The organism is Alistipes sp. (assembly GCF_048465635.1).
GTDB lineage: Bacteria > Bacteroidota > Bacteroidia > Bacteroidales > Rikenellaceae > Alistipes.
In genome coordinates this window covers 57,672-173,014 of the sequence record NZ_DBFWLF010000013.1, presented here as the reverse complement: position 1 = coordinate 173,014, position 115,343 = coordinate 57,672, and the positions used below count along the sequence as shown (strand labels likewise).

Sequence of the window (115,343 nt, the reverse complement as noted above, 5' to 3'; positions counted from 1 at the left end):
GCGGCCGATGCGTTTTGTCCTGTTCACGACCTTTAGGTCGGCGGGCCGACATACGGTTTGTCTTGTTGTGGTTCGAAGAAGCGGCGGCCCGCAGCCTCCGGCAGCGAGTCCCGGAAGATTCGAAAATACGAACGGTCTCGCGTCTCGACAACACAGGTCCGCTCCTGACCGTCGATTCCTTGCGGCGTGCCGCCGCATTTACAAACCTGACCCTCCCCTAAATCCCCTCCTCGGAGGGGACATCTATCCGCCTGCGGCGGAAAGGGGGCTGTTAAGGGCATCTTGCATCCCCCTTATCTTTTACAGTTCTCCGAACCATCCCTGTCCGTCTCGTTATGTTTTCGACCGTCAGGTCGGGCGGGCCGCAAGACGTTTGCCTTGTTACGGCTCGAAGAGCCGGCGGGCCGCAGCCTCCGGGCGCGGAGGCCCGCTTGCCGCGTGCCCTCCGCAGGCTGCGCCCCTTTTTACAGCCGACATTTATCGGTCCGACCGGAACGGCACGACGGGCATGCCGAGCGTGTTGGCGAGCGTCGCCGGGGTGAAGTTGCGGAAGGCGTAGCGCACGGCGACCGGTTCGGGAACTTCCTCGGAGGTGACCTCGACCAGCGGTTTGAGCGGTACGACGCGTCCGACGGCGGGGTGGAAGACCCCGTCCCGTCCGGCCAGTTCGAAACCCTCGACCGCGCCCAGGCGGGGCGTCAGCCCGTAGCGGGCGTTGTCGAAGCGCACGATGGCCTTGCCATCGGCGAATTCCGCTCCGGCGAACCGCACGGCCGCGGCGTCGGGCAGTTTCACCCCATAGGCCATACCAAGCGCCGCGGCAGCCAATCGCTCCCCGACCGGGCGTTTGCGGGCGGGGTGGATGCACCCCTCCTCGCCCACGTCGGTCGTCGAAACCATCGCCGAGCGGGGAATCAGCGCGAGGGCGTCCGCCTGCGCCTCGACCAGCAGCGCGGCCTCCGTGCCGCGGGCGTCCTTGTAGGCGTGGGGTGCGATCTGCACGTAGAGCAGCGGCATCTGCGCCCTGTCATCGCCCCATTGCGTGCGCCAGTAGGCGGTCATCCGCTCCATCAGCCGGGCATAGCGGTCCGCTTCGGCGAGGTTCGATTCACCCTGATACCAGACGAACCCGCGGGCGGCGAATCCGGCCACGGGCGCAATCAGTCCGTTATAGAGCTTGCAGCACTGTTTGCGCACCTCGATCGCAGGGTCGGCATTGATCCGCTCGACGTCGTAGCCCAGCTCGCGCAGCGACGCCGCATCCATCCACGCTTCGATCTTCGACCCGCCCCAGCTGGCCGAGACGATGCCGACCGGAACGCCGAGCGCATCGGTCAGCGTGCGGGCGAAGAAGTAGGCCACGGCACTCATGCGGAGCGTCGCGGCGGGCGAGGGGACGGTCCAATGCCCCTCGAAATCGCGCTGCGGCGTCTCGGCCTCGCGCTTGGGCAGGGTGATCATCCGGATGCGGTCGCGGTAAAGGGGCGAGGCGAGTGCCGTGGTCAGCCCCTCCTCCACGAGCTGCCCCGTAAAGCCGCGCAGGGGTATGTACATGTTGGACTGTCCCGAGCAGATCCACACCTCGCCGATCAGCACGTTGCGCAGTGTCAACGCCGAATCCCGGTCGGCGACGGTGAGCGTCTGCGGCTCGAAAGAGCCTGCGGGGGTTGCGATCGTGGCCTCCCACCGTCCGTCATGGACCTCTGCGCGCACGGGTTCGGCGCTCCAGGAGGGGGTGAGCACCACCTGCGGGGCATCCGATTCGCCCCAGATGCGGACTTCGCGCTGCTGTTGGAGCACCATGTTGTCGCCGAAGAGGGCCGGCAGGGTCACTTTCGCCTGCGCCGTTCCGGCCGCGGCAAGGAGGAGCAGAATCAGAAATCTTTTCACGGCGTCAGAGGTTTTCGGTAAGGAAATCGACCGTGCGGAAGAAGACCTCCTCCATCCGATCCGAGGCTTTGGCGCTCAGGTTGTGGTCGTAGTTGGGATAGACTTCCAAGTCGACCCGTGCGCCCCGTTTGCGCAGCGCTTCGGCGAACGCTTCGCTCTGCGTGCACTCGACCGTGATGTCGGCCGTGCCGCAGAAGAGCAGCGCGGCGGGAGCCTGCTTTTTGGGGATCAGATTCACGGGCGAGGCGTCGCGCAGCACCCGCTGGTCGCGGTCGCAGAAGTAGGCGATGCGCTGCGGGTCCTTCGTCCGCTGGCAGATGGCCGCGGTGGTGAGATCGTAGATGCCCGACGTACCCACCAGCGCCTTCGCTTCGGGGGTGGTCATGGCCCCGACCGCTGCCAGGTGCGCGCCGGCCGAGTTGCCGACGAAGCCCATGCGCGCGGGGTCGATGTTCAGTTCGGCGGCGTGGTCGCGGACCCATTGCACGGCGGCCTGCACGTCGGCGATCGACACGCGGACGTCGGCTCCGGGTTGGGGCGCGAGCGTATAGGCGATGCGCACGCCCGTCACGCCCCGCTGCCGGGCCATGTACTGCGACAGGGTGCGGAACGTGGTGTTGTTGCCGCGGGCCCAGCCCCCGCCGTGCAGGTAGAAGACCACGGGGGTCGGACCGTCCGCCGCGGCCAGATCGACGGCGAGTTTGAGCGCATAGCCGTCGTGGGTCGCATAGGTAAATTCGCGCACTTCGACCCCCTTGTAGTCGCGGCTCTGGAGCCGGTCGCGCTGGTAGACGTAGGGGGTCGTCAGGTCCTCGATGGCCGAAAGGTCGACCAGCCGCGCATAGCGCTTTTCGTTGAGCAGCGAGTAGCTGCCGTCGTCGTTGAGCTTGAGTTTCATCGCATAGCGGTTGGTGGGCTGCGCGGGGGCCTGGGCGGGCTGCTGCGCGAAGACTGCGAGCGTGGTTGCGAGCAGCAGGGCAGCGAGTGTTTTTTTCATCGGTTCGGGGGTTAGTTCGGTTTTTTTTACTACTTTTGTTTGTCGCCGGAAATTGGTTAACCAATCGGCCGTCGACAAAGATAACCCAAACCGACTACATAACCAAACGAATGAAACGATTAATTTTCACGGGGGCGCTGCTCTTCGGGCTTGCCTGTTCGGGCACGTTGCTGAGCGTTCCCAATCCCGGGGCGGGGACGGGAGACGGGGTGCGCGAAGGCGAGCTGCGGGCCGACGGGGATACGGAGGGAACCTACGCTTTGATCAGGGCCTGCGGCTACAATTACGAGACGCCCGACCGTTCGGGCGCGCACGCCGCGGCTTCCTTTCAGCATATCCGCCAGGCGTGGGACGAGGCGCTGGGCGCGCATGTCTTCGAATTCATTATCCATATCGACACCGACGACGACCGCGGCAAGCCGCAGATCACCGACCGCCAGCGCAACGAGATCAAGACCGACGGCCACTCGCCCGCCTCGATGGTGGGCCAGCCGGGCGATGAACTGGTCGTCAGGTGGAAGTTCCGCCTGCCGGAGGGGATGAAGACCACCGCGCAATTCTGCCACGTGCACCAGATCAAGGGGATCGACAACGCCGCCGGCACGGCCGACGTGGGCAATCCGCTCATTACCTTCACGGCCCGCACGCTTTCGAACGGCCGGCGGCAGTTGCAGGTGATCTGGGTCGGGCCGACGGCCGATGCGACGGGCAACGTCTACTTGGCGCGGGCCGATCTGGCCGACTTCCTGGGCCGCTGGGTGGAGGTCGAGGAGCGCATCGTCTGCGGCCGGGAGGGTTCCTACTGGGTCACGGTGACGCGTCTCGACGACGGACGTCGGCTGATCGACGTGCCGCCGAAGCAGCTTAATATGTGGCGCGAGGGGGCGACGGGGCTGCGTCCCAAGTGGGGCATCTACCGCAGTTTCGGCAAGCAGGGAGCGCTCAAGTCCGAGCTGCGGGACGAAATCCTCCGTTTCGCCGACTTTTCGGTAGGAAAGGTTGCCCGATAATTTTGGTTTGATTGGTTTTTTTACGACCTTTGCAAGGCAAAACAGAAGAGAGATGAACTACGCGCCGAGCGTCTCCCAGGTGGAGACGGTACTTAAATATATCAAGGAACAGCTCTATTCGGGCCGCCTGCAACCGGGCGAACGACTGCCCGCAGAGCGGCGGCTGGCCGAGCGGCTGAGCGTGGGACGCGCCCATGTGCGCGCCGCGTTTCAGAAGCTGGAGTTTTACGGCATCGTCCAGACCTTCCCGCAGAGCGGTACGGTCGTGGCGCAGGAGAAGATGCAGGTGCTCGAACGCATGATTACCGATGCGCTGCAGATCGAGCAGTATGACTTCGCCTCGCTGGTCTACGTGCGCGAGCTGCTGGAGATCGAGGCGGTCAAACTCTGCGCCCGCAACCGGACGCAGGAGGATCTGATCGTCATCGAGGAGGCGCTGCGCGAGTGCGAGGAGAAGTTCTACACCGACGAGCGGGTCTCGAAGGACTTTGCCTACCACCAGGCGCTGGCGCGCGGAGCGCACAACTCGGTGATCGCATCGCTGCTGTTGGTCATTACGCCCGACGTGCTGCGCTACTACCAGCGTTACCGGGTCTGCTCCGTACCCTCGGACGAGGTGTGCTTCGAGCACCGCGAGCTGCTGCGCTGCGTGCGCGAGAAGGATGAACCGGCCGCCGTGGAGATGCTGCGCCGCCATCTGAGTTCGCTGCGCGAATTTTCGAAGACCAACAACCACGAAAATCACTTTCTGGAGTAGGCTGCCGCGGGGAGCCTCTGTCCGGCTTCCCCGGTTTTCGGTTTCCGCCGGGTAGGTTTTTAAACGCGGTCAGCGGCTGCGGGGATTCAACCCTCGGAAGCGTGCATAATCGAAAGAACCGAAGACCGTTCGTCGTTTCGATTCTTCCGACCGTTCCGATGCGAGGCCCTCGGGAGAACCCCTCTCCCGATATTTCGGGTCATTATCCGTTCCCAAACGAACCGCCCGGCCACTCAGTGGCCGGGCGGTTCGTCGTTTCGTTTCGGTTCGTTATTTCTTGTACCAGTCCTTGTTGGTCGTGCCCTGCGACATCGCCCAACCCTTGTAATCGGGGAAGAGCACGTCGATAGCCACCTTTTCGTTGGCCGGGTCGAGCAGCGGCCTTACGTCGCTTTCGGTTGCCCCCGAGAGGAAGAAGGCGAAGGGGTACATCAGCTCGCGCACGTAGTAGACGCCCTTTTCCGGTACGGAGCGGTCGTCGCTCTGTCCGAAGTAGGACATGTCGACACCGGCGGTCGGCGCTTCGAACGGCAGGTGCAGCTCCCAGCGCTTGTCGTTTCCGGATTTCTGGCGGAAGATGAACGGCTTGCAGACGCTGCCGTTCTCCACGGGCGTGGCGTAGGCCATCGTGATCTTGTAGACCGAGCCGGCGGCCTGCTTGACGTTGTCGGTCAGGAAGAGGACGTTGCCTTCGCGGCGCACCTGCGTTTTCTCGAATTCGGGGTTCGGGTTCTGTGCCGAAGCGGGAGACATCACGTAGCAGTCCACCGAAGCCGACACGGCGGGACCCTCCAGCGTCACGGCCAGCCCGTTCTCCAGACCCGTGGTCGAGTTGGGGAAGGTTTTATAGAGGAAGGATTCCCCGTAGACGCCCTTCTCGCCGAACGACTTCTCGTAGGAGGCCTTCACCATCACGTCGTTCATGTCGAAGTCGCCGCGGCTGGGCCATAGGTCCTCGAACGAGTAGATGCCGCGGTCGAATTTGACGGTCTGCTTGTTGTCGCCGTCGGTCTCGACCGAAGGAGGCGTGGTGACAGCTTCGACCGGGTTCGAGTTGAGGGTGAATACCACGTCGCTGAAATTCTCGTCGGAGGTGTAGTCCTCGAAGGAGAACATGACGGCGTTGATATCCTTTTTCTTGTCGATGTAGCGGTATACGGCGGTGCGGGGTTCGTCGAACGCATGCCCCTTGTCGTCGACGCTCAGGCCCGACGAGGTGGCGGCGCGGTAGCCCTTGCTTTGCGTGAAGCCGGGCAGGCGGTTGGTCCAGGCGTTGCAGGCCAGCACGAAGCCGATGCGCATGTTGGCGGGGAAGACCGTCGTGCCGCTCTTCGGATTGTCGATGTCGGGGAAGTACTTGAGCTGGACGGCTTCGCCGCGGTTGACGCCCTTGTAGCGGCTCGACTGGGAAATGTTGACGCTCCAGCGGCCGTCCTGCGTGTTGGGGAAGATCATGATGACGCCGGCATCCTTGAGCGAAGCGGGTTTCTGCCCCTCGGGATAGTAGTAGTAACCCATCGAGCAGTTCCAGCAGGTGTTGCTGCCGAGGAACGTGACTGCGATCTCGGCGGGTTCGGTGATCAGCAGGTCGCTCGACGAACGGTACTCCTGCGGACAGTTGCGATTGGTGTTGATGACGCTGGCGTGAGCCGTATAAAGTCCTGCGAAATTCTTGGCGCGCAGCTCACCCGTGTATTTGTAGTCGATGCGCCCGGTTTTCGAGTCGTACGATCCGAGGTAGGTTTTCCAACCGTCGCGGGTCACGGCCTCCGAATTGTGGCCGGCACGGCTCGAAGAGGCGCTCTCGGCGGGAGAAGCCTGGTCGGCGGCACGCAGCACGCCGTCGGTGATCGGGGCTTCGATAAGCGTCTGCGCATAGAAAGCGGGGGTGTAGACCCATGCTTTATCCAGGTAGGCGGGCAGTTGGATTTTGCCGCGGAACGTGCCGTCCTCGCGGGTGATCCCGGCATAGATCGGCTCGATACCGTCGATGCGGACGTAGCTGCTGCCGTCGGCGTTGGTCTCTACCGGACAGCGGTCGTAGATTTCGAAATAGACCGCAGCGGTCATGCCGTCCATGTTCGTATAGCTGATGTCGAGCGTGGTCGGCTGCTCGGTGGTGAATCCGAACGGATAGTAGGGAAGTTCATCCGGCGTCCCGGGTCCGTCGGGAAGGTCGCTCTTAGTGCAGCCGATTCCCCCCCCCACTACCAGCAGGAGCGTGGCAAAGATAAGTAGATTCTTTTTCATGTCAGCGATATGTTTTAAACATTTAGCACACTTGCGGACGACCGGCGCTCCGAATCGTCGAGTGAAAGGACGGAAATGTTAACCTTCACACGGCAAATATACGACCATTTCGGTAAATGTCAAAATATTTCGCTGATTTCGAATACGAATGCGTCCCGATTCGGTTCGATCCTGCACAGGATAGCCTGTGGGTGGGGTTCGGGTGGCAGCTGAAATTCGACCGGCGGCGCTGCGTCGATCCGACGGGCGTATTTATTTTTCGCGTGGAGCCTGCTTCCGTTTTTATCGCAGGTGCAGAACCAGCCTGTCGAGCCCGAAGAAACACTCCGTGAATCCGACCGCCGGGGTGACGGCCTCGACGGTCAGCGTGTTTTTGCCCTTGCGAATGTTCCCGGTTCCGAAGGTGATCTCTCTGGCGATCAGCTCCGGGGCGTAGAGCGCCAAGGAGGGGGTCAACTCCTCGCCGTTGAGGCAGATCCGGAATGTCCCGTAATCTTTGGCGAACGAGCAGATGCCTTCGAGCCGAACCGCGGCCTCCACGGGGGATTCGAATCCGAGCGTAAGCGTGGACCCGACGGGTGCATTGTGCCAGAAAAGCTGCGTATTCTGGCTCCATAATCCGTTGGTGCGGTATTGTCCGTAGGCTTTTCCGCCCGTGCATCCGCGGATTTTGAGGTCTTCGCCTTCGATGTCGGCCTTCAAAACGGGCGGAACCAACTGGCTGCGGCTGAGCACAACCGACTGGCGTACTCCTGCGGTGTCGGGCGCGATTTTGCAGACCCCGCCCGGACGCATGTACCACATCGTTGCGGGTGCGTAGTTCATGCGGGCCTCCTGCCAGTGCCACAACTCCATGTCGAAACGCAGCGAATGCGTGAACGGAATGGCGTCGAGCGCGCGGTAGCGGCTGTTGACCGTGTATCCGACGCCGAGGTTCCCACCGCCTGCGGGCATGGCGATGAACGGATGGCCGGTGAAGATCTCTGGCCGACACCAGGCATAGCCGTAATAATCCTCCGTACCCGTTCCGAAATGCGACGGAAAGGTTTCGCCGTCGACATAGATCTTCTCGTCGCCTTCGCCCCACCAGCCGTTCACCGTGTTATAGAGCGTCAGGCAGTCGCCCACGTACCGGCCTTCGCCCCGAAGTTCGGTGTAGACGATGTCCCGGGGCGACGATTTTCCGTTGGTTCCCGTATTTATATCGGTATACTGATGCCATGCGGCTCCGAAGTGGAGGCTGCGGTCGTCCCATTTCCAGGGCGAGTGGACGATTTCGCCCTGCAATGCCACCTCCTGCTCTCCGAAGTTGCGGAACGACACCTCGCACTGCTTCTCGAACGGCATGACCCAGTACGCCTTCATCGTACCCTCGTCGTCGGCCGCGGTGAAGAATGTCTCGTTGCGCATCGCCTGGTAACCGATGCCGAAGAAGTCGCCGACGGGAACCCATACGGTTTGCTCGCCGTCGAAACGGATGCTCATGACGGTCGACCGGAGCGCCTGGGGCAGGTCCTCGGCTTTGAGGCGGAGCGTGATTTCCCGGATGGCGCGCGATCCGCGGACGGTGGGTCCTGCCGCCTGGCCGGGTGCAAGGGTCGTCTCTATCGGATCGATCACCCGTTTCGAGGGGCGGCGCATCGCCTTTTGGCCCGCGGTCAGCGCTTTCCGGGTGCTTTCGACCGTCTTGCGCAGGCTGTCGTCGCAAACACCTGTATAGGAAATGACCCGCACCGGGCCGGTGTAGGTCCGGCACTCGATGTTGTAGTAGACGTTCTCCGATCCTTTGCGTTTTTCGGGTTCGGGCCCCGCATATACGTTGTCACTTTCGTAGGTAACCTTGCAGTGTTTCGCATAGGGAATCGGGTAGTAGAGGTTGTGCCCGCGCCGGTCGTGGCGCATCAGGGGCGAAACGGAGGCGGCCAATGGCTCCCCGGCGACCCGGTCGCCGCTCACGATTTCGAATGCCGGGGCTTCGAGCACCGGCTCGTCTGCGTCGTCGACGTAGATGCGCAGCGTGCCGCGGCCGCACTCCTTTCCGGCGAATGTCATCCAGAACCGGACGATCGCGCCGGGGCCGTCGGCATCCATCAGCACATGCTCGGTGCGGCCGTGGTTATTCTCCGTGCGCACGAACATGCTCCAGTCGTCGTTGCCGAACCAGCCGGGCCGGCCGGGCGAAACGGCCCGGCGGTCGTAGCTGCTGAACTGCCGCGTGACGTATGCCGGATATGGCAGGCGGGCCAGCGCGTCGCGGTCGGTCATTTCGTTCAGGAGTGTCGCTTCGGAAACGACGGGCGCTTTCGGGGCATTGACCGGAAAAGCCGATATGCCGGCAAGCAGCAATATCGCGGTCAGGATTCGTGTTTTAAAGGTCATGGTTTCTTAGTTGTTTTGTTGTGCTGTGCTGTGCTGTTTGGTATCGACAAAGGTATTATATTTTTTTTATTTTTGCCTGCAAGGTGTCGATTTTTTATTTAACAAGGCTGATTTTCAATACGCTATATATATTCTTTCCGGTCCGAATCGCTTCCTCGGGGCGCTTTTTTGCGGGCGGCGGTCGGAAAAATTTGCCGGAAAAATTTGGTTATCTGTAGATTATTCTTTTCCTTTGCATAGCAACAGGACAGCTCAGCACAGTTTTCATGCTTTCGATTATTTTTGATATCAGTAAAATATGGAATTGGTATTTACAGCACAGATGTCTAAGGTCAAACAGCTGGCAGACGCTCTGAGCCACGAAATTTCCATCGGCGAGTATGCTCCCGGCGATCCGCTCCCTTCGATCAACGGCCTGAGCCGACGGTACGGTGTTTCGCGCGACACGGTTTTCAAGGCTTTCAACGAACTGAAGATGCAGGGAATCGTCGATTCGGCTCCGACGAAGGGCTACTATGTGAGCAACGCCGTCCACCGGATTCTGCTGCTGCTCGACACCTACAGTCCGTTCAAATACCAGCTGCACGACGCCATCACGCGCAATCTTGCGGCCAACTATAAAATCGACCTCTATTTCCACCAGCGCAGCGAAGAACTTTTCAACAAGATCATCCGCGACAGCGTGGGCCGTTATAACCTCTACCTGGTGATGAACTACCAGAACGATGTCTATTCGAAGATTCTCGATCTGCTCGATCCTTCGAAGGTGCTGCTGCTCGACTTCGGGAAATTCGAGAAGCAGCGTTTCGCCTATGTCTGCCAGGGCTTCGACCAGACGCTTTACGACTGCATGGTGACCGGCCTGGAGCGGTTCCGGCGCTACCGGAAGATCGTCTTCGTGTTCCCCGAAAATTCCGAGCACCCGAAAAGCTGTATTCCCTATTTCAAGCGTTTTTGCGAGGATCACGACTTTCCGTACAGCATCATGAGCGAAATCGATCCGTCGAAGCTGGAAAAGGGGACGGCCTACCTGATCGTGAAACACAGCCACCTGATCGACTTTATCCGCTTGACGCGAATGCAGGGCTGGGCGTTGGGCGAGGACGTGGGGGTTGTCGTGTATAACGACGAACCGGTTTTCGAAATTCTCGATAACGGGATTTCGGTCATTTCCACCGATTTCGACCTGATGGGAGCGGTTGCCGCACGCTTTATCCTGACCATGGAGCACCCGCAGATCTATATCCCTACGCGTCTGATTTTACGGGGTTCCCTGTAAAATTTTTTTAACCGCAATTCAGCACAGCACAGAACAGTCTACCTGCAAATTACAACCTTAATTTGAATATATGAACATGAAATCCCTGAAACCCCGTATCGGAATCCGTCCCGTGATCGACGGCCGCCGGGGCGGCATTCGCGAATCGTTGGAACAAACCACCCTGGATATGGCCCGGCGCGTAGCCGAACTTTACGCCGCTGAGCTGCGTTATTCCGACGGCAGCCCCGTCGAGTGTGTCATCGCCGACCGTTGTATCGGAGGCGTCAAAGAGGCGGCGATGGCTGCCGAGAAATTCAGCATGAACAACGTCGGGGCCGTCGTTTCGGTGACGCCCTGCTGGTGCTACGGTGCGGAGACGATCGACATGGACCCGCTGATGCCCAAGGCGATCTGGGGTTTCAACGGAACGGAACGCCCGGGCGCGGTCTACCTCGCTTCGGCGCTGGCCGGGCACAACCAGAAGGGGCTGCCGGCATTCGGCATCTACGGCCGTGACGTACAGGACATGGGCGATTGCACGATCCCGGAGGATGTTCGTGAGAAGTTGCTGCGCTTCGGGCGCGCCGCGGTCGCCGTGGCGCAGATGCGCGGAAAATCCTACCTTTCAATCGGCTCGGTTTCGATGGGCATTGCCGGGTCGACTCCCAATCCCGACTTTTTCCAGGAGTACCTGGGTATGCGCAACGAGTATGTCGATGCGAGCGAGATCGAACGGCGCGTGCAGCTGGGAATCTACGATCCCGAAGAGTTCCGCCGCGCGATGGAGTGGACGGAAAGATACTGCAAGAAGAACGAAGGCCGGGACTACAACCCCGAACACCTCGTTTACAGCCGGGAGGAGAAGGACGCCATCTGGGAATATGTGGTCAAGATGACGCTCATCTTCCGCGACCTGATGATCGGCAACCAGAAGTTGGCCGAGATGGGCTTCGAGGAGGAGGCGATGGGACACAACGCCATTGCGGGCGGGTTTCAGGGCCAGCGGCAGTGGACCGACTACAAGCCCGACGGGGACTTCTCGGAGGCGATACTCAACTCGTCGTTCGACTGGAACGGCATCCGCGAAGCCTTCACCTTTGCGACGGAGAACGACACGCTCAACGGGGTCTCGATGCTGCTGATGCATCTGCTGACCAACCGGGCCCAGCTGTTCGCCGACGTGCGCACGTTCTGGAGCCCCGAAGCCGTGGAACGGGTGACCGGCCGAAAACTAAAGGGCCGGGCCGCCGACGGCATTATCCACCTGATTAACTCCGGTTCGTGCTGTCTCGACGCCACGGGCCGCCAGTCGGAGAACGGGCAGCCGGTGATGAAACCCTTCTGGGAGATCACTCCCGACGAGGTCACGGCGTGTCTCGGTGCGACGACGTGGTATCCCGCGGCGCGCGAATACATGCGTGGCGGCGGGTATTCGTCCTGCTTCCTCACGCAGGGCGACATGCCGGTGACGATGTGCCGCGTGAACCTGGTCAAGGGACAGGGTCCCGTCCTGCAGATCGCCGAAGGATGGGCGGTGAACGTTGACCCGGAGATCTTCGAGACCATCAACAAGCGCACCGACAAAACGTGGCCGACCACCTGGTTCGCTCCGCGGCTGACCGGGCAGGGCCCGTTCCGCGACGTTTATTCGGTGATGAACAACTGGGGCGCCAACCACGGCGCGATCAGCTACGGCCACGTCGGCGCCGACCTGATCACCCTGGCGTCGATGCTCCGCATCCCGGTGTGCATGCACAACGTCGATCCGGCCGAAGTCTTCCGCCCGAGCGCATGGGCTGCATTCGGCACCGAGCCGGAAGGGGCCGATTACCGTGCCTGCCGGAATTACGGGCCGTTGTACAAATAAAACAAATCATACGATTATGGCACGACTGATTGATTATATGTTTGCGGGCGCTGCGCTGGCCGTCGCCGGTTGCAGCTCCGCGGAAAAAGAGTACGAAATGGGCAGTTACGGATATGATGCGAAGTTCCTACGCAACCACGAAATCGAGTTTCTCGAACTGACGACCCCCGGTGGCGATGCGAAAATACTGGTGGCTCCCGGCCTTCAGGGGCGTGTGATGACCTCCACGGCCGACGGAGACGGCGGCGACAGCTACGGCTGGATCAACTATCGCTTCATCGAGGCCGGCGAGCAAAATCCGCAGTTCAATCCCGTGGGCGGCGAGGAGCGTTTCTGGATCGGACCCGAGGGCGGCGCGTTCTCCTACTATTTCAAGCCCGGAGCCGAACAGGTCTATGCGAACTGGCGCGTCCCGGCCGTCATCGACACCGAGCGCTACGACATCGGGGAGCAGACCGCCGACCGGGTGAAGTTCACCAAATCGACCGAATTGGTCAACGCGAGCGGCGTTCCGTTCCGCATGGAGATCGAGCGTACGATCTCGCTGCTCGGTGCGGATGCCGTTGCCGAAGTGCTCGGCATGCAATTGCCTGCCGGACTGAAGGTCGTAGCCTATCGGACCGACAACCGGATCACCAACCGCGGCGAAAATGGCTGGACCCGGCAGACGGGGCTGCCTTCGATCTGGCTGCTCGGCATGTTCACCCCGACGCCGACCACCACCGTATTTATTCCTTACGACGAGGCGGCTGAAGGGGCTGTCGTGAACGATACCTACTTCGGAAAGGTTCCTGCCGACCGCCTTGTGGCCGACGACGGCATGCTGCGCTTCAAGATCGACGGAAAGTACCGCGCGAAGATCGGCATTCCGGCCCCGCGCGCCAAAGGCATCTGCGGCAGCTACGACACCGAGAAGCGGGTGCTCACGCTGCTCAAATACTCCCAGCCCGAAGGCCCTTCCGACTATGTCAACGGGCAGTGGGGCGAGCAGCAGGACCCTTTCAACGGCGATGTGATCAACGCCTACAATGACGGTCCGGTCGAGGACGGCTCGATCATGGGACCCTTCTACGAGATCGAAACGTCGTCTCCGGGGGCGGCCCTCGCCCCGGGCGAATCGCTTTCGCACCGGCAGGCCGTGCTGCACATCCAGGGCGACGAAGCCGCCTTGGCGGCGATCGTAAAGCAGCTCTTCGGATACGACCTCTCCCGAATTATCTCAACGTTCCGCTGAACCGCCTCCGACCGCTAACGCTTCCCTCAAACTACAACCATGAAAGAACCTATCGTTCCCCGCAACGCCGTGCTTCCGTTCATCCTGCTGACGACGCTGTTTTTCGCCTGGGCGCTGCCGAACAACCTGACGGACACGATGCTGGCGGCCTTCAAGCGGATCATGAGCCTGACCGACTCCAAAACGGCGTGGATACAGGTCGTCTGCTACCTGATCGGTTACGGCTGTTTCGCCATTCCCGGGGCCATGTTCATCAAACGCCATACCTATAAATCCGGCGTGCTGCTCGGCCTGGGGATGTATGCCCTCGGCGCTTTTCTTTTCTATCCCGCGATGCTGTGCTCGGAGGTGAACCTGGAGCTGAGCTTTGCGACCTACCTTTTTGCGATTCTCATCCTCTTTGCGGGCCTGTCTATTCTGGAAACGTCGACCAATTCCTATGTTTTCGCCATGGGACCCGAGTCGACGGCGACGCAGCGCCTCAATTTCGCGCAGTCGTTCAATCCCTTCGGAGCCATCTCGGGTGTGGTCATCAGCCAGATATTCATTCTTTCGCAGCTCAATGTCTTTACGGCTTCCGAGCGGGCTGCGCTGCCTGCCGCGGAATTGGCTGCGATCCAGGCCGATGAACTGAATGCCGTGACGATGACCTATGTGGCCGTCGGTGCGGTCATGACCGTCCTGCTGCTCACGATCTGGCTCACGCGCATGCCCAACCTGCGCGAGGAGGACAAAACGCTCCGGTTCGGGGCGACTTTCCGCCGTCTGGTCGGAAACCGAAACTATGTATGGGGGGTTGTCGCACAGTTTTTCTATGTGGGCGCGCAGATCGCCGTGTGGTCGTTCGTCATTCGGTTTGCCATGCAGAAGCTCCATTTCGACGCCGTGATCGCCCAGCTCGGCAGCGGGGCTTCGCCCGAAAGCATCATCGCCGCCCTGCGCGGCGTGGAGCCTGTCGCTGCCGGTTTTTACAACTTCTGCGCCTGGATCGGGCTCGACGAATTGCTGCCCCGCACGGCCGAGCAGGCCGGGGCGACCTACTACATCCTTTCGCTGGTGCTGTTCGTCGCCGCCCGTTTTATCTGCACCTGGCTGATGCGGTTTTTCTCCCCGCGAAAAATTCTCATCACCCTCGCGTGCCTGGCTGTCGCGTGCTGCCTGACGGCCGTCTACGGCCAGGGTGTCACGGGCGTCTACGGCCTTATGGGCATCTCCGGCTGCATGTCGCTGATGTTCCCGACCATTTACAGCTACGGCCTGCGCGGCCTCGATGCGGATACCAAGATCGGCGGTGCGGGCATGGTCATGGCGATCGCCGGAGCCGCTGTGCTGACCCAGATCCAGGGCATCGTCTCCGACCAGATCGGAAGCATCGCAACCGCCTACTGGGTTCCGGCCGTCGCTTTTGCAGTCATCGTCTATTACAGTGTCTTCGTTTGCAAAGAGGAGCGCGTGTCATGAGAAAATACGTTATCGGAATCGACTACGGGACCGACTCCTGCCGGGCTTTAATCGCCGACAGCGGGAATGGCTGCGAGGTCGCTTCGGCGGTCTGCCACTATCCGCGCTGGAAAAAGGGACTGTATTGCGATCCCCGCAGCCAGCGTTACCGCCAGCATCCGCTGGACTATACCGAGGCGCTCGAAGGTGCGGTTCGTCAGGCAATCGCGGCGATTCCTGCCGGGATGTCCGGCGAAATCTGCGCTCTGGCGTTCGATACGACCGGCTCCACGCCCGTCCTGACCGATGCTGCGGGGACGCCGCTGGCGCTGACTTCCCGTTTCGCGGAGGACCCCGATGCGATGTTCGTCCTGTGGAAGGACCATACGGCCATCCGCGAAGCCGCCGCAATCAATGCCGCGGCCCGGCGGGCCGATACCGATTATACGCTCTATTCGGGCGGTATCTACTCGGCCGAGTGGGTTTGGGCCAAGGTCCTGCATCTGCTCGAAACCAATCCTCCGGTTGCCGATGCCGCCTATGCGTGGATCGAGCATTGCGACTGGATGTGCGCCCTGCTGACGGGGAATACCCGTCCCGAAAAGGTGTTGCGCGGCCGTTGTGCCGCAGGACACAAGGGACTGTGGCATGCGCAATGGGGCGGCTGGCCCCCTGCAGCATTCCTCGACGGGCTGCGGCCCGGGCTGGGACGGTTCGCCGAGCGGATCTCCTCCGAAACGCACACGGCCGAACGGTTGGCCGGCGGCCTTTGCGGCGAGTGGGCCGCCCGGCTGGGGCTGCCCGAAGGGATTCCCGTTGCCGTCGGAGCCATCGATGCCCATATCGGGGCCATCGGGGCGGGTATCCGCCCCGGCGTGCTGACCCGCATCATGGGGACTTCGACCTGCGACATCGTCGTATCCCCGGCCGAAAAACTGCGCGGGGCCGTTCGCGGCATCTGCGGGCAGGTCGACGGTTCGGTGCTGCCGGGCTATGTCGGCATGGAAGCCGGACAGTCCGCTTTCGGCGACGTATATGCGTGGTTCCGCGACCTGCTGATGTGGACGGTGCAGGAACTGGTTCCCGAACGGGAGGATGCGGCTGAATCCGTCATTCCCCGCCTGGGCGAACAGGCGGCGCTGATCGACCCGCGGGAATCGTCCCTGCTGGCCCTCGACTGGCTGAACGGCCGGCGAACTCCCGATGCGAACCAGCTCCTGACCGGTGCGCTGACCGGACTTACGCTCGGCACTTCGGCTCCGATGATCTTTCGGGCGCTGGTCGAGGCGACCGCTTTCGGATCGCGCGCCATTGCAGAACGCTTCATCGGGGAGGGCGTCGAAATCCGTTCGATTCTCGCCATCGGGGGCATCGCCGTCAAATCGCCCTTCGTGATGCAGACGCTCAGCGACGTGCTGGGCATGCCCATCCGGGTCATCAGCTGCGGACAGACCTGTGCGTTGGGCGCAGCGATGTGCGCGGCCGTGGCTGCCGGAATCCATCCGACGGTTGAGGCGGCGCAGGCGGCGATGGGCGTCAGGGAGTATGTCGATTACACGCCCGATCCCGAACGTCACGCCTACTACGAAAGACAGTACGAACGCTATCAGGCCCTGGGCCGTTTTGTGGAACAGCAAACCCATGAGTGATCCTATGAAACTTCGAATCTTGCAATGCCTCTTGGCGGCTGCGGCCCTGCTGCTCTTCGCAGTCCGGACCGAAGCGAAGACCCCGGCCGCCTACTGGAATTCGGACAACGCCATTTCGCCGTTCCGGCTGCCCCCGCCGCCCGCGGGGTTCACGCCCGAATACCTCGACCTGAACGGCGACGGGACGCCGGATGCGATCCGGTCGGTCACCCACAAGGACATTCCCGTGCTCTGGCTCGACGACGACGGCAACATGCGACCCGGCGACCTGGAAGGGGATACCATCAACGACTGCCTGCTTGTCGACCGCAACCGGGACGGGGTTTACGACCTTATCGTCAAGTGGGCCGATCTCGACGGCGACGGCCGGGCCGATCTGCAGCTGGTCGCCGAATACCCGTTCAAACCGACCGACGAGGTGTGGCCCAACGGTCATTACATGATTGTGCTGGATACCGACAAGGACGATATTTTCAATTATATCGACTGGAATACGTTCCGGCTGGAGTGCTGGCAGAAGTCGGGAATCTGCGATTTCTTCCCCGATTACAGCGGCAAAACCGCCTTTATGAAGATGCACGCTTCGACGGACAAGATCGGCGATCTGCGGTTCAACTGGGAGAATCCGTTCCTCTTCTACGATCCCGACAAGGACGGTTTGACGGAAATGGCGATCCGCCTCCTGGACTCCCCGCCGCACATGAAGGACCCCAGGCTGCCCAATACCTGCGACCACATGCAGCTGACGGGCCGCATCGACTGGGTTTCGATCGCCGTCGATCTCGACAACGACAACCGCCCGGGACAGGAGTTCGATTTCGACTTTACGCTGGGATTCCAGGGCGAGGGCTTCGATTACAGCGATCAGGTCCATCCGCTCCGCAACATGCGGGGAGTGCCCGAGGCCGACCGGTTCTTCCCCGATCCCCGTTTCCGGCAGCTGACCGAGCTGGTCTATACCGATCACGAACATGCCTATGATTTGATCTTCAAGCGCGGGAAGTGGAGCCGCGTCAACTTCGTCTTCGACGAGGATGACGACTGCGGACGCTGGGAGCGCGTGGAGTTCTGCGACAACCTCGACCCCTTCAAGGTGGGGCGCAGCCGCGGCGGTTTCGACAACCATTCCCAAGCCGACCCTTCGGGCGACCGCGGTGAGTGGGACATGGACAACTCCGGCGGCGGACGGCTCTACATCAGCCGCTTCGACGGCCGTTTGCACCTCTACGGAGCCGAGAACGGCATCTGGCGCATCGACCAGAATACGAGCTTTTATCAAGGTTGGGACCGCCTCTGGCAGCGCCGCGACCCCGAGCGCTTTGCGACGGTGCGCTATACCGACCGGGACGGAAACGGGTTCTTCGACTGCATCGAATACGACCTCGACGGCGACCATGCGTTCGAAACGACGGTCGATCTAAAGGCGCTGGGCGTCGACGACCGCTGCGAGCTGATCGACGTGTCGGGATTCCGCTACCGCGACTATACGAAGCTGATGCAGCGCATGGCCGACAACCTGTGGCGGCAGGCGCAGCAGGCCGTAAAGGTAGCCGAGGGGTATGGGCTCAATACCTCGTGGTACGCCAAACTGAAGCAGGCGGCGTCCCTGCGGGAGAGATACCACAAGGGCTATTGGCTGCAATATTATCTCTACCGCGATCTCGAAGACCGGTTTCTCCGGGAGCAGCGCGCCGACCTGCTGGCGCAGTTGAACAAAGCCTATTTCTCGGGCGATTGGAAAAGTTTATCAAAAAAATAACAGGATGCGTTTATCGTTGAAATACCTCGTTGCCGCCGGACTGTTTCTTCTCGGTACGGCCGCTTACGGGCAGGATACGCCCCGACCGGGCGCTCCGGATGAATACTACTTCTTCTCCCCCGACGATGTTGCCCGCCTGCGCGAGTCGGCGAAAACCGAGTGGAGCAGGCGGATCGTGGAGTCCATGCGCCGCGGTGTCGACGAGCGTCTGAAACACGACATGGAGGTCCCCACGCTGGAAGCCGGCCACGGCCACTTCTACGTTTGTCCGATCCACAATGTTACCTTCTCGTTCCGCTGGGACCATCCCACGGCCCACTATTGCGCTGCCTGCGATCGGGAGTACCGGGGCGTGAACCGCTACAACTGGGGCTGGGTGAACTTCGTGCATGCGAGCAACCTGAGTTTTCTGACCAACTGCATGTACCTCTATCTGGTTACGGACGAAACCCGTTATGCGGAGTATATCCGCGATATGCTGCTCGATTATTCGAACATGTACCCCGGTTACATGGTGCACGACGTCTGGCGCAAACCCTCCGAGGCGCACAGCGGCAAAATGTTCGGACAAAGCCTCGACGAATCGGTCTGGTTCAGTTCCGCCGCCCGGGCATATGTTGCCGTCCGCGGGACGCTGACCGAAGCCCAGCAGCAGAAAATCGAACGCGACCTCTTCCGGCAGGGGGCTGACCTGCTGCTGCGCCGCCGCGACGGCGGTAACTGGCAGGTATGGCACAACTGCGGCCTGACGGCACTGGCCGTGGCTCTGCGCGACGACAGCCTGATTCGCGTGGCGCTCGACGATCCGCAGTGCGGCTACCGGACGCTGATGGCAAAACACGTCTACGCGGACGGGTGGTGGAACGAAGGTTCGCCGATCTACCATTTCTATCCCCTGGGAGCTATCGTGATGACCGCCGATGCCGTGCGATGCCGCAATATCGACCTGTACGACCGGCAATTGTACAACATGTTCGCCTCTCCGGTGTGGGGCGTCTATCCCGACCTGACCTTCCCGGCGCACAACGACGGCTGGTACGGCGAGTCGCTCATCGCGCAGGCGGGCCTGTTCGAAGCGGCGTATGCCCGCTTCCGCGATCCGCTTTTCCGCAGTGTGCTGGCCCAGTGCTACCGCCATGCCCGACGGAGCAGCGGTTATGCCTTGCTCAATCCCGAGCCGATCGCTCCCGCCACGGAGCCGATGCGGCAGGAGAGTTATCGCTTCGAAGATGCCGGATTCGCCCTGCTGCGAAGTCCCGCCGCGACCGTCGTGCTGAAGTACGGTCCGCACGGGGGCGGCCACGGGCATCCCGACAAGCTCTCGATCTCGGTGCACAACGGCCGGAAAGAGCTGGTTTCCGATTTCGGAACTTCGGCCTACGGCGCTCCCGACTATACGAAATGGTATCGCAAGACGCTGGCCCATAATACGGTGACGGTCGACGGACGCGACCAGCGGGAGGTGGCGGGGCAGTTCGTCGGATTCGAAGCGCGGCCCGACGGGGGCACGGTCAGCGCCCGGGCCGACGAGGTTTACCCCGGCGTGGAGATGTCGCGCCGGCTGACGCTGAAAGGGGCGGCGCTCGCCGACCGCTTCGTCTGCGAATCGGAACAGGAGCATCGCTACGACTACGTGCTGTTGTTCAACGAGCGGCCCGTGCTGAGCGGCAAAAGCCTCGGTGCGGCGACATTCGGCGAGGAGCCTTATGCCCGCATCCGCGAGGTCGAACGCTATGCCTTCAAAAAGGGGTTCGTGCTCCGTACGGCCGATGCCGAGGTGCGGATCGACGCTTCGGCCCCCGTGGAGGTCTTCGTGGGCGAGGCTTCGGGCATTCCCCCGACCAACCCCGGGGTGAAAACCGCATCCGGGAGCGAGAAGCGTCCCGTGCAGCCGGCTTATCCGGTGATCGTCCGGGTGACGGGCCGGAGCATGACGATCGACGCACGATGGAAGATCAATCAGTAATCACCACAACTACTACTCGACAAAATGAAAAAATGTTTATCGCTGCTGGCGCTTATCGGTTTGCTGGCATTGCCGGGCGGGAACGTTGCGGCCGCGAAGAAAAAAACGACCGTACTGAAACCTTACAGCTGGGCCTCGGAGGTCGAACTGCTCAAACGCGTCGACCGGCTGCCCCTCTACCGCGACGGTATGGTGGAGCAGGTCTCCAGCTATGACCCTACGGGCGGCAACGAGGACGGGTTCGCCGGAAAATACTCCTACATCCGCAAGGAGGGCGACAACCTCGTGCTGGCCGAACTGGAAGGTCCCGGCGTCATCCAGCGCATCTGGACCCCGACGCCTACCGACGACATGCTGGAGTTTTACTTCGACGGCGAAAAGACGCCCGGCCTGCGCATCCGGTTCTCGGACCTCTTCTCGGGAAAGGTATACCCCTTCCTGAAGCCTTTGTGCGCCAATGAAATCGGCGGTTATTACTGCTACGTGCCGATCCCCTATGCCAAGTCGTGCAAGATCGTCTTTTGCGGCAAAAAGATCATGTTCCACCAGATTCAGTACCGCAGCCTGCCGGGTTACGACGTGAAGACGTGGACCGGGGAGTTCTCCCCCGAGGACCGCGACATGCTCGCTTCGGTGTGCCGGGTATGGTCGGAGATTTCGCCGGCCTGCACCGATTACGCCGTCGGACAGTCCGAAGGGGTGAGCCTCGTGGAGAAGCGCTTCACGCTGCTGCCCGGCGATGAAACCGTTTTCTTCGAGCAGCAGAAGGGCGGACGCATCGCGGGTTTCGAGATCGACGGCGGAGCCTCGTTCGAGGGTTTCAACCGCGATGTGCTGCTTTGCGCCCGCTGGGACGACGACACGCGTCCGGCGATTCATGCGCCGCTGGCCGATTTCTTCGGCTATGCCTTCGGCAAGAAAGCCATGCGCAGCATGCTGATCGGTTGCCGCGGCGATGTCAACTACTGCTACCTGCCCGCGCCGTTCGACAGCCGCAGCGAACTGAAACTCCGTTACGTGGTCCGCGAAGGGGTCCGCCAGAATCCGATCCAGGTGACCACCCGGGTTTGGGTCAACGACCGCGCCCGCGACCCCCGCACCGAGGGGCGCCTCTATACGGCCTGGCGCCGCGAAATCAACCCCGCCAAGGGCGCATACTACCAATTCCTCTCGAAGGAGGGCCGCGGCCATTACGTAGGTACGGTGCATCAGGCGCAGGGCTTCCGGGCCGAGATGACCGGTTTCTTCGAGGGCGACGATTCGACCTATATGGACGGCAGGATGCGCCTCCACGGCACGGGTTCGGAGGATTATTACAACGGCGGCTGGTACGCCATGCTCGACCGCTGGGACCGCGGCGTGAGTCGGCCGCTGCACGGTTCGCTCGACTATTCGCTGCCCATGGCGCGCACGGGCGGCTACCGGTTCTACATGAACGACAAACTCTCGTTCGAACGTGAGTTTTACATGGGTATCGAGCACGGCCCCTCGGGCAACGAGTATCCGGTGGATTATACCTCGGTGGCTTTCTTCTACGGCGAAACGCCCGCTGCGGAGTGCATGGAGCCGACGCAAAGCCTGCGCACGGTCTATCTCCCCGACAAACATACGTTCTATCCACAGGCGATGCGCCTGTCGCTGGGCAATAACGCCCAGGTGCGTTTCGGCGATTTTCCGCGCGGGATGACCGTCTCTTCGCGCGGCACGGGACTGGTGCGCGTCCTGCTCGAAGACGTTCCCGAAGGGCGCTACCGGGTCTATTTCGACTACTACGAAAAGACCAATGGCGCGGAATTTTCCGTCTGGCAGCGGCAGGGGATGCTCTCCGGCTGGCGCAGCTCGAAGGGCGACGCCGAGAAGCTCGTGCCGCGGTTCTATGCCGGAGACATCGTGCTGACGCCGCAGACCAATTCGGTTTCGTTCCAGATCCGCGGGAACAATTACCGGTCGGAGTTCGAATTTGCCAACATTTACCTGGAAAAGATTCCCGAGCAGCCATGAGAAAGATATCGATTCTTTGCGCCGTTCTGTGCGCTTTCGCGCAGGGGCTTTATGCGCAGAAAGAGTACAAGGCCTATATGGTTTCCAATGCGCATTTCGATTCGCAGTGGAACTGGGACGTGCAGACCTCGATCGACGTCTACGTCCGCAATACGCTGGTTCAGAATTTCTGGCTGCTGGAACGCTATCCCGACTATGTTTTCAACTTCGAGGGAGGCATCAAGTACAGCTGGATGAAGGAGTATTATCCCGAGTTGTACGGCCGGCTGAAGGAGTGGGTCCGCAAAGGTCGCTGGAACGTCTGCGGCAGCACGTGGGACGCCACGGATCCCAATATCCCTTCGCCCGAGTCGTTCTTCCGCAACATCCTTCTCGGACAGCAGTTCTACCGCGAGGAGTTCGGCGTGCAGTCGAACGACATTTTCCTGCCCGACTGCTTCGGGTTCGGCTATACGCTTCCGACGATTGCCGCACATGCGGGTCTGATCGGATTCTCGACCCAGAAACTCCAGTGGCGCAAGCACCCGTTTTACGGAGAGGCGAAAGTCCCCTTTTCGATCGGGCTCTGGCAGGGCATTGACGGCTCGCACCTGATGGCGGCCCTGAATGCGAACGACTACAATACGCGCTGGGATGGCCGCGACATGAGCCGTGACAAGGGCATCTTGGCGCTGGCCGAAAGCGGGGTGGACAACACGGCCTACCGTTATTACGGGGTCGGCGACCGCGGCGGTTCGCCGACGATCCCCACGCTGGTCTCTCTCGAGAAGGGCGTCCGGGGCGACGGCCCGCTGGAGATCGTAAGCGCCCGCGCCGGACAGATGTACGAAGACTACTATCCGTTCGACAAGCATCCCGAACTGCCCGTCTACGACGGCGAACTGCTCATGGATGTCCATGCGACGGGCTGCTACACCTCCCAGGCGGCGATGAAACGCTTCAACCGCCGCAACGAACAGCTTGCCGACGCCGCCGAGCGCGCCTCGGTCATGGCCGACTGGCTGGGGGCCGCGGCCTATCCCGCCGAAGAGCTGCGCACCGAGTGGCGCCGGTTTATCTGGCATCAGTTCCACGACGACCTGACGGGGACGAGCATCCCGCGCGCCTATACTTTCTCGTGGAACGACGAACTGATCGCGCAGGACAAGTTCGCCAACCTCGCGGCTTCGGCTTCGGGCGGCGTTTCCCGCGCGCTGGACACCCGGGTGAAGGGAACGCCTGTGGTGGTCTATAACCCGGTGGCCGCTGCCCGCCGGGAGATCGTCGAGGTCGGGATTGCCGCGGCCTCGCAGCCCCGCGCCGTATCGGTGTGGTCGCCGCGCGGCAAACGGGTCCCGGCCCAGTTGCTCGGTTACGGCGACGGCAAGGCGCGCATCGCCTTTGCCGCCGAGGTCGGGGCGGTCGGTTATGCCGTTTACGATGTGCGCATGCAGGGTTCGGCCGACCGGTCGTCGCTGAAAGTAACGGCCAACAGCCTCGAAAACCGAATCTATCGGTTGACGCTCGATGCCAACGGCGATATTGCTTCCGTCGTCGACAAACGTTCGGGCCGCGAACTGGTGCAGCCGGGCAAGGCTTTCCGGCTGGCGATGTTCACCGAAAACAGGTCGACCGACTGGCCTGCCTGGGAGATCTGGAAGGAGACGATCGACCGCGTGCCCGAAGCCGTTGCGGACGATGTCGAGATTTCGGTCGTGGAGCAGGGCCCCGTGCGCGCCACGCTGCGTATAAGCCGCCGCCACGGGAAAAGCTCCTTCGTGCAGTATGTCAGCCTGACGGACGGCGCGGCCGACGACCGCATCGACGTTCGCAACGAGGTGGACTGGCGGAGCGAAAACGCGCTGCTCAAAGCCGAGTTCCCGATGTCGGTTTCCAATCCCGAAGCGGCCTACGACCTTGGTTTGGGGTATATCCGCCGCGGCAACAATACGCAGACGGCCTATGAAGTCTACGCCCAGCAGTGGGCCGACCTGACCGACCGGGACGGTTCGTACGGCGTGGCGGTGATGAACGACTGCAAGTACGGCTGGGATAAACCCGACGATGGTACGCTGCGCCTTACGCTGCTCCATACGCCTATGCCCGGCCGCCATTATAAATACCAGGCGCGGCAGGATATTGGCCGCCATCTCTTCACCTACTCGATCGTCGGTCATGCGGGCGATCCTGTTGCCGGAGGCATCGCCCCGAAAGCCGAATCGCTCAACCAGCCGCTGGCGGCCTACGAAGCGCCCAAACATGGGGGTCATCTGGGACGCGAGTTCTCGTTCCTGTCGGTTTCGACGCCTCAGCTGGCCGTAAAGGCCCTCAAGCAGGCCGAGGACGGCAGCGGATATGTCCTGCGTCTGAATGAAATGACCGGCAGGCCGGTGGAGCAGGCCAAAATCCGTTTCGCTGCGCCGATCGAAGCCGCCTGCGTGCTCAACGGGGTCGAAGAACGTCAGTCGGAAGCCCGGTTCGACGGGAATCGTCTGATCGTTTCCTGCGGTCGTTTCGCACCGTCGACCTATCTGGTGAAGTTACGTGCAAGCGACATCCGGCTGGAGGCGCCTTCGTCTGAGGAGGTCGATCTGCCCTGCAACGACTACGCCTTCACGGTGGATGCGTTCAACCGGCAGGGAAACCTCGACGGGAAGGGAAATTCGTATGCCGCCGAACTCGTTCCCGAAAATATTGTCTCCGAGGGGGTTGCGTTCCGGGTGACGAACGACGTGGAGCGTCGGAATGTCGTGAAGTGCGATGGCCAGCGCATCGCGCTGCCGCAGGGAAATTACAGCCGGGTTTATCTGCTCGCAGCATCGCTCGACGGGGATCGTGACGCGGAGTTTACCGTCGACGGCAAATCGTTCCGCCGCACGGTTCCCTATTATTCGGGCTTTTTCGGGCAGTGGGGACACGACGGAGCGGAGAGTTATGTGAAAGACGGCGACCTGGCTTATGTCGGCTCCCATCGCCACAGCGCGGAACGCGGAAACGAGCCTTATCTCTTTACATACATGTATAAAATCGCCCTGCCCGTTGAGGGTGGGGCCAGGGAGCTCGTGTTGCCCAAAGACCGCAACGTGGCCGTATTCGCCGTTACCGTGTCGGACAATCGGAACGATAGCCTGTCGCCCCTCAATGAAATACGGGCTTTGCCTTAGGCCCAGCCCGAAGAGACCGGCTTGCAACGAAGCCGGTCTCTTTTTTTTCTGTTGCGGACGGGAAAATTTACGCTAATCCGACATTCCGGCTGTTTGCGTTTTTATTGAAAATATAATCCTTTATCTTTAACTTAAATTCAGCACAGCACAGCATAGTAAAGCAATACCAGATAACTCATTTGCCATTTATTCGAACACTCAAAAAAGGATGATTATGTGAAAAAGGCATGCTTGGACATGCAGCCGAAATCCCAATGCCCGATTTTTATCCGAAAAAAAACCAACCTTGATTAAATGAATGCTTATGAAAACTTTTACTACTAAAATCAGTTTGTGGAGCGTGTTCCTGCTTGCAGCGGTCTGGACACAGGCCGTCCAGGGGCAACCCGCGACCCCCCCCCAGGCCGGAAAGAGTGTCGTCGGTACGGTCGTCGATGAAAAAGGCGATCCCGTGGTCGGAGCCTCCGTAATCGTAAAGGGTACACAGCGGGGCGCTGTGACCGACACCGAGGGCCGGTATATGATCGGCGAGGTAGGCAGCGGCGATGCGTTGCAGTTCTCCTACCTGGGCTATTATACGGTCACGGAGAAGGTCGGGGCGCGCACGACGGTCGATGCGACTCTTTCCGAGATGTCCAACATGCTCAACGACGTAGTGGTTGTGGGTTACGGCGCGCAGAAACGTGCGTCGATCACGGGCGCCGTCGCCTCGGTGGGCGACAGCGACCTCGACCGTGTGCACAGCGCGACGACCAGCGCCATGCTTTCGGGCAAACTGCCGGGTCTTTCGTTCCGGCAGGCCGACGGCCGTCCGGGCGCCGGGGCGACGATCCAGGTGCGTAACTTCGGCGCCGATCCGCTCTTCGTCATCGACGGCGTTCCCCAGGACAAGGGAGCATTCGACCAGCTGGCCCCGAACGACATCGAGTCCATCTCGGTGCTGAAGGACGCTTCGGCGGCCATCTACGGCTTGCGTGCCGGTAACGGCGTGGTGTTGGTGACCACCAAACGCGGTCAGGAGAATACGCCGGCGCGCATCAACGTCAATATGTATTACGGCTGGCAGAACTGGACGCGCTTCCCGCGCGGGACCAACGCCTACGAATGGATGCTGGCCCAGACCGAAGGCCTGGTGAATCAGGGCCAGACCCCGACCGTCACGCCCGAGGAGCTGGAGAAATGGCGCGCCGGCACGGAGAAGGGCTACCAGAGTTTCGACTGGTATAACTATATCGTGCAGCGAAATGCGCCCCAGGCGTCGATCAATGCCAACATTTCCGGTGGCGGCAAGGCGACCAAATACTACGTTTCGGTGTCGCATATGAGCCAGGATGCCGCTTTCCGCGACTATAACTACCAGCGTTCGAACGTCCAGAGCAACTTCGAAACCAACATCGGCAAGCGGATGCGCGCCGGCGTCAACCTGAGCGGACGCATCGACTCGAAACGCAATCCCGCCGTTTCGGGCGCCGACCCCGACGACTACTGGCAGCCCCGCAACGCCCTGTTGAACCTGCTGCCGACCGAGCGTCCCTATGCCAACGACAACCCGATGTATATCAGCGCGACGCAGGTTCCCGAGGCGAACTGGGCCGGAATCAACTACGAAAATTCGGGTTACTACAAATACGACCTGCGCGTGATGCAGGCCAACATGTTCGCCGAGTACAAATCTTACTTCGTACCGGGGCTGACGGCCCGCGTAACCTACTCGTACCAGATGGCCGACAACGTGATCGACAACTTCGAATATGCCTACGACGCCTACACCTACAACAGCGACAAGGATACGTATGAGAAAAAGGCCGTCAACGCTACCGCCAACCGCGAGCAGACCCACAAGAAGGTGTTCAACACCATGTTGCAGTTCATGGTCAACTACAACCGGACGTTCGCCGAAAAACACACCGTCAGCGCCATGGTGGCCAACGAGCGCACGACCTACCGCACGACCGACGAACTGGTGAAGGCCTCGCCCAACAACAACGTCATTCCGATCATCATGTTCGGCGACCTGAAGGGCTATACGGCCACCGACAAGCCGCAGGCCCGCGTGGGTTACGTCGCCCGTGTGAACTACAACTACGACAACCGGTATTACATAGAGTTTTCGGGCCGTTACGATGCTTCGTGGAAATTCATTTCGACCAAGCGCTGGAGCTTCTTCCCCTCGATTTCGGGCGCATGGCGCATCACGCAGGAGCCTTTCTTCAAGAACAACGTCAAATCGGACGTGCTGAGCGACCTGAAGATCCGCGCTTCGTACGGAGTGGTCGGCGACGACGCCGTGGGCGGCGATTACGACTACGTGGCCGGATACAACAACAATAGTTCGGTCAGCATCCTCGACGGGGAGCCCGTCGTGGGCATTCGTCCCCGCGGCGAGCCGGTTACCAACGTAAGCTGGATGAAGAATCACTTCACCAACGTCGGACTCGACTTCGGATTCTTCGGCGGCAAACTCTACGGCAGTTTCGATTACTTTTACCGCAAGCGTACGGGTCTGCTGGCAAAGCGTAACGACCTGGTGCTCCCGAGCGAGGTGGGTTATTCGCTGGCCAACGAGAACCTGAACGCCGATGCGCACTACGGTTTCGAGGTCGCGCTCAACTACCGCAACCGTTTCGGGAAGCTGGGCTTCCAGGTCGGCGCCAACATTTCGTATGCCCGCCGCAAGATGGTCTCGGTCTACAACGAACGCTTCGCCAACTCGCTCCAGCGCTACCGCAACGGGCAGGAAGGCCGCTATACCTATGTGAACTGGGGCTACAATACGATCGGCGTTTTCCAGACACAGGACGAGATCAACAACTATCCGGTCAACATCGACGGCAAGGGCAACACCACGCTGCTGCCCGGCGATTTCATCGTCGAGGATGTCAACGGCGACGGTCGCATCGACTCGCAAGACGAACGTCCGATTGCCTATCAGGACAACTCCTCGGTCGCTCCGCAGCCGATCATCAACGGCGGTCTCACCTTCGGTTTCGACTGGAAGGGCATCGACCTGTCTGCCGATTTCTCGCTGGCCGCAGGCTATGCCTTTACGCCCAACTGGGAAACCCGCTGGCCGTTCCAGAACGGCCGTACGCTGGTGTACGACACCCAGTACAAGAACCGCTGGCGGCACGAGGACCCGTTCGACGCCAACAGCCCCTGGATTCCCGGCGAGGTTCCCGCCCTGCGTTTTACGGCCCGCGAGTACGTTTCCTGGAACCGCAACCTCGACTATTGGACCACCAACGTCGTGGCGTTCCGCCTCCGCTCGCTCGAAGTGGGCTACACGCTGCCTAAGAAGTGGCTTGCCGCGGTCCGTATCCAGAAGGTGCGTGTCTACGTGAACACCTACAACCTCTTCTCCATCGACAATGTGAAGAAGTACGGTGTCGATCCCGAGATTTCCGACCGTAACGGTATGCAGTATCCTCAGAACCGGGTGGTCAATATCGGTGCAAACCTGACGTTCTAACTTTAAAACCGAATCCTGATGAAAAACTTCAATATATTCCTGTTGGCTGTCCTGCTGCTCTTCACGGGCTGCAATGGCGACGAACATTTTCTGACCAAGTCGCCGACCGATATCTTCGTGGACGACGATGTCTGGAAGAACGAGGCGCTGATCATGGGCCTGGTATCCGACCTCTATTCCCGCTATGCGGACTACCAGACCGTCGAAAAATGGTATTCGTTCTGCGACCTGGACGAGGCCTACTGCTCCAACGCCGTCGACCGCAAGCGTCACCAGAATGCGACGTGGGGCTATGGCGAGCAGGCTTCGTGGGACTATGGCTACGTGCGTCACATGAACCTCTTCCTCGAGAAGTGCGCGCAGGCCGATGCGTCGGTCTTTGCGAAAAACAGCCGCGAACGGCTCATGGGCGAGGTGCGTTTCCTGCGTGCGGCCTACTACTTCGCCATGGCCAAACGGATGGGCGGCGTGCCGCTGATCACCGATCCCCTGCAATACGATTACAGCGGCGACGTGACCTACCTCTACCGGCCGCGCAATCCCGAGTACGAGATCTACGATTTCGTGCTCAAGGAGTGCGAGGAGATCAAAACCCTGCTGCCGAACGATGCTTCGGTCAAGTCGCGCGCCACGAAAGCCGCAGCACTGGCGATGCGTTCGCGTGCCGCCCTCTATGCGGGTTCGATCGCCCGATACGGTGCGCTCCGTACGCCCGAGGTGACGCTTCCCGGCGACATCGTGGGTATTCCGTCCGAAAAAGCCGAATATTACTACGACATCGCCCTCAAGTCGGCGCAGGAGATCATGACCGACAATCTCTACGATCTCTATCAGAAAAATCCCTCCGACCTTGCCGACAACTTCGCTTCGCTGTTTCTCGACAAGTCGGACGCCAACACCGAGGCCATTTTCGTGAAGGATTTCCTTTCGCCCAACAAGATTCACAACTATACGGTTTACAGCCTCCCGCAGTCGATGAGCGAATATCCGCGCTACAACGGTTCGCTGTGCGCCACGCTCAACCTCGTGCAGATGTACGAACTGCTCGACGGCAACAGGATCGAACCGCTGAAGATCGGAACGCTCTCCAATCCGGTATTCTACGACAAACCGGGCGATGTGTTCGCCGGGCGCGATGCGCGCCTCGCCGGCACGGTGATCCTTCCCGGCAGTTCGTTCCGGGGTACGCCGGTCGACATCTGGGCGGGCTATGTGACGCTCTCGGGCCAGCTCGTGAGCGGCAACGCCCCCGGAGCCGAAGGCACGCTGCCCGGTACGAGCGAGAAAGTGCAGGTCGTCGGCAAGGACGGTCCGTGCGAAGCCGCCGAGTTCAATACCCATACGGGTTTCTACGTCCGCAAGTACAACGACCCCAAAGCCGGTTCGGGCGACGAGAAGACGGGCAGCGAAGTGTGGTTCATCCGCTACCGTTTCGGCGAGGTGCTGCTGAACGCCGCCGAGGCCGCCTTCGAACTCAACCAGAAGGGGCTGGCCGCGCAATACCTCTCGCGTCTGCGCGAGCGTGCGGGCTTCACCCGGAAGCTGGTCGATGCGGACATCACCTTCGAGAGAATCGTCCACGAACGCAAGGTCGAGCTGGCCTTCGAGGGCCACGAATTTTGGGATATGAAGCGCTGGCGCCTGGCCCACCTGGTGTGGAACGGCCAGAACATGAACGAGACGCCGAGCGATCCCGCAGCAGCCGATGCCGTCAATACGCAGTGCCTGGGACTCTGGCCGCTGAAGGTGTATGCCCCCGGCCAGCCCGTCGACGGCAAGTGGGTTTTCACGGTGCGTAAACCCAGCCATGTGACTGCCGCGCACCAGTTCCGGATCGGCAATTATTACTCGCAGATCAACACCACGATCCTGAGCAATAATCCCCAAATCGTCAAACAGCCCAACCAGTAATGAAACACAGACCGATTATGAAAAAGTTAGTTTATTTGGCCCTATGCACCCTGGCGATGACCTTCGCCGCGTGCGAATACGATAACTACGACGAACCCGGTTCGCGCTTTTACGGCCGCATCCTCTATGACGGCGAGCAGCTCGGCTTCGGCTACAACGAGGTCTATATCGAACTATGGGAGCAGGGCGACTGGCAGTTGAAGGAGGCCATCCGCGTGAATGTCAATATCGACGGAACTTTCTCGCAGATGCTTTTCGACGGCGACTACAAGATGGTCATTCCCAAGTCGGCCCGCCCGTTCCTGGTCGAGCAGGATACCGTCCTGCTGCAAATCCGGGGCGATAAGGCGATGGATATCGAGGTGACGCCCTACTATACGATCGAGAACGTGAAGTATAAGTACAACGCCGCGGACGACAAACTGGAATGCACCTGCTCCATCCGGCAGATCGTGACCGATCCGGCGGAGGCCAAGACGGTGAACATCATGCGCGAGTACGTCGGCAAGACGGCATACCTCTACCAGGGCTCGCAGATCAACTGGCATACGCTCAACACGCAGAACAATCCCGGCGGAAGCCTCGACAACGTCGTATTCTCGGGACCTGCGGTCAACAGCTCGAAGCTCCCCGCCTCCCAGAACTACGTCTTCGGACGGGTGGCCGTTCAGATGAACGGTATTTCGCCGATGTTGATGACGCATCCCAAGAAGATAACGTTCCGGTAATTGCCCGGATCAATGCCGGGGGAGGCGGAGCGAATCCGCTTTCCCCGGCATCCGTCAATCGGTATGAAGCGCATTTTGTTGGTTTTGGCCGTGCTGTCGTGCGGCCCGGTCTCCGCCTCGGCCGGAAACCCCTTTCTCCGTGCGGAGAAGGAGGCTCCGTTCGTCGTGGCCCACGGCGGGTGCAAGCATCTGTTTCCCGAAAATACCATGGTGGCCTTCGACGGAGCCGTGGCGCTGGGTGTCGACATGCTTGAAATGGATGTCCGGCTGACGGCTGACAGCGTGCTGGTGACCCACCACGACGACACGCTCCAACGTACGAGCGACGGCGAAGGGCTCATCATCGCTTTTACGCTCGAAGAGCTGGGCCGCTTCAACTTCGGGGCGAAGTTCGCCGGGCTTGAAAAGAACTATCCCTACCGCGACCGGAAGGTCCCTGTCACGACGCTGGAAGAGGTGCTGTCGAAATACGGGGCCGTCAAACGCATGTTCATCGAGATCAAGGGCGAGGGCCAAGAGGGGCTGCGCTGCGCCGAAAAACTGGCCGCGCTGCTCCGTCGTACGGCGATGGAGGAGCGGGTGCTGGTTTCGGCCTTCGACGACCGGATTATCCGGCATTTCAGGAGAGCCTCACAGGGCCGGGTGCAGACGGCTATGGGACGCCGCCACATCCGGCGTTTCGTGATGATGAGCAAGCTGGGCCTCGGCTTTCTGTGGGGCGGAAAACACCGTTCGATGCTGCTTCCGCTCCGCTCGGGCAAGAACCGCCTCGACCGCCCCTCCATCGTGCGGACGGCCCGCCGCAAGGGAATTTCGGTCTACTATTGGACCGTCAATAAAACCGAAGAGATGCGGCGTCTGGGCGCCTTGGGCGCCGACGGCGTGATTACCGACCGTCCCGATCGCCTGCCCGGGGAGTGGGTCAGAACATCGTCTGATTGAGCCTCCGGTATTTTTTGGGCGTCTGGTTGTAGAGCGATTTGAAGATTTTGTAGAAGTGCCCCAGGTTGGGAAATCCGCAGTTGGAACTGATCTCCTTGATGGGCATGTTGGTGATGATGAGTTGGGTGGCCGCGTAACGCATTTTGAGTTCGTTGATCAGTTCGGTCAGCGACTTGCCGAAATGGAGCCGCACGGTCCGGTTGACATAATCGCCGTTCCGGCCGCACAGAGCTACGAATCCGGCGCAGCCCCGGCAGAACAGGTCGGACGTCGTGTATTCCTGAATGGCGTGTACGAGCCAGACCGGGATGTTGGCCGGGGTGGACAGGGCCTCGTAGAGGGTTATTTGCCGGAACACGGACAGCAGCAGGCTGTCGAGTTCGATGTTGTTGCGCGGATGGCCCATCGTCTCTTCCGCATGCGCCGAGATCTGATGCAGGATTTCAGCCGGTAGTTGTATGCGGTAGGGCATTGGTCCTGCCGACCAGAAATAGTGGGTGCTGCCCGGAAAATAACGTTCGTGGAAGTGGTGCAGCGTTTCGACGGGGAACGCAATGTTAATCAGGGTGATTCCCCCGCTCTTAGGCGATGCCGCGTACGTATGGGCGTCCTGCGGACGGATCATGATCAGGTCTCCCGGCCCGATACGCTGGCGTTCGCCGTTGACCAGGTGATACCCCGAGCCTTTTTCGATCCAGAGCAGCTCGGCGTAATCGTGCGAGTGGACGGAGAGATCCTGCCGCGAGACGATGTTGACACGGACCATATGGAATGTTTCGCCCGGGTGGAGAAAGCCGGAGAGTTCGAAAACGGGAATGTCCATGGGTTTGCGGGTTTTTACAATGTTACGGATTATTTGCGAGAGAACCAAAAAATCGGCACAGAAGAATTAAAACGATTGTTTGCTGTTAAAAAATACGGTAAGACGTGGTTGGAATGGAGAATACGGTGACAGGTATGGTGACCCGGGTGCAGCGGATGTCGATCCACGACGGGCCGGGCATCCGCACGACGGTGTTTCTGAAGGGGTGCAATTTCCGTTGCCGGTGGTGTCATAATCCCGAAACGTGGCGGCGCGAAGCGCAGGTCGAACGCATCGGCGAACGGTGCATCGCCTGCGGCGCCTGCGCGGCCGTTTGCGATTCGGGAGCCGTGCGGCTGGAAAACGGGGTCCTTGGTTTCGACCGGGAGCGGTGCGACGCCTGCGGACGGTGTGCCGACGTCTGCCCTGCACGGGCGATGAATCTCGTTGGGAAGCCGGTTTCGGTGGAACGCCTGATGCAGGACCTGCAGCGCGATATTCCCTTTTTCGAGGAGTCGGGCGGCGGTGTGACCCTCTCCGGCGGCGAACCGCTGCTGCAACCCGCCTTTGTCCGGGAGCTCCTGCGGCGCTGCCGGGCTGAGCGGATTTCGACGGCCCTCGAAACCAACCTTTCCGTGCCTGCTGAGTTGATCGAGGAGCTGCTGCCGCTGGTCGATTGGTGGATGTGCGACCTGAAGGTTACCGACGACGGCATGCACCGCCGCTGGACCGGGATGTCGAACGCTCGGACCCTTGCGAACCTGCAGCTGCTCGGGCAGCGCAGCGTCCCGCTGATCGTTCGCACGCCCGTCGTGCCGGGGGTGAACGATACGCCCGAAGCGATCGAGGCGATCTGCGACCGGTTGAAAGGGATCGGGAGCCTGCTCTATTACGAATTGCTCGGGTTCCACACGCTCGGAACCGACAAATTTACCGGACTGGGCATGGAGAATCCGATGCCTGCGGCGGAACCTCTCCAGCCGGAGCGGCTGGAGAGCCTCCGGACTGTCGCCGCCCGGACCGGAATAACTGTCAAATAAGCCTGAACAGATGAATTACGACCAGAAACTCGCCAACCTGCGTGCCCGAAAACTGCAGCAGACGCGCGATAAGATCGAGCAGGAGGGCCTGCTCGACGAAGACGACTACGGACGGATCGTGCCCCCGAAGGGCCTTTGGAATATTCGGCCCAACCACCCGGACGGATCGTTCTACGGTTTCGACGCCTGGACCGACAATTTTTGCAGCCTGATGGCCGTGCATCCGGTCTACGTCGACCCCGACGACGCTTTTGCCGGACGGTGGATGTATTTCATGTCCAAGATGCGCCCCAACAAGTGGAATCCGGCGTATCCCTACGACCATCTGAAAGCCGATATTGCCCGTTACGACATTATCTGCGGCATCGGCGACGACGCCCACTTTGCCCCGGACTACCGACTGGGCCTCGAATTGGGGTGGGGCGGTTTGCTGGACAAGATCGCCGCCTGCCGGAAACGGAATCCCGCGCCCGAACAGCAACATTTTTACGATCTCCACGAGCGGGCTGTCCGGAGCGTGCAGGGATGGATCGAACGCCACATTGCCGAGGCGCAGCGCCTGGCGGCCGTAGAACCCGATGCCGTGCGGCGCGACAATCTGCTGGCCATGGCGCGGACCAACCGCCGTATCCTCAGCCGTCCGCCCGAAACCCTGCGCGAAGCGTGCCAGTGGATCATCTGGTATCACCTCGCTTCGCGGACGTATAACCGCGACGGTGCGGGCGCTCAGATCGACGCCCTGCTCAGACCCTATTACGAGCACGACAAAGCGCGCGGGCTGACCGATGACGAGGCTGTTTATTACCTCGCCTGCCTGCTGATCAACGATCCGGTCTACTGGCAGTTGGGCGGTCCCGACGAGACGGGCCGCGACCAGACTTCGCCGATCTCCTTTCTAGTGCTGGAGGCTGCCGGGAAGATCGACACCTCGCTCAATATCACCGTGCGGGTCCACGACGGGCTCGATCCCGCACTGTTCCGTACGGCGGTCGCCTGCCTGATCCGCTACAAAAATGGCTGGCCCCGCTTCTCGGGCGACAAGGCCCTGGTCGAGGGTTTCATGCGCAACGGCTTCAGCGCCGAACTGGCCCGGCGCAGGATCGCCGTCGGCTGTAACTGGATGTCGCTGCCGGGCCTCGAATATACGATGAACGACCTGGTGAAAGTCAACATGGCGAAGGTCTTCGAAGTCGCCTACGACGAGTTGTCGGCTGCGGAGGCGAAGCCCTCGACCAAACTGCTCTGGCAGCGGTTCGAACGGCATCTTGGCATCGCCGTCCATACGGCGGCCGAAGGTATCCGCCACCACCTCAAATACCAGAAATACAACGAACCCGAGTTGCTGCTCAACCTGCTGAGCCACGGGCCGCTGGAGAAAGGGCGGGACGCCTCGGACGGCGGGGCGCACTATTACAACCTATCGATCGACGGGGCAGGTCTGGCCGTCGTCGCGGATTCGTTTGCCGCCCTCGAACAGCGCATCGAGCGGGAGGGCCGTCTGACGTGGGAAGAGGTCGCCCGCCACCTGCGCGAGGATTTCGACGGCGAGGGCGGCGTAGCGGTCCGCAAACTGCTGCAATCTTCGCCGCGCTACGGACAGGAAAACTCCCTCGGCGAAACGTGGGCCCTGCGTGTAAGGGATGCCTTCGTTTCGGCCGTGCGGCGGGAGTCGGAACCCGAAGCGCGTCGCATCTTCATTCCGGGCTTCTTCTCGTGGGCCAACACGGTCGGTTTCGGCCTTGCGGTCGGCGCGACCCCGAACGGCCGCAAGGCCGCAACGCCCATCTCCCACGGCGCCAACCCCGTGCCCGGTTTCGCCCTCGACGATGCGTCGCTCTCGCTGGCGGCCTGCATCGCCCGGATTCAGCCCGGTTACGGCAATACGGCTCCGATGCAGTGGGAGATCGACCCATCGCTGGCCCGAGAGGATAATGTCGAACTGATCGGCGCAATCCTCCGCACCCACTTTAAAATGGGCGGAACGCTGGTGAACGTGAACGTCATGGATAAGCAGACCGTGCTCGCCGCGCACGAAAATCCGGATAAATATCCCGAACTGGTCGTGCGCGTGACGGGCTTCACGGCCTATTTCTCCATGCTGTCGCCCCGGTTCCGGCAGTTGGTCGTCGACCGTATTCTGGAAAATTAACCACAAAACAGATGATGGAAACCCTGAAGCTAATCGATGCGTATGATTACGCCGGGACGGGCTATGCCCCGTTCCTGATCGGAGACAAATGGCAGGTCGCCTTCCTGAACTATGCGCCGGAAGAGGCATTGGAGAGCATCGTAAAACTCGACGTCCACCACCTAACCGACGAGGTTTTCGTGTTGCTTGACGGCCGTGCGGCGCTCATCGGCGCACAAATCCGTGATGGGCGGGTCGTTTGCGAGGCCGTCGATATGCAGCCTGTGCGGGCCTACAACATCCGCCGCGGGGTGTGGCACAAGATTGCGATGCAGCCCGGCAGCCGGGTCCTGATTGTGGAGAACAGCAACACGCATCTCGGTGATTTCGAGTTCTACGACCTCTCGGCGGAGCAGATTGCCTCCCTGCGGGAAACGGTCGCCAAAGTGTGGAGGGAAGAGTAGCATGATGGAGACGAATTATCTGGCCGGACTGTCGCTGATTGCGGTGGGTGGCTTGTTTTCCGGTTGTTTTGCGGTCCCTTTCAACCGGAACCGCACCTGGAAATGGGAAAACAACTGGCTGATATGGAGCGTCGTGGCTCTTGTCGCTGCGCCGTGGATCGTTGCCGCAATGACCGTTCCCGGACTTTCGGGCGTCTATGCTTCGGAACCTCGGACGGTGGCCGTCGTGGGGTTTTTCGGTCTGATCTGGGGTGTCGGGGCAATTCTTTTCGGGCGGGGCATCGACCTGCTGGGGGTCGGTCTGAGCATGCCCGTCATGCTCGGCCTGACCAATGTGATCGGGACGCTGATGCCCGTCGTCCTGCGTGATCCGGGCGAGCTGCTGACTTCGTTGGGAATCCGGCTGATCGCCGGAGTGGTGATGATCGTCCTCGGCATTGTCTTTTATTCGCTTGCCGGAAGCCGGAAGGAACGCGATGGCCGAACCCGCAAAGCGGAGGCCGGAGCGGGCTTTGCAAAGGGGCTGCTGGTCTGCCTGCTGGCCGGGGTGCTCAGTCCGATGGTCAATTTCGCCTTTGTCTTCGGGGCGCCGCTGCAGCGGCAGGCGCTCGCCGCCGGAGCCGCTCCCATGTATACATCCAATGCCGTCTGGAGCATCGCGCTGACGGCCGGATGCCTGGTGAACGCAGGCTACTGCATCTACCTCTTGCTGAACAGGAAAACAGGCGTGCTGTACCGCGGAAGCCGATGGGTAAACTGGGTTTGGGCCATACTGGCCGGGGTGCTTTGGTACTTGAGCATGATGTTTTACGGCATGGGCGGCAGTTTGCTCGGCGACGCCGGAACGTCGGTCGGCTGGGCGCTGATGCAGTCGCTGGCAATTCTGACGGGCAATCTTGCCGGACTTTTCTCGGGCGAATGGCGCGACGCTTCCCCTGCATCGCGGCGGATGATGTGGCTCGGACTGGCGTGCCTGCTGGCCGGCGTCTTTATCGTTGCTTTCAGCAGATAAACATATTGTGGCAGCGTTCGTGTGGGATCATCGTCTTCTCGCTCGAATCTAATATCCGGATATTGGCTTCCATAGGCCACGAAAAAACGATCGCCGTTTCCGACGATCGCCCTAAACGCAAGAAAGAGAGTCTTTTGGACTCTCTTTCTTTGTGACGCCGACAGGACTCAAACCTGTAACCTTCTGATCCGTAGTCAGATGCTCTATTCAATTAAGCTACGGCGCCGAATTGCAGGTGCAAATGTAGGGCAAAAATCCGAATTGCGCAAATTATTCCGAAAATTTTTTACGGAAAATACGGAACCCATATCGGCCTGGACTGCATAATGCTTATTATGAAAGGTTTATGGACTGATTAGGCAGCGGCAGCTGAGTTGCAAATCGGGCAGGAAGAGGAAGAAATAGGCCGGACGAAGCATGACGCGACCTAATAAAAGGCTGGATCGGAGGGCGTAGCAGTCGAGTAGGACAAGACGGCAGGAGGGGATAGGAAAGACGGGTAGAGCAGGGCAAGGCAAGAAAGAGAAAAAAGTATTCCGGGTGGGGCTGCCGCCGTCACTTCACCTTCCGGTCGGGATGGTCGTGCAGGAATTTTTCCCAGGTTTGCGAGCCGCCCTTCGAGGCGGCTTTCTTGCCGCCGCCAAGCCCTTTGACCCGATCCTCGCCCAGCGCGGCATCGAGCGGGTTGGACGAGGTAAAGTAGTGGCAGAGGGCTACGGCCATGCCGTCGGTGGCGTCCAGCCGCCGGGGCGGGGTGTCGATGGTAAGCAGGCGGCAAACGATCGCCGCGACCTGCTCCTTGGGGGCCGATCCGCGGCCGGTGATGGCCTGTTTGATGCGCATGGGGGCATACTCGGCTACGGGCACGCCGCGGCTCAGCGCGGCGGCCATCGCCACGCCCTGCGCCCGGCCCAGCTTGAGCATCGACTGCACGTTCTCGCCGAAAAAAGGCGATTCGAGTGCCACTTCGCGCGGACAATACTCGTCCACCAGTGCGCCCACGCGTTCGAAGATGCGGCGCAGCTTGGCGTAGGGGTCGGGAAGTTTGTGCAGGTCGATCTCGCCCAGCACGACCGAACGGACCGTACGTCCCTCGACCTCCAGCACGCCGTAACCCATGTAGTTCGTGCCGGGGTCGATGCCCATAATGCGGTATTTCTCCGAGGCCTCCATGCTGGAAAGTTTTCGAAAAGACGCCCCTGCGGACGGCGAATCGGACCGTAGGGGCGTCTTCCGATGCCGGACCTATTTGCCCAGCAGTTCGTTGATCTTCTCGTAGAGCGCTTCGCCGCGCAGGTTCGAAGCGACGATCACACCCTGAGCGTCGATCAGGAAGTTCGACGGGATACCCTGTACGGCGTACTCCTTGGCGGCCTGGTTGTCGAAGCCGTTCAGCTCGCTGACGTGCACCCAGCCCATGCCGTTCTGGTCGATGGCTCCGAGCCACGCTTCGCGGTCCTTGTCGAACGAGACGCCGTAGATTTCGAAGCCCTTCTTGTGGAATTCGTCGTAGGTCTTCTTCAGGTGGGGAACCTCACCCATGCAGGGTCCGCACCACGAAGCCCAGAAGTCTACCAGCGTGTACTTGTTGGCCGGGTTCTCGACGACGGATTTCAGCGACACGGCCTCCCCGTCGGCGTTGTTCTGGATGATGTCCATGTAGGGCTGTCCGACTTCGGTCTTGAGCTTCTGCTCGGCGCTGGTCTTGAGCTTGGTGAGCAGCTCGGTCTGCTGCATCTCGGGCGAGAAGAGGGCGATTTCATCCAGCAGTTCCTGCCCCGAAAGGTCGTAGCCCAGGCTCTGAGCGAGCAGGATCGCACCGAAATAGTTGTCGCGGTTGGTCTCGACCGCTTTGCGGGTCAGCTCGTCGTACTCCTTTTCGATCGCTTCGCGGCGCTCCGGCGTGGTTTCGGCGTTGCGGTACTCGGCTACCAGCGCGTCGCCGGCCTTGTTGTAGGCAGCGCTGGCGTCGTTCGAAGGCGTACCCGTGGCGATCTTGCGCTTGGGTTGATCGGGGTTGTCGGCGACGGTGATCGTACCCGGCTCGACGATCAGCAGGGCCGAGAACGTGGCCGGAACGTCGCCGCGCGAGTCGGTGATGTAGCGCACTTCGGGCGTGTCGGCCGTGCCCTTGAAGCGGAACGTGCCGTTGTCGATGGCCGCGGAGTCGAGCAGCTTCTGCTGCTGGTCGAACAGGTAGGCCGTTCCGGTGGCTCCGGCGACGTTCCCCTGGATGGTGTAGGCATTTTTGCCGGCGCAGCTGCACAGTGCGGCCGCGGCGGCCAGAATCAGGATGTTTTTCATTTTTCGAATTGTTTTTTGAGTGCTTCGATCTCTTTTTCCAGCTCGCCGACCTGGCGGGCCAGCTCGGGCAGCCGCTTGAACACGGTGGCCGAACGGTGGTACTGCATGCCCGGAAGCGCCGGGTAGCCGAACCGTATCTCGTCGTCGGGGACGTTCTTGTCGATGCCGCTCTTCGAGCCGACCTTCACTCTGTCGCCGATGGTTACGTGGTCGGCGATGCCGACCTGCCCCGCGAGGAAGCAGTTGCTGCCCACCTTCGACGTGCCGGCGATGCCGGTCTGCGCCGAGGAGACGGTGTGCTCGCCGATGCGGACGTTGTGGCCGATCTGGATGAGGTTGTCGAGCTTCACGCCGCGGCAGATGACCGTCGAATCGGTCTTGGCGCGGTCGATGCAGGTGTTGGCCCCGATCTCCACGTCGTCCTCGATCACCACGTTGCCCAGCTGGGGAATCTTGTCGAAGCCCCCAGCGGCGTTGGGCATGAAGCCGAAGCCGTCCGCCCCGATGACCGCCCCGGCGTGCAGGATACAGCGGGCGCCGATGCGGCAGCCCTCGTAGATTTTGACCCCCGGGTAGAGGATCGTACCCTCGCCGACGGTGACTCCCGCGCCGATGTAGACCTGCGGGTAGATCTGGCAGCCGCGGCCGATCCGCACGTCCTGTTCGATGACGGCGAACTCGCCCACGTAGCACTCGTCGCCCACGCTGGCCTGCGCCGAGATGTGGGCCTTGTCGCTGATGCCCGTGCGGCGGGTCTTGGCGGCGTTGTACATTTCGAGCAGTCGGAGTACGCACTGGGCCGCATCCTCCACATGGATCAGCGTGGCCGCCACGGGCTGCGCGGGGGTGAAGGAGTTGTCCACGAGCACGATGCTCGAACGGGTGGTGTAGAGGTAGGGTTCGTACTTGGGGTTGGAGAGGTAGGCCAGCGATCCGGCCTGTCCCTCTTCGATCGAGGAGACGGTATGGACCCTGACCTGCGGGTCGCCTTCGATCCGTCCGCCCAGGAAGCCGGCGATCATTTCGGCAGTGAATTCCATCATATCGGTTTGGTTTAGAGGCTTCCGGCACGGCGTTTCGTCCGGCGGGACCGGTCCGTCCGGCAGGTACGGCACGGTCCGCACGGGAAGGAACCCCGGCGCGGCGCGGCGTCCGGCGAGCCGAACGAAACGGCCGGGACGGCGGGCAGCGGTGCGGAAGCGGTTGTCATAGGGTTAAAGGTATTCGTTGATGTCGATCCCCCGGGGCAGGAACTCCTCCACCGAGCGGCCGAACGAGAGCACCTCGCGCACGGTCGACGACGAGATGTCGGCCACGGGAGCGGGGGTGAAGAGCATCACCGTGGTGATTTCGGGATAGATGCGGTGGTTGGTGGCCTCCATCGTACGCTCGTATTCGAAGTCGGTCGTGTTCCTCACGCCGCGGATGATGGCGCAGGCCCCGACCGTCTCGGCGAATTCGCCCGTCAGCCCCGTGTAGATGCGCGCCTCGACCCGCGGCTCGGCGGCATAGACGTCGTCGATGAGCCGCTGGCGGTTCTCCACGCTCAGCAACCCCTGCTTGGAGGTGTTGTTGCCGATGCCGATGACCACGCGGTCGAAGAGGTTGAGCGCTTCGTCGACCAGCGCGGCGTGGCCGCGCGTGAACGGGTCGAACGACCCGGGGAAGATGGCAATTCGTTCCATATCGGACAAAGGTAGAAAAATTTGCGGATTGCGGATGCGGATTCTCCGTTTTTTTGCGCAGAGCGCCCGTGCGGAGACCGCAGGGAATCCCCGCGGGACCGTTTCCGCTATCGGGTGCGTTCGCAGGGGCGGCTCAGCGCTCGATCTTCACGTACTGAGTGTAGACGATGCGCGTATGGGGGTTCGACGAGGTGATCTGCTGCCGCAGCGCCTTCGTGCCCCAGCGGATGAAGAGGAAGCGGCGGGGAATGCGGTGCACGATCTGCCGCAGCGTGTCGACGCTCTCCACGCGGCAGGCGACGGAATCATCGGCGATGATCCCCTCGACGGTGACCCATGCGTCGCGCCAGCGGAAGAACCGCACGCTGTCGGCCGTTCGCAGGGACCCTGCGGTGAGCACCGGGAGCGATGCGGCTGGGATGCGCGGACGGAGCAGGGCGGTGTCGCCCCGGCGCAGGAGCGTGTCGCGCAGCGGGGCGCGGAACGCGACGGAGGTCGCCGCTACGGTGGTGGATGCCGCTTCGAGCCGGCGGATTTTGATCCCCAGCGCGCGGATGCGCCGCGCGTCGGCTTCGCGCAGCTGTGCGAACTCGCCGCAGCGCAGGCGCAGCACCTGTGCCGCGGCGGCCTCCTCGCCGAGCCGCGTGCGGAAGTGTTCGACTTCGGCCGTCAGGGCCGACTGGTTTTGGGCGAGCCGCCCGGTTTCGCTCCGGTAACGGCGGTAGCCGGCATAGAGCAGCGACGTGGTGAGGACGGCGTAGAGCAACAGGTATTTTTTCATGAGTTCGGGTTTTAGACAACCCGAAGATACGGCGGGGGAGTGGGTGCGCGTTTCTATTTTTTCCAAAACAGCCCCTCCAGCGCCCGGGCGACGCGCTCGGCGGCGAGCGCCATGAGCGGCTGCGCGTCGCAGCGGGAGTAGGCGGTCACGCCCCGGTGGTCGATGCGGAACAGTTCGTCGAGCCGCGGCAGTTCGGAGCGCGTGAACGGCTCGTCGCTCAGCGTCAGCCCGGCGGCCGCTACGGCGCGGCGGCCCAGCTCGCGTTCGACCCCCTCGGCCCCGGGGGCGCAGCGGACCGTGTGCCCCCGCACGGCGAACAGCGGAGCGTCCCCCGCATCGAACAGCCGCCCTTCGGCGTCGCAGTGCAGCGCCGCATCGCCCCCCGCCGCGCGGGCCAGCAGGTCGGCCTCGCGGGCTGCGGCTTCGCGGGCCGACGTGGGCAGGTCGCCGCCCGGCAGGGCAAAGACCGTCGTCACGGCGCGGGGCAGCAGGCTCCGCAGCGCATAGCCGTCGTAGAGCGACGAACCTGCCGCGACGAGCCGTTCCTCCCCGTCGGCCGCGACCTCGATGCGGACAAAACACGATACCTCCTCCGGGTAGCGCAGTTCGGCGGCCAGCGCTTCGATGCGCTGCGTGAGCTGCCCGGGATCGGGCGCGTACTCCGACCCGAAAAGGGTGCGGGCGGCCCGGCGCAGCACGGCGGCGTGCTGCTCGACGTTGCGTGCCCGGCCCCGACGGAGGTGGACCGTCTGGTATAGGCAGAGTTCGGTCACAAAAGGAAGATTTTGAGCAGCAGTTCGCGCAGCAGCTCCCCGTCGGGTGCGCCGCCCGCGTTGATGCCCTTGCTCTTGGCGTCGTATTCGCGCAGCAGCCCCAGCACGGCGAAGACCTTCCGGTTGTCCCAGCGCGCGGCGGCCTGCTTGATTTCGCCGATAATAAAGGAGTTGCTCTTGCGCAGGATGCGCATCAGCTCGGTGTCCGACGGGAAAGGCTGTCCCTTGCGCCGCGCCTGCCAAGAGAGGTAGTTGACCACGAACAGCTCCTTGAACTGCGAGAAAAGCGCCAGGATGGTGACCAGCAGGGGGTTGTCCTTGGGGTTGCGGGCGAAATGGTCGGCGATCATCAGCGCGCGGGCCATGTCGCGCGTAAGGACCGCCTTGCAGAGTTCGAAGTTGTTGAACTCCTTGGAGATGCCGATATGCGTCTCGATGTCGGCGTCGGTGATGCGCCGCGTGCCTGCCGGCAGCGAGACGGTCAGCTTGCGCAGCTCGTTTTCGATCTTCGAGATGTCGGTTCCGAGGTGGTCGGTGAGCATCGACAGCGCCTTCGTGTCGATCGAGAACCCCTTTTTGGCGATGAACTGTTGCAGCCACGCCGCGATCTCGTAGTCGCGCGGCCGCACCGATTCGAGCACCGTGCCGTTGGCCGCGCACCCCTTGTAGAACGCCGAGCGCTTGTCGGCGTTGCGCTCCTTGTGGCAGATCACCAGAATCGTGGTCGGCGAGGGGTGCTGCGTGTAAAGCGAAAGTTTGTCGAGCGCCCGCAGCTGTTGGGCTTCGCGCAGGATGACTACCTGATAGGAGCCCATCATCGGCAGCTGGCGGCAGAGGTTGATGACCTGCCCCGCATCGGAGTCCTTGCCGTAGACGGTGATCTGGTTGAAAGCCCGCTGGGCTTCGTCGAGAACGGTCGCCGCCAGCTGTTCGGCGATGGCGTCGATGAAGTAGCTCTCCTCGCCCATCAGCAGGTAGACGGGGGCGAACTGCCGGCGGGCGATGTCGGCCGCCATGCGTTCGTACTGGGCGACCGAGTCGCGGAATCGGAGCGTGGTTTTAGCCATGGTTTCTCAGACGATCTCTTTGGTGATGCGCAGCACGTTCTCGGTCTGGGGGGTGAGGCGGAAGCGGTCGTCGATGCGGCGTCCCACCAGCCAGACGATCTCCCCGCCCGAGAGCAGCACGAACTGCCGCTCCTTTTCGGGCTGCGAGACCTTGGCGTCGATCAGAAAGTCGCTCACTTTCTTGCGTCCCGTCATGCCGAAGGGGACGAACGAGTCGCCCTCCTGCCAGCGGCGCAGCGTGAGGGGAAATTCCAGCCGGTCGGCATCGACCTGCGCGACGTTCTCGGGGACGCCGTAGTTCTGGATGGCGTCGATGTCGCGGTATTCGTAGTAGAGCACCGAGTTGCCGCAGTAGCTGCGCAGCGTGCCCCGCTCGACCGGGATGCTGCACGCGTCGTCGGGCGCGATCGGGGACACGACGATCGTGCCGCGGTCGACGGTGGCCACGCGGTCGCGCGCATAGAAGCGGCGGCCCGTCGCGTCGTGGTCGAGCGCATGGCACAGGGCGTCGATCACGTCGCCCTTGAAGCCGTAGGCCGAGCTGAGCAGCTCGTAGATGACGAATCCCTGCGGAAAGGCCGGGTCGATGCGGTCGAGGCGGATGGTGTCGATGCCGCCCTGCGAGGTCACGGCCTCCGTGCGGATGCGCTCGATGCCGTGGTTGATGAAGAGCTGCGCGTCGGTCAGCCGGGCGATGTTGCGGCGCATGAGGTCCGTGAACTTGGGGTTGATCTCCCGGATGCGGGGGATCAGTCCGAGGCGGATTTTGTTGCGCAGGTATTTGGTCGAACGGTTCGACGAATCCTCCCGGAAGGGGATGCGGTTGGCCACGGCGTATTCGAGAATCTCCTTGCGCGAGGCGAACATCAGCGGGCGGATGATGCGTCCGATCTGGGTGGAGATGCCCGTCAGACCCCTGAGGCCCGTGCCGCGCAGCAGGTTGATGAAGAACGTCTCGATCGAGTCGTCGGCGTGGTGGGCGATGGCGATCGAAGCGTACCCCTCCGCGCGGCTCAGCTCGTCGAACCAGGCGTAGCGCAGCCGCCGGGCCGCCATCTCCATCGACTCGCCCGTGCGCTGCATCTCGGCGGCGGTCTCGAAGCGGCGGTTGTAGAACGCGACCCCGCAGCGTTCCGCCTCGGTGCGCACCAGCACCTCGTCCTCGTCGCTTTCGGCCCCCCGCAGCTGGAAATTGCAGTGGGCGACCCCCACCTCGTAACCGCTGCGGATGAAGAGCGAGAGCATGACCATCGAGTCCACGCCGCCCGAGACGGTCAGCAGGATGCGGTCGTCCTTCGCGGCCAGGTCGTTCCCGGCGATGTAGTTCTGAAAGGATTCGAGCAGATTCATCGGTATCTTGCGGGCCGCACCGTCCTGGGCGGCGGACCGGCTTTGTTTTAAAGTATGTTCACCTCGGTGTCGATCTCCACGCCGAACCGTTCGCGCACCCGCTCCTGCACGTTGCGGGCCAGGGCGATCACCTCCGCGCCCGATGCGCCGCCCAGATTGACGAGCACCAGCGCCTGCCGGTCGTGGACCCCCACGCGCCCGGCGCGATGCCCCTTCAGCCCGGCGCGGTCGATCAGCCAGCCCGCAGCCAGCTTCACGCGCCCCCCGGGTGCGGGGTAGTGCGGCATGTCGGGGTATTCGCGCAGCAGCCGCTCCGCTACCGCGGCCTCGACCACGGGATTCTTGAAGAAGCTGCCTGCATTGCCCGTCACGGCCGGATCGGGGAGCTTCGCGCGGCGGATCGCGCACACCGCCTCGCGGATGTTGCGCAGCGTCACCCCGCCCCGGGCGGCCGCCTCGCGCTCCACGTCGCCGTAGCCCAGCCGGGGCCGCGGCGTGCGGTGGAGGCACAGGTCGATGCCTGTGATGACGACCTGGCCTTTGAGGGCGTGTTTGAAGACGCTTTCGCGGTAGCCGAAGCCGCATTGTCCGGCGTCGAGCGTCTCCTCCGTCAGCGTGGCGACGCGGAAAAAGTGCACCCGCTCGATGGCGTCGGCGGCCTCGCAGCCGTAGGCTCCGATGTTCTGTACCGGTGCGGCCCCCGCCTTGCCGGGAATCAGCGAGAGATTTTCCAGCCCCCACAGCCCGCGACAGACGGCCCATTCGACCAGATCGTCCCACTCCGCACCCGCGTCGGCGTGGATGCGGACCGTCTCACCGTCGTCCGCCAGCAGCTCGATCCGCTGCGAGACGGGCGTGAGCAGCAGCCCCTCGTAATCGCACGTGAAGAGGACGTTGTTGCCGCCGCTGAGGACCATCCACCGTTCGGGCAGACCCGCGGCGAAGATCGTCCGGAGGTCGTCCGTGTTTTCGAACTCGACGAGCCGCGCGGCCCACTGCTCGACCCCGAAGCTGTTGCGCCCGCGCAGGCTGATATGCTGAAATTCTCGGATCATGATGTGCAAAGTTAGGAATTATTTGTTAACTTTGAGTGCTTGGGCAGGTCGATTCGCTTTCCGCAGGCGGGTTTGTCTTCCGGAATCGGCTGCCCGGCGTTTGCGGAACCCAAACCTACTAAAACCTATTAAAACCGATAAAACCCATGTTTACCGAAAAAGATTTACAGCAGATCGCCCGGCACGGGCTTACGCCCGAGGCCGTGGAACGACAGATCGAGAACTTCCGCCGCGGCTTCCCCTTTCTGAAGGTCGTCCGCGCCGCTTCGCCCGGCGACGGAGTGCGGCTGGTGGACGCCGTGCGGGCCGACGAGGCTGTGGCGCGCTACGAGCGGGCCGCCGGACTTTCGGTGGTCAAGTTCGTACCCGCCTCGGGCGCGGCGACGCGCATGTTCAAGGAGTTGTTCGAGTTCGTCAACGACAACAAGCGCGGCAAGGGCATCGACACGCTGCTGGAGAACATCGAAAAGTTCGCTTTCTGGCCCGAGCTGAAGGCCGTGCTGCCCGCAGGGGCCGACGACCGTGCCACGGTGAGCGCCATCGTGGGCGAGGGGCTGGATTACGGACGCAAACCCAAGGGGCTGGTCACCTTCCACGCCTACCCCGAGGGGGCGCGCAAGGCCGTCGAGGAGCATCTGGTCGAGGGCGCGGAGTACGCCGCTGCGGGCGGCGTGGCGCGCATCCACTTCACCGTCTCGCCCGAGCACCGCGCGGGCTTCGAGGCGCTGCTGGCGGAGAAGGTTCCCGTCTACGAGAAGCGTTTCGGCATCCGTTACGACATCTCTTTCTCGGTGCAGAAACCCTCGACCGACACGATCGCCGTGACGCCCGAAAACGAACCTTTCCGGCAGGACGACGGTACGCTGCTGTTCCGTCCGGCGGGCCACGGAGCGCTGATTGAGAACCTCTCGGAGATCGACGCCGACCTTATATTCATCAAGAACATCGACAACGTTACGACCGATGCGCGGCGCGGCGACACGATCCGCTACAAGAAAGTGCTGGCGGGCATCCTGCTCGACCTGCAGGAGCGGGCGTTCGAATACCTCCGCGCGCTGGAGGTCGGCGGGGCCGAGCTGGCTCCGATCGCCGCATTCATCGAAAACGAACTCTGCGTGAAGCTGCCCGAGCGCTACGACACGGCGCTGCTGCGTGCCGTGCTCGACCGTCCCATCCGTGTCTGCGGCATGGTCCGCAACGAGGGCGAGCCGGGCGGCGGACCGTTCTGGGTGTCGAACCCCGACGGCACGGAGTCGCTGCAGATCGCCGAATCGAGCCAGATCGCACCCGACGACCTGCCGCTGATGCGTTCGGCCACCCACTTCAACCCGGTGGACCTCGTGTGCGGCGTGCGCAACTCGCAGGGTGCGAAGTTCGACCTGCGCGCTTACACCGACCCCTCGACCGGCTTCATCTCCTCCAAGTCGGCCGGCGGCCGCGAGCTGCGGGCGCAGGAGCTGCCGGGCCTGTGGAACGGGGCGATGGCGCGCTGGAACACCGTCTTCGTCGACGTGCCCATCACCACCTTCTCCCCGGTGAAGGTCGTGCAGGACCTGCTGCGGCCCCAGCATCAGTAACCGGTGGAACGAAAGTTCGTTTCCGCGTTGTCCGGCCCGGACGGGATCGTCTCCCGTCCGGGCCGGATCGTTGCGGGGGGCGTTAATTGTGCCCGATCTTTGCACATAGGGGAGCGCATGTATTTTTTGTAGGCAGTTTTCGTCAAAAAAGGATAAATTCCAACTTCATTTCCGGTTTTTCGGGGAATCTTTTCTATATTTGTACGCGCAAATGAAAAAACGATAATCAAAACACGATAACGCAATGGAAAACAAACTGCAAGAGCTGACCCGCAAACTCTACGACGAGGGGCTGGAAAAAGGTCGCGCCGAGGCGGACAAACTCGTTGCCGATGCCCGCAAGGATGCGGAACGGATCGTGGCCGAAGCGCGCGCCGAGGCCGAGCAGATCGTCCGCGGGGCCGAGGCAAAGGCCGAGGACGTGGCCAAGAACAGTCTGACCGAGATCGCGCTGGCCGGCCGTCAGGCCGTGGCGAAGATCAAGTCCGAGATCGCCTCGCTGATCGTCGCCAAAAGCACTTCGGAGGGGGTTGCAAAAGCCGTCATGGACCCCGCCTTCATCAAGGAGATGCTGCTGGCCGTGGCCCGCAACTGGAACGGGAACGACTCGGGCAAGGTCACGCTGGAGGCGTTGCTGCCCGAAGCCGAGCGCAAGACGCTCGACGCTGCGTTCGAGAAGAGCGCCCGCGAATTGCTGGCCGCCGGTATCGAGGTCGGTTATTCGAAGCAGGTGCGCAGCGGTTTTAAGGTGGGCGAGAAGGAGGGCGGTTATTACATTTCGTTCTCCGACGCCGATGTCGAGGCGCTGCTGGGCGAATACCTGCGCGAAAGGGTCTCTCAACTGCTTTTTAAGGCCTGAGCGCCATGTTCGCAAAGGAGTATTACAGCCTGGTCGCCGGGCTTCGGGAGTACACGCTCGACGGGGATGCCAAGGGGTTCGACGCTGCGGCGATCGTTGCCGGGATCTGCGACGAACTGACGGCTTCCGACGCGGCGCAGGTGCGCCTGCTCTATGGCTACTACGACTGCGAGAACCTCGCGGCGCTGCGAGCCGGGCGTTCGGCCTACGACCCGCTGGGCAACCTGTCGCGCGAAGAGCTTGAGGAGGAGCTGAAAACCCCCAAACGGCTGCCCGAACCGCTGGCGCAGGTCGTGCGGGCCTACGCCGATCCCGAGGGCGAGGACGCCGAGACGGTGAACACGGCGCAGCGCTTCGAAGCGGCGCTTTTCGGGGCCTACTACGCGATGTGCGAGCGGCGCGGCGGGCGTTTTCTGAGGGCCTGGTCCCAGTTCGACCGCACGCTGCGCAACGTGGCGGCGGCCGTGACGGCGCGCGCCGCAGGCCGTCCGGTCGAAGAGGCGGTCGTGGGCGACGGCGACGTGGAACAGCAGCTGCTGCGCAGTTCGGCGGCCGATTTCGGACTGCGGGGCGAACTGCCCTACGTCGATGCGGTAATCGCAGCGGTCAACGACGAGGCCAACCTGCTGGAAAAGGAGCATAAGATCGATCTGATCCGCTGGAACGAAGCGGTGGAACTGGCGACGTTCGACTATTTCAACATCGACGCCATCCTCTCCTACCTGGTGCGCATCAATATCGTGGCGCGCTGGACGCGGCTCGATGCGGCGCGCGGCCGCGAACTGTTCGCCCGGCTGCTCGAAGAGCTGGACGTCCGCGAAATGATCGAACGCTGAGGGATGTGACCTCTGATCTGTCCGCGCGAGATTTCAATATGCGTTCCTGTCGGGCGGCAGCCTGCGAAAGGACGCGAAAAGCGGGCCTCCGCGCCGGGAGGCTGCGGCCCGTCAGTTCTTCGAACTGAAACGATGCGGTGCATAGCGTGCCGAAAAGTATAAAGGCGTTGCCCTGATTGCGTCGGTGTTCCGCAGTTGCGGACGCAGCCTGCGGGGCACGCGAAAAGCGGGCCTCCGCGGGGCGGGGCTGCGGCCCGCGCGGCTCTTGGAGCCGCGAAACAAAGAGGCAGACGATTGAGAGGTGTGTCGCTGATTTTGGTTGCGTTGCGACAAGTCCCCTCCGAGGAGGGGATTTAGGGGAGGGTCAGATTTGATGACGCGGCGGAACGCCGCGAGATTCGGCGGTCGTGAGCGGTTCGTTGGTTCAACCTACCTTCTCTGACACGAAAGGATTGCAAACAATAGGAAAACAACAAACCATATCCATGAAAACGAAAGGACGAGTAAACGGTATCATCTCCAACATCGTCATCGTCAAGGCCGACGGAGCCGTGGGCCAGAACGAGATTTGTTACGTGTACACGGGAGATACCCGCATGATGGCCGAGGTCATCAAGGTCGTGGGCGACAACGCCTACGTCCAGGTTTACGACAGCACGCGCGGCCTGAAGATCGGCGACAGGGTCGACTTCGAGGGGCACATGCTCGAAGCCACGCTGGCCCCCGGCCTGCTGTCGCGCAACTACGACGGTCTGCAGAACGACCTGGAGAAGATGGACGGGCTGTTCATCTCCCGCGGTTCGATCACCGAGCCGATCGACTACGACGCCCAATGGGAGTTCACGCCGCTGGCCCAGGCCGGCGACCGGGTTTCGGCCGCATCGTGGCTGGGCGAGGTGAAGGAGCAGTGGGTGATGCACAAGATCATGGTCCCCTTCACCATGACGGGCGACTACACGGTCAGGAGCGTCGCGCCGGCGGGAACGTACAAGGTCACGGACACCGTCGCCGTGGTGACCGACGAGGAGGGGCGCGACCACGAGATCACGATGGTGCAGAAGTGGCCCGTCAAGCGTGCCGTGCGTTGCTACGAGGAGAAGCCGCGTCCGTCGCGCATCATGGTTACGGGCGTGCGGCCCATCGACACGTTCAACCCGATGGCCGAGGGCGGTACGGGCTTCATTCCCGGGCCGTTCGGCGCCGGTAAAACCGTGCTGCAGCACGCTATCTCCAAGCAGGCCGACGCCGACATCATCATCATGGTGGCGTGCGGCGAGCGTGCCAACGAGGTGGTCGAAATCTTCAAGGAGTTCCCCGAGCTGGTCGACCCGCGCACGGGCCACAAGCTGATGGAGCGCACGATCATCGTCTGCAACACCTCCAATATGCCCGTCGCCGCGCGCGAGGCTTCGGTCTATACGGGCATGACCATCGGCGAGTACTACCGCGCGATGGGGCTGAAGGTTCTGGTGATGGCCGACTCTACGTCGCGCTGGGCGCAGGCGCTGCGCGAAATGTCGAACCGTCTGGAGGAGCTGCCCGGACAGGACGCCTTCCCGATGGACCTCTCGGCGATCATCTCGAACTTCTACTCCCGTGCCGGCCTGGTCAAGTTGAGCAACGGCAAGACCGGTTCGGTAACTTTCCTCGGAACGGTCTCGCCCGCGGGCGGTAACCTCAAGGAGCCTGTCACGGAGTCGACCAAAAAGGCCGCGCGCTGTTTCTACGCCCTCTCGCAGGGCCGTGCCGACTCGAAGCGCTACCCGGCCATCGACCCGCTCGACTCCTACTCGAAATACCTGGAGTACCCCGAAATCCGCGCCTACCTTGACGAGCAGATCGAGAAGGACTGGGTGGACCTGGTCTACCAGGGCAAGACCATCGTGCAGCGCGGCAAGGAGGCCAACGACCAGATCAACATTCTGGGCGACGACGGCGTTCCGGTGGAGTACCACGAGCGCTTCTGGAAGGCCGAGCTGATCGACTTCGTGATCCTGCAGCAGGACGCTTTCGACGCCATCGACGCCAACTGCCCGATGGAGCGCCAGCAGATGATGTACAAGATGGTGCTCTCGATCTGCAACCGCGATTTCGGCTTCACCGACTTCGAGCAGTGCTCGCAGTTTTTCAAGGGGCTGATCAACCTCTTCCGCCAGATGAACTACTCGGAGTGGAAGTCCGAAAAGTTCGAGGACTATCGCCGGCAGATCGAGCAGTATGTGGGTGAACAATCAAAATAGCAGACGACCATGACAACACGAGCATTTCAGAAGATATATACCAAGATCGACAACATCACCAAGGCGACCGTGACGCTGCGGGCCGAGGGCGTCGGCAACGACGAGCTGGCCACCGTGGGCGGCAAGCTGGCGCAGGTGGTGAAAATCATGGGCGAGAACGTCACGCTGCAGGTTTTCGCCGGCACGGAGGGGCTGGCCACCGATTCGGAGGTCGTCTTCCACGGCGAACCGCCGAAGCTCCGCGTGTCGGACGACCTGGCAGGCCGCTTCTTCAACGCCTACGGCGAACCGCTCGAGGGCGGGGAGATCGTCGAGGGCGAGGAGCGCGAGATCGGCGGTCCGACGGTGAACCCTTTCCGGCGCTTGCAGCCTTCGGAGCTGATCGCCACGGGCATCGCGGGCATCGACCTCAACAACACGATCGTAACGGGGCAGAAGATTCCCTTCTTCGCCGACCCCGACCAGCCCTATAATGCCGTGATGGCCAACGTGGCGCTGCGCGCCAAGGCCGACAAGATCATTCTGGGCGGCATGGGCCTCACGAACGACGACTTCCTCTTTTTCAAGTCGGTCTTCGAGAACGCCGGTGCGCTCGACCGCATCGTCTCGTTCGTCAACACGACCGAAAACCCGCCCGTCGAACGCCTGCTCGTGCCGGACATGGCGCTCACGGCGGCCGAGTATTTCGCCGTGGACAAGGGCGAAAAGGTGCTGGTGCTGCTCACCGACATGACCCTTTACGCCGACGCGCTGGCCATCGTGTCGAACCGCATGGACCAGATTCCCTCGAAGGACTCGATGCCCGGTTCGCTCTATTCCGACCTGGCGAAGATCTACGAGAAGGCCGTGCAGCTGCCCAACGGCGGTTCGATCACCATCATCGCCGTGACGACCCTCTCGGGCGGCGACATCACGCATGCCATCCCCGACAACACGGGTTACATCACCGAGGGGCAGCTGTTCCTCAGAAACGACTCCGACACGGGCAAGGTCATCGTCGACCCGTTCCGTTCGCTGTCGCGTCTGAAGCAGCTCGTTATCGGCAAGAAGACCCGCGAGGACCATCCGCAGGTGATGAACGCCTGCGTGCGTCTCTACGCCGACGCGGCCAACGCCAAGACCAAGCTCGAGAACGGTTTCGACCTGTCGGATTACGACGAGCGCACCCTGAAGTTCGCCTACGACTACTCGATGAAGCTGCTGTCGATCGACGTGAATATCGGCATCACCGAGATGCTCGACACGGCGTGGGGCCTCTTCGCCAAGTACTTCACCAAGGAGGAGGTCGCCATCAAGGAGGAGCTGATCAAGAAATACTGGAAAGCAGCGTAACGCCCTATGGCAATCAAGTTCCAATACAACAAAACTTCGCTCGGTGAATTGGGCAAGCAGCTCAAGATGCGGCAGAAGGCCCTTCCTACGATCAAAAGCAAGGAGTCGGCCCTCCGCTCCGAGGTCAAGAAGGCGAAGGATGCCGCGGCCGACTACCGCCGCCGGCTCGACGCCCTGAAAGCCGAGTACGACTACATGGCGGCGTTGTGGGGCGAGTTCGACGGCGATCTGCTGCGCGTGGCCGACGTGGAGCTTGCGACGCAGAAGATCGCCGGCGTCCGCACGCCCGTGCTGGAGGAGGTGAAGTTCGAGGAGAAACCCTACGACCTCTTCTCGTCGCCCGTGTGGTACGCCGCCGGGGTCGACGTTCTCAAGCGGCTGGCCCGGCTGGGGATCGAATACGCGGTCTACGACCGCAAGATGGAGCTGCTGGACCAGGCGCGCCGCAAGACCACCCAGAAGGTGAACCTCTACGAGAAGGTGCAGATTCCCGGTTACGAGGACGCCATACGCAAGATCAAACGCTTCATGGAGGATGAGGAAAACCTCTCCAAATCCGCCCAGAAGATCGTGAAAACCAAACAACAGACGGCCGGGGAGGGCGCGATGTTATGATAGCGAGGATGGTGAAATACGACTTTGTGCTCTTTGCGGCGCAGAGCGAGGATTTTATCGCAAAGCTGCGTGAGATCGGCCTGGTGGATATCACCACCACGGGCTGGGAGCCTTCGGAACAGGACCGCCAGCTGATGCTCGACGTCGAGGGTCACGCCCGCGCCGCGGAGTTCCTCAAAGGGTTCCGCGCCGAGGAGGGGCGCTTCGACGCTTCGGCCGCCCCGTTCGCTTCGGGCGAGGAGGCGTATACCCACTATGCGGAGGCCCAGCGGCAGGCTGCGGCGCTCAATAGCGAGATCGGACGACTGGAGAAGCTCGCCGACGAGCTGCGCCCCTGGGGCGCGTTCGATCCCGAGCGAGCGGCTTCGCTGGCCCGGCAGGGCATCGTGCTGCGCTACTTCTCCGCACCGCGGGCCAACTACGACAAGCTCGCCCCCGAATGGAGCGAGCGCTACACCCTCTCTGAGGTTGCCCGCACCGACGCTACGGTGTGGTTCGTGGCGGTGACTGCGCCCGGTGAGGAGGTGACCATCGACGCGCAGGAGATGAAGACCCCGACGATGGACGTCCGCGAGGCGGAACGGCAGTTGGCCGAAGCGCGGAAGAGACTGCGGGCGCTCGATGCCGAGTTCTCGCGCGTGGCCGCCTCCGAAAAACTGCTCGCCGCCCATGCGGCCGAGCTGAAGGAGCGCCTGCAGGGGGTGAAAGTCGAAGCCACGGCGCAGCAGGCCGCCGACGGTACGCTCGTGGTGATGGAGGGGTGGGCCGAGAAGGAGACCTCCTCCAAGGTGGATGCTCTGCTGGAAGCCTATCCCAACGTGGTCTGGCTCAAAGCCGACCCCACGCCCGAGGACGACACGCCCGTCAAGCTGCGCAACGGCTGGTTCGCGCGCAACTTCCAGCTGGTGGGCGACATGTATGCCCGCCCGCGTTACGGGACGCTCGACCTGACGCCCTATTTCGCGCCGTTCTACATGCTTTTCTTCGGCATCTGCCTCAACGATGCCGGGTATGGACTGGTGCTGCTGCTGTTGGGGTTGTGGATGCTGGCCAAAAATCGGAAGCCGGGGCTGATGCGCAGCGCGGCGTGGTTCGCCACGTTGTGCGCCCTCTCGACGATCGCGTTCGGCCTGTTCAGCGGTTCGTTCTTCGGCATCGACCTGCGGACGTGGTTCCCCCACGTTCCGTTCTTCGATTTCCAGAACCGCTTCTTCTCCTTTGCGCTGGCGATCGGCGTGGTGCAGATTCTCTTCGGCATGGTGCTCAACATCGTGGTGCGCACGCGCAGCTTCGGCTTCCGCTATGCGTTGGCGCCGCTGGGGTGGTTCCTGATCCTGCTGGCCGGTTCGCTGGCTGCGGGCCTGCCGATGCTCAACTCCGCGTGGGCAATTCCGGGCTTCACCGCCTCGTCGCCCGTCTTCTATACGGCGATCGGGATCGGTGCGGTGCTGATGCTCTTCTTCAATACGCCGGGCAAAAATCCGTTCGTCAACTTCGGCGCGGGCCTCTGGAACCTCTACAACAACATCACGGGACTGCTGAGCGACGTGCTGTCGTACATCCGTCTGTTCGCCATCGGGCTCTCGGGCGGCGTGCTGGCGCTGGTCTTCAACTCGCTGGCCGACGGTTTCGTGCCCGAGGGGGCGAATATCGCGGTACGCATCCTCATCATGCTGCCGATTCTCATTATCGGCCACGGCATCAACCTCTTCATGTCGACCATCTCGTCGTTCGTGCACCCGATGCGTCTCACGTTCGTCGAATTCTACAAGAATGCCGGCTTCGAAATGGCGTCGCGCACGTTCGACCCCATCCGCAAAATGGATCAAACAAACGAATAACAACAATAAATCACAATTCAGACTATGGAAACAACAGCTTTGGTAATGGCCTATATCGGTGTAGCGCTGATGGTAGGTTTGGCCGGTATCGCATCGGCCGTGGGTACTTCGATCACCGGACAGGCCGCTGTCGGCGCGATGAAGAAGAACGGCGGCGCATTCGGCAGTTACATGATCCTCTCGGCACTGCCCGGTTCGCAGGGTCTCTACGGATTCGTCTGCTTCTTCATGGTGCAGGGCTTCCTCTCCTCGCCCTCGATGGTGCAGGCGGCTGCCGTGCTGGGCGCAGGCATTCTGGTCGGTATCGTCAACCTGGCGGCCGCCATCTACCAGGCCAAGGTGTGCGCCAACGGTATCGCAGCCATCGGCAACGGCCACGACGTGATGGGTAAGACGCTGATCCTGGCGGCTTTCCCCGAGTTGTACGCCATCCTTACCGTCGCCGCTACGTTCCTGATCGCCAATATCGTGCGTTAGCCTGTGACGCGGATGCGGCGGAGCCGAACGTTCGGCCTGCCCTTCCCGGAAGAAAGCGCCCCAGCCTTTATGGCTGGGGCGCTTCTCGGTTTTGCTTTCAGACGTTCGGCCCGTTTGTTCCGGGGGCCGTCGTCGGAAAGACATTTTTATGTAGATGGAAAACACGTCGGATGCAGCCTGCGGTGCACGGGTCAAGCGGTCTCTTTTAATCGGGATAGGCGTTTATTCTCGGACGCAGCCTCGGAGGGACGCGCTGAGCGGGCCTCCTCTGCCGGAGGCTGCGGCCCGCCGACCTGACGGTCGAAAATAGTTGCAGCCTGTTGAATAGAATGGCGTACTCGATATGCAAGATGACCTTAAGCACGCTTTTCCGCCGCAGGCGGATATAAGTCCCCTCCGAGGAGGGGATTTAGGGGAGGGCAGATTTATAAACGCGGCCAGCGGCCGCGAGGATTCAAGGGCCGGGAACGGACTTGCGCCCCTCCCCACGTCACTCGTTGCGCTTATCGCTCTGATCGGTACCGCCTTACCTTCCGCTCCGCCGTGCCGACCGCCGGACGGAGGGTCCCTTGCGCGCGGAATCGGCGCCGCCCGAAGCGCGACCCGAAGCGCCGCCAGCGCCTCCCCGGCCGCGCCGCGCGGCATCGGGCAGCAGCAGTTCGAAGTCGAGCTGCCGTTTTTGCAGGTCGGCGCGTTTCACGCGGATGCGCACGGACGAGCCGAGCGTCAGGCGGATGCCCGTCGAGCGGCCGATAATCTCGTAGTTCTGCTCGTCGAACTGGAAGAAATCCCCCTCCACGTCGCGCAGGAACGACATGCCTTCGATATGCGTCTCGTCCAGCTCGACATAGACGCCCCACTCGGTCAGCCCCGAGATGTGGCCGTCGAACTCCTCGCCCAGGTGCTCTTTCATAAATTCGACCATCTTGTACTTGATCGAGGCCCGTTCGGCTTCGGCAGCGACGATCTCGCGCTCCGAGGCCCGGACGCAAAGCGCCTCCAGCGCCTCCTTGTCGGCCGATTTGCCACCTTCGAGGTAGCGGGCCAGCAACCGGTGGACCATCATGTCGGGGTAGCGGCGGATGGGCGAGGTGAAGTGCGTATAGTAGGGGAAAGCCAGTCCGTAGTGGCCGATGTTGTCGGTCGAGTAGTAGGCTTTGGCCATCGACCGCACGGCCATCGTCGAGACGGCGTTCTCCTCGGTCGTGCCTTTGATCTGAGCGAAGAGCTTGTTCATCTCCTTGGCCACGGCGCGCCCCTTGGTGGCCTTGAAGATGTGACCGAAGCGGAGGATGAACTGCCGGAAGCGGTCGAGCTTCTCTTCGCTCGGGGTGTCGTGCACGCGGTAGACCATCGTGCGGTCGACCATGCGCCCCTTGTCGCTCTTGCGTCTGCCGCAGAACTCCGCCACGCGGCGGTTGGCCAGCAGCATGAACTCCTCGATCATCTGGTTCGACTCCTTCTGCTCCTTGAAGTAGACGCCCACGGGCCGTCCTGCTTCGTCCAGCCGGAACTTCATCTCCTCACGGTCGAACGAGATCGCCCCGTTGCGGAAGCGCTCGCGGCGCAGCGCCTGCGCCAGGCGGTTGAGGGTCAGCACCTCCTCGGCGTAATCGCCGCGTCCGGTCTCGATGATCTCCTGCGCCTCGGCGTAGGTGAAACGGCGGTTGGAGTGGATCACCGTGCGGCCGAACCACTCCTCCAGAATTTCGAGATTCTCGTTGAGCGTGAAGACCGCCGAAAAGCAGAGGCTCGTTTCGTTGGGGCGCAGCGAGCACAATTCGTTCGAGAGACGTTCGGGCAGCATCGGCACGGTGCGGTCCACCAGGTAGACCGACGTGCCGCGTTCGACGGCCTCGTCGTCGATCGTCGAGTGGGGATGCACGTAGTGTGTCACGTCGGCGATATGCACGCCCACCTCCCATACGCCGTCCTTGATCCTGCGCACCGAGAGCGCGTCGTCGAAGTCCTTCGCGTCGGCGGGGTCCACGGTGAAGGTCACCGTGTCGCGGAAGTCGCGGCGCGAGGCGATCTCGCGGGCCGTGACGCGGCCGTCGATCGCCTCGGCGGCCTCCTCGACGGCGGCTTCGAAGCGGTAGGGCAGTTCATATTCGGCCAGGATGGCGTGCATCTCCGTGTCGTTGTTGCCCGCGATGCCGAGCACCTCGATGAGTTCACCTACGGGGCTTTTGCTCCCCTCGGCCCAGTCGACGATGCGGACCACGACCTTCTCGCCGTCCTTCACCTCGGGGTATTGGCGCTTGGAGAGGTAGATGTCCATCGGCATCTTGCGCGAGTCGGCCCGCACGAAGATCTGGTGCAGCCCCACCTCCGCCACGCCGACGTAGGGCTTGCGGCTCCGCTCGACGATGCGGGTGATCTCGCCTTCGAGCTGTCCGCTGCGGCCGCGGTGGGTCACCACCACCTCCACCCGGTCGCCGTTCAGGGCGTTGGATGCGTTGCGCGCATTGACCAGTACGTCGGTTTCAAGCCCTTCGACCTTCACGTAGACCGTCCCCGAGGGGGACATGTCGGCCACACCCTCGTGGTGGGGCAGGTGCTTGGGCGTCAGCCGGTATTTCTCGCGGGCGCACTCCTCGATGACCCCCTCCTCGAAAAGGCGGTCGACGATGGCGAGCGTTTCGCGGCGCCCCTCCTTCGTAGCTCCGCCCGAGGCGGAGGCCAGGTGCTTGAGCGAGAATTTGTTGTTGGGGAATTCGCGGAACAGGCTGAGGATCAATCCCGCCCGGTCCGATTGGTTGGTTCCTTTGGGGGAACGTGTTTTCTGTTGTTTCTTCATTTTTCCAAAATTTGCAGGGCAAGGCGCTTCATGAAGCCGATGCCCACGTCGATGGCCCCTTCGTCGGGGGAGAATGTCGTGGTATGGGGCCGTCCGGCGGCGGAGCCTACGCCCAGCCGGTAGAACAGAGACGGATATTGTTTGCAGTAGAAGCCGAAGTCTTCGGCCGTGGTGCGCAGCGGCAGCATCTCGACCTGAAGTCCCGCTTCGGCGGCCAGCGCCGCGGCCTGCTTGACCAGAATCTCGTCGTTCACCACGCACGGGTAGCCGCGGCCGATGTCGATGGAGGTCTCCACGCCCAGACGCGCGTCGACGTCGGCGGCGATGTTGCGGATGCGCTGGTGGATGATCTCGCGCTGGCGCTCGTCGAAAGTGCGCAGCGTCCCCTCCATCGCGGCTTCGTCGGGAACGATGTTGGTCGCTCCTGCGGCCTCGAGCTTTCCGATCGAGAGCACGCACTCCTCGCCGTTGAGTCCGACCAGCCGCGTGACGATCTCCGCGGCCGCCGCCACGGGATCGCGCAGCTGGCTGCGCATGGCCCCGTGTCCGCCCGTACCGCGGACCTTGAGGCGCAGTTCGTCGCTGGCAGCCATGTACTTGCCCGCGCGGAAACCCACCGTGCCCACCTCCAGCTGCGGTTCGACGTGTTCGCCGATGACGGCGCGGACGGCGTATCCGTCGAACGGACGCTCGGCCAGTACGAGCGACGCCCCGCCGGGGTTGCACTCCTCGCCCGGCTGGAACAGCCCGAAGAGCGTACCGCCGAAGTCGGGTGCGGCGGCCGCCTGCTGCAAGACGCCGAAAAGCACGGCGGCATGCACGTCGTGGCCGCAGGCGTGCATCACGCCCTCGCGGTGCGACTGCCACTCCAGACCGGTTTGCTCGCAGACGGGCAGCGCGTCGATGTCGGCGCGCAGCACCACGGCCGGACGCTCCTTCGCGGCGCATTTGCCGCGTCCCTCGATGCGGGCCAGAATGCCCGTCCGGGCGACGGTGCGGTGCTCGATGCCCAGGGCGGCGAGTTGTTCGGCGATAAAGGCCGCCGTGGCGTGCTCCTCGAACGAGAGTTCGGGGTTGGCATGCAGGTGGCGGCGGAATTCAATCGGGTTCATAGCGAAATCAGAATACGGCTTTTGCGATTTTGCGGATGTTGTCCGTGCGGCCCATCGTGTAGAAATGAACCGCCGGGACGCCCGCCTCTTTCAGTTCGCGGGCCTGTGCCGCGGCCCACGCGATACCCACCTCCCGCACGGCGTCGGGGTGCGCCTGCGCTTCGCGGACCAACTCCTCGGGCAGGCTGACGCTGAACGTGCGGGGCAGAATCTCCAGGTGACGCAGCGTAGAGAGGGGTTTGATCCCGGGGATGATCGGAACCGTGATCCCCGCCTCGCGGCAGCGGCGCACGAAATCGAAGTAGCGGCGGTTGTCGAAGAACATCTGCGTGACGACGTATTCGGCCCCCGCGTCGATCTTCTCGCGCAGGTGCGCAATGTCGGAGGTGATGTCGCGTGCCTCGAAATGCGCCTCGGGGTAGCCCGCCACGCCGATCGAGAAGCGGGAGTGGTGGCACACCTCGACCTCTCCGTCGACGAACTCGCCGCGGTTCATGGCCGCGATCTGCCGCACGAGATCCACGGCGTGGGCATGTCCCTGCGGATGGGGCGTGAAGCTGCGCTCGCTCTTCGACTTGTCGCCGCGCAGCGCCAGCACGTTGTGCAGCCCCAGAAAGTCCATGTCGATCAGCGCGTCCTCGATGTCGTATTTCGACAGCCCCCCGCAGATCAGGTGCGGCACGACCTCGACGCCGTAGCGCTTGCGGATGGCCGCCGAGATGCCCACCGTGCCGGGGCGGCGGCGCACGACGTGCTCCTCCACGCTGCCGTCGGCGAGCCGCGTCTGCTTGACGCCCTCGCGGTGGAAGGTGACGTTGACGTAGGCCGGGTCGAAATCGGTCAGCGGGTCGATGGCGGCGAAGACGCCGCCCGTGCCGTCGCCCTTGAGGGGCGGCAGCAGTTCGAAGGCGAACCGGGTGCGTCGGGAGGCGATGGCTTCGCGGAGTATGTCTACGACGTTCATGCGAGGTTGTTCGGGATGATCTTTTTGAGCGCTTCGAGTGTCAGGCCGCGGCGCCGGGCGTACTCCTCGGCCTGTTCCGCGTCGACGGGTCCGACGGCGAAATAGTCCGCATCGGCGAGCAGCAGGCCGCAGAGCGCCTCGCCGGGGTCGACCATATAATTTTCGGTGAGCTTCATGCCCGTGGTGACCGGGACGGCCAGCAGGTCGAAGACCTCGCGTTTGAGCGAATGGTCGGGGGTGGCGGGGTAGCCGAACGCCATGCGGCGGCCCCGGTAGTCGCCGCGCAGCACGGCGGCCGGCGAGGGCGCTTCGCCCCGCTCGTAGCCCCACATCTGCCGCCGCACGAAGGTGTGCACGGCTTCGGCGAACGCTTCGGTGAGGCGGTCGGCGAGCAGTTTGGCCAGGATGGCCGAATAGTCGTCGCCCGCGGCGCGGAACTTTTCGCACAACTCTTTCAGCCCGATGCCGGCGGTCAGGGCGAAGCAGCCGATCCAGTCGCCTGCGGGGGCGAGGAAGTCGGCCAGCGAGCGGTTCTCCTCGCCCGGGGTCTGGTTGCGGAGCATGGCCAGCCGCCGTTCGCGTCCCTTGGGGTCGGTCACCACGATGTCGTCGCCCTCGGCGCGGGCCGGGAAGATGCCCACGACCCCCTGAAGCGTCAGCAGCCGCTCGTCGCGGATGCGGGCCAGCAGCGCCTGTGCGTCTGCGAAGAGCTTGCGCGCCTCGGGTCCCTTTTCGGGGTGGTCGAGCAGTTCGGGGTAGCGCCCTTTAAGCCCCCACGCCGGGAAGAAGAAGTTCCAGTCGATGAAATGTTCGGCATCGGCGATGTCGAAGTCGGGAAAGACCATGCGCCCCGCGTGGAGCGGTTCGACGGGTGTGTGGCGGGGCCGTTCGGCGGCCTTGCGGCGCGCCTCGGCGAGCGGGAGAAGGTCGCGCGTCTGCGTGCGCCGGCCATACTCCTCGCGCAGCGCCTGCTGCTCGGCGCGAATCTCGGCGGCATATTGTGCGCCTTCGGGTCCGAGCAGGCGGGCGATGATGCGGCTGTTGCGGCTGGCGTCCGCCGAGCGGACTACCGTGCCGGAGTAGAGCGGGGCCATCTTCACGGCCGTATGCAGGTCGGAGGTCGTCGCGCCGCCCACCACCACCGGGATGCACAGGCCGCGCCGCTCCAGTTCGGCGCAGACGCGCCCCATCTCGTCGAGCGACGGGGTGATCAGGCCGCTAAGGCAGATGCACTGCGCGCCCCACGCCTCGGCCTCGTCGACGATCCGCTCGGCGGCGACCATCACCCCCAAGTCGCGGATTTCGAAGCCGTTGCAGGCCATCACCACCGAGACGATGTTCTTGCCGATGTCGTGCACGTCCCCCTTGACCGTGGCGATCAGCACCTTGCCGGCGTTTCCGGTCCGCTCCGCACCCTGCTCGATATAGGGGGAGAGCGCCGCCACGGCGCGCTTCATCACGCGGGCGGTCTTGACGACCTGCGGCAGGAACATCTTTCCCTCGCCGAAGAGCGCGCCGACACGCTCCATCGCGGGCATCAGGCAGGTGTCGATCACCGCCAGCGGATTGCCCAGTTCGCGGTAAGCCTCCAGCGTATCCTCCGCCACGAAGTCCGTCACGCCGCGCAGCATGGCGTGGTCGATGCGTTCGCGGAGCGTCCCCGAGCGCCAGGTGTCGGCCGCGGCGGGCTGGGCGGCGATGTCGGTGCGGTTGTGCTGTGCATACTCCGCGAGCCGTTCGGCGGCGTCGGCCCGACGGCAGAGGATCACGTCCTCGACGCGTTCGAGCAGCGCGGGGTCGATGTCGTCGTAGACCCGCAGCAGCTGCGGATTGACGATGCCCATATCCATCCCTGCGCGGATGGCGTGGTAGAGGAACGCCGCGTGCATCGCCTCGCGCACGGCGTTGTTGCCGCGGAAGGCGAACGAGAGGTTTGAGATGCCGCCCGAGACCTTTGCGTGGGGCAGGTGTTCCTTGATCCAGCGCACGGCGTCGATGAACGCCTTGGCGTAGCCGTCGTGCTCGGGAATGCCCGTGGCGACGGCCAGCACGTTGGGGTCGAAAACGATGTCTTCGGCGGGGAATCCGTCCTCGGTCAAAAGTTTATAGGCCCTCCCGGCCACCTCGATCTTGCGCTCGAAGGTGTCGGCCTGCCCCCGCTCGTCGAAGAGCATCACCACCGCGGCCGCGCCGTAGCGGCGGATTTCGCGGGCGCGGCGCAGGAACTCCTTTTCGCCCTCCTTGAGCGAGATGGAGTTGACCACGGCTTTGCCCTGCGTCACCTCCAGCCCCGCCACCAGCGTCTGCCAGTCCGACGAGTCGATCATCGTCGGCACGCGGGCGATTTCCGGCTCGGAGGCCATCAGGTTGAGGAACGTGCGCATGGCCTCGGGGCCGTCGATCAGCCCGTCGTCCATGCAGACATCGACCACCTGCGCCCCCGCCTCGACCTGCGCCCGGGCCACCGAGAGCGCCTCTTCGTAGCTGCCCTCGCGGATCAGCCGCGCGAAGCGGGCCGACCCGGCGACGTTGGTGCGCTCGCCGATGTTGATGAAGTTCGCCTCGGGGACGATTCTGAGCGGTTCCAGCCCGCTCAGCACGGTCTCGTGCCGCGGTGCGGGGACTGTCCGCGGGGCGTAGCCGCCCACGATCTTCTGCAATTCGTAGATATGGGCCGGGGTCGTGCCGCAGCACCCCCCGACGATGTTGACCAGGCCGCGCCGGAGGTATTCGCTCACGTCGCGGGCGAACATCGCGGGCGTCTCGTCGTAGCCGCCCGCGAGGTTGGGAAGCCCCGCATTGGGGTGCGCCGAGATGCGCGTCGCGGCCACGGCGGCCAGCCGCTCGAGGTAGGGGAGCAGCTGCCGCGCCCCGAAGGCGCAGTTGAAGCCGACCGAGAGCAGCCGCGCGTGCGACACGGAAGCCCAGAACGCCTCGACGGTCTGCCCTGAGAGGGTGCGGCCGCTCTTGTCGGCCAGCGTGCCGGAGAGCATCACCGGAATCGCGCGCTCCGTCTCTTCCGCGAGGCGGTCGACGGCGTAGAGCGCCGCCTTGGCATTGAGCGTGTCGAAGACCGTTTCGATCAGCAGAATGTCCGCGCCGCCGTCCAGAAGACCGCGCGCCTGATCGGTGTAGGCCGCGACCAGCTGGCGGAACGTAACCTCGCGCGATGCGGGGTTCGCCACGTCGGCCGAGAGGGAGGAGGTGCGGTTGGTCGGACCCATCGACCCTGCGACGAAGCGGGGCCGGGCGGGGTTGCTGAGCGTGAAGCGGTCCGCCGCAGCGCGGGCGACGGCGGCTGAGGCGCGGGCCATCTCGTAAGCATACTCTTCCAGCCCGTAGTCGGCCAGCGAGACGGCATTGGCGTTGAACGAATCGGTGGTGACGATGTCCGCGCCGGCGGCGAGGTATTTCTCGTGAATTTCGGTCAGGACGGTGGGCTGCGTGAGGCTCAGCAGGTCGTTGCAGCCCTTGAGCTGCACGTGCCAGGCGGCGAAACGTTCGCCGCGGTAGTCCTCCTCCCGGAGGCCGTATTGCTGGATCATCGTCCCCAGGCCGCCGTCGAGCAGCAGGATGCGCCGCTCGAGTGCGTCGTATAGCTTTTCGGTCATTGGCGGATAATTTCGATTTCGAAGAGTTTCGGCCAGTTCTTGCCCGTGACGAAGATACGCCCCGTCGCGGCGTCGTAGGCGATGCCGTTCAGCACGTCGGTCGCGGGCGTCATATCCTCCTCGGGCAGCAGTCCCGTAAGGTCCACCACCCCCTCGACCAAGCCCGTCGCGGGGTCGATGATCGCAATCTGGTCGGTGGTGTAGACGTTGGCCCAGATGCGGCCGTCGATCCACTCCAGTTCGTTGAGATACTGCACGGGTTCGCCCCGGTAGGTCACCGTCACGTGCCCTTCGCGGCGGAAGGTGGCGGGGTCGATCGTGTGGATGGCGGCCGAGCCGTCCGAAAGGTAGAGTTTGCGCCCGTCGGTGGTCAGGCCCCACCCCTCGCCCGCGTAGCGGAACTCGCGCAGCTTGCGTCCCGATGCGGCGTCGTAGACGTAGGCTTTGTTCGACTGCCAGGTGAGCTGGTAGATTTTGCCGTCTAAAAGGGTGATTCCTTCGCCGAATTCGGTGCGGGGCAGGCGCGCCACGATCGAGGCTTTGCCCGTCGCAAGGTCGATGCGCTGTAGGACCGATTCGCCGTGCTGGCCCGTGCCCTCCCACATCGTGCCGTCGACGAATTGCAGCCCCTGCGTGTAGCTGGTGGTCAGGTGGGGGTGGACCGCCCGCACGGCGTATGTGTAGCGTACGGGTTCGGCGGGAACGGCCGCGGCCGCGGGGCGTTTGCCGCGGGCGGCTCCCTGTCCGCAGGCGGCCAGCAGAAGTCCCGAAAGCAGGAGGGTCAAAACGTTCTTCATCATCCGATAACGGCAAAATAGCTTACAAAGGTACGAAAAGGGATTCACATATCATAATTTGATCATATTATATGGGAACTATTTGCGGCTGACGGAATAATTTCGTACCTTTGCCACCCGATTCGAAAACGGAAAACGACAAAGAACAAATAGAATCCATTCATTATGAAGATCGTAAGAGAACAACGCGAAGAGAACGCTTCGCTGGTGCGGGTCACCGTCGAAGAGGCCGACTACCGCGAAGCCGTCGACAAGGAGCTGCGCGAATACCGGCGCAAGGCCAACATTCCGGGTTTCCGTCCCGGCATGGTTCCCATGGGGCTGGTCCGCAAGATGTACGGCAAGGGTGTGCTGGCTGAGCAGTCGTACCGCACGGCGTCCAACGCCGTATTCGAATACCTCCAGAAGGAGAACATCGACTACCTGGGCGACATCATCCCCTCGGAGGAGCAGGGCGACTTCGACTTCGAGAACGGCACGCAGTTCGAGTTCGTGTTCGAGGTGGGCGAGGCTCCGGCCATCGCGCTCGAGCTGTCGGACAAGGACAAGCTGACCTACCACCGCATTGCGATCGACAAGAAGATGCACGACGACTACCGGGCCAACTTCCTGCGCGGCTACGGCCGGCTGGTCGACGCCGAGGAGGTGACCTCGGACGAGGCGCTCACCGTGACGCTGGACAACGGCGAGATGAACGTGGCCGACGCCTACGTGGGGCTGATCTCGATGAGCGATGAGGAGCGCAAGCCCTTCATCGGGCAGAAGGTGGGCTTCAAGACGCAGGTCAACGTCAATGAACTCTACAAGACCCCGTCGCAGCGCGCTGCCGTACTTCAGGTCAAGGAGAGCGAGCTGGAGGGTATCAACCCCGAATTCACGCTCGAGATCACCAAGATCCGCAAGTTCGCCGAGCCGGAGCTGAACGAGGAGTTCTTCAAGATGGCTTTCCCGATGGGCAACGTCACTTCGGAGGCCGAGTTCGAAAAGTTCATCGACGAGCGCATCGCGCAGGAGCTTTCGCGCGAGAGCGACTACCTCTTCACGCTTCAGGTGCGCGACTACCTGATCGAAAAGGCCGGGCTGAAGATGCCCGAAGCGTTCCTCAAACGCTGGCTCTACACGATCAACGAGGGCAAGTTCACCATGGAGCAGATCGAGAAGGACTTCGACCAGTTCCTCAAGATGTTCACCTGGAACTACCTCCAGAAGCACTTCATCAAGGCCGATAACCTGACCGTTTCCAAGGAAGAGGCCACCGCCGAGGCCAAGGCGCTCGCCGCCGCCCAGTTCGCCCAGTACGGCATGCCGTCGGCTCCCGACAACATGCTCGAGGAGTATGCGGGACGCATCCTCGCGGACAAGGAGCAGGGACAGAAGGTCTACGAGAAGCTCTACGAGGTCAAGGTGGTCGAGGACGTCAAGTCCAAGATCACGGTGACGGAAAAGGCCGTATCTGCCGACGATTTCGCTAAAATGGCAAAGGAGCTTTAGGATTTGCCGAAAAAAGCGTAACTTTGGACTTTGCAGGCGTGATGTTTGCAAAGTCCTTTTTGTGAGTGGCAAATAAGACCCGCCCGGCTGCGCACCGCCTCCGCGTTTGGGGATGCGGGGCGCGGTCACGACTCGGCCGCCGAAGCGGCGGGAGGGGTGCGGGAAGCGCAAAGAAAAAGATAATCATATTATGTCAGAATTTGAAAAATACGCGCGGAAGCACTGCGGCATCAGTTCGCTCAAACTGCACGACTTCCAGTCGATCAGCGCGTCCTATGTCTCGCCGACGATCATCGAGGAGCGCCAGTTGAACGTGGCCACGATGGACGTCTTCTCGCGTCTGATGATGGACCGCATCATCTTCCTCGGTGCGCCGATCTACGACGACGCGGCCAACATCATCCAGGCCCAGCTGTTGTTCCTCGAGTCGGTGGACCCCGAGAAGGACATTCAGATCTACATCAACTCGCCCGGCGGGTCGGTCTCGGCCGGATTGGGCATCTACGACACGATGCAGCTGGTCGGGTCCGACGTGGCGACCATCTGCACGGGGCTTGCCGCCTCGATGGGCGCGGTGCTGCTGACGGCGGGCGCTCCGGGCAAGCGTTCGGCGCTGCCCCACTCGCGGGTGATGATCCACCAGCCGCTGGGCGGCGCGCAGGGACAGGCCTCCGACATCGAGATCACGGCCCGCGAGATTCAGAAGACCAAACGCGAACTCTACGAAATCCTCTCCGCCCACTCGGGCGTCTCGGTCAAGAAGATCGAGCGCGACGCCGACCGCGACTACTGGCTTTCGGCTTCGGAGGCCAAGGACTACGGGCTGATCGACGAGGTATTGGCCAAACGGGAAAAATAGGACGCATGGCACAGAACAGAAACAACCGGAAGAACGGACCCGGCGACGAGCGCTGCTCGTTCTGCGGGGCCAAGCGCGACGATGTGGAGGTGATGTTCCAGGGGATGGAGGGAGCCAACATCTGCGACAAGTGCATCGAGAACGGCTACAAGATGATCATCGACAACGACCTGGTCCCCGGCCGCCGCGCGGGCGGACCGGCCGCGCCGCTGAAGATGGAGGAGCTGTTGAAGCCCGCGCAGATCAAGGAGTTCCTCGATCAGTACGTGATCGGTCAGGACGCCGCCAAACGCTATATGTCGGTGGCGGTCTACAACCACTATAAACGGCTCATGTACGCGCCCAAGGAGGACGAGGTGGAGATCGACAAGTCGAATATCGTGCTGGTGGGACCCACTGGCACGGGCAAAACGCTGATGGCGCGCACGATCGCCAAACTGCTGAAGGTCCCCTTCACCATCGTCGACGCCACGGTGCTCACCGAGGCGGGCTACGTGGGCGAGGACGTGGAGGGCATCCTTTCGCGCCTGCTGCAGGTCGCCGACTTCAACGTCGAGCAGGCCGAGCGGGGCATCGTCTTCATCGACGAGATCGACAAGATCGCCCGCAAGGGCGACAACCCCTCCATCACGCGCGACGTATCGGGCGAGGGGGTACAGCAGGCGCTGCTCAAGATTCTCGAGGGGACGGTGGTCAACGTGCCGCCCCAGGGGGGCCGCAAGCACCCCGAGCAGAAGTTCATCCAGGTCGACACGCGCAACATCCTTTTCATCTGCGGCGGCGCGTTCGACGGCATCGAGAAGAAGATCGCCCAGCGGCTCAACACCCGTGCGATGGGCTACGGCCGACTCAATGCCGACCCGGTGGACCGTTCGAACCTGATGCAGTACGTCACCCCGCAGGATTTGAAGTCGTTCGGGCTGATTCCCGAGCTGGTGGGGCGTCTGCCGGTGCTGACTTATATGCAGCCGCTCAGCCGCGAGGCGCTGCGCTCGATCCTCACCGAGCCGCGCAACGCCATCGTCAAGCAGTACGTGCGGCTGTTCGAGCTGGACGGCGTGAAGCTGGTCTTCGAGCAGGAGGTGCTGGACTACATCGTCGACAAGGCCGTCGAATTCAAGCTGGGGGCACGCGGCCTGCGGTCGATCTGCGAGGCGGTGATGATGGACACCATGTTCGAGATCCCCTCGACCGGCGCCCGGAAATTCGTCGTCACTTTACCTTATGCAAAGGAAAAGATCGAAAAAACAAATATTGTTCGCCTGAAAAAGGTTGGATAGTAGATAAAATAGTTATATTTGCAAAGAAAAAGATAATTTCCGGTTGGAAATTCGTCCGACCTTGCCGATTAGCGGCGCCTGCCACATGATGATTCGAAGTGGGGCGCAGCGATGCCGGCGGGCGTCGGGACCCTTTCGCCGGAGAACCTAACCATTCGAACCGATATGTCTACCAATTCCAAACTCACGCGCGTCGCCGACAACATCCGCATCCTGTCGGCCGCCATGGTCGAACGCGCCAAGTCGGGCCATCCCGGCGGCGCGATGGGCGGAGCCGATTTCATCACGGTGCTCTACACCGAGTTCCTGCGTTACGATCCCGACAACATGGCCGCTCCCTTCCGGGACCGCTTCTTCCTCGATCCGGGCCACATGTCGCCGATGCTCTATTCGGTGCTCTCGCTGGCCGGACACTACTCGACCGAGGACTTGCAGTCGCTGCGGCAGTGGGGCAGCGCGACCCCGGGACACCCCGAGGCCGATGTCGCGCGGGGGGTCGAGAATACCTCGGGTCCGCTGGGACAGGGACACGCCATGGCGCTGGGCGCCGCGATCGCCGAGCGCTTCCTCGCGGCCCGCTTCGGCGAGTGGACGGCGCACAAGACCTATGCCTACATCTCGGACGGTGCGGTCGAGGAGGAGATTTCGCAGGGTGTGGGCCGCATCGCGGGCCATCTGGGCCTTTCGAACCTTATCATGTACTACGATTCGAACAATATTCAGCTCTCGACCAAGGTCGACGAGGTGGACACGGAGAACGTGGCCATGAAGTACGAGGCGTGGGGCTGGAACGTGCTTTCGATCGACGGACACAACATCAACGAAATCCGCGAGGCGCTGGTGGCCGCGATCTCGGAGACCGAACGGCCGACGCTCATCATCGGACGCACGGTGATGGGGCGCGGAGCGCGCGGAGCCGCCGGGGAGAGCTTCGAGGACAAGGTCTCGACCCACGGACAGCCGCTCTCGGCCGCCGGAGCCGACTTCGCCGCTACGGTGCGCAACCTGGGCGGCGATCCGGAGCATCCGTTCGCCGTCTTCGACGAGAGCCGCGAGGCGTTCGCCCAGCGGAGCGAGGCGCTGCGCGCCTGGGCCGCCGAGCAGGCCGCCGTCGAGAAGTCGTGGCGGGGTGAGCATCCCGACCTGGCCCGCAAGCTGGACGGCTTCTTCGCGGGCACGCTGCCCGAGATCGACTGGAAGTCGATCGAGATGAAGGCCGACATGGCCACGCGCGCCGCTTCGGCGACGGTGCTGGGCGTGCTGGCCGGCCAGGTCGACAACCTGATCGTCGCCTCGGCCGACCTCTCCAACTCGGACAAGACCGACGGCTACCTCAAAAAGACAAAGGCATTTGCCAAGGGCGACTTCAGCGGCAAATTTTTCCAGGCGGGCGTCTCGGAGCTGACGATGGCCTGCGTGATGAACGGCATGGCGCTGCACGGCGGCGTGATCCCGGCCTGCGGCACGTTCTTCGTCTTTTCGGACTACATGAAGCCCGCCGTGCGTCTCTCGGCGCTGATGCGGCTGCACGTGATCTATATCTGGTCGCACGACTCGTTCCGCGTGGGCGAGGACGGCCCGACGCATCAGCCCGTGGAGCACGAGGCGCAAATCCGCCTGATGGAGCATCTGAAAAACCATCACGGCGAGCGCTCGATGGTCGTCCTGCGTCCGGCCGACGGCGAGGAGACGATCGCGGCGTGGAAACTCGCGCTGGAGGAGCACCGCCCCGTGGCGCTGGTCCTCTCGCGTCAGAATATCAAGAATCTGCCGACGCTCGGCCGCAGCCGCCGCGAGGAGGCCGCGCAGCTGGCCAAAGGCGGTTACGTCGTGATGGATGCGGCCAAACCCGCCGCGGTGCTGGTCGCTACCGGCTCGGAGGTGGCGACGTTAGTCGAAGGGGCCGAGCAACTTGCCGCCGAGGGGATCGCCGTGCGCGTGGTGAACGTCCCGAGCGAGGGCCTTTTCCGCGATCAGCCCCGATCCTATCAACAGGCGGTGTTGCCTGCCGGTGTGCCGCGCTACGGACTGACTTCGGGCCTGCCGGTCAACCTGCTGGGCCTTGTGGGCGAGCAGGGCGTGATCCACGGCCTCGACCACTTCGGCTACTCCGCGCCCTACAAGGTGCTCGACGAGCAGTTCGGTTATAATGGTGCTACTGTTGCTGCCGAGGTAAAGGAACTGCTTGGTAAGAAATAGGATGCTCCCGATACGGAAAAGCCCCGGCAATGCCGGGGCTTTCTTTTTGCAGACCTGCGCTTACTCCATATACAATACGGTCGAACCGTAATAGACGCCGTAGATATAGAGGTCGCCCGTCAGTTCGTAGGGGTGGAAGAAATAGACGTTGCGCACCTCGCGCGGCGCGGCTTCGCGGCCGTAGTCGATGTAGATCGTGCCGCCGTAGGCGTCCCAGAGAATGTTGAGGGTCCCGGCGGAACCGCCGTTGTTGTAGTAGTAGAGATCGTCGGTCCCGAATCCGTCGGAGCCGAAGTAGACGCCGCTTTCGAGGGGTATATTGTAGCGGTCGGTCATGCCCAGATCGCCGATCCACCTTCTTCCCACGATCCGGGAGTAGAGGGAACCGTTATTGTAACCGTTGTCGTTGTCGTCGCAGGCGCTCAGCCCTGCCAGCGCGGCCGCCAGAAAGAGGGCCAGCAAAAATTTTTTCATCATTCGGCGGATGTGTTAAATGTCTCTTACTGCAAAGATAGCAAATTTCCGGCCGCAGGCAACCGGACCTGCTGCCGTTCCGAACGGACGATTTTATTTGCGTTTTCGCAAATTTCGCCGTATCTTTGTCGCCCCGCCTGTCACGCGGGGAAATGTGGAAAGATTTGACTGATTGCAAACCACAATAAAAAATCGCTAAAACAGCTTTTTTTATTCCAACAGCCAATTTTTCCCATTTTATATGTTTTTATTTATTCATCCGGAATCGTTTTTCCGATGATGCCGTATCCCGTCCCCGAAAGGGGATAAGTCCCCTCCGAGGAGGGGATTTAGGGGAGGGTCAGACTTGTAAACACGGCCGCAGGCCGTGAACGAGGCAGGCCGGGCTGCTGCGCGGAGGAGAAAGCGGATTCCATTAAACAACGTATTAAAATGGGCTTTTTATTCACATCGGAGTCGGTGTCCGAGGGACACCCCGATAAGGTTTCGGATCAGATTTCCGACGCCATTCTCGACGAATTTCTGCGCCGCGACCCCAATTCGAAGGTCGCGTGCGAAACCCTTTGCACGACAGGCCTGGTGGTCGTTGCGGGCGAAGTGCGCTCGGAGGCGTATGTCGACGTGCAGGGCGTGGCGCGCCGCGTCATCAACCGCATCGGCTACACCAAGAGCGACTACCAGTTCGACTGCAACTCGTGCGGCATCCTTTCGGCCATCCACGAACAGTCGCCCGACATCAACCGCGGCGTGGTCCGCGAAGCCGAGGAGGAGCAGGGGGCCGGCGATCAGGGCATCATGTTCGGGTACGCCTGCAACGAGACGCGCGAGATGATGCCCGCGACGCTGATCCTTTCGCACGTGATCCTCAAGGAGCTGGCCGTCATCCGCCGCGAGGGCGAGGTGATGCGCTACCTGCGTCCCGACGCCAAGTCGCAGGTGACCGTCGAGTACGACGAGCGGACCAACCGCCCGCTGCGCGTGCACACGATCGTCGTCTCGACGCAGCACGACGAGTTCATCCTGCCCGAAGACGGCCTCTCGGAGCAGCAGGCCGAACTGCGCATGCAGGAGCAGATCCGCGACGACGTGCAGCGCATCCTCATCCCGCGCGTCAAGGCGCGGCTGGAGCGCGCCGGCGACAAGCTCGCCGAGCTGATCGGCGACGATTATATCCTGCACGTCAACCCCACGGGCAAGTTCGTCATCGGCGGCCCGCACGGAGATACGGGCCTCACGGGCCGCAAGATCATCGTCGATACCTACGGCGGCCGCGGCGCGCACGGGGGCGGCGCCTTCTCGGGCAAGGACTCCTCCAAGGTGGACCGCTCGGCCGCCTACGCTGCACGCCATATCGCCAAGAACCTCGTGGCGGCGGGTGTCGCTCAGGAGGTATTGGTCGAACTGTCCTACGCCATCGGCATCGCGCAGCCGCTCTCGATCTATGTCGACACCTACCGTTCGCCCCGCCCGGCTGCGCTGGAGGGGATGACCGACGGCGAGATCGCCCGCCGCATCGGCAAACTCTTCGACCTGCGCCCGGCGGCCATCGTCAAGCGTTTCGGGCTGAAAAACCCGATCTTCGAAGCCACGGCCTCCTACGGCCACTTCGGCAACCGCCCCTACACGCGCGTGGAGACAGTGTGGGAGAACGGCCGCGAGGTCGAGCGCGAGATCGAGTATTTCGGTTGGGAGAAGTTGGACGCCGTGGAGCTGATCCGCAAGGAGTTCGGGCTCTGACGCGACCGTCGCGTAACGTGCGGGGTGTTCCGGTGCGGACACCCCGTTTTTTGTCTGCGGAGCGCATACTAACGGAGCGTTCCCGTGCGTTTGTCCCTCGAAAAACGGGGCGATTCCCGCCCGCCGGGACCCGAAAGTCGGAGCAGATGCGGCCGCAGGGAGGATTTTACCGGGGAAGGGATCGCCTAAAACCAAACCAAACAGCCTATGCAATGAAGTTGCCTCTTTATCAAACGAACTAAACAACCACATTTTATGATGAAAAAGGCATTTTTATTTTTGGGTATGGTCGCCGTTTCGGCTGCCGCGGGTGGCGTAACGGCATGGACGCTCTCTTCGACGGAGGGCGATCGGGTGCAGTATGTCGACCGCGAGGTCGAGCGGACGCCTGCGCTGGGTACGCACTTCACCTCTTATCAGGCCGAGCAATACCCCGACCTGACGTACGCCGCCGAGAATGCGGTACAGGCCGTGGTCAATATCGAGGCCGTGCAGCAGGTGGAGATGTCGCGCCGGGGCGGCTACGGCTACGACCCCTTCCTCGAATTTTTCGGCATCCCGCAGGAGCGGGGCTACCGCGGGGACGATGAACCCCGCTATCAGGAGCGCCGTGCAGGCGGTTCGGGCGTCATCATCTCCGAGGACGGTTACGTGGTGACCAATAACCACGTGGTGGACGGCGCGACCAAGCTGCGCGTGAAGCTCAACGACGGCCGCAAGTTCGACGCCAAGCTCATCGGCAAGGATTCCGCCACGGACCTGGCGCTGCTGAAGATCGAGGCCACGGAGCTGCCGACCCTGCCGTTCGGCTCGTCCGACGCGCTGCGGCTGGGCGAGTGGGTGCTGGCGATCGGTTCGCCGTTCGACCTGCAGTCGACCATCACGGCCGGTATCGTGAGCGCCAAGGCGCGGCAGCTGGGCGTGATTCCCAACGATTTCAGCATCGAGTCGTTCATCCAGACCGACGCGGCGGTCAACCCCGGCAACTCGGGCGGTGCGCTGGTCAACACGCACGGCGAGCTGGTGGGCATCAATACGCTCATCAAGTCGCAGACGGGCAGCTACGTGGGTTACTCGTTCGCCATTCCCGAGTCGATCGTCCGCAAGGTGGTGGTCGATTTGAAGGAGTACGGCGTGGTGCAGCGGGCGCTGCTGGGCATCCAGTTCCGTGCTGTGGATCAGGATTTTCTGGATAGCGAAGGCAAGGAGCTGGGCATCGACCAGATCGGCGGCGCTTATGTGGCCATGGTGGTCGAGGGCGGTGCGGCTTCGGAGGCCGGCGTGCGCAAGGGCGATGTGATTCTGGCCATCGACGGCGTGAAGATCGCGGAGGCTTCGACCCTCCAGGAGCAGATTGCCAAGCATCGACCCAACGATAAGGTCGAATTGACGGTAAAAAGAGACGGCAAGGTGAAACAAATCGAGGTCACCTTGCGTAATAAAGCAGGTAAAACGGAATTGGTTACCCGGGAGGATGTCGACGTGGTCGAGGCCCTCGGAGGCAAGTTCGCCGATGCGGGCGACAAACTGTGCCGTCAGCTCGATATTCGGGGCGGCGTGCAGGTGGTCGGCATCAAGGCCGACGGGATTCTGGCCCGCGCTCGTGTAAAGCAGGGATTTGTGATCACCCATATCAACGACCGTCCGGTGCGTTCGCTCGCCGACATGCAGCGCATGACCGACAAGATCCGCTCGATCGACGGGGTTTATCCCAACGGACGGGCAGCCAGCTACACGCTGGTCGAGTAGCGATCGGGTCCCGGCCCTTCGGGGTCGGGACTTGATTTCCCCGGGCGGGTGAAGCAGTGAGAAAGAGAATTTATAAGGTATAAGGAGAAAAGATGCGTCAATTAAAAATTACAAAATCCATCACCAACCGCGAGAGCGCCTCGCTGGACAAGTACTTGCAGGAGATCGGCAAGGAGGAGCTTATCACGGTGGAAGAGGAGGTGGAACTCGCCCAACGAATCAAGAAAGGAGACCAGGAAGCGCTCGAAAAACTCACCAAGGCCAACCTGCGGTTCGTGGTCTCGGTGGCCAAGCAGTACCAGAACCAGGGACTGAGCCTGCCGGATTTGATCAACGAAGGAAACCTCGGCCTGATCAAGGCCGCCGAGAAGTTCGACGAAACGCGCGGCTTCAAGTTCATCTCTTACGCCGTGTGGTGGATCCGTCAGTCGATCCTCCAGGCGCTGGCCGAGCAGTCGCGCATCGTGCGCCTGCCGTTGAACCAGGTCGGCTCGCTCAACAAGATCAACAAGGCGTTTGCCCGCTTCGAGCAGGAGCACGAGCGCACGCCGTCGCCCGAGGAGCTGGCCAACGAGCTGGAGCTGCCGAAGGAGAAGGTCACCGACACGCTGCGCGTCGCGGGCCGTCACGTCTCGGTCGACGCGCCGTTCGCCGACGGCGAGGACAACTCGCTGCTGGACGTGCTGGTCAACCCCGATTCGCCCAACGCCGACCGCGGGCTGATCAACGAGTCGCTCTCGACCGAGGTCGACCGTGCGCTGGAGACGCTCACTGAGCGGGAGCGCGACATCATCAAGTACTTCTTCGGCATCGGCTGCTCGGAGATGACGCTCGAGGAGATCGGCGAGAAGTTCGACCTCACGCGCGAACGCGTGCGTCAGATCAAGGAGAAGGCGATCCGCCGCCTGCGCCACTCGTCGCGTTCGAAACTGTTGAAATCCTACCTCGGGTAGCGTACCCGAAGCCATGACAAACCCCCGGTCCCTGCGGATCGGGGGTTTGTTTTTCGGGGGGGGGGACCGCTTCTGAAAGTCTCGGTTCATCCGGTGGGGAATCAGGTCCAGTCCGAAAAGGGGCCGGAGCGGCGGGGTGGGCAGTCGGAGTGAAAAAAGGTCAGCCGTCGGACTTCCTACCACTCGATCGGCTGCTTGCCGATCGAGACGAGGTATTCGTTGGCGCGCGAGAAGTGGCGGCAGCCGAAGAATCCGCGGTAGACCGACAGCGGCGAGGGGTGCACGGCTTTTAGGATGCAGTTGCGCTGCGGATCGGCGATGGCGCCCTTCTTCTGGGCGTAGCTGCCCCAGAGCATGTAGACGATGCCCTGCCTGCGCTCGTTGATGGCGCGCACCACGGCGTCGGTGAAGGTCTCCCAGCCGCGCCCGGCGTGCGAGGCGGCTTCGTGGGCGCGGACCGTCAGCACGGCGTTCAGCAGCAGCACCCCCTGCTCGGCCCAGCGGTCGAGGTTGCCCGTGGCGGGAACGGGCGTCCCGGTGTCGTCGCGGACCTCCTGGAAGATGTTCTGGAGCGAGGGCGGGAACGGCACGCCGTCGGCCACCGAGAAGCACAGACCGTTGGCCTGTCCCGGCCCGTGATAGGGGTCCTGCCCGATGATGACCACCTTCAGCCGGTCGAACGGACATTTGTCGAAGGCGCGGAAGATGTTGCTGCCGCGCGGATAGATGCGCTGCGAGGCGTACTCCTGCCGTACGAACTCGGTCAGGCGGGCGAAATAGGGTTTTTCGAACTCTTCGGCGAGCAGCTCTTTCCAGTCGGGTGCTATCTTTACGTCCATGCTACAAGTGGGTTTAGGCGATCGCGGGTTTAATCGGCCGAAAGTCGTCTGCGCAGCGATTCGAATCCGGCCGGCCGCAAACACGGCGATTAAAAATCAGGTAAATGTAGTGAAAAGTCGGAATAATTGCGCTATTTTTGTGATGGATTTGCTTGAAAACCGATGAGAAAAACGACCTTTCTTCTTATTTTGTGGCTTCTGACGGCAGCGACCGTCGGAGCGCAGGACCGCGCAGACAGCGTGCGCAATGTGATCTTCATGATCGGCGACGGTATGGGGCTGGCCCACATTTCGATGCTTCAGATCGAGAACGACTACGCCCCCACGGCGTTCGAGCGCGCCGAGGGCGTTGCGCTCGTGGTGACCCGTTCGGCCAACAACCGCGTCACCGACTCGGCGGCGGCGGGCACGGCGCTCGCTACGGGGCACAAGACCGGGAACGGCAGGCTGGGTCAGGATATGGAGGGGCGGCGGCTCGAATCGCTCGTCGCCCGCGCGCACGCTGCCGGGCGACCTACGGGCATCGTGGTCACCAGCTATCTCCAGCATGCGACTCCGGCGGCGTTCTACGCGCACGTGGGCGACCGCGGCGACCAGCGGACGATCACGGGCCAGCTGCTCGAAAGCGGCGTGGACGTGCTGCTGGGCGGGGGCCGCAAGTGGCTTGCGGCGGAGTGTGCCGAGGGCGGGAGCTACTACGACGCCTTCCGCCGGCGCGGATACCAGGTCATCGACACGCTGCCGGCCGCCGATACGATCCGTTCGGGCCGCCTGCTGGGCGCGCTGGCCGAAGGGCATATGCCCGGACTGCCCGAGCGGGGCGACTACCTCTGCCGGGCCACGCGCAAGGCGCTCGATATCCTCTCCGCCGATGCGGCGGGCGGGGGCTTCGTGCTGATGGTCGAGGGTTCGCTGATCGACATGGCGGCCCACAGCAACGATGCGAAGGAGCTGGTGGGCGAGCTGCGCGACTTCGAGTGCGCGGTGGCCGCGGCGATGGATTTCGCCGACCGGACACCCGGCACGCTCGTCGTGGTGGTTGCCGACCACGAGACCGGCGGACTGTCGATCCCGGCCAATAAGACCGACTTCACGCAGGCCGAAAACGGGCTGAATTACAATTTCGGCACGCGTTCGCATACGGCCTCGATGGTCCCGGCCTACCTCTACGGCACGGGAGCACGCGGTTTGAGCGGCGTGATGGATAATACGGAGCTTTCGCGGCGGGTTGGCCGGCTGGCGGGGCTGGAATAAGCTCACCCTCTCGGGACAGGGTGTCAGGGCTGGAACCGACAGCCTCTCGGCGGAGAACGGCAGGCTGAATCTTTCTCCGGGCAGGGATCACGTAGCAGATAATCCTCCCTCTGCGGGCGGAGAACGGCAGGGCTGAATCTCTCCCCGGCAGGGAATGACGGGACCGGGACAACAACACCCCTTTCGGCGGAGAACGGCAGGCGGAGCAGCTCCTCCCTCTTCGGACAGCGAAAAAACAGGCGGCGGACACTGAACTTAGGGTGTCCGCCGCCTGCCGCTTATGGAGGGTGGTACTAATTGGCCGGAGCCTGCAGGGTCCCGAAACCGACAACGACCACTTCGTCCATCGTTCCGGGGCTTTTTTCGGTCGTTGTTTCGGGGGCTTTTTCACTTGTTGCTTCGCGCTTGGCGGGGGCTTGCTGCCCAGCGATCCGGAAGTCGATCGGTATCGTATACTTCACGCGCACGGCCTTGCCCTTTTGGCTGCCGGGCTTCCAGCTGCCTGCGGGCGTTGCCGCCAGTATGCGGCGGGCTTCGTCGGAGAGGGAGCTGTCGGGCGTCGCAAGAATCTGGATGTCGCTCAACGAACCGTCCTTCTCGATGATGAACGTGGCCACGACACGCCCCTGAATATTGTTCTGCAAGGCGGCGACGGGGTATCTCACCTGCGACTGCACCCACATGCGGAATTTGTTCAGATTACCGCCCTGGAACGACGGCATCGTTTCGACGACCACATAAACCTCCTGATCGGATACTTCGGCAGCGCGCTTGATGAGCGTGTCCGCTGCGGCGACGGTTTCCAGCCGGAAATCGACCGGAACCAACATCTTCACGCGGACCGGTTGGCCTTTCTGCATGCCGGGGGTCCAGCTGCCCGCAGGGATTCGGGCCATCACGCGACGCACTTCGTCGGTGAGGAGTTTGTCGGGCGACTGGAGAATGTCGAGGATGGTCAGCGAGCCGTCCCGCTCGATGATGAATGCTACGACGACGCGCCCCTGCAATTTCTGCTTCATCGCTTCGGCGGGGTACTGCACCTCGCTCTGGATCCAGCTTCGGAAGGTCATCAGGTCGCCGCCCCTGAATCGGGGCATCGTTTCGGCGACCAGGAACGGTGTCTCCGGATCGTCGGAAGCCCGCTTTTCCGCCGCCCTCTTTTCGGCCTCCTTGGAGGTGATTACGATCACCCCGTAGCGTCCCCGCTCCCCGTATAGCGATTTGGCCTGCTCGTCGCCGAGCACCGAAAGGGTTGCGACATCCCTGATGTCCACGTTGGAAAGGTCCGACCTCTCCACCCCGTCGTAGATATAGAGCGGACTCCGCTTCACGCCGTCGTTGTCGCGCGAGAAAAGCGCAACGTCTTGCTGCCCGCTCCCTTCGGGGGAGAGCAGAACGCCATAGTCGTCCCTCGGGTCGTCGACGACCAGCGCGCACGGGGCATAGCCGGGATACTGGACTTCGAGCACCGCACCCTTTGCCGCGACGATCCGTGCATTCCCCTGCGCATCGGTCACCGTGCCGCGTTCGGAGTTGGCATGTTTGACGATGGCTCCTGCGGCGACGTTGCGGGAGGAGAAACCTTTGCCGTCCTTGTCCATCAGCGTGACGTGCACCCGGACCGGCTGCTCGCCCGGCTTGGCGGATTCGCCTTTGCGGGGAGCCGCCGGGGCGGGCTGCGCTTCCGCGGCCGATGCGGAGTTGTCGGGCATCAGCTGCGTTACGATCATTACTTCGGCCCCTTGCTCGTCGGGGGAGAGAGCCGTTTGTCGGGTTTCGCAGCCGATGTGGGAGATTTCGAACTGCGTACCGGGGGCTGCCGTCAGGTGCGCTTTCCCCTGCGGATCGGTCGTGGTTCCACGGTCCGTCCCGGCGATGAGGATTATCGCCCCGGGCAGAGGCTGGCCCTCCTTGGTCACCAGGAAGTTCACTTTGCACGCTGCGGGGGCGGCCGTCTCCGGCTGCGTGTCCGGAAGCACGATCACGGCCGCCCGGCTCGTGAACGAGAAGGCGACCAGCAGTCCCATTACGACGGGCAGCGTGCCCGCCAGGCGCAGCAGGGCATACCTGCCGCTTTTCTTTGTTGTCATCATTAGGAAGCGTTTTTTAGTCAGTGAATTACGCAGCCCGTTGGCTATTTCCGGAGTATAGCCGAAGAGCTGTTTGAGCAGGACATGCATGTAGTTCTCCACGTCGAAGCCGCCGGCCAGCACGTCGCTGTCGGCCTCGAACTCCTCGGCCTCGGTCAGCCGCCGTGCGGCGATCCAGGCGAAGGGGTTCCACCACAGCAGGGCCTTCAGGCACTCCATGGCGATGCGTTCCGCCGAGTGGCGGTGGCGGATATGACTGGTCTCGTGGGCGAGGATCGCGGGCAGTTCGCTGTCGGGAACCCCCTGCCAGACGTAGATCGCGCGGAAGAACGAGAACGATGCGATCTGCTGCCGGGTGCGAACGAGCGTGATGCCCTGCGCCCGGGAGACGACGGCTCCGCGCCGCAGGCCGCGGATGCGCACCGCCTGCCAAAGCATCAGCGCGAGTATCAGCAGCGCGCCGCCCGCGTAGATGAGCATGGCCACGGTCTCCGGTGCGAGAGCGGGGGCGGGATCGGCCACGATCTCGGCCTGAATATCCCACGCTCCGGCCGTCACGACGGGCGTCGCCCGGATCACCTCGGCGGGCCATACGGGGATGCGCAGCAGCGGAATGAGGGCGGCCGCGACGGTCGAGAGCAGCAGATAGGCGCGGCACCAGCCGAAGTGCACCCGCCTTTCGAGCAGGATGACGTAGGCCGCGAGCAGCACGCCGCTGCACACGAGCGTTTCCAGGGCGTAGTAGGTCAACTCTTTCATGGCCGGTTGCGGGGTTATTGTTTGGCGTTGCGCATGATCTCGAGAATCTGCTCCATCTCGCCCACCGAAATCTGTTCGTGGCGTGAGAAAAACGAGACCATCTGCGACAGCGAGCCGTCGAAATAGGCGGTCAGCACCGACGACATGACCGTCCGGGCGTATTGCTCGCGGTCGATCAGCGGGAAGTAGCGGTGGCTCTTGCCCTCTGCGCGGTGGCTTACGAAACCCTTGTTCTCCAGAATTTTGAGAAAGGTGGCGACGGTGGTGTATTTGGGGTGCGGCTCGCGCGTGCGGGCAATGATCTCATTGACCACCGCATCGCCCAGCTGCCAGAGGATCTGCATGATCTCCTCTTCGCCGCGGGTCAGTTCCATGCGTTTCGTTTCCATGATTTTGTTCATAGTCTTTATCTTCTCGCTGATGCAAGTTTAATACTAAATTTTTAGATATGCAAATATTTCTTCTAAAAATTTAGTAGAACGTGTGAAAATTTCTATACCTATTAATAAAGGTTCGGTGCGGAATTCGGGGTTGTGCGGGAAGCGGTTCGGCTGTGTAGATAGTCGAAGATCAGTCGTTGCGGAGCGTAAAATCCTCGCGGAACCAGTAGCGGCGGGGGCAGTCGATGCCGAAGGTGTCCCGCAGCCCGCCGTAGTGGTCCTGAACGATGCCCATGCCCGGTCCGTTGTTGCCCTCGATCACCACGGGACCCGCTTCGGTGCAGGCGATGTCCCAGCCCACATAGCGCATTTCGCGGTATTTCAGCGCGATCGAACAGGCGAAAGCGGTCAGCTCCTCCCACATGGGTATCCGGTAGCCCGCGAAACGGAAACCCGTATCGGGGTGCTCGGTGTAGGCGGTATGGTCGTCGCGCAGGGCCGCGTCGCCCAGCACGCCTGTCGCGGGATCGACGCGGATATAGAGACCGCCCGAGCTGGCGTTGTCGACGCAGCTGCCGCCGCTGCCCATCCGCAGCAGCGCCAGCAGTACCTTTGCCTGTCGTTTGCCGTCGCACTCGGTAACGATGCGGAACGTGTTGACCGAGCGCGGATAGATGGCGTCGAGTACGGGGTGCTGCACGACCCCCTCTTCGGCGAGGTAGTCCTCCGCGGCCAGCGCAGCGAGCAGGCCGGCGTCGAGCGGTTCGCCGCTTCGGATGTCCGTGTAGCCTCCCCCGGAGCGCTCGAAGACGCGGATGCCGCGGCCTCCCACGCCGAACGTGGGCTTGAGGAAGATACGCTCGGCGCGGCATGCGGCGACGCGCTCCATCGCCTGGGCGGGGGTGATCGGGTTCAGCTCCCCGTCGAACACCCCGCCGTCGCGGGTGTTGAACACTTCGCGCGGCTGGGGAATGCCCAGTCCGTTGTTCAGACCGTACATCAGGCGCTTGTCCTCGCAGAGAATGTTGCGGTCGCGGAACGAAAGCGGGTACATCAGGTAGAAGGCGAAGAAGTCCGGAATATAGCTCTTCATCTGCTCCAGCGACAGCGGGCACTCCCTGTGCCAGAACTTGTAGCGGTAATATTGGGTGGGCATACACCCCCAGTAGCGTTTCAGGGCGCGCATCTCGCGGCGTATGACGCGGTCGGGTTTGCGCTCCGAGGAGGCGTTGCAGGCGTCGATGTACTTTTTGTAATAGGTGCGGTAATAGGGCCGGTGGGCGCGTTCCGACGCCTTTTTCACCAGGTAGTAGAGGTATTTTCGGATCATGGCGGCAGGTAGTCGGGTTATGCGCCCGGATTGCGTTCGGGTTCGTTGTCTTTTTCGGGGGCTTCGTCCTGCTCCCAGTCGAAGCGTTCGAAGGTGTGCCGTCCGCCGAGCGAGAAGCAGGTGTAGGTGATCGGCAGCCCCATCCCGAGGAAGCGGCTTTCGTAGGCCGTCTTCACGGCGAGCACCCCCTCGGGTTGCCCCGATGCGTAGATGTCGGGGTCGGAGACCGCGCAGGGCAGCCCGAAGCGGCGGATCACCTCGGCGGTGTAGGCGTAGAGGTGCTTGGAGTCGGTCTTGAGGTGGATGCGGCCGTCGGGCGCGAGCAGCCGCGCGTAACGCTCCAGAAAGGAGGGGGCGGTGAGGCGCTTGTCGGCCCGGCGCGTCTTGAGCTGCGGGTCGGGGAAGGTGATCCACAGTTCGGAGACCTCGCCCTCGGCGAAGAGCGCGTCGATAAACTCGATGCGCGTGCGCAGGAAGCCCGCGTTGGACAGGTTGCGCTCCGTCGCGGTTTTTGCGCCGCGCCACATGCGCGCCCCTTTTATGTCCACGCCGATGTAGTTGCGCGAGGGGTCGCGCTCGGCCAGCGCTACGGTGTATTCGCCCTTGCCGCAGCCCAGTTCGAGCACGATCGGGTGGTCGTTGTGGAAAAAGTCGCTGTTCCACCGCCCCTTGATCGGGTGGTCGCGGCGGAACACCTCCTCGAAGGCGGGTTGCAGGAAACAGGCGAAGGTTTCGTTTTCCCGGAATCTGCGAAGTTTGTCTTTGCCCATGTCGTTGTTCGGTTATTCGGATGGCGCTTCGGTGGCGCTGCGGTCGGGGTTCGGGGTTGTGCCCGGCGTGCTTGCGACGATGTTCAGCCCCACGGCTTCCACACCCCGCAGCGGTCGCAGGGGGGTGATCCGGAGCAGGTAGTCGCCGCTGCGGGCGAAACGAACCTGTCGGCGGTAGGGGATGATGTGTTCGCGGGCGAGGGCCGCAGGACCCTCGCTGCGGGGCAGGTCGATGAGCAGCGACTCTTCGAAACGCAGCGAATCGGGGGTGCGCAGCACGATGCGGACCGTGAAACTGTCCTCCGTGAAGCGGTCGTTGCAGCGCAGGAAGAGGCGCAGGTCGCGCAGCGAGAGGGTATCGGCGTTGGGCAGCCGCAACTCCGCCGCGGTGTGCCAGGCGACGGGGTCCACGTCGACGGCCGTCGACTGATGGGGCGAAAGGCAGCCGCCCGCGATCCCCGCGGCAACGATCGCCGCGGTTATGTGCCGGATGCCTCTTTTCACGCTCAGTTATGCTCGCCGCCCGTGTTGCCTGTGTTGCCTGTGTTGCCCGTGCCGCCCGTGTTGCCGCCGGAGTTCCCTGCGGTGTTTCCGCCCGCATTGCCGAAGTTGCCGCCAAAGTTGCCGCCGGAGTTCCCCGCGGTGTTTCCGCCCGCATTGCCGCGGTTCCCGCCGTTGTTGCGGGTTTCGCCGCTGTTCCGGTTCTCCCCGTTGTTCCGATTTCCGCCGCTGCGGTTTTCACCGCTGCCGCGGTTCTCGCCGTTCGCTCCGCGCGGACGGTCTCCGTTGCGGCGGCCCCGGTTGCGCGGGCGGTTGTCGGCATTGCCCTCGCGGGCAGCGCCGTTATCGTTGTCGGGGCGGCGGTTCTCGCCGTTGCTGTTTCGGGTTTCGCCGCTGTTCCGCTGCTCCCCGCTCCGCTCGGTCCGGCCCTCGCCGCGCTGCTCCGGACGGGGACGGTCGCCCCGGCGCGGACGGCGGTCGGTCCGGTCCGCTTCCTGCCGACGGCCCTCCGGTTGCGCGGCCCGACCCTCTGCCCGCTCTTCGGATCGACCCTCTGCCCGGCTCTCGCCCGAACCGCCCTGCCGGCGGTTTTCCGGGGAACCCTCCTGCCGCTCGCCGCGGTTGCGGCCCCGGCCTTTCTTGCGGCGCTTGGCCTGGTCGAAGCGGGTGATGCTGTCCTCCTCCGAACGGTAGGTGGGTTCGTCGGCCACCGGCTGCCGGTCGTCGTCGCCCGGCAGCTGCTCGACCTTCTTGCCGGCGCGGTTGAGGGCGAGGATCTCCTTGACGCGGGCCACCGGGAGCGTCGTCACGTTGACCATCGCCTCCTTGGACGAGGAGAAGGTCATCGTGCCGGCGAGAATGTCGCTCTTGACGAGGAAGTATTCGCCGTCGATCGCCTGCAGCGGTTCGCGCAGCCGCGGGAAATCCTTGCGGGCGTCGACGTAGGCGTCGTATTCGTACATCATGCAGCACTTGAGCTTCGAGCACTGCCCGGCCAGTTTCTGCGGATTGAGCGAAATGTCCTGCACGCGCGCCGCTCCGGTGGTGACGCTCGAGAAGCTCGACATCCACGATGCGCAGCACAGCTCGCGGCCGCAGGCGCCCAGTCCGCCGATGCGGCCGGCCTCCTGGCGTGCGCCGATCTGCTTCATCTCGATGCGTATGTGGAAGCGCTCGGCGAAAACCTTGATCAGCTCGCGGAAGTCGACCCGCTCGTCAGCAATGTAGTAGAAGATCGCCTTGATCTTGTCGCCTTGATACTCCACGTCGCCGATCTTCATGTTGAGGCCCATGTCGGCGGCGATCTGCCGGGCGGCGATCATCGTCTCGTGCTCGAGGGCGATGGCCTCCTGCCAGCGCTCGATATCGTAGGGCTTGGCCTTGCGGTAGATCTTCTTGAACTCTCCGTTGTAGGGGTTGAAGCCCGTGCGGCGCATCTGGCGGGCGACCAGGTCGCCCGTGAGCGTCACCACGCCGATATCGTGTCCGGGCGACGCCTCGACGGCCACGATGTCGCCGTTGCGCAGCGCGATGCCCGAGGCGTTCTGGTAGAATCCGCGCCGCGTGTTCTTGAACCGCACCTCCACCAGGTCGGTCGGCAGGTTCTCGGGATAGTCCTCGAGCCACGGGGTTTCGTGGAGTTTGAAGCACCCTTCGCAGGGGACGGCCTCGCACTCCGAGCCGCCGTCGCAGAACGCGCAGCCGCGGCCTATTTCTGGTTTGCAGGGGGAAGTATGTCGTTTTTCGGTCTCCATGACGGAATAATTTGTGTAAAGATACGCAAAATAATTCTTAATTTTTCATTTTTAATTCTCAATCGGGCCGCTCGCGTAAAGGCGGCGCACGCTGCGGCGGATGCGCACGATCATCATCACGGCCGCGGCCGACAATCCGAACGAGAAGCCCAGGAAGAGGCCCGAGGGACCCATGCCCCACGTGAAGCCGAAGAGGTAACCCACCGGCAGGTTCAGCAGCCAGTACGAAACGAAGGCGATCGGCATGATGATCTTTACGTCCTGAATGCCGCGCAGGATGCCGACCGAGACGTTCTGCACCCCGTCCGAAAGCTGGTAGAGCGCCGCGAAGAACATCAGCTCGGAGGTGATGGCGATCACCTCGGCGTTCTGGGTGAAGAGCGAGGGAATCCAGTGCCGCAGCGTGATGAAGACCACTGCGGCCAGCGTGTTCCACGCCAGCACGAGGTGGTACGACGCTTTGGCCGCCAGCGACAGTTCGGCGATGTTGCGCGCCCCGTAGCAGTGGGACACGCGGATGGTGGTGGCCGCGCCGATCGACATGACGATCATGAAGGCGCAGTTGCCCAGCGTGATGGCGATCTGGTTGGCGCTCATGGCCTGCGTGCCGAGCCAACCCATCATGATGCCCGTGCCCACGAAGGCCGACGCTTCGAGGAACATCTGCGAGGAGATCGGCAGTCCCATGCGCAGCAGCGAGCGGACCGTGGCCCACGAGTAGTTGCGCGGCGAGAAGCCGTCGAGGTAGGCGCGGTACTTGTCGCGGCAGAGGAAGTAGCCGATCATCAGCACCGGAGCGATCATGCGCGAGAGCAGCGTGCCGAGGCCCGCGCCCTGGGCGCCCATCTCCGCGAAGCCGTAGCGGCCGTAGATGAAGACCCAGTTGAAGCCGATGTTGGCCAGGTTCGACACGATGGTCACGACCATCTCCACCTTGGTGTTGCCCACCCCTTCGAGGAACTGCTTGAAGGCGAAGAAGAGCATGATGAAGGGCATGCTGTACACCAGCATGCGGTAGTAGGGGATGGCGACGTCGACCACCTCGGCGGGCTGGCCCAGGTGGTAGAGCAGCGGGATGGCGGCGTATTGCACCGCGCTGATGACGATGCCCAGCAGCGTGTAGAAGAGGATGCCGTTCTGCAGGAGCGAGGCCGACCGTTCCCGGTCGCCGCGCGCATACAGCTCGCCCACGAGCGGGGTCATGCCCAGCGCCACGCCCACGGCCGTGATGAAGAGGATGAAGAAGACCGCGCCGCCGAACGACACGGCGGCCAGCGGCACGGGGTCCTCGCCGCCGTAGCGGCCGACCATCAGGTTGTCGGCTACCTGCGTGAGTATCTGTCCCAACTGCGTCAGCACCACGGGCAGCGCCAGCAGCAGGTTGGCCTTGTATTGCTCCTTGTATTTCGAGAATCGGTAGATCATAGGGGTGCAAAGGTACGAAATTCCGCGGAAAAAACACAAAAGGAGGACCCGGAAAAGGTCCTCCTTGTCGGTGGGAAGAGGTTCGTCAGGCCACCCGCAGGCGGACGCCGTTGGCGCGGTCCGATTCGACGACCACCGTGTCGCCTTCGTGCAGCTTGCCGTCGATGATCAGTGCCGAAAGGGGCTCCTCGACGTTGTCCAGCAGTGTGCGCCGCAGCGAACGGACGCCGTAGCGCGACTCGTAGCCCATCGTGGCCAGCCGGCGCTTGGCCGTGTCGGTGATCTTGACCTTGTAGCCCAGCCGCCGGGTGCGGCTGAGCAGGCCGCCCAGCTCCAGTTCGACGATCCGCTCCACGTCGTCGACCTCCAGCGTGCGGAAGAGCACGATGTCGTCGATGCGGTTGAGGAACTCCGGAGCGAAGGTCTGCTCGAGGGCCTTGCGGTACTCCACGCGGGGCGTGGTCTCGACCGTGGCGCTCTTCGAGGGGGTGCTGTAACCCACGTGCACCGACTTCTGAACCACGGCGCGCGAGCCGACGTTCGAGGTCATGATGATGATCGTGTTGCGGAAGTCGACCTTGCGGCCCGAACCGTCGGTGAGGCGTCCCTCGTCAAAGATTTGCAGCATCGAGTTGAAGACCTCGGGATGCGCCTTTTCGATCTCGTCGAACAGCACCACGGCGTAGGGCTGGCGGCGGACCGCCTCGGTGAGCTGGCCGCCCTCGCCGTAGCCGACGTATCCCGGCGGCGAGCCGATCAGGCGCGAGACATTGTGCTTCTCGGCGTATTCGCTCATGTCGAAGCGGATCAGGCCGCGGTTCTCGTCGAAGAGCCATTTGGAAACCTCCTTGGCCAGCAGCGTCTTGCCAACGCCCGTGGGACCCACGAAGAGGAAGACCCCGATGGGCCGGTTCTCGTCTTTCAGTCCTGCGCGCGAGCGGCAGATCGAACGCGAGATGCGCTCGACGGCCTCCTGCTGCCCCACCACGCGGCTGGCGAGGTGGTCGCGCAGGGTTTGCAGCCGGTTCATCTCGCCGCCCGAGACCCGCTCGGCGGGGATGCCCGTCATGGCGGTGATGACCTGCTCGATGTGCTGCTCGGTAATCACGGCCGGGTTGCTTTCGAGCGAGCGCTTCCATTCGGCGCGCCCCTCGCCCAGCTTCGTGCGCAGGGCCAGTTCGCGCATGCGGGCCGAAGCGGCTTTCTCGTAGACCAGCGCCTCGACCGCCTGACGGCGTTCGCGCTGTGCGTCGCCGAGTGCGGTCTCCATCTCGCGCAGCTCAGCCGGTTCGCGGGCCGTGTCGAGGTGGACGCGCGAACCCGCCTCGTCCATCACGTCGATCGCCTTGTCGGGGAAGAAGCGGTCGGTGACGTAGCGCTCGGTGAGCGTCACGCAGGCCCGCAGCGCCTCCTCGGTGTAGCGCACCTTGTGGTGACGCTCGTAGTGGGGCGCGATGTTGCGCAGGATGCGCAGCGTCTCATCGGGCGAGGTCGGCTCGATGAGCACCCGCTGGAAGCGGCGCTCGAGCGCCGAGTCGCTCTCGATGTTCTCGCGGTATTCGTCGAGCGTCGTGGCCCCGATGGTCTGCAGCTCGCCGCGCGCGAGCGCGGGTTTGAGGATGTTGGCCGTGTCGAGGCTGCCCTGCGTCGAGCCTGCGCCGACGATGGTGTGTATCTCGTCGATGAAGATGATCGTGTCCTGCGCCTTGCGCAGCTCGTCCAGCAGCTGCTGCATGCGCTCCTCGAACTCGCCCCGGAACTTCGTGCCGGCCACCAGCGACGAGACGTCGAGCGAGAAGAGCGTCTTGTCGGCGATCGTGTAGGGCACGTCGCCCGCCGCGATGCGCAGGGCCAGCCCCTCCACGATGGCGCTCTTGCCCACGCCCGCCTCGCCGATGAGGATGGGGTTGTTCTTCTTGCGGCGCGAGAGGATCTGCACAACGCGCTCGATCTCCGCCTCGCGGCCGATCACGGGGTCGATCTTCCCCTCCCGGGCCATCCGCGTGAGGTTCACGCCGAACTTGTCGAGCAGGTGGGGTTTCTCCTCCGGCTTGTTCGCCTCGTCGAAGTCGAGCATGTGGACCTGTATCTCTGTGCGGAAGTCGTCGCCCACGGCGAATTTCTGAATCTCCGTGCCGATCGCCTCGGGCGTCAGGCCGTACATCTCCAGCACGCGGAAAGTGGCCGTCGTGCGGTCCGAAACGATGGCCAGCAGCGCGTGGGCCGTCGAGACGCTGCGGGCGCCGGCGCCCGCCGTGCGCAGTTCGTCGGCAAAACCGCGGTAGAACTCCTCGGGAGTCTGTCCCGAGGGTTGTTTGGGGGCGATCAACTCGCGCTCGATGCGCAGGCGCACCTGATACAGCTCCCAGTCCTTGAGCCGGGAGGATAAGAGCTGATAGGCGAGCGACCCCTCCTCGCGCATCAGCTCCAGCGTGAGGAAGTCTTTGAGCGAATGCGTGATCCCCGCCTTCGTCGTATTGAACGCCGCGCGGGCGATGATGCCCTCCAGCGTCTTGGAAATTTTCACTTGCATGTGCGTCGTCTTAAGTCTGATTGAATTCTCGCAGGGATAACGCAGATTGCAGGGGTAATATTATGTTAAAAGAAGCGACATTTCCATTGGACGGAACCTCAGCGGCTTGGCATGCGAAAAAAAGAGAGAGCCGCTGCTCGAAACGGCTCTCTCTTCCCCGGACGGCGGTTCCGGAGCGCTTTCACTCTTTGACGCAGCGCAGTGAGAGGCCCTGCGAGCGGGCGTCCTTGGACACTTTGAAGGAGCGTTTGCCGTTGACGATGAACATATACTGGCCGTAGAGTTCGGGATAGATTTCGGGCGTCGAGCTGGCTTTTCCGGCCGTGCCGATCCACAGGCCCGAATAGGGGGTGTCCTGCTGATGGTTCAGACCGCCGGAAGCGTAGACGCGCGTACCCGTGGCCGGGAACCACTGTCCGTCCTGCATGGCTCCGAAGTTCGCCGTGTCCCACGTCATCTGTGCGAAGATCAGCCAGGCGTAAGGCGTATTGCCCTGTGCGTCGCATGTCGGAACCTTGTATCCCACGGGGCAGGGATCGTAGATGGTCTTTCTGCCCGAGACGCCGCCCCAATAGTCGTCGTCCGAGACGTCGACCCAGTCTTTGGTGCGGTAATCGTTCAGGACGATCTCCTGATCGTATTCATCCCTTTCGCCCGTGTATTCGTAGGTCATGGCGTAGAAGGTCATCGGGTTGCGCAGCGACTTGAGGATCGTGCCGTGGTATTCGGCCCGCGTGCGGAAGGCGGGCAGCTCGTTCGCGTCGATGTCGTAGACGGGGCGTTCGCCGTCGACCTCGTAAGAGTAGTCCTCGTTCATGACGGTGAAGCACCCCGGGGCGGTGAAGGGGTCCTTGCGCCCCCACTGGTAGAGCATGCCGTAGCTGTCCACGCTGCCCGGCGTGGCGTTCAGCGCGCCCAGATTGCGGTCCATGAAGGTCCAGGTCGTGCCGGCGTCGTTGGCCGGGGTGGTGAAAAGGGATTTTGCAGGGTCGTAGTCGGTGACCCAGAGATGCCAGCTCCAGAGCAGATTTCCCGCTGCGTCGCAGGCTCCGACCACGGCGTTGCCGCTCTTCGCGGCGGTGACGACGACGATTCGTTTGTCGGCGGGCGCGTAATCGATTTTTTCGATCAGCCCCTTGCAATCCTGCCAGACGACCTTGGCGGAGACGGTCTCGCCGATGGTTTCATGCGTCGAGTTGCCTTTGAACCGGGCTTCGAAGACGGAGGTCGTGCCCGGAGTTACGATATAGCAGTTGGCAGTGCCCTGCGCCGAGAGGTTCAGCGCATCAGCGGGAATCTGGGAATTCCCCCCCCCTCCCCGGGTTGCGGATCGTCGTCGCTGCACGATACCGCGAAAGCCGCGCAAAGACAGACCAGCGCGGCCATTTTAGCATAGGAACGTTTGTTCATAACGAAGTGTTTGCGGTCCCTGCCTGTCCGGGGCCCCCTTTATCTTCCGGAAACTTCAGGCACGCCGGATTCGATCTTCCCGCAGATGATTTTCCGCCGCATTCATCGCACGGAAAAGCGATCCGGCCAGTCTCCGCCGTTTGCACGGTCGGAGGCAAATATACCGAAATTTTCTCCGAAGTAAGCCGGAAAGGCCCCGAAATGCAAGAGAAAGTCCGTCGCCGTAGGGCGGAACCGCGTCCGAAGCGAATCCCCGGGCGGGGGAGCGGCCGCTATCCGCGTGCCGCGTGCGGGGGATGTCTTACCGCCGCGGCCACTCGCCGACCTCCATGTCGCGCATCTGCGTGCCGTCGATGACAAGACGGACTGCTGTGCGGACCTTGTGGAAGCCGTACTCCCCGGCCGCCCCCGGATTGACCGCCAGCAGGTCGTAGACCGGATCGTTCATCACGCGCAGGATGTGCGAGTGGCCCGAAATGAAGAGTTTGGGCCGCAGGGTCTGGATCTTGCCGATCACCCGCGGGTCGTAATGGCGCGGGTAGCCCCCGATGTGGGTCATCAGCACGCGCACCCGCTCGCATTCGAACGCGAGAAATTCGGGGTAGACGCGGCGCGTCATGCCGCCGTCGATGTTGCCGCTCACGGCCCGCAGGGGCTTGAACGCGGCGATCGCGTCGGCCACCTCCAGCGAACCGATGTCCCCCGCATGCCACACCTCGTCCACGTCGCGCAGGAAGCGGCGCAGCGTGTCGTCGAACGTGCCGTGGGTGTCGGAGATGATGCCGATGCGTTTCATGATTCGTATTTTTTGCGGGCGCGAAGCCCTCCCAGGAGTAAAAGCAATCCGATGATTCCGGCTGTCAATGCCGCCGTCCACTCCGTCGCCGGGAAAGCGCTGCTGACGGTCATACGCGCCAGGCCCGCCGCCGTGCGCAGCAGAAAGACCGTGCCGATGCCGAAGAGGAGCGGGTACAGAAGCGGCCGCCGACGAACGACGCCTGCGGCCGAAAGCGCGTAAAGTCCGCACCCGGCCAGTCCGGCAGCGATACCGGCGGTTGCCAGGTAGGGGAGCGCTGCACCCTGTTCGGCCAATCGCCGCATCACGGGTTCGATGCCGTAAAGCCGGAATACGGCGTCGAGCCGGAACAGGCAGACCAAATGCCCCGCGGCGAGCAGGAACAGCAGCGCTGCGGCCGCTTTCAGCAGGGCCGCGCCGTGCGCGGATCGTGTGGTGGAGGTATCGTTCTTCATGGCAATCGGGGCAGGTCCGGGTTCGATCAGGCGGGGTTTCGCGGCCGGATTTAACGGTATTTTTCCTTCCACAACGCCCGCATCCGCTCGGCGATCTTGGCCTCGGCGGGGTTCGACGGATCGGGCTCGTAGAACTTCGTGCCCGAAAGCCCCTCGGGCAGGAACTCCAGCTCGGCGAAGTGCCCCTCGAAGTCGTGGGCGTATTTGTACCCCTTGCCGTATCCGGCCTTGTCCATGAGTTTGGTCGGGGCGTTGCGCAGGTGCAGCGGCACGGGGCGGTTGGTCGTGTCGCGTTCGACCTGCGCGAGGGCCTTGTTGATGGCCATGTACGCCGAATTGCTTTTGGGGCTGGTGGCCAGGTAGATGGTCGTTTCGGCGAGCGTGATGCGCGCCTCGGGCATGCCGATCTTGTGCACCGTGTCGAAGCAGGCGTTGGCCAGCAGCAGGGCGTTGGGGTTGGCCAGCCCGATGTCCTCCGAGGCCAGGATGACCAGCCGCCGGGCGATGAAGCGCGGCTCCTCGCCCCCGGCCAGCATCCGCGCCAGGTAGTAGACGGCGGCGTTGGGGTCGCTGCCGCGCACCGATTTGATAAAGGCCGAGATGACGTCGTAGTGCTGCTCGCCGTTCTTGTCGTAGAGGGCGATGTTCTGCTGGAGGCAGTCGATGACCCCCTGATCGGTGATCGTCACCTCCCCGTCGGTGGCCCCGACCACAATGTCGAGAATGTTCAACAGTTTGCGCGCGTCGCCGCCCGAGAGGCGGAACAGCGCGGTGGTCTCTTTTACGGCGATTTTGCGGGCGCGAAGTTCCGGGTCGGCCGTCAGCGCGCGGTCGAGCAGCGTCTGCAAATCTTTGTCCTCCATCGGACGGAGGATGTAGACCTGACAGCGGCTCAGCAGCGGGGAGATCACCTCGAACGAGGGGTTTTCGGTCGTGGCACCGATGAGTGTCACCACGCCCTGTTCGACGGCCCCGAGCAGCGAATCCTGCTGCGACTTGTTGAAGCGGTGGATCTCGTCGATGAACAGGAAGGGCGGCTTCTGGTCGAAGAACCGCTGCTTGCGGGCCGACTCGATCACCTCGCGCACGTCCTTCACCCCCGACGTGACGGCCGAGAGAGTGAACAGGGGACGCTCGGACTGCGTGGCCACGATCTTGGCCAGCGTCGTCTTGCCCACGCCCGGCGGGCCCCACAGGATGAACGAGGGTATGTTGCCCGTCTCGAAGAACTTGCGGAAGACCCCGTTCTTACCCACGAGGTGCTCCTGGCCGATGTATTCGTCCAGGGTGCGGGGGCGCAGGCGTTCGGCTAAAGGGGCGGGCATACCGAATTAAAAATTAAAATGGGAGTGCTTGCTCCGCTTTCCGTTTGCGGCGGAGCTGAACGTAAAACACCCGCGTGTTCAGGCCTGCCGACACAAAGGCGCAGCCCAGGGCGAACCATGTCAATCCGTCGGCGGGTCCGCCGAAACAGAAATATATCAGCGCGCTTCCCGTCAGCAGGAAAAATAACGCCGATACCGCCAGCCAGGCGCGCAGGGCCTTTATGGAGTAGCCTTCGGCCATCGGTCCGGAATCAGAACTCGAACTTCTCCAGTTTCAGCTCGCCCAGCTGTTTCAGGCGCGGTACGAGCGTGGTGAAGTGCGGCGTCGCTTCGTGAGCGGCCAGCGACGCGGCGTCCTGCCACGTTTCGCAGATCATCAGCACCTCGCGGCGCGTGGTGCTCTCGTAGAGGTCGTAGGCGACGCAGCCGGCGTCGCGCAGCGATACCTCGACCAGCTCGCGGGCCGTGCGGATCATCTCAGCGCGGTTCGGTTCCGGGGTTTCGATAAAGACGTTGAGTCGTATCATGGCGGTAAATTTAGTTTTCGTCGGGTTGGACCAGCGCAAGGTACAGCTCCTCGAGCTGCGCCGGGTCGAGCCGGGAGGGCGCGTCGAGCATCACGTCGCGGCCGGCGTTGTTCTTCGGGAACGCGATGTAGTCGCGGATCGACTCCGAGCCGCCGAAGAGCGAGCACAACCGGTCGAAACCGAATGCCAGACCGCCGTGGGGCGGTGCGCCGAACTTGAAGGCGTTCATCAGGAAGCCGAACTGCTCCTGCGCCTTTTCGGGCGTGAATCCCAGGCACTTGAAAATCTGCGCCTGCAATTTCGCGTCGTGGATGCGGATCGAGCCGCCGCCGATCTCCGTGCCGTTGCATACGAAGTCGTAGGCGTTGGCCCTGACGCGGCCCGGATCGCTTTCGAGGTACTGGACGTCCTCGGGTTTGGGCGAGGTGAAGGGGTGGTGCATGGCGTAGAAGCGCTGCGTCTCCTCATCCCACTCGAACATCGGGAAGTCGACCACCCACAGCGGGGCGAACTTCTTCGGGTCGCGCAGCCCCAGCTGCCGGGCCATTTCGAGGCGCAGGGCGCAGAGCTGCGTCAATGCCTTGAACTTCTTCCCGCAGAGGATGAATACCATGTCCCCGGCCTTGGCGCCGCAGCGCCCGGCCAGCGCGCGCACCTCTTCCGGTGCGAAGAACTTGTCGACCGATGACTTGACGCCTCCCCCGGCCTCGAGCCGAATCCAGATCAGCCCGGCGGCTCCGACCTGCGGACGCTTCACGAAGTCGGTCAGCGCGTCGATCTGCTTGCGCGTGTAGGCTGCGCAGCCCGGCGCGGCGAAGCCGGTGATGTACTCCGCCTGGTCGAAGACCGAAAAACCGTGTCCCTGCCCGAGGTCGGTCACATCAGCGAATTCCATGCCGAAGCGCAGGTCGGGCTTGTCCGAACCGTATCGCTCCATCGCCTCGATCCACGGCATGCGTCTGAAATGCTCCTCGAACTCCACGCCCAGCACCGTGCGGAACATGTGTTTGGCCCACCGCTCGAAGACGTCGAGAATATCCTCCTGCTCGACGAACGACATCTCGCAGTCGATTTGCGTGAACTCGGGCTGGCGGTCGGCTCTCAGGTCCTCGTCGCGGAAGCAGCGCACGATCTGGAAATATTTGTCGTAGCCGGCGACCATCAGCAGCTGCTTGAGCGTCTGCGGCGATTGGGGCAGGGCGTAGAACTGGTTGGGGTTCATGCGGCTGGGAACTACGAAGTCGCGCGCACCCTCAGGGGTCGAACCCACCAGATAGGGCGTCTCGATCTCCAGAAATCCTTCGGCATCGAGGAATCGGCGGATCTCCTGGGCCATCTTGTGCCGCAGGATCATATTGCGCTGCAGGGGCGGACGGCGCAGGTCGAGGTAGCGGTACTTCATGCGCAGGTCGTCGCCGCCGTCGGAGGTCTCCTCGATGGTGAACGGCGGGGTCTGCGCCTCGTTGAGCACCCGGATTTCCGAGGCCGTCACCTCGATGTCGCCCGTGGGCATCTTCGGGTTCTTCGCTTCGCGCTCGACGACCGTGCCGTGGACCTGCACGACCCACTCGCGGCCCAGCCGGGCGGCCGTTTCGCGGGCGGCGGCGGGGGAATGCTCCTCGACGACGACCTGCGTCAGACCGTAGCGGTCTCTCAGGTCGATGAAGGTCATGGCTCCGAGGTTTCGCACCTTCTGCACCCAGCCCGCGAGGGTGACTTGCTGGTGGATGTTTTCGGCTCTGAGCGAGCCGCACGTATGGGTTCTGTACATGGCGGTATGGTGTTTTCGTTTTGTGCTTGTAACGGGCAAAGTTACATATTTTTCACGATCCGTGATTCAGAAAAGCGCTTTTTTTGCCGGCGGCGGGCCGCGGGATAGGGGGAAATTCACTATTTTTGCAGGACAGACCTCCGAACCTGATGATCCGACCATGTTAAGACCGCTTGTCACCGCCCTTATCTTCCTTATGGCCGCACCCCGGGCGACGGCCGACGAACCGTTCATCCTGCGCGAACAGCCGCCCGCCTATCCGGGCGGGACGGAGCAGCTCTATGCCGACCTGGCGCGGCAGACCGCCTTGGGACTGATGCGCTCGGCCGAGCAGAAGGTGAGACAGGGCCGCCGCGAAGCGCTGCCGGAGGGGGTCGTCCCCTCGATGGGTATGATGGAGGTGGACGCAGTAACGCTGCGGAAAGAGCTGGGCGGATGGCTGCTTCCGGCGGAGCCGACGTGTGGGCGGGTGGTCCTGGCGCTGACCGTCTCCGAGCGGGGCAGGGTCGCCGACGTGCGGGTGTTGCAGACCCCCGACGCCCGACTGGGTGAGGCGGCGTGCGCCGCGGTGAAACGGCTCCAGGCGTGGATGCCCGGTTACCGGCTTACCGTCGAGGGGTGGCGCGCCGCACCGTTCCCTTATACCGTGGCGCTGCGGCCCGAACGGGTGCAGGAGGCGCTCGAGGGGCTTTTGCAGGAGCGGGCAGCACAGGAAAAGAGACGAAAAAAGAGCGAACAGGATGGAACGGCAACAACAAAATGACGATGAAAAATTCATGCGCCTCGCACTAAACGAGGCCCGCAAAGCGTTCGAAGAGCAGGAAGTGCCCGTCGGGGCGGTGGTCGTGGCGAACGGCGCGGTCGTCGGCCGGGGGCACAACCTGGTGGAGACGCTTTCGGACCCCACGGCCCACGCCGAGATGCAAGCCCTGACGGCCGCCGCCGGAACGCTTGGCGGCAAGTATCTGACCGACTGCACGCTCTACGTGACCGTCGAGCCGTGCATCATGTGCGCCGGGGCGATCGGCTGGGCGCAGGTCGGGCGCGTGGTCTGGGGTGCGGACGACCCGAAGAAGGGTTACCGCCGCTATGCGGAGGGGGTGTTCCATCCCAAGACCCGCGTCGAGCGTGGCGTGCTCGCCGCCGAGTGCGAGGCGCTGATGAACGCCTTTTTCGCCGCTTTGCGCGATTAGATTTTGAATTAAAGGAAATTTTTTGCTACTTTTGCATCCAACGTGCCCCGACGGGGGCGCATCGACGGAAAACTTTAAAAAACGGATAGGGAAAATGAAAAAGTTATTTGTATCGGTAATTGCGCTGCTGGCGGCCGTGTCGCTCTCGGCGCAGGATCTGACGGCGCTCTTCAACGAGGCGGTCGCTTCGTACTCGGCCAAGGATTTCGCGGGAGCCGCCGCCAAGTTCGAGCAGGTGATCGACCAGGGCATGGACAGTGAGGAGGCTGCGTCGGTGGTGGCTACGGCCAAGAAGACGCTTCCGATGTGCTACTTCATGCTGGGCGGCGCAGGCGTCAAGGCCAAGAACTACGACGAGGCGGTGAAGAACTTCACCAAGTCGGCCGAGCTGGCCGAGCTGTACGGCGACATGAACCAGATGGCCAAGGCCAAGGGCTGGGAGGCCAAGATTTACCACATTCAGGGCGGCGACGCTTTCAACAACAAGGACTACGCCACCGCGTCGGAGATCTTCGCCAAGGGCTATGCCGCCGACCCCGACAATACGGGCATGGCGCTCAACCTGGCCATGAGCTACTGCGAGATGGGCGAGTACGCCAAGGGCATGGAGATCTATGAGGCCATCGCCGCCAAGACGCACCCCAAATACGCCGAGGACGTGGCCAAGGCGCAGGAGATGATGGCGCTCTATACCAACAACCATGTTGCAAAATTGCAGGCTGCCAGCGATTTCGACGGCATCATCGTCATGGCCGACGCCCTGCTGGAGAAGAACCCGGCCAATGCACTGGCGCAGAATGTCCGCGTGCAGGCTTACGCCAACAAGAAGGACTACACCAAGGTGATCGAGCTGGCCGAGGCTGCCGCCGCGATCCAGACCGATCCCGAGGACCAGAGCCTGATGTACTACCTGCTGGGCGCCGCCTACAACGCCAAGGAGATGAAGCCGCAGGCGATCGCGGCGTTCAAGAAGGTGACGGCCGGTCCGGCTGCCGGGAACGCCAAGACGGCGCTGGCCGAGCTTTCGAAATAATCCGGATCGTTTCCGGACACCAAGCGGGCTTCCCTCGGGAGGCCCGCTTTTTTGGTATGGTATGTGTTACCGCTTCCCGGTTTTTGATACTTTCGAACTATGGAACGGAAACAGTACGTATCCCCCGCCGTCGAACTGCTCGATATCGCTGTCGAACGCGGCTTCGAGGGTTCGGTAACGGGTCAGGCCGAGGATTTCGACCGGGAGGTGTGGAATGAATAGGTGGCTTTCCGTGCTCGTGTGCTGCTGGGCGGCCGCCGCCTGCACGAAGGAGAATTGCGACGAAATGCCGGCCGGCCGCACGGTCGTGCGCACGGTGCGCATCGAGGCCGGAGCGGTCTCCACGCGCACTGAGCTGGCCGGAAACGGCGCGAGCGTATGGTGGACGCCGGGCGACCGGATCGGCGTATTCGTCCGAAGCGGCGAAGAGTTCACCTCCCTCAACGCTCCGTTGACCTTCGAGGGCGACCGGGCCGCCGCCAGCGGGGTCTTCTCCGGGCAGATCACCCTCGCCGCGGGCGCTTCCTCCTACACGCTCTACGCCTATTATCCCTATTCGGAGCTGGCCGCTCCCGATGCCTCCGCCGTGCCTTTCACGCTCCCGGCCGCGCAGACGCAGGCCGCTTCGGGCGATTTTTCGCACCTGGGCGACAGCGACTTTCTGGTGGCCGGGGCTGTCGAGAGCGCGACGGGCGACTTCCCGACGCTCCTGTTCCGCCACGCCTTCGCCGCGGTCGAGGTCAATCTTACGGCGAGCGGCGTGCTGGCGGGCAGGCAGTTGGCGGAAGTGACGCTTTACTGCACCGATGCCGCGACAGTCGTCAAGGGCGGCGACCTGACGGATATGTCCAACATGGCGGGCGACTTCACCTTCGACCTGACCGCCACGGATAACCGGCAGGCCGCTTACCGGGGCGGTTCGGCACAGATCAACTATTGCGGGGTGACCTTCGCGGAGCCTCCGACGCTCGGCGCGACCCCCGTCACGGCCTATCTTTCGATCAATCCGGCCGACTATTCGCGCGCAAACGGCGAACTGTACGTCGTGCTGCGCACCGTCGACGGTTATACAGCGACCGTCACCCGGCCCGGAAAGGACGTCGTGGCGGCCAAGATGATGGTCCTCACGCAGGAGGTTGCGGCGGGGACGGCTCCGCAGCCCGAAGCCGACCTCTCCGGCGGGGCGCCGGCCAACTGCTACGTGGTCACGCAGCCCGCGCAGGAGTATTCGTTCGATGCGACGGTGGCGGGCAACGGCGTGATTCCCGCCGGGCTGGCCGACGCGGTGCGGACGTTCGAGGGGAGGGAGCTTTCGGCGGCGGTCGCGGGCACGACGGCGCGCCTGCTGTGGCAGAGCAGCCCCCACCTGATCGACGCCGGGAGCGTGGCGTACGCCGACGGGCGTATCCGCTTCCGGACCACCACGCGCCCGACCGCGCTGGGCGGCAATGCGGTCATCGGGCTTTATGCGAGCGACGATCCGGCGGCCGACGCCGTGTGGAGCTGGCATATCTGGATCACCGACACGACGCCTGCTCAGCTCGATGCGCTGGCCGAGAGCTACGTGATGTACGACGCCTACGAGCAGGCATTCGGCCCCGGCTCGGCGGTGATGATGGACCGCAACCTGGGGGCGGTCTACAAGGAGGACGGACCCTATGCCCGCTCGTTCCGCGCGCCGCTCTACCAGTGGGGGCGCAAGGACCCGATGCCGTGGGGCCGGGTCGTTTTCGACGCGCAGGACGTGCCCCACACCTACCTGACCTATCGCAACCCCGTGCAGACCACCGGTTCGAAAGGACGGTATGCCGGTTATACGGGCAATACGTATTACGCCACGGCCCATCCCGACGTCTTCATCGCCACCACGCCGGACACCTCCTACGACTGGTACTGGGGCGGCGGCAAGGGTTCCGGACCCGAATACCGCAACGACTACCTTTGGGGCAACCCCACGGGCTATACCGCCGGGCAGACGACCGAAAAGACCCTTTTCGACCCGTGTCCCGCCGGGTGGAAGATGCCGCAGCCCTATGTCTTCAGCGCTTTCACCACCACGGGGGATACGGAGACCGTCGCCAGCGGGAATGTCCGGACCGCGGGGTCGTTCGTGCAGGGGTGGAATTTTTACTACGACGCCAGCCGCACGACCTACTATCCGGGCGTGGGGTTCCGCTACGACGAATTCGGGGCTTTCAACTTCCTCGAAACGGGCTACTACTGGACGAGCGCCCCCTCCACGCCCGACACGTTCGGGGCGTGGGCCTTCGGGCTGACCCAAGTGCGGGTCGAGCAGCGGCTCTCCGATCCGCGCGGCTTCGGCCTGCCGGTCCGCTGTCAGCGGGAGTAGGGTTCTTCGGGGTTGTTGCGGCGGATGTTCTCCTGCAGGCGTTCCAGTCCGCTTCGCGTGAGCGGCGTGGCGCCGAAGCGCGTGCGGAACTCCTCCTGGCGCATCGCCAGCCACTGCCCGGGGGTCATGGTGAGCGGATCGAAGGCGGGCGCGAACGCCGGATTGGTCTGCATGGGAGCCTTTTGGTTGTGGGGACAACAGCTCTGGCAGCGGTCGCAGCCGAATATCCAGCCGTCGAGGTCGACCTCGGCGGCCGGCTCTTTTTCGATGGTGTGGCAGGCGATGCAGCGTCCCGCGTCGATCACCCTCGGAGCCACGATGGCCCCCGTCGGGCAGCTCTCGATGCAGTTGCGGCAGCGGCCGCAGCGCGACCCGGCGAAGGGGACGTCGTAGGCGTCGGCCTCGTCGCCGAGAAGCAGTTCGCCCAGCAGCACGTACGTGCCGAAACGAGGCGTCACAAGCAGCGACTGCCGCCCGATCCAGCCCAGTCCGGCCTCCACGGCCAGCTGCTTCTCGGCCAGCGGGGCGGTGTCGACGAAGGCGCGCCCCTCGAGGCCCGGGTGCTCCCTTTGCAGCGCGGCGAGCATGCCGGCGAGCATTTCGCGGATGGTCGTGTGGTAGTCCGTCGTGCAGGCGTACGAGGCGACTTTGGCGCGGTGGCTGTCTGGGTAGCCTTCGCTTGCGGGATTCTTATAGGCCGCGGCGCAGACGACCGCCGTGCGGGCGCCCGCGACCAGCCGCTGCGGGTCGAATCTTTTGTCGGTGTTGCGCTCGAGGTAACCCAGCGAGGCGTGACGCCCTTCGGCGAGCCACGCGCGGAACCACGCCTCGTTTTGAGCCAGCGGCCGGCAGGGCGTCAGCCCGCAAAGGTCAAAGCCCGCATCGGCGGCAAGTTTTTTGATGTCGGAGGCGTGGAGCATTTGCAAGAATTTGTCCCAAAAATAGTAATATTTACCGGGAAATTCGTAATTTAGCGCCAAACTTTCGTATTCCTGGGAATGCGGAAAAAAAGTACGATTATGACTGTCAACACACTTTACTCCCTGGCCCGGAACAGCGTGGAGAAGTTTGCGTCGAAGACCGCCTTTTCCATGTTTCAGGGCGAGGACGTGACCTACGCCGAGGCGGGCCGTCGAATGGCTAAAGTGCAGGAGATACTGACCGGAGCGGGTCTCGGGCCGGGCGACAAGGTGGCGCTGCTGAGCAGCAACATGCCTAACTGGGGAGTTTGCTACTTTGCGGTCACCTCGGCCGGCATGATCGCCGTGCCGATCCTGCCCGACTTCTCGGGCGAGGAGCTGGACATGATCATCGAACACTCCGAGGCCAAGGCGCTGCTCGTCTCCGATAAACTCTTCACCAAACTCTCGAAACAGACCATCGAGCGGCTCAACGTCGTGGTTCGAACCAAGAATCTGGGGGTCATCTCGCAGCGCGTGCGCGGCGAGGGTTCGACCCGCGTGCCGCAGCCCGACGAGGTGGCCGTCATCATCTACACCTCGGGCACGACTTCCAAACCCAAAGGGGTGATGCTGACCCATGCGGCCCTCTGCGCGCAGGTCGCCATCTCCTCGTCGATCTTCCCGGTGGACGGCGACGATGTGTTCCTCTCGGTGCTGCCCCTGTCGCACACCTACGAGTGCTCGATCGGTCTGATCTACCCCTTCTCGATGGGCGCGCGGGTGGTCTACCTCGACCGTCCGCCCACGGCGTCGGCCCTGATGCCGGCCCTGCGGGCGATCCGCCCCACGGTGATGCTGATCGTGCCGCTGATCATCGAGAAAATCTACCGCCACCAGGTGCTGGCCAAGTTCCAATCCACCGCTTTCTGGCGTACACTCTATAAGATCGGTTTCGCGCGCTGCTACCTGAACCGCGTCGCGGGCAAGAAGCTGATGAAGCTCTTCGGCCGCCGCCTGCGTTTTCTGGGGATCGGCGGGGCGAAACTCGACAGCGGGGCCGAGCAGTTCCTGCTGGAGGCCCGCGTCCCGTACGCCATCGGCTACGGGCTGACCGAGACCGCGCCGCTGCTGGCCGGGGCCGCGCCGTCGCAGGTGCGGCTCGGATCGACCGGACCGCAGGCCCCCGGCGTCGAACTGCGGCTCGAAAACATCAACCCCGACACGCATCAGGGCGAAATCGTGGCCCGTTCGCCGAGCGTCATGCTGGGCTATTACAAGAATCCCGAGGCGACCAAGGAGGTCTTTACCGCCGACGGGTGGTTCCGCACGGGCGACCTGGGCGAGTTCGACAAGGACGGCTGGCTCTACATCAAGGGGCGGCTGAAGAACATGATCGTGGGACCCGGCGGCGAGAACATCTACCCCGAGGACATCGAAAGCGTGCTCAACTCGCACGTCTGCATCGCCGATTCGATCGTCACCGAGCAGGAGGGCCGCCTGATCGCGCTGGTCCACTTCAACCGCGAGCAGATCGAGGCGATGATCGACGACTGGCGCGAGGAGTGGGAGGATACGAAGGAGGCGTGGGAGGCCAAGACAGAACAGCTCAAGAAGGAGATCATGGACTTCGTGAATGCCAAGGTCAACAAGTTCTCGCGCATTTCGGAGGTGGTCGAGGAGAAGGACGACTTCGCAAAGACCCCGACGCACAAGATCAAACGCTTCCTCTACAACCGCAACAAGGACGTGAAGAAGACGCAGCCTTCCGAGACGAAGTAGGGGCGGAGGCCGGCAGGGGCGATGAGGCCGGCTATCGGCGGCCGTTCAGTTCTATCCGGGTCTGTCCGGGCCTGTTCGGTCCGGGTTTATTCGGTCTGTTCCGGTGTTTGTTCGGTCCGGGTGTATTTGTTCCGGGCCTGTTCTGTCCGGGGACTATTTGGTCTGTTCCGGGGTTTGTTCGGTCCGGGTGTATTTGTTTCGGGCCTGTTCGGACGGTTCGGACCGGACGCGGGGATGCGCCAGCTTCCGGCTTAAATGCTTCCGGCAGCCCCCTGCCGCAGATACTCCCTGTGGAAATTCCTTTGTCGGTCCCGATACATTCAGCAATAAAACCCCCGCGATCTTTCGGTCGCGGGGGCTCTTTTGCAGCGGCGGTGAACGCATACGCAAACGACCCTCCGAACCGGAGGGTCGTTTTGTCATCGGCAAAAGCCGTGTCTCGGAGCCGCGAAATTCTTCGCAGAGATTCGGGTCTCGCCGCGAGCCTGCGAAGAAAGCGAACCGTCCTACATTTCGGGGATCGCCGCCGTATCCGCCGACAGGGGTTTGTCGCCCACGTCGACCAGATTCTCCTCCGACACGCCGAGCGTGCGGTAATAGGTGTTCAGTTCGGCGATCACCTCCTTGCGGCCCGCGTAGTTGGCCAGGTAGTAGACATCGCCCAGCTGTTCGAGCTTCTCGTCGAGCGACGAGGAGACCATGTCTCCCTGCACGCCCTCGAAACGCAGGTAGTACTCGATGTACTCGATCAGCGTCTGGGCATACTCCCGCAGCAGCGCGTCGCCCTTCTCGGCAGCCTCCTCGGCCCCCATCGCGGCGGCGGCATAGTAGGCTTCGAGCAGCGGGTAGGTGTTCGTGTCGGTGAAGCGCAGCTGGCTGGTCGGCAGCTTCTCCAGCCCCAGATCGAGCAGTTCGACGGCTTCGTCCACCCGGTTCTGCCGCAGCAGCTCCTTCGCCACGCGGGCGAAGGCGTCGCGGGCGTGCGAAGCGCTCAGGTTATACTGGATGAAGTAGTCGGTGTAGACCCTCGGATCGGCCAGATTGCCGTAGCGGAACGTGTCGCGCAGCAGGGGGGCCGTATAATCGGCGTCGACGCGCCCGATCTCGTAGGGATTCTGCACCGGGGTGAAGATCGGAACCAGCCGGTAGGCGTAGCCGTCGAACTGGAGGTAGTCCATCAGCCCCAGGTCCTGCATGATGTAGACCTGCGTCATGTAGATCGGCCGCTTCCAGTCGAAGTTGGCCAGCATGTCCAGAATCATCAGCTGACTCTTGTCCACGGCGCTCTTGCGCAGGTTGATATAGACCGTGTCGACCATCTTGTCGCGGTCCTCCTCGCGGACGATGCCCGAAGCGATGGCGTTCTCCTTGTTGACGGGCAGCGCCAGCCGCTTGGCGGGGATGAAGTCGACCAGCTCGCCCTCGGGCGTGCCGTTGTCCAGCCGGAGCTTCGAACGCGGGTCGTCGGAGCGGATGAAGTCGATGACCTCCTTCAGATCCAGCGCCCGGTCGGTGCGGCTGTCCACGGGAACCCAGTCGTTGACGAAGGTGTATTTGCGTTTGGGCAGCGAGAACGGCACTCCGGGGGCGTCGTTGGCGCGGGTCTTCATCTCGTCGATGTACCACTCGCCGCCCAGGTAGGAGGTGTTCATGATGCGCACGTCGGGACGCACGCCGTAGACCTCCTGGTTGTTCCACAGCGGGAAGGTGTCATTGTCGCCGTAGTCGAGGATGATCGAATTGGGCAGCGTCGACTGGAGGTAGTTCCAGCCGATGTCGCGGGCCATGTAGCGGTGCGAACGGTCGTGGTCGTCCCAGTTCTGGGCCGCGAGGATCGCCGGAACGCCCAGGCAGACGACGGTTGCCGCCGCGGCGACCGCCGGCGTGTTGCGTTTGGCCAGCCAGGCGATTGCGTCCCGTATGGCCAGCACGCCCAGTCCGATCCAGATCGAGAAGGCGTAGAACGACCCGGCGAATACGTAGTCGCGTTCGCGCACCTCGCCCGGGGAGGTGTTGAAGTAGAAGACCAGCGCGATGCCCGTCATCACGAAGAGCAGCATCACGATCGAGAAGTTGCGCTGGTCGCGGTTGAGCTGGTACAGCAGTCCGATCAGCCCCAGCAGGAACGGCAGGAAGTAGTAGGTGTTGCGCCCCTTGTTTTCGGCCACCTCGCGCGGCAGGTCGTCCTGCGGACCCGTGTATTTCTCGTCAATCCACTTGATGCCCGAGAGCCAGTTGCCGTCGGTGATCAGCGTGCGCGAGGGCTGGATGTCGCTCTGGCGTCCCACGAAATTCCACAGGAAGTAACGCCAGTACATGTAGTTGAGCTGGTAGTTCAGGAAGTAGTTGAGGTTCTCGGCGAAGGTGGGTTCGACCACCGTGCGCGTATCGCCGTAGTCGTCCTGATAGACCCGTTTGCGACCGAAGTCGAGCACCTCGCCGCGCAGGGGACGGCCCTGTTCGTCGCGCAGAATTTCGCCCTTGTCGTCGCGCAGCGTCTCGACCTTGGTGCGGTAGGCGGCCCACTGCTTGTAGTCGCGTTCGCTGCGGCGCGAATCCCACATGCGGGGGAAGAAGTGGATGAACTGCGGGTCGTGTTCGAAGCCGGTGATGATCGTGGCGGGTTTGTACTTGCCGTCCTCGTCGAGGTAGTAGAACGACTTCTGCTTGTAGCCCGCCGACTGCCGCGGTGCGGAGTAGTAGGGACCGAACAGCAGGGGACGGTCGCCGTACTGGTCGCGGTTGAGGAACGACAGCAGTGCCTGCGGATTGTCGGGGTTGTTGGAGTTCATCGGCGGGTTGGCCGCGGCACGGATGGTCACCGATGCGTAGGAGGAGTAGCCGACCAGAATCATCGTGGTCGAGAGCAGCAGGATATTCCACACGACCTTGCCTTGGCGGTGCGTGCGCCAGGTGGCCCACCCCAGCCCGCCGATGAGTGCCAGCGCGAAGACGACCATGCCCGAGTTGGCCGGAAGGCCCAGCGAATTGACGAAGAAGACGTCGATCATCGCTCCGGCCCAGACCGTGTAGGGGATAATTAGGTTGTTGATGAACAGCAGGATGGCCCCTCCGGCCACCAGCGCCAGAAAGACCCCTTTGGCCGTGACCTTTTCACTCTTGCGGAAGTAGTAGATCAGCGCCAGCGCGGGGATGGTCAGCAGGTTGAGGATATGCACGCCGATCGAGAGGCCCATCAGGTAGGCGATCAGCACGATCCAGCGCGAGGAGTGGGGTTCGTCGGCGTGCTCCTCCCATTGGAGCATCAGCCACACCACCAGTGCCGTGAACATCGACGAAAGGGCGTAGACCTCCCCCTCTATGGCCGAAAACCAGAACGTGTCGGTGAAAGTGTAGGCCAGCGCGCCCACCAGCCCCGCGCCCAGCACGGCCCACATGTTGGCCGGGGTCAGCTCCGCGCCGTTGCGCGTCAGCAACCGCTGCGCGAGGTGGGTGATCGTCCAGAAGAGGAAGAGGATGCAGAAGGCGCTCGCCAGCGAGTTCATGGCGTTGACGGCGATCCCCACGTAGTCGGGGTTGCCCAGCGCGAAGAGGGTGGCCAGCCGCGCCAGCATCATGAAGAGCGGGGCTCCGGGCGGGTGGCCCACTTCGAGTTTATAGGAGGTGGCGATGAACTCCGAGCAGTCCCAGAGGCTCGAAACGGGTTCCATCGTCATCAGGTAGACCAGCGCCGCCACGGCGAATACCGCCCAGCCGATCCGGTTGTTCCAGCGTTTGAAAAGCGTCATATCTCGTTGAGGTAGCTTTTGTTTCGTGCAAAAGTAATCATTTAACGGCTATCTTCCAACCTTTATTTTTCCGCCCGAGCGGAATTTGCGTTTTTCAGGACCGTCCGAACTGCCACCAGTGCCGTTTGGGCGCGGGGGCCGGTTCCGGAGCCGGGGCGGCGGGAGCGGAGCGCTTGCGGTCGGAACGTGCCGGGCGGGCGTTCTGCTCGCGGGACGTGTCCTGATTCCGGGTATCCTGCTTCCGCGTGTCCTGATTCCGGGTGACCTGCTTGCGGGGGGTGTCCTGTTTCCGGGCGGTTTGCTGCGGCGCGGCCTCTGCGTTTGCGGCTCCGGAGCGCTTGCGGTTGCGGCCTCCGCGGTGGCCGCGCGACGGGGTGGCGGACTGCTCCGCGGGGACGGTGGGGGCGGCCTGTCGGGACCCGGTGCGGTCGTTCTGTCCGGTGCGGGCGGCGGCTTCGGAGCGGGCGGACTTGGCCGTGCGGGCCGAGGGCCTGTTCTCGCTGCGACCGGACTGCCCGATCTCACCACGGTTGGCTTTGGGGGTCGTTCCCCGGTTGTTCTCGCTGCGACCGGCTTGTTTAATCTGGCCGTCCGTCTGCCCGGCTGCTCCCCGGCCGTCCGGTTTCGCTGTGCCGCGGCCAGATGGTTTCGTCGCGCCGCGCTCGGTCTTCGCCGCGCCTGCCGATGCGGTCCGTTTGGCAGCTCCGCTTCGGGCGGTGGGTGCGGACGCTGCGGCGGCCCACTCGGGAAGTTCCGCCGCCGGATCGACGGGGACGGGGCGTCCGATGGTCTTTTCGATGTCGCGCAGCAGGGGGATCTCCTCCTCGGCGCAGAACGAATAGGCGTTCCCCTCGCACCCGGCGCGTCCCGTGCGGCCGATGCGGTGGACGTAGGTCTCGGGAACCTCCGGCAGCTCGTAGTTGACCACCAGCGGCAGTTCGGAGATGTCGATGCCGCGGGCGGCGATGTCGGTGGCGATCAGCACGCGGCATGCACCCGACTTGAAGCCGTTCATCGCCTTTTCGCGCGCCCCCTGCGACTTGTCGCCGTGGATGGCGCTGCATGCGATGCCCGCCTTGTTGAGGATGCGGGCCAGCCGGTCGGCCCCGTGTTTGGTGCGCGAGAAGACCAATACGGCTTCGGCGTCGGAATCGTTCAGAAGGGCCACCAGCTGTTTGCTCTTTTCGGCTTTGGCCACGAAACGGACCTGCTGTCCGATGGTTTCGACCACCGAGGCGGGAGGCGTGACGGTCACCCGGGCGGGATCGTGCAGTAGCGAGGCGGCCAGCGAGGCGATCGAATCGGGCATCGTGGCCGAGAAGAAGAGCGTCTGTTTCCGTTCAGGCAGCAGCGGCAGGATGCGGCGGATGTCGTGGATGAAGCCCATGTCGAGCATGCGGTCCGCCTCGTCGAGCACGAAGTGGCGGACCCGGTCGAGCGAGACGAATCCCTGCCCGATCAGGTCGAGCAGGCGGCCCGGTGTGGCGACCAGCAGGTCCACGCCCCGCTGGAGCGCATCGACCTGCGGCCGCTGGTTGACCCCGCCGAAGATCACCGCATGGCGCAGCGTGGTGTAGCGGGCATAGTCGCGGCAGCACTCGTCGATCTGGATGGCCAGCTCGCGCGTGGGGGTGAGCACCAGCGCACGGATCGGACGGCGTCCTTTCGGCGCGGGCTCGGCGGCGAGCAGCTGGAGAATCGGCAGGGTGAAGGCGGCCGTCTTGCCGGTCCCGGTCTGGGCGCAGCCTTGCAGGTCGCGGCCTTGGAGTACGGGTGGGATGGCTTGGGTCTGAATCGGGGTGGGAGTGGTGTATCCTTTCTCTTCGACGGCCCGCAGAAGCGGCTCGGAGAGGTGTAAATCCTGAAATCTCATAAATAAAAATCGTTCCGGGTCGTGATCCGGATGTGTTCGTTAATCGGTAACGGCTGGCAGGGAGAAGGCGCAAAGGCGTGGAAATGCGCATTTTGCGGGCTGCGGGAGGCGTTATTGTCGGGGCAAAGGTAGCGATAAATTCCGGAACGGGACGCACTTTACGGAAAAATCCGTAACTTTGTCCATTCAAAACCACAGTCAAACGGATAAAGCGATGGATTCCAAATTGGTACTTTACAATACGCTCACCCGCCGCAAGGAGCTCTTCGAACCGCTGGTTCCCGGTCGCGCGGGCATGTACGTCTGCGGCCCGACGGTCTACGGCGATCCGCACCTGGGGCACGCCCGCCCGGCGGTCACGTTCGACCTGCTGTTCCGCTACCTGAAGGCTTCGGGCTACAAGGTGCGCTACGTGCGCAACATCACGGACGTAGGCCATCTGGAGCACGACGCCGACGAGGGCGAGGACAAGATCGCCAAGAAGGCGCGCCTCGAACAGCTCGAACCAATGGAGGTGGCGCACTACTACACCGAGCGCTACCACCGTGCGATGGAGGCGCTCAACGTCGAAAGCCCCTCGATCGAGCCGCACGCCTCCGGCCACATTATCGAGCAGATCGAGTTCATCAAACGGATTCTTGACGACGGCTATGCCTACGTCTCCAACGGCTCGGTCTACTTCGACGTGGAGAAATACAATGCCAAATACAATTACGGGCGTCTCTCGGGCCGCAACCTGGAGGACATCGTGGCCAACACGCGCGAGCTGGACGGACAGTCGGACAAGCGCCACTCCTACGACTTCGCGCTGTGGAAGAAGGCGTCGCCCGAACATATCATGCGCTGGCCCTCGCCGTGGAGCGAGGGGTTCCCGGGCTGGCACATGGAGTGCTCGGCCATGTCGACCCGCTACCTGGGCGAACGCTTCGACATTCACGGCGGCGGCATGGACCTGATGTTCCCCCACCACGAGTGCGAGATCGCGCAGTCGACCGCCGCGCTGGGGCACGATTCGGCCCGCTACTGGGTGCACAACAACATGATAACCATTAACGGCCAGAAGATGGGCAAGTCGCTGGGCAACTTCATCACCCTCGAAGAGCTTTTCACCGGGTCGCACAAGCTGCTGCGGCAGGCCTATTCGCCTATGACCATTCGTTTCTTCGTCCTGCAGGCCCACTACCGCTCGACGCTCGACTTTTCGAACGAGGCGCTGCAGGCCGCCGAAAAGGGGCTGGACCGTCTGATGAAGGGGATCGAGACGCTCTCGAAGATCAAGCCGGCGGATACCTCCACGGTCGATCCGCGGGAGCTGGAGTGCTGCTGCCGGGCGGCGATGGACGACGACCTGAACTCGCCGATGGTCATTTCGGCGCTCTTCGACTGGGTGCGCAAGGTCAACTCGCTCGCCGACGGCAAGGAGCGCATCACCGCCGTCGACCTCGAACTGCTCACGGCCACCGTGCGCCGCTATGCGTTCGACGTGCTGGGCCTGTGCGACGAGAAGTCGGTCGGCGCGGCCTGCTCGAAAGATTACGTGACCCCGCTGGTCGAGATGCTCCTCTCGGAACGGCTTCAGGCGCGTGCCGCAAAGGACTGGGCCGCCTCGGACCGCATCCGCGACGGGCTGGCGGCCGCCGGTATCCGCGTCAAGGACCGCAAGGACGGTTCGGACTGGGAGCTGGAGTAGCGTTCGTAAGCGGCGCGGCCGCCGGATAACCTGCGAAAAAGAATATTATGAGTGCAATCAAAGGCGCAGCCGCGGAGCTCGGAACCGAGCGCATCCGCAAGCTGCTGGTTCAATACGCCGTGCCGGCGATCATCGCCATGACGGCCTCGTCGCTCTACAACATGGTCGACAGCATCTTCATCGGCCACGGGGTAGGGCCGCTGGCCATTTCGGGGCTGGCGCTCACCTTTCCGCTGATGAACCTCGCCGCGGCGTTCGGCTCGCTGGTGGGCGTGGGAGCGGCAACGCTCATTTCGATGCGGCTCGGGCAGCGCGACTTCGAAACGGCGCAGCGCGTGCTGGGCAACGTGGTGGTGCTGAATCTGATCATCGGCGTCGCGTTCGGTGCGGCGGCGCTCCTGCTGCTCGACCCGATCCTCTACTTCTTCGGGGCGAGCGAGGCCACGATCGGCTACGCCCGCGAGTACATGACCATCATCCTGGCGGGCAACGTCATCACGCACATGTATCTGGGCCTGAACGCCGTGCTGCGCGCCTCGGGCCACCCCCGCAAGTCGATGTACGCCACCATCAACACGGTCATCATCAACACAATTCTCGACCCGCTGTTCATCTTCGGCTTCGGCTGGGGCATCCGCGGGGCCGCCATCGCCACGGTGCTGGCGCAGGTCATTTCGCTCGTGTGGCAGTTCCGCATCCTGTCGAACCGCGAGGAGCTGCTCCACTTCCGGCGCGGCATCTATCAGCTGCGCAAAAAGATCGTCCGCGACATGCTGGCCATCGGCATGTCGCCCTTTCTAATGAACCTGGCGGCGTGCTTCATCGTGATTCTCATCAACAAGGGGCTGAAGACCTACGGCGGCGACCTGATGATCGGCGCTTACGGCATCGTCAACCGGCTGGCCTTCTTCTTCGTGATGATCGTGCTGGGAATCAATCAGGGCATGCAGCCCATCGCGGGGTATAACTTCGGCGCCAGGCAGTACGACCGCGTGCTGCGCGTGCTCAAGCTGACGATCATCGGCGCCACGGTCATCACCTCGACGGGATTTCTGATCGGCGAGATCGTTCCCCGGCTGGCCGTCGGGCTGTTCACCACCGACGAGGAGCTGATCCGCCTCTCGGTCGAGGGCATGCGCATCGTCTTTATCTTCTTCCCGATCATCGGGTTCCAGATGGTGGCTACCAACTTCTTCATGAGCATCGGCATGGCCTCGAAGGCGATCTTCCTCTCCCTGTCGAGGCAGCTGCTGTTCCTGATGCCGGGACTTCTATTCCTGCCCCGCTTCTTCGATCTGCACGCCCAATGGAGCGGCAGCTGGGGCGTCTGGTGCGCCATGCCGCTCTCGGACCTGCTGGCCTCGCTGGTGGCCTTCTTCATGCTTACTTACCAACTGCGGAAATTCCGGGCCATCCGTGCGGAACAGTCTGCAAACGACAGATAGCGTCATGGAAAAATTCGTCATCAACATCGGCCGTCAGTTAGGCAGCGGCGGCAAATCGGTCGGAGAGGCCATCGCCCGCCGGCTGGGCATCCGCGTCTACGACAAGGAGCTGATCAACTTCGCGGCGGAGCAGAGCGGGTTGTGTCCCGAGATCTTCGAAAAGGCCGACGAGAAGGAGGCCCGCAGCCTCTTCGCCACGCTCTTCGGCTACCTGCGCCTCCCCTTCGCGGGCGAGGACGCCGGCTGCACGAACGTGCTGTCGAGCGAGGCGCTGTTCAAGATTCAGAGCGACGTGATCCGCGACCTGGCCGCCCGCGAGTCGTGCGTCTTCGTGGGGCGCTGCGCCGACTACATCCTGCGCGAACATCCGCACGCGGTGAATATCTTCGTCACGGCGCCGGATGCAGACCGCATCGCCCGCCTGCGCGACCGCTGCGGCTGCTCGGAGGAGGAGGCCCGCGCCTTGATGGAGCGCGGCGACGCCCGGCGGAGGGATTACTACAACTATTACAGTTCGCGCACGTGGGGCGTGGCGTCGACCTACCACCTGACGGTGGACTCTTCGGTGCTGGGCATCGAGGGCACGGCCGACTTCATCCTCGACTTCGCGGCGCGTAAATTGGACATGAAATTTTAGCCTATGGTACTTGCCGAACAGATCAAGGAGCTGGAATGCCGCCGCGAGGCGCTGGAGAACTGTCTGGACATCGAGCAGAAGCGCATCGACCTGCGCAACGAGGAGGAGAAGACCCAGGAGCCGGGCTTCTGGGACGATCCCGCGGCCGCGCGCGAGCAGCTGCGCAAGGTGGCCGCGATCAAGGCGTGGGTCGACGACTACGACGGCGTGCGCCGACAGGTCGGGGACCTGCTGCTGCTGCCCGACTTCGTGAAGGAGGGCGTCATGAGCGAACAGGAGATGGACGAACAGTACGCCCGGGCGCTCGATGCGGTGGAGAAGCTCGAAATGCGCAACATGCTCCGCCGCGACGAGGACAAGCTGGGGGCCATCCTCGACATCAACGCCGGGGCCGGAGGAACCGAGGCCTTGGACTGGGCGTCGATGCTGCTGCGCATGTACACGCGCTGGGGCGAGGCCCACGGCTACAAGGTCAAGGTGCTCGACTGTCAGGCGGGCGACGAGGTGGGCGTCAAGTCGTGTACGTTGGAGTTCGAGGGCGACTACGCCTACGGCTATCTCAAGAGCGAGAACGGCGTGCATCGCATGGTGCGCCTGTCGCCCTTCAACGCCAACAACAAGCGGCAGACCACCTTTGCGTCGGTCTTCGTCTCGCCCGCGGTGGACGACACGATCGAGATCACGGTCAACCCGTCGGACATCGAGTGGGACACCTTCCGCTCCTCGGGGGCGGGAGGTCAGAACGTCAACAAGGTCGAGACCGCCGTGCGCCTGCGCTACCACGGCAAGGACGCCGACACGGGCGAACCGGTGGAGTTCCTGATCGAGAACATGGAGACCCGCTCGCAGCTGATGAACCGGGAGAACGCCCTGCGCATCCTCCGCTCGAAGCTCTACCAGCGCGAGCTGGACAAGCGCATGGCCACCCAGCAGGCGCTCGAAGCCTCGAAGAAGAAGATCGAGTGGGGTTCGCAGATCCGCTCCTATGTATTCGACGACCGCCGCGTGAAGGACCACCGCACGGGCGTGCAGACCTCGGCCGTCGAGCAGGTGATGGACGGCGACCTGGATGCGTTCATCAAGGCCTATCTGATGGAGTTCGGCGCGCAGGCGTAGGGCCGGGCGCGACGTGCTTTGCGGCTATTGAGACCATTCGCCGGTGACATGGAGGCCGACCCGCTGCCAGCGGCCCGTCGAATCGGGGGCGAGGTAGAGCTGGTAACAGCGATAGTCGTTTCCGGAGAAGGCGACCATCGCCTCAGTCCGGCTCTCGTCGAGCAGGATATGGTCGATAACGATTAACGGATAGTGGGGACATTCGCCCCAATGACCGGGTTCGGCCGGAATCCACTCGGCGATGCGCTTGAACCGCCGCTCCCTGAGCGCGTATTGCGTTTCGTTTTCGAACGTGCGGAAGAGTATTTCCCAGAAATCAGTCGTTAGGCAGATCGACCGACGGATCGTCGAGCGCCTCCGTCAACTCCGTCACGCCGCATTCGACGAACATCCGGTAGAGCGAGTCTGCGTCCGGCGGCGGTGCAGCGAGCCTCTCCGCGGATGGCGGGGAGCAGCAGGCAGAAAAACAACAACATCCTTTTCAACATACGGGCAACCTTTTCCGGAACCAAATTTTCGGATCGCATCGGGTGTCAGGTGATGATCTGCCCGAGTAGGCGGGCCGTGCGCAGCTGCCAGCCACCCTCGCCGCGCACGAACAGCAGGCCGTAGACCTCCGCATTGTCGTTGAGCAGGCTCACGTAGGCGCGGCAGGCACCGGGTCCGGTCTCCAGCAAAACGTAATTCACCACGATCGGTTTTACGATGCGCACGCCGCCCCAAACGCCGCGTTTGACGGG

At 62.9% G+C, this 115,343-nt stretch carries 85 protein-coding genes and 1 tRNA gene (1 of these 86 only partly in view); 45 read left to right on the top strand and 41 right to left on the bottom strand.

What is annotated here, in order from left to right:
- Positions 1-477: 477 nt before the first annotated feature.
- Both ACMO9O_RS05590 and ACMO9O_RS05585 read right to left on the bottom strand, forming a co-directional pair.
- Positions 478-1,890, bottom strand: a complete 1,413-nt coding sequence (locus ACMO9O_RS05590) for a sialate O-acetylesterase (RefSeq protein ID WP_418982724.1) — start codon at positions 1,888-1,890, stop codon at positions 478-480.
- Positions 1,891-1,894: 4 nt separating this feature from the next.
- Positions 1,895-2,887: an alpha/beta hydrolase gene (locus tag ACMO9O_RS05585; RefSeq protein WP_418982722.1), complete on the bottom strand. Its 993-nt coding sequence runs from the start codon at positions 2,885-2,887 to the stop codon at positions 1,895-1,897.
- A gap of 110 nt (positions 2,888-2,997) precedes the next feature.
- Here ACMO9O_RS05585 and ACMO9O_RS05580 point away from each other — a divergent pair, with 110 nt between their 5' ends.
- Positions 2,998-3,897, top strand: coding sequence for a hypothetical protein (locus tag ACMO9O_RS05580; protein WP_418982721.1), 900 nt, complete (start codon positions 2,998-3,000; stop codon positions 3,895-3,897).
- Positions 3,898-3,949: 52 nt separating this feature from the next.
- Positions 3,950-4,654 carry a FadR/GntR family transcriptional regulator gene (locus ACMO9O_RS05575; protein WP_418982720.1) on the top strand — a complete coding sequence of 235 codons (705 nt, stop codon included), beginning with the start codon at positions 3,950-3,952 and terminating at the stop codon, positions 4,652-4,654.
- A 270-nt stretch (positions 4,655-4,924) separates the two neighbouring features.
- On the opposite strand, the gene ACMO9O_RS05570 is transcribed toward ACMO9O_RS05575, so the two are convergent.
- On the bottom strand, positions 4,925-6,904 hold the full coding sequence (locus ACMO9O_RS05570; RefSeq protein WP_418982718.1) for an LruC domain-containing protein: 1,980 nt from the start codon (positions 6,902-6,904) through the stop codon (positions 4,925-4,927).
- A gap of 282 nt (positions 6,905-7,186) precedes the next feature.
- Complete coding sequence (locus ACMO9O_RS05565; protein WP_418982717.1) at positions 7,187-9,283, bottom strand: glycoside hydrolase family 172 protein; 2,097 nt, start codon at positions 9,281-9,283, stop codon at positions 7,187-7,189.
- Positions 9,284-9,581: 298 nt separating this feature from the next.
- Between ACMO9O_RS05565 and ACMO9O_RS05560 the strand changes: the two genes are divergently transcribed.
- The 13 genes from ACMO9O_RS05560 to ACMO9O_RS05500 all read left to right on the top strand — a co-directional run bounded on the left by ACMO9O_RS05560 (position 9,582) and on the right by ACMO9O_RS05500 (position 32,653).
- The gene (locus ACMO9O_RS05560) at positions 9,582-10,562 is read left to right on the top strand and encodes a GntR family transcriptional regulator (protein WP_418982716.1); all 981 of its coding nucleotides are present in this window, start codon (positions 9,582-9,584) and stop codon (positions 10,560-10,562) included.
- Between the two features lie 76 nt (positions 10,563-10,638).
- Entirely contained in the window at positions 10,639-12,411 is a 1,773-nt protein-coding gene (locus tag ACMO9O_RS05555) for an L-fucose isomerase (protein WP_418982773.1), read from the top strand.
- A 16-nt stretch (positions 12,412-12,427) separates the two neighbouring features.
- On the top strand, positions 12,428-13,645 hold the full coding sequence (locus ACMO9O_RS05550) for a DUF6786 family protein (RefSeq protein WP_418982715.1): 1,218 nt from the start codon (positions 12,428-12,430) through the stop codon (positions 13,643-13,645).
- A gap of 39 nt (positions 13,646-13,684) precedes the next feature.
- A complete protein-coding gene (gene fucP / locus ACMO9O_RS05545) occupies positions 13,685-15,106 on the top strand; it encodes an L-fucose:H+ symporter permease (protein ID WP_418982714.1) in 1,422 nt (473 codons plus the stop codon).
- Positions 15,103-16,734 (top strand): ribulokinase, encoded by a 1,632-nt coding sequence (locus tag ACMO9O_RS05540; RefSeq protein ID WP_418982713.1) that lies wholly within the window; start codon positions 15,103-15,105, stop codon positions 16,732-16,734. Before fucP ends, ACMO9O_RS05540 begins: the two co-directional genes overlap by 4 nt.
- A gap of 4 nt (positions 16,735-16,738) precedes the next feature.
- On the top strand, positions 16,739-18,493 hold the full coding sequence (locus ACMO9O_RS05535) for a hypothetical protein (protein WP_418982712.1): 1,755 nt from the start codon (positions 16,739-16,741) through the stop codon (positions 18,491-18,493).
- A gap of 4 nt (positions 18,494-18,497) precedes the next feature.
- The gene (locus ACMO9O_RS05530) at positions 18,498-20,459 is read left to right on the top strand and encodes a heparinase II/III domain-containing protein (protein ID WP_418982711.1); all 1,962 of its coding nucleotides are present in this window, start codon (positions 18,498-18,500) and stop codon (positions 20,457-20,459) included.
- A gap of 24 nt (positions 20,460-20,483) precedes the next feature.
- Entirely contained in the window at positions 20,484-22,460 is a 1,977-nt protein-coding gene (locus tag ACMO9O_RS05525; RefSeq protein ID WP_418982710.1) for a glycoside hydrolase family 172 protein, read from the top strand.
- Complete coding sequence (locus tag ACMO9O_RS05520) at positions 22,457-25,603, top strand: alpha-mannosidase (protein ID WP_418982709.1); 3,147 nt, start codon at positions 22,457-22,459, stop codon at positions 25,601-25,603. Before ACMO9O_RS05525 ends, ACMO9O_RS05520 begins: the two co-directional genes overlap by 4 nt.
- A gap of 304 nt (positions 25,604-25,907) precedes the next feature.
- Positions 25,908-29,072, top strand: coding sequence for a SusC/RagA family TonB-linked outer membrane protein (locus tag ACMO9O_RS05515; protein ID WP_418982708.1), 3,165 nt, complete (start codon positions 25,908-25,910; stop codon positions 29,070-29,072).
- A gap of 18 nt (positions 29,073-29,090) precedes the next feature.
- Positions 29,091-30,983 (top strand): RagB/SusD family nutrient uptake outer membrane protein, encoded by a 1,893-nt coding sequence (locus tag ACMO9O_RS05510; RefSeq protein ID WP_418982707.1) that lies wholly within the window; start codon positions 29,091-29,093, stop codon positions 30,981-30,983.
- A 17-nt stretch (positions 30,984-31,000) separates the two neighbouring features.
- Positions 31,001-31,711: a DUF3823 domain-containing protein gene (locus ACMO9O_RS05505; RefSeq protein ID WP_418982706.1), complete on the top strand. Its 711-nt coding sequence runs from the start codon at positions 31,001-31,003 to the stop codon at positions 31,709-31,711.
- A 63-nt stretch (positions 31,712-31,774) separates the two neighbouring features.
- Entirely contained in the window at positions 31,775-32,653 is an 879-nt protein-coding gene (locus tag ACMO9O_RS05500) for a glycerophosphodiester phosphodiesterase (protein ID WP_418982705.1), read from the top strand.
- Here the strand turns inward: ACMO9O_RS05500 and ACMO9O_RS05495 are convergent.
- On the bottom strand, positions 32,634-33,476 hold the full coding sequence (locus ACMO9O_RS05495; protein ID WP_418982704.1) for an AraC family transcriptional regulator: 843 nt from the start codon (positions 33,474-33,476) through the stop codon (positions 32,634-32,636). The two genes, ACMO9O_RS05500 and ACMO9O_RS05495, sit on opposite strands and share 20 nt — an antisense overlap.
- Before the next feature lie 113 nt (positions 33,477-33,589).
- On the opposite strand from ACMO9O_RS05495, the gene ACMO9O_RS05490 reads away from it, so the two are divergent.
- From ACMO9O_RS05490 to ACMO9O_RS05475, 4 genes are read left to right on the top strand one after another with little or no spacing between them, the layout of a single operon-like run.
- Positions 33,590-34,495 (top strand): glycyl-radical enzyme activating protein, encoded by a 906-nt coding sequence (locus ACMO9O_RS05490; RefSeq protein ID WP_418982703.1) that lies wholly within the window; start codon positions 33,590-33,592, stop codon positions 34,493-34,495.
- A gap of 10 nt (positions 34,496-34,505) precedes the next feature.
- Positions 34,506-36,644 carry a pyruvate formate lyase family protein gene (locus ACMO9O_RS05485; RefSeq protein WP_418982702.1) on the top strand — a complete coding sequence of 713 codons (2,139 nt, stop codon included), beginning with the start codon at positions 34,506-34,508 and terminating at the stop codon, positions 36,642-36,644.
- 11 nt (positions 36,645-36,655) lie between these two features.
- Positions 36,656-37,087 carry a hypothetical protein gene (locus ACMO9O_RS05480; RefSeq protein ID WP_418982701.1) on the top strand — a complete coding sequence of 144 codons (432 nt, stop codon included), beginning with the start codon at positions 36,656-36,658 and terminating at the stop codon, positions 37,085-37,087.
- A 4-nt stretch (positions 37,088-37,091) separates the two neighbouring features.
- Positions 37,092-38,099: an L-rhamnose/proton symporter RhaT gene (locus ACMO9O_RS05475; RefSeq protein ID WP_418982700.1), complete on the top strand. Its 1,008-nt coding sequence runs from the start codon at positions 37,092-37,094 to the stop codon at positions 38,097-38,099.
- Between the two features lie 152 nt (positions 38,100-38,251).
- Here the strand turns inward: ACMO9O_RS05475 and ACMO9O_RS05470 are convergent.
- The 10 genes from ACMO9O_RS05470 to murB all read right to left on the bottom strand — a co-directional run bounded on the left by ACMO9O_RS05470 (position 38,252) and on the right by murB (position 47,114).
- Positions 38,252-38,325 (bottom strand) — tRNA-Arg (locus ACMO9O_RS05470).
- Between the two features lie 329 nt (positions 38,326-38,654).
- Positions 38,655-39,272, bottom strand: a complete 618-nt coding sequence (gene ruvC / locus ACMO9O_RS05465) for a crossover junction endodeoxyribonuclease RuvC (protein WP_418982699.1) — start codon at positions 39,270-39,272, stop codon at positions 38,655-38,657.
- Positions 39,273-39,344: 72 nt separating this feature from the next.
- Entirely contained in the window at positions 39,345-40,403 is a 1,059-nt protein-coding gene (locus ACMO9O_RS05460) for a thioredoxin-like domain-containing protein (RefSeq protein WP_418982698.1), read from the bottom strand.
- A complete protein-coding gene (gene lpxD / locus ACMO9O_RS05455; RefSeq protein ID WP_418982697.1) occupies positions 40,400-41,446 on the bottom strand; it encodes a UDP-3-O-(3-hydroxymyristoyl)glucosamine N-acyltransferase in 1,047 nt (348 codons plus the stop codon). The genes ACMO9O_RS05460 and lpxD overlap by 4 nt, the downstream gene beginning before the upstream one ends.
- A gap of 171 nt (positions 41,447-41,617) precedes the next feature.
- Positions 41,618-42,088, bottom strand: a complete 471-nt coding sequence (gene coaD, locus ACMO9O_RS05450; protein WP_418982696.1) for a pantetheine-phosphate adenylyltransferase — start codon at positions 42,086-42,088, stop codon at positions 41,618-41,620.
- Positions 42,089-42,221: 133 nt separating this feature from the next.
- Positions 42,222-42,869, bottom strand: a complete 648-nt coding sequence (locus ACMO9O_RS05445) for a DUF6549 family protein (protein ID WP_418982694.1) — start codon at positions 42,867-42,869, stop codon at positions 42,222-42,224.
- Positions 42,870-42,922: 53 nt separating this feature from the next.
- Positions 42,923-43,642 carry an aminotransferase class IV gene (locus ACMO9O_RS05440; protein WP_418982693.1) on the bottom strand — a complete coding sequence of 240 codons (720 nt, stop codon included), beginning with the start codon at positions 43,640-43,642 and terminating at the stop codon, positions 42,923-42,925.
- A complete protein-coding gene (gene holA / locus ACMO9O_RS05435) occupies positions 43,639-44,709 on the bottom strand; it encodes a DNA polymerase III subunit delta (protein WP_418982691.1) in 1,071 nt (356 codons plus the stop codon). Before holA ends, ACMO9O_RS05440 begins: the two co-directional genes overlap by 4 nt.
- Before the next feature lie 6 nt (positions 44,710-44,715).
- Entirely contained in the window at positions 44,716-46,059 is a 1,344-nt protein-coding gene (gene tilS, locus ACMO9O_RS05430) for a tRNA lysidine(34) synthetase TilS (RefSeq protein ID WP_418982690.1), read from the bottom strand.
- A 47-nt stretch (positions 46,060-46,106) separates the two neighbouring features.
- The gene (gene murB, locus ACMO9O_RS05425) at positions 46,107-47,114 is read right to left on the bottom strand and encodes a UDP-N-acetylmuramate dehydrogenase (protein ID WP_418982688.1); all 1,008 of its coding nucleotides are present in this window, start codon (positions 47,112-47,114) and stop codon (positions 46,107-46,109) included.
- 146 nt (positions 47,115-47,260) lie between these two features.
- Here murB and ACMO9O_RS05420 point away from each other — a divergent pair, with 146 nt between their 5' ends.
- The 8 genes from ACMO9O_RS05420 (at position 47,261) to ACMO9O_RS05385 (ending at position 56,891) form a co-directional block, all read left to right on the top strand.
- On the top strand, positions 47,261-48,691 hold the full coding sequence (locus tag ACMO9O_RS05420; protein WP_418982686.1) for a DUF4301 family protein: 1,431 nt from the start codon (positions 47,261-47,263) through the stop codon (positions 48,689-48,691).
- A gap of 244 nt (positions 48,692-48,935) precedes the next feature.
- The gene (locus ACMO9O_RS05415; RefSeq protein ID WP_418982685.1) at positions 48,936-49,550 is read left to right on the top strand and encodes a hypothetical protein; all 615 of its coding nucleotides are present in this window, start codon (positions 48,936-48,938) and stop codon (positions 49,548-49,550) included.
- A 5-nt stretch (positions 49,551-49,555) separates the two neighbouring features.
- Complete coding sequence (locus ACMO9O_RS05410; protein ID WP_418982684.1) at positions 49,556-50,386, top strand: DUF2764 family protein; 831 nt, start codon at positions 49,556-49,558, stop codon at positions 50,384-50,386.
- 485 nt (positions 50,387-50,871) lie between these two features.
- Positions 50,872-52,626, top strand: coding sequence for a V-type ATP synthase subunit A (locus ACMO9O_RS05405; protein WP_418982682.1), 1,755 nt, complete (start codon positions 50,872-50,874; stop codon positions 52,624-52,626).
- Positions 52,627-52,635: 9 nt separating this feature from the next.
- Positions 52,636-53,958 (top strand): V-type ATP synthase subunit B, encoded by a 1,323-nt coding sequence (locus tag ACMO9O_RS05400; protein ID WP_418982681.1) that lies wholly within the window; start codon positions 52,636-52,638, stop codon positions 53,956-53,958.
- Positions 53,959-53,964: 6 nt separating this feature from the next.
- On the top strand, positions 53,965-54,573 hold the full coding sequence (locus ACMO9O_RS05395; protein WP_418982679.1) for a V-type ATP synthase subunit D: 609 nt from the start codon (positions 53,965-53,967) through the stop codon (positions 54,571-54,573).
- Between the two features lie 8 nt (positions 54,574-54,581).
- Positions 54,582-56,414, top strand: a complete 1,833-nt coding sequence (locus tag ACMO9O_RS05390; protein ID WP_418982678.1) for a V-type ATP synthase subunit I — start codon at positions 54,582-54,584, stop codon at positions 56,412-56,414.
- Positions 56,415-56,459: 45 nt separating this feature from the next.
- Positions 56,460-56,891, top strand: a complete 432-nt coding sequence (locus ACMO9O_RS05385; protein ID WP_418982771.1) for an ATPase — start codon at positions 56,460-56,462, stop codon at positions 56,889-56,891.
- 526 nt (positions 56,892-57,417) lie between these two features.
- On the opposite strand, the gene rnr is transcribed toward ACMO9O_RS05385, so the two are convergent.
- From rnr to ACMO9O_RS05360, 5 genes are read right to left on the bottom strand one after another with little or no spacing between them, the layout of a single operon-like run.
- A complete protein-coding gene (gene rnr / locus ACMO9O_RS05380) occupies positions 57,418-59,691 on the bottom strand; it encodes a ribonuclease R (protein ID WP_418982676.1) in 2,274 nt (757 codons plus the stop codon).
- Complete coding sequence (locus ACMO9O_RS05375; protein WP_418982675.1) at positions 59,688-60,803, bottom strand: M20 family metallopeptidase; 1,116 nt, start codon at positions 60,801-60,803, stop codon at positions 59,688-59,690. Before ACMO9O_RS05375 ends, rnr begins: the two co-directional genes overlap by 4 nt.
- Positions 60,804-60,810: 7 nt before the next feature.
- Positions 60,811-61,767 carry a methylenetetrahydrofolate reductase gene (locus tag ACMO9O_RS05370; protein ID WP_418982674.1) on the bottom strand — a complete coding sequence of 319 codons (957 nt, stop codon included), beginning with the start codon at positions 61,765-61,767 and terminating at the stop codon, positions 60,811-60,813.
- Positions 61,764-65,378, bottom strand: coding sequence for a methionine synthase (gene metH, locus ACMO9O_RS05365; RefSeq protein ID WP_418982673.1), 3,615 nt, complete (start codon positions 65,376-65,378; stop codon positions 61,764-61,766). The genes ACMO9O_RS05370 and metH overlap by 4 nt, the downstream gene beginning before the upstream one ends.
- Positions 65,375-66,175: a glutaminyl-peptide cyclotransferase gene (locus ACMO9O_RS05360; RefSeq protein WP_418982770.1), complete on the bottom strand. Its 801-nt coding sequence runs from the start codon at positions 66,173-66,175 to the stop codon at positions 65,375-65,377. Before ACMO9O_RS05360 ends, metH begins: the two co-directional genes overlap by 4 nt.
- Positions 66,176-66,340: 165 nt before the next feature.
- Between ACMO9O_RS05360 and ACMO9O_RS05355 the strand changes: the two genes are divergently transcribed.
- The 4 genes from ACMO9O_RS05355 to ACMO9O_RS05340 all read left to right on the top strand — a co-directional run bounded on the left by ACMO9O_RS05355 (position 66,341) and on the right by ACMO9O_RS05340 (position 72,004).
- Entirely contained in the window at positions 66,341-67,666 is a 1,326-nt protein-coding gene (locus ACMO9O_RS05355) for a trigger factor (protein WP_418982671.1), read from the top strand.
- Between the two features lie 190 nt (positions 67,667-67,856).
- Entirely contained in the window at positions 67,857-68,525 is a 669-nt protein-coding gene (clpP, locus tag ACMO9O_RS05350) for an ATP-dependent Clp endopeptidase proteolytic subunit ClpP (protein ID WP_418982669.1), read from the top strand.
- Positions 68,526-68,530: 5 nt separating this feature from the next.
- A complete protein-coding gene (gene clpX / locus ACMO9O_RS05345; protein WP_418982668.1) occupies positions 68,531-69,805 on the top strand; it encodes an ATP-dependent Clp protease ATP-binding subunit ClpX in 1,275 nt (424 codons plus the stop codon).
- Positions 69,806-69,970: 165 nt separating this feature from the next.
- Positions 69,971-72,004, top strand: a complete 2,034-nt coding sequence (locus ACMO9O_RS05340; RefSeq protein ID WP_418982667.1) for a transketolase family protein — start codon at positions 69,971-69,973, stop codon at positions 72,002-72,004.
- Positions 72,005-72,064: 60 nt separating this feature from the next.
- Here ACMO9O_RS05340 and ACMO9O_RS05335 read toward each other — a convergent pair whose 3' ends face one another.
- A complete protein-coding gene (locus ACMO9O_RS05335; protein WP_418982666.1) occupies positions 72,065-72,478 on the bottom strand; it encodes a hypothetical protein in 414 nt (137 codons plus the stop codon).
- A gap of 432 nt (positions 72,479-72,910) precedes the next feature.
- Between ACMO9O_RS05335 and metK the strand changes: the two genes are divergently transcribed.
- The 3 genes from metK to ACMO9O_RS05320 all read left to right on the top strand — a co-directional run bounded on the left by metK (position 72,911) and on the right by ACMO9O_RS05320 (position 76,917).
- Positions 72,911-74,215, top strand: a complete 1,305-nt coding sequence (gene metK, locus ACMO9O_RS05330; protein WP_418982664.1) for a methionine adenosyltransferase — start codon at positions 72,911-72,913, stop codon at positions 74,213-74,215.
- 258 nt (positions 74,216-74,473) lie between these two features.
- Positions 74,474-75,964, top strand: a complete 1,491-nt coding sequence (locus tag ACMO9O_RS05325; protein WP_418982768.1) for a Do family serine endopeptidase — start codon at positions 74,474-74,476, stop codon at positions 75,962-75,964.
- 92 nt (positions 75,965-76,056) lie between these two features.
- Positions 76,057-76,917: a sigma-70 family RNA polymerase sigma factor gene (locus ACMO9O_RS05320; RefSeq protein WP_004328839.1), complete on the top strand. Its 861-nt coding sequence runs from the start codon at positions 76,057-76,059 to the stop codon at positions 76,915-76,917.
- A 176-nt stretch (positions 76,918-77,093) separates the two neighbouring features.
- On the opposite strand, the gene ung is transcribed toward ACMO9O_RS05320, so the two are convergent.
- On the bottom strand, positions 77,094-77,756 hold the full coding sequence (ung, locus tag ACMO9O_RS05315) for a uracil-DNA glycosylase (protein ID WP_418982663.1): 663 nt from the start codon (positions 77,754-77,756) through the stop codon (positions 77,094-77,096).
- 162 nt (positions 77,757-77,918) lie between these two features.
- Between ung and ACMO9O_RS05310 the strand changes: the two genes are divergently transcribed.
- The gene (locus ACMO9O_RS05310) at positions 77,919-79,010 is read left to right on the top strand and encodes an alkaline phosphatase (RefSeq protein WP_418982662.1); all 1,092 of its coding nucleotides are present in this window, start codon (positions 77,919-77,921) and stop codon (positions 79,008-79,010) included.
- Positions 79,011-79,303: 293 nt separating this feature from the next.
- Here the strand turns inward: ACMO9O_RS05310 and ACMO9O_RS05305 are convergent, their stop codons facing one another.
- From ACMO9O_RS05305 to aspS, 15 genes are all read right to left on the bottom strand, one after another.
- The gene (locus tag ACMO9O_RS05305; protein ID WP_418982661.1) at positions 79,304-81,859 is read right to left on the bottom strand and encodes a TonB family protein; all 2,556 of its coding nucleotides are present in this window, start codon (positions 81,857-81,859) and stop codon (positions 79,304-79,306) included.
- A 14-nt stretch (positions 81,860-81,873) separates the two neighbouring features.
- Positions 81,874-82,248, bottom strand: coding sequence for a BlaI/MecI/CopY family transcriptional regulator (locus tag ACMO9O_RS05300; RefSeq protein ID WP_418982660.1), 375 nt, complete (start codon positions 82,246-82,248; stop codon positions 81,874-81,876).
- A gap of 181 nt (positions 82,249-82,429) precedes the next feature.
- Complete coding sequence (locus tag ACMO9O_RS05295; RefSeq protein ID WP_418982658.1) at positions 82,430-83,569, bottom strand: sugar-transfer associated ATP-grasp domain-containing protein; 1,140 nt, start codon at positions 83,567-83,569, stop codon at positions 82,430-82,432.
- A 17-nt stretch (positions 83,570-83,586) separates the two neighbouring features.
- On the bottom strand, positions 83,587-84,339 hold the full coding sequence (gene trmB, locus ACMO9O_RS05290) for a tRNA (guanosine(46)-N7)-methyltransferase TrmB (protein ID WP_418982656.1): 753 nt from the start codon (positions 84,337-84,339) through the stop codon (positions 83,587-83,589).
- 12 nt (positions 84,340-84,351) lie between these two features.
- The gene (locus ACMO9O_RS05285; protein ID WP_418982655.1) at positions 84,352-84,843 is read right to left on the bottom strand and encodes a hypothetical protein; all 492 of its coding nucleotides are present in this window, start codon (positions 84,841-84,843) and stop codon (positions 84,352-84,354) included.
- A 2-nt stretch (positions 84,844-84,845) separates the two neighbouring features.
- Positions 84,846-86,594, bottom strand: a complete 1,749-nt coding sequence (gene ricT, locus ACMO9O_RS05280; RefSeq protein ID WP_418982653.1) for a regulatory iron-sulfur-containing complex subunit RicT — start codon at positions 86,592-86,594, stop codon at positions 84,846-84,848.
- A 51-nt stretch (positions 86,595-86,645) separates the two neighbouring features.
- Positions 86,646-88,016 (bottom strand): MATE family efflux transporter, encoded by a 1,371-nt coding sequence (locus ACMO9O_RS05275; RefSeq protein ID WP_418982767.1) that lies wholly within the window; start codon positions 88,014-88,016, stop codon positions 86,646-86,648.
- 88 nt (positions 88,017-88,104) lie between these two features.
- Positions 88,105-90,552 carry an ATP-dependent Clp protease ATP-binding subunit gene (locus ACMO9O_RS05270; RefSeq protein ID WP_418982651.1) on the bottom strand — a complete coding sequence of 816 codons (2,448 nt, stop codon included), beginning with the start codon at positions 90,550-90,552 and terminating at the stop codon, positions 88,105-88,107.
- Positions 90,553-90,733: 181 nt separating this feature from the next.
- Complete coding sequence (locus ACMO9O_RS05265; RefSeq protein WP_418982650.1) at positions 90,734-91,897, bottom strand: hypothetical protein; 1,164 nt, start codon at positions 91,895-91,897, stop codon at positions 90,734-90,736.
- 366 nt (positions 91,898-92,263) lie between these two features.
- Positions 92,264-92,758 carry a metallophosphoesterase family protein gene (locus ACMO9O_RS05260; protein WP_418982649.1) on the bottom strand — a complete coding sequence of 165 codons (495 nt, stop codon included), beginning with the start codon at positions 92,756-92,758 and terminating at the stop codon, positions 92,264-92,266.
- Positions 92,755-93,213, bottom strand: coding sequence for a hypothetical protein (locus ACMO9O_RS05255; RefSeq protein ID WP_418982648.1), 459 nt, complete (start codon positions 93,211-93,213; stop codon positions 92,755-92,757). Before ACMO9O_RS05255 ends, ACMO9O_RS05260 begins: the two co-directional genes overlap by 4 nt.
- A gap of 50 nt (positions 93,214-93,263) precedes the next feature.
- Entirely contained in the window at positions 93,264-94,538 is a 1,275-nt protein-coding gene (locus ACMO9O_RS05250; RefSeq protein ID WP_418982646.1) for a replication-associated recombination protein A, read from the bottom strand.
- Between the two features lie 13 nt (positions 94,539-94,551).
- Positions 94,552-94,779, bottom strand: coding sequence for a hypothetical protein (locus tag ACMO9O_RS05245; protein WP_418982645.1), 228 nt, complete (start codon positions 94,777-94,779; stop codon positions 94,552-94,554).
- 10 nt (positions 94,780-94,789) lie between these two features.
- Entirely contained in the window at positions 94,790-95,065 is a 276-nt protein-coding gene (locus tag ACMO9O_RS05240; protein ID WP_418982644.1) for a putative quinol monooxygenase, read from the bottom strand.
- Positions 95,066-95,075: 10 nt separating this feature from the next.
- Positions 95,076-96,836 carry an aspartate--tRNA ligase gene (gene aspS, locus ACMO9O_RS05235; RefSeq protein ID WP_418982643.1) on the bottom strand — a complete coding sequence of 587 codons (1,761 nt, stop codon included), beginning with the start codon at positions 96,834-96,836 and terminating at the stop codon, positions 95,076-95,078.
- Positions 96,837-96,996: 160 nt separating this feature from the next.
- On the opposite strand from aspS, the gene ACMO9O_RS05230 reads away from it, so the two are divergent.
- From ACMO9O_RS05230 to ACMO9O_RS05210, 5 genes are all read left to right on the top strand, one after another.
- On the top strand, positions 96,997-97,599 hold the full coding sequence (locus ACMO9O_RS05230; RefSeq protein WP_418982642.1) for an energy transducer TonB: 603 nt from the start codon (positions 96,997-96,999) through the stop codon (positions 97,597-97,599).
- Positions 97,577-98,029: a nucleoside deaminase gene (locus ACMO9O_RS05225; RefSeq protein ID WP_418982641.1), complete on the top strand. Its 453-nt coding sequence runs from the start codon at positions 97,577-97,579 to the stop codon at positions 98,027-98,029. The genes ACMO9O_RS05230 and ACMO9O_RS05225 overlap by 23 nt, the downstream gene beginning before the upstream one ends.
- A gap of 94 nt (positions 98,030-98,123) precedes the next feature.
- Complete coding sequence (locus tag ACMO9O_RS05220) at positions 98,124-99,062, top strand: tetratricopeptide repeat protein (RefSeq protein ID WP_418982640.1); 939 nt, start codon at positions 98,124-98,126, stop codon at positions 99,060-99,062.
- Between the two features lie 99 nt (positions 99,063-99,161).
- On the top strand, positions 99,162-99,284 hold the full coding sequence (locus tag ACMO9O_RS05215) for a hypothetical protein (RefSeq protein ID WP_418982638.1): 123 nt from the start codon (positions 99,162-99,164) through the stop codon (positions 99,282-99,284).
- A complete protein-coding gene (locus ACMO9O_RS05210) occupies positions 99,277-101,412 on the top strand; it encodes a fimbrillin family protein (protein WP_418982636.1) in 2,136 nt (711 codons plus the stop codon). Before ACMO9O_RS05215 ends, ACMO9O_RS05210 begins: the two co-directional genes overlap by 8 nt.
- Here ACMO9O_RS05210 and queG read toward each other — a convergent pair.
- Positions 101,400-102,332, bottom strand: a complete 933-nt coding sequence (gene queG, locus ACMO9O_RS05205; protein ID WP_418982634.1) for a tRNA epoxyqueuosine(34) reductase QueG — start codon at positions 102,330-102,332, stop codon at positions 101,400-101,402. The genes ACMO9O_RS05210 and queG overlap by 13 nt on opposite strands.
- Before the next feature lie 99 nt (positions 102,333-102,431).
- Here queG and ACMO9O_RS05200 point away from each other — a divergent pair, with 99 nt between their 5' ends.
- Complete coding sequence (locus tag ACMO9O_RS05200) at positions 102,432-104,093, top strand: AMP-binding protein (protein ID WP_418982632.1); 1,662 nt, start codon at positions 102,432-102,434, stop codon at positions 104,091-104,093.
- A gap of 506 nt (positions 104,094-104,599) precedes the next feature.
- On the opposite strand, the gene ACMO9O_RS05195 is transcribed toward ACMO9O_RS05200, so the two are convergent.
- Both ACMO9O_RS05195 and ACMO9O_RS05190 read right to left on the bottom strand, forming a co-directional pair.
- Positions 104,600-107,842, bottom strand: a complete 3,243-nt coding sequence (locus ACMO9O_RS05195) for a DUF2723 domain-containing protein (RefSeq protein WP_418982630.1) — start codon at positions 107,840-107,842, stop codon at positions 104,600-104,602.
- A 94-nt stretch (positions 107,843-107,936) separates the two neighbouring features.
- Positions 107,937-109,715, bottom strand: coding sequence for a DEAD/DEAH box helicase (locus ACMO9O_RS05190; protein ID WP_418982629.1), 1,779 nt, complete (start codon positions 109,713-109,715; stop codon positions 107,937-107,939).
- 214 nt (positions 109,716-109,929) lie between these two features.
- Between ACMO9O_RS05190 and cysS the strand changes: the two genes are divergently transcribed.
- Genes cysS through prfB form a run of 4 tightly spaced genes read left to right on the top strand, consistent with a single transcriptional unit; the run spans position 109,930 to position 114,603 of the window.
- Entirely contained in the window at positions 109,930-111,405 is a 1,476-nt protein-coding gene (gene cysS, locus ACMO9O_RS05185) for a cysteine--tRNA ligase (protein ID WP_418982627.1), read from the top strand.
- A gap of 47 nt (positions 111,406-111,452) precedes the next feature.
- Entirely contained in the window at positions 111,453-112,850 is a 1,398-nt protein-coding gene (locus ACMO9O_RS05180; protein WP_418982626.1) for an MATE family efflux transporter, read from the top strand.
- 4 nt (positions 112,851-112,854) lie between these two features.
- Positions 112,855-113,487, top strand: coding sequence for an AAA family ATPase (locus ACMO9O_RS05175; protein ID WP_418982625.1), 633 nt, complete (start codon positions 112,855-112,857; stop codon positions 113,485-113,487).
- Between the two features lie 3 nt (positions 113,488-113,490).
- Positions 113,491-114,603 (top strand): peptide chain release factor 2, encoded by a 1,113-nt coding sequence (prfB, locus tag ACMO9O_RS05170; RefSeq protein WP_418982624.1) that lies wholly within the window; start codon positions 113,491-113,493, stop codon positions 114,601-114,603.
- A gap of 533 nt (positions 114,604-115,136) precedes the next feature.
- Here the strand turns inward: prfB and ACMO9O_RS05165 are convergent.
- Positions 115,137-115,343, bottom strand: partial view of a hypothetical protein gene (locus ACMO9O_RS05165; protein WP_418982622.1) — the final stretch only. Its footprint extends 609 nt past the window's final position; the window shows 207 of its 816 coding nt (coding positions 610-816); its start codon lies beyond the right edge, outside the window — the gene reads right to left on this strand; it ends in the stop codon at positions 115,137-115,139.

Coding starts and splice junctions, on each gene's coding strand:
- ACMO9O_RS05385 (WP_418982771.1), top strand. CDS start 56,460: ATGGCCTATATCGGTGTAGCGCTGATGGTAGGTTTGGCCGGTATCGCA.
- ACMO9O_RS05340 (WP_418982667.1), top strand. CDS start 69,971: ATGTCTACCAATTCCAAACTCACGCGCGTCGCCGACAACATCCGCATC.
- ACMO9O_RS05530 (WP_418982711.1), top strand. CDS start 18,498: ATGCGTTTATCGTTGAAATACCTCGTTGCCGCCGGACTGTTTCTTCTC.
- ACMO9O_RS05195 (WP_418982630.1), bottom strand. CDS start 107,842: ATGACGCTTTTCAAACGCTGGAACAACCGGATCGGCTGGGCGGTATTC.
- ACMO9O_RS05575 (WP_418982720.1), top strand. CDS start 3,950: ATGAACTACGCGCCGAGCGTCTCCCAGGTGGAGACGGTACTTAAATAT.
- ruvC (WP_418982699.1), bottom strand. CDS start 39,272: ATGGAGGCCTCGGAGAAATACCGCATTATGGGCATCGACCCCGGCACG.
- ACMO9O_RS05555 (WP_418982773.1), top strand. CDS start 10,639: ATGAAATCCCTGAAACCCCGTATCGGAATCCGTCCCGTGATCGACGGC.
- ACMO9O_RS05395 (WP_418982679.1), top strand. CDS start 53,965: ATGGCAATCAAGTTCCAATACAACAAAACTTCGCTCGGTGAATTGGGC.
- ACMO9O_RS05245 (WP_418982645.1), bottom strand. CDS start 94,779: ATGGCCGAAGGCTACTCCATAAAGGCCCTGCGCGCCTGGCTGGCGGTA.
- ACMO9O_RS05475 (WP_418982700.1), top strand. CDS start 37,092: ATGGAGACGAATTATCTGGCCGGACTGTCGCTGATTGCGGTGGGTGGC.
- ACMO9O_RS05225 (WP_418982641.1), top strand. CDS start 97,577: ATGGAACGGCAACAACAAAATGACGATGAAAAATTCATGCGCCTCGCA.
- trmB (WP_418982656.1), bottom strand. CDS start 84,339: ATGGGCAAAGACAAACTTCGCAGATTCCGGGAAAACGAAACCTTCGCC.
- ACMO9O_RS05250 (WP_418982646.1), bottom strand. CDS start 94,538: ATGCCCGCCCCTTTAGCCGAACGCCTGCGCCCCCGCACCCTGGACGAA.
- ACMO9O_RS05550 (WP_418982715.1), top strand. CDS start 12,428: ATGGCACGACTGATTGATTATATGTTTGCGGGCGCTGCGCTGGCCGTC.
- metH (WP_418982673.1), bottom strand. CDS start 65,378: ATGACCGAAAAGCTATACGACGCACTCGAGCGGCGCATCCTGCTGCTC.
- ACMO9O_RS05305 (WP_418982661.1), bottom strand. CDS start 81,859: ATGAAAGAGTTGACCTACTACGCCCTGGAAACGCTCGTGTGCAGCGGC.
- tilS (WP_418982690.1), bottom strand. CDS start 46,059: ATGAATCTGCTCGAATCCTTTCAGAACTACATCGCCGGGAACGACCTG.
- ACMO9O_RS05500 (WP_418982705.1), top strand. CDS start 31,775: ATGAAGCGCATTTTGTTGGTTTTGGCCGTGCTGTCGTGCGGCCCGGTC.
- ACMO9O_RS05200 (WP_418982632.1), top strand. CDS start 102,432: ATGACTGTCAACACACTTTACTCCCTGGCCCGGAACAGCGTGGAGAAG.
- ACMO9O_RS05220 (WP_418982640.1), top strand. CDS start 98,124: ATGAAAAAGTTATTTGTATCGGTAATTGCGCTGCTGGCGGCCGTGTCG.
- ACMO9O_RS05560 (WP_418982716.1), top strand. CDS start 9,582: ATGGAATTGGTATTTACAGCACAGATGTCTAAGGTCAAACAGCTGGCA.
- ACMO9O_RS05585 (WP_418982722.1), bottom strand. CDS start 2,887: ATGAAAAAAACACTCGCTGCCCTGCTGCTCGCAACCACGCTCGCAGTC.
- ACMO9O_RS05375 (WP_418982675.1), bottom strand. CDS start 60,803: ATGAACCCGATTGAATTCCGCCGCCACCTGCATGCCAACCCCGAACTC.
- ACMO9O_RS05565 (WP_418982717.1), bottom strand. CDS start 9,283: ATGACCTTTAAAACACGAATCCTGACCGCGATATTGCTGCTTGCCGGC.
- ACMO9O_RS05260 (WP_418982649.1), bottom strand. CDS start 92,758: ATGAAACGCATCGGCATCATCTCCGACACCCACGGCACGTTCGACGAC.
- ACMO9O_RS05510 (WP_418982707.1), top strand. CDS start 29,091: ATGAAAAACTTCAATATATTCCTGTTGGCTGTCCTGCTGCTCTTCACG.
- ACMO9O_RS05520 (WP_418982709.1), top strand. CDS start 22,457: ATGAGAAAGATATCGATTCTTTGCGCCGTTCTGTGCGCTTTCGCGCAG.
- ACMO9O_RS05400 (WP_418982681.1), top strand. CDS start 52,636: ATGACAACACGAGCATTTCAGAAGATATATACCAAGATCGACAACATC.
- rnr (WP_418982676.1), bottom strand. CDS start 59,691: ATGAAGAAACAACAGAAAACACGTTCCCCCAAAGGAACCAACCAATCG.
- ACMO9O_RS05230 (WP_418982642.1), top strand. CDS start 96,997: ATGTTAAGACCGCTTGTCACCGCCCTTATCTTCCTTATGGCCGCACCC.
- ACMO9O_RS05355 (WP_418982671.1), top strand. CDS start 66,341: ATGAAGATCGTAAGAGAACAACGCGAAGAGAACGCTTCGCTGGTGCGG.
- ACMO9O_RS05445 (WP_418982694.1), bottom strand. CDS start 42,869: ATGAAAAAATACCTGTTGCTCTACGCCGTCCTCACCACGTCGCTGCTC.
- ACMO9O_RS05310 (WP_418982662.1), top strand. CDS start 77,919: ATGAGAAAAACGACCTTTCTTCTTATTTTGTGGCTTCTGACGGCAGCG.
- clpP (WP_418982669.1), top strand. CDS start 67,857: ATGTCAGAATTTGAAAAATACGCGCGGAAGCACTGCGGCATCAGTTCG.
- fucP (WP_418982714.1), top strand. CDS start 13,685: ATGAAAGAACCTATCGTTCCCCGCAACGCCGTGCTTCCGTTCATCCTG.
- murB (WP_418982688.1), bottom strand. CDS start 47,114: ATGATCCGAGAATTTCAGCATATCAGCCTGCGCGGGCGCAACAGCTTC.
- lpxD (WP_418982697.1), bottom strand. CDS start 41,446: ATGATGGAATTCACTGCCGAAATGATCGCCGGCTTCCTGGGCGGACGG.
- ACMO9O_RS05570 (WP_418982718.1), bottom strand. CDS start 6,904: ATGAAAAAGAATCTACTTATCTTTGCCACGCTCCTGCTGGTAGTGGGG.
- cysS (WP_418982627.1), top strand. CDS start 109,930: ATGGATTCCAAATTGGTACTTTACAATACGCTCACCCGCCGCAAGGAG.
- ACMO9O_RS05410 (WP_418982684.1), top strand. CDS start 49,556: ATGTTCGCAAAGGAGTATTACAGCCTGGTCGCCGGGCTTCGGGAGTAC.
- ACMO9O_RS05370 (WP_418982674.1), bottom strand. CDS start 61,767: ATGAACGTCGTAGACATACTCCGCGAAGCCATCGCCTCCCGACGCACC.
- ACMO9O_RS05190 (WP_418982629.1), bottom strand. CDS start 109,715: ATGAGATTTCAGGATTTACACCTCTCCGAGCCGCTTCTGCGGGCCGTC.
- ACMO9O_RS05270 (WP_418982651.1), bottom strand. CDS start 90,552: ATGCAAGTGAAAATTTCCAAGACGCTGGAGGGCATCATCGCCCGCGCG.
- ACMO9O_RS05420 (WP_418982686.1), top strand. CDS start 47,261: ATGTTTACCGAAAAAGATTTACAGCAGATCGCCCGGCACGGGCTTACG.
- prfB (WP_418982624.1), top strand. CDS start 113,491: ATGGTACTTGCCGAACAGATCAAGGAGCTGGAATGCCGCCGCGAGGCG.
- ACMO9O_RS05535 (WP_418982712.1), top strand. CDS start 16,739: ATGAAACTTCGAATCTTGCAATGCCTCTTGGCGGCTGCGGCCCTGCTG.
- ACMO9O_RS05490 (WP_418982703.1), top strand. CDS start 33,590: ATGGAGAATACGGTGACAGGTATGGTGACCCGGGTGCAGCGGATGTCG.
- ACMO9O_RS05415 (WP_418982685.1), top strand. CDS start 48,936: ATGGAAAACAAACTGCAAGAGCTGACCCGCAAACTCTACGACGAGGGG.
- ACMO9O_RS05480 (WP_418982701.1), top strand. CDS start 36,656: ATGATGGAAACCCTGAAGCTAATCGATGCGTATGATTACGCCGGGACG.
- ACMO9O_RS05215 (WP_418982638.1), top strand. CDS start 99,162: ATGGAACGGAAACAGTACGTATCCCCCGCCGTCGAACTGCTCGATATC.
- ACMO9O_RS05390 (WP_418982678.1), top strand. CDS start 54,582: ATGGTGAAATACGACTTTGTGCTCTTTGCGGCGCAGAGCGAGGATTTT.
- ACMO9O_RS05580 (WP_418982721.1), top strand. CDS start 2,998: ATGAAACGATTAATTTTCACGGGGGCGCTGCTCTTCGGGCTTGCCTGT.
- ricT (WP_418982653.1), bottom strand. CDS start 86,594: ATGGAGACCGAAAAACGACATACTTCCCCCTGCAAACCAGAAATAGGC.
- clpX (WP_418982668.1), top strand. CDS start 68,531: ATGGCACAGAACAGAAACAACCGGAAGAACGGACCCGGCGACGAGCGC.
- ung (WP_418982663.1), bottom strand. CDS start 77,756: ATGGACGTAAAGATAGCACCCGACTGGAAAGAGCTGCTCGCCGAAGAG.
- ACMO9O_RS05295 (WP_418982658.1), bottom strand. CDS start 83,569: ATGATCCGAAAATACCTCTACTACCTGGTGAAAAAGGCGTCGGAACGC.
- ACMO9O_RS05180 (WP_418982626.1), top strand. CDS start 111,453: ATGAGTGCAATCAAAGGCGCAGCCGCGGAGCTCGGAACCGAGCGCATC.
- ACMO9O_RS05175 (WP_418982625.1), top strand. CDS start 112,855: ATGGAAAAATTCGTCATCAACATCGGCCGTCAGTTAGGCAGCGGCGGC.
- ACMO9O_RS05325 (WP_418982768.1), top strand. CDS start 74,474: ATGAAAAAGGCATTTTTATTTTTGGGTATGGTCGCCGTTTCGGCTGCC.
- ACMO9O_RS05495 (WP_418982704.1), bottom strand. CDS start 33,476: ATGGACATTCCCGTTTTCGAACTCTCCGGCTTTCTCCACCCGGGCGAA.
- ACMO9O_RS05360 (WP_418982770.1), bottom strand. CDS start 66,175: ATGAAGAACGTTTTGACCCTCCTGCTTTCGGGACTTCTGCTGGCCGCC.
- coaD (WP_418982696.1), bottom strand. CDS start 42,088: ATGGAACGAATTGCCATCTTCCCCGGGTCGTTCGACCCGTTCACGCGC.
- ACMO9O_RS05485 (WP_418982702.1), top strand. CDS start 34,506: ATGAATTACGACCAGAAACTCGCCAACCTGCGTGCCCGAAAACTGCAG.
- aspS (WP_418982643.1), bottom strand. CDS start 96,836: ATGTACAGAACCCATACGTGCGGCTCGCTCAGAGCCGAAAACATCCAC.
- ACMO9O_RS05515 (WP_418982708.1), top strand. CDS start 25,908: ATGAAAACTTTTACTACTAAAATCAGTTTGTGGAGCGTGTTCCTGCTT.
- ACMO9O_RS05335 (WP_418982666.1), bottom strand. CDS start 72,478: ATGAAAAAATTTTTGCTGGCCCTCTTTCTGGCGGCCGCGCTGGCAGGG.
- ACMO9O_RS05240 (WP_418982644.1), bottom strand. CDS start 95,065: ATGATACGACTCAACGTCTTTATCGAAACCCCGGAACCGAACCGCGCT.
- ACMO9O_RS05540 (WP_418982713.1), top strand. CDS start 15,103: ATGAGAAAATACGTTATCGGAATCGACTACGGGACCGACTCCTGCCGG.
- ACMO9O_RS05300 (WP_418982660.1), bottom strand. CDS start 82,248: ATGGAAACGAAACGCATGGAACTGACCCGCGGCGAAGAGGAGATCATG.
- ACMO9O_RS05405 (WP_418982682.1), top strand. CDS start 50,872: ATGAAAACGAAAGGACGAGTAAACGGTATCATCTCCAACATCGTCATC.
- ACMO9O_RS05320 (WP_004328839.1), top strand. CDS start 76,057: ATGCGTCAATTAAAAATTACAAAATCCATCACCAACCGCGAGAGCGCC.
- ACMO9O_RS05210 (WP_418982636.1), top strand. CDS start 99,277: ATGAATAGGTGGCTTTCCGTGCTCGTGTGCTGCTGGGCGGCCGCCGCC.
- holA (WP_418982691.1), bottom strand. CDS start 44,709: ATGGCTAAAACCACGCTCCGATTCCGCGACTCGGTCGCCCAGTACGAA.
- metK (WP_418982664.1), top strand. CDS start 72,911: ATGGGCTTTTTATTCACATCGGAGTCGGTGTCCGAGGGACACCCCGAT.
- queG (WP_418982634.1), bottom strand. CDS start 102,332: ATGCTCCACGCCTCCGACATCAAAAAACTTGCCGCCGATGCGGGCTTT.
- ACMO9O_RS05505 (WP_418982706.1), top strand. CDS start 31,001: ATGAAAAAGTTAGTTTATTTGGCCCTATGCACCCTGGCGATGACCTTC.
- ACMO9O_RS05525 (WP_418982710.1), top strand. CDS start 20,484: ATGAAAAAATGTTTATCGCTGCTGGCGCTTATCGGTTTGCTGGCATTG.
- ACMO9O_RS05460 (WP_418982698.1), bottom strand. CDS start 40,403: ATGAAAAACATCCTGATTCTGGCCGCCGCGGCCGCACTGTGCAGCTGC.
- ACMO9O_RS05255 (WP_418982648.1), bottom strand. CDS start 93,213: ATGAAGAACGATACCTCCACCACACGATCCGCGCACGGCGCGGCCCTG.